Annotated in this window: 80 protein-coding genes, 1 tRNA gene, 3 pseudogenes, 1 CRISPR repeat array and 1 riboswitch; of the genes and pseudogenes, 29 read left to right on the top strand and 55 right to left on the bottom strand. The window is 32.6% G+C overall.

Features of this window, described 5'->3' with window-relative positions; genetic code table 11:
- The first annotated feature begins 5 nt into the window (after positions 1 to 5).
- The 4 genes from CBR30_06760 to CBR30_06745 all read left to right on the top strand — a co-directional run bounded on the left by CBR30_06760 (position 6) and on the right by CBR30_06745 (position 4,311).
- Complete coding sequence (locus CBR30_06760) at positions 6 to 200, top strand: hypothetical protein (protein ID PMQ01350.1); 195 nt, start codon at positions 6 to 8, stop codon at positions 198 to 200.
- A gap of 118 nt (positions 201 to 318) precedes the next feature.
- Positions 319 to 909, top strand: a complete 591-nt coding sequence (locus CBR30_06755; GenBank protein ID PMQ01349.1) for a TetR family transcriptional regulator — start codon at positions 319 to 321, stop codon at positions 907 to 909.
- 4 nt (positions 910 to 913) lie between these two features.
- Entirely contained in the window at positions 914 to 2,968 is a 2,055-nt protein-coding gene (locus CBR30_06750) for a hypothetical protein (protein PMQ01348.1), read from the top strand.
- Positions 2,965 to 4,311, top strand: coding sequence for a hypothetical protein (locus CBR30_06745; GenBank protein ID PMQ01347.1), 1,347 nt, complete (start codon positions 2,965 to 2,967; stop codon positions 4,309 to 4,311). The genes CBR30_06750 and CBR30_06745 overlap by 4 nt, the downstream gene beginning before the upstream one ends.
- 3 nt (positions 4,312 to 4,314) lie before the next feature.
- Here CBR30_06745 and CBR30_06740 read toward each other — a convergent pair whose 3' ends face one another.
- Positions 4,315 to 4,764, bottom strand: a complete 450-nt coding sequence (locus CBR30_06740; GenBank protein ID PMQ01346.1) for a ligand-binding protein SH3 — start codon at positions 4,762 to 4,764, stop codon at positions 4,315 to 4,317.
- Between the two features lie 144 nt (positions 4,765 to 4,908).
- On the opposite strand from CBR30_06740, the gene CBR30_06735 reads away from it, so the two are divergent.
- The 5 genes from CBR30_06735 to CBR30_06715 are packed head-to-tail and all read left to right on the top strand — an operon-like array spanning position 4,909 to position 16,223.
- Entirely contained in the window at positions 4,909 to 7,272 is a 2,364-nt protein-coding gene (locus CBR30_06735; GenBank protein PMQ01345.1) for a phosphoadenosine phosphosulfate reductase, read from the top strand.
- Positions 7,273 to 11,517 carry a hypothetical protein gene (locus CBR30_06730; GenBank protein ID PMQ01344.1) on the top strand — a complete coding sequence of 1,415 codons (4,245 nt, stop codon included), beginning with the start codon at positions 7,273 to 7,275 and terminating at the stop codon, positions 11,515 to 11,517. It abuts the gene before it with no gap.
- 2 nt (positions 11,518 to 11,519) lie between these two features.
- Entirely contained in the window at positions 11,520 to 13,847 is a 2,328-nt protein-coding gene (locus CBR30_06725; GenBank protein ID PMQ01343.1) for a hypothetical protein, read from the top strand.
- A complete protein-coding gene (locus CBR30_06720) occupies positions 13,844 to 15,292 on the top strand; it encodes a TIGR02688 family protein (GenBank protein ID PMQ01342.1) in 1,449 nt (482 codons plus the stop codon). The genes CBR30_06725 and CBR30_06720 overlap by 4 nt, the downstream gene beginning before the upstream one ends.
- Before the next feature lie 7 nt (positions 15,293 to 15,299).
- A complete protein-coding gene (locus tag CBR30_06715; protein ID PMQ01341.1) occupies positions 15,300 to 16,223 on the top strand; it encodes an RNA polymerase subunit sigma in 924 nt (307 codons plus the stop codon).
- On the opposite strand, the gene CBR30_06710 is transcribed toward CBR30_06715, so the two are convergent.
- Positions 16,220 to 16,495, bottom strand: coding sequence for a hypothetical protein (locus tag CBR30_06710; protein ID PMQ01340.1), 276 nt, complete (start codon positions 16,493 to 16,495; stop codon positions 16,220 to 16,222). The genes CBR30_06715 and CBR30_06710 overlap by 4 nt on opposite strands.
- Positions 16,496 to 16,608: 113 nt before the next feature.
- On the opposite strand from CBR30_06710, the gene CBR30_06705 reads away from it, so the two are divergent.
- Positions 16,609 to 16,797 carry a hypothetical protein gene (locus CBR30_06705; protein ID PMQ01339.1) on the top strand — a complete coding sequence of 63 codons (189 nt, stop codon included), beginning with the start codon at positions 16,609 to 16,611 and terminating at the stop codon, positions 16,795 to 16,797.
- Between the two features lie 118 nt (positions 16,798 to 16,915).
- Here CBR30_06705 and CBR30_06700 read toward each other — a convergent pair whose 3' ends face one another.
- From CBR30_06700 to CBR30_06690, 3 genes are all read right to left on the bottom strand, one after another.
- Positions 16,916 to 19,069: a hypothetical protein gene (locus CBR30_06700; protein ID PMQ01338.1), complete on the bottom strand. Its 2,154-nt coding sequence runs from the start codon at positions 19,067 to 19,069 to the stop codon at positions 16,916 to 16,918.
- A complete protein-coding gene (locus CBR30_06695; protein ID PMQ01337.1) occupies positions 19,066 to 19,917 on the bottom strand; it encodes a hypothetical protein in 852 nt (283 codons plus the stop codon). Before CBR30_06695 ends, CBR30_06700 begins: the two co-directional genes overlap by 4 nt.
- Before the next feature lie 230 nt (positions 19,918 to 20,147).
- Positions 20,148 to 20,342 carry a hypothetical protein gene (locus CBR30_06690; GenBank protein PMQ01336.1) on the bottom strand — a complete coding sequence of 65 codons (195 nt, stop codon included), beginning with the start codon at positions 20,340 to 20,342 and terminating at the stop codon, positions 20,148 to 20,150.
- 475 nt (positions 20,343 to 20,817) lie between these two features.
- Here CBR30_06690 and CBR30_06685 point away from each other — a divergent pair, with 475 nt between their 5' ends.
- Together CBR30_06685 and CBR30_06680 are read left to right on the top strand one after the other, a co-directional pair.
- Positions 20,818 to 21,498, top strand: a complete 681-nt coding sequence (locus CBR30_06685; GenBank protein ID PMQ01335.1) for a hypothetical protein — start codon at positions 20,818 to 20,820, stop codon at positions 21,496 to 21,498.
- Positions 21,499 to 21,536: 38 nt separating this feature from the next.
- Positions 21,537 to 21,704, top strand: coding sequence for a hypothetical protein (locus CBR30_06680; protein ID PMQ01334.1), 168 nt, complete (start codon positions 21,537 to 21,539; stop codon positions 21,702 to 21,704).
- 560 nt (positions 21,705 to 22,264) lie between these two features.
- Here CBR30_06680 and CBR30_06675 read toward each other — a convergent pair.
- Positions 22,265 to 22,882 carry a hypothetical protein gene (locus CBR30_06675; protein ID PMQ01333.1) on the bottom strand — a complete coding sequence of 206 codons (618 nt, stop codon included), beginning with the start codon at positions 22,880 to 22,882 and terminating at the stop codon, positions 22,265 to 22,267.
- Positions 22,883 to 22,896: 14 nt separating this feature from the next.
- A complete protein-coding gene (locus tag CBR30_06670; protein ID PMQ01332.1) occupies positions 22,897 to 23,214 on the bottom strand; it encodes a hypothetical protein in 318 nt (105 codons plus the stop codon).
- Positions 23,215 to 23,299: 85 nt separating this feature from the next.
- Positions 23,300 to 23,554: a CRISPR direct-repeat array (repeat unit 35 nt; unit sequence TTTCAATCCCGTATTATTCCGGGAATTATTTTGAC).
- An 805-nt stretch (positions 23,555 to 24,359) separates the two neighbouring features.
- Here CBR30_06670 and CBR30_06665 point away from each other — a divergent pair.
- Genes CBR30_06665 through CBR30_06655 form a run of 3 tightly spaced genes read left to right on the top strand, consistent with a single transcriptional unit; the run spans position 24,360 to position 32,967 of the window.
- Positions 24,360 to 27,686, top strand: coding sequence for a helicase (locus tag CBR30_06665; protein ID PMQ01331.1), 3,327 nt, complete (start codon positions 24,360 to 24,362; stop codon positions 27,684 to 27,686).
- Entirely contained in the window at positions 27,683 to 30,409 is a 2,727-nt protein-coding gene (locus CBR30_06660) for a DNA methylase (protein ID PMQ01330.1), read from the top strand. The genes CBR30_06665 and CBR30_06660 overlap by 4 nt, the downstream gene beginning before the upstream one ends.
- Positions 30,410 to 30,429: 20 nt before the next feature.
- Positions 30,430 to 32,967 (top strand): AAA family ATPase, encoded by a 2,538-nt coding sequence (locus CBR30_06655; GenBank protein ID PMQ01329.1) that lies wholly within the window; start codon positions 30,430 to 30,432, stop codon positions 32,965 to 32,967.
- 1 nt (position 32,968) lies between these two features.
- Here the strand turns inward: CBR30_06655 and CBR30_06650 are convergent, their stop codons facing one another.
- The gene (locus CBR30_06650; GenBank protein ID PMQ01328.1) at positions 32,969 to 33,478 is read right to left on the bottom strand and encodes a GGDEF domain-containing protein; all 510 of its coding nucleotides are present in this window, start codon (positions 33,476 to 33,478) and stop codon (positions 32,969 to 32,971) included.
- Positions 33,479 to 34,160: 682 nt separating this feature from the next.
- Between CBR30_06650 and CBR30_06645 the strand changes: the two genes are divergently transcribed.
- Positions 34,161 to 35,153, top strand: a complete 993-nt coding sequence (locus CBR30_06645) for a hypothetical protein (protein PMQ01327.1) — start codon at positions 34,161 to 34,163, stop codon at positions 35,151 to 35,153.
- Here the strand turns inward: CBR30_06645 and CBR30_06640 are convergent.
- Together CBR30_06640 and CBR30_06635 are read right to left on the bottom strand one after the other, a co-directional pair.
- Positions 35,114 to 35,601 (bottom strand): annotated as a pseudogene (locus tag CBR30_06640) (flavodoxin). The gene CBR30_06645 and the pseudogene CBR30_06640 overlap by 40 nt on opposite strands.
- A 245-nt stretch (positions 35,602 to 35,846) precedes the next feature.
- Positions 35,847 to 35,921 (bottom strand) — tRNA-Asn (locus tag CBR30_06635).
- A gap of 67 nt (positions 35,922 to 35,988) precedes the next feature.
- Between CBR30_06635 and CBR30_06630 the strand changes: the two genes are divergently transcribed.
- The 3 genes from CBR30_06630 to CBR30_06620 are packed head-to-tail and all read left to right on the top strand — an operon-like array spanning position 35,989 to position 39,130.
- Positions 35,989 to 36,918 carry an ABC transporter ATP-binding protein gene (locus tag CBR30_06630; GenBank protein ID PMQ01326.1) on the top strand — a complete coding sequence of 310 codons (930 nt, stop codon included), beginning with the start codon at positions 35,989 to 35,991 and terminating at the stop codon, positions 36,916 to 36,918.
- Positions 36,915 to 38,072, top strand: coding sequence for an ABC transporter (locus tag CBR30_06625; protein ID PMQ01325.1), 1,158 nt, complete (start codon positions 36,915 to 36,917; stop codon positions 38,070 to 38,072). Before CBR30_06630 ends, CBR30_06625 begins: the two co-directional genes overlap by 4 nt.
- Entirely contained in the window at positions 38,072 to 39,130 is a 1,059-nt protein-coding gene (locus CBR30_06620) for an ABC transporter (protein ID PMQ01324.1), read from the top strand. Before CBR30_06625 ends, CBR30_06620 begins: the two co-directional genes overlap by 1 nt.
- Before the next feature lie 2 nt (positions 39,131 to 39,132).
- Here CBR30_06620 and CBR30_06615 read toward each other — a convergent pair whose 3' ends face one another.
- The 20 genes from CBR30_06615 to CBR30_06520 form a co-directional block, all read right to left on the bottom strand.
- On the bottom strand, positions 39,133 to 40,722 hold the full coding sequence (locus tag CBR30_06615) for a citramalate synthase (protein PMQ01323.1): 1,590 nt from the start codon (positions 40,720 to 40,722) through the stop codon (positions 39,133 to 39,135).
- A complete protein-coding gene (gene leuB, locus CBR30_06610) occupies positions 40,715 to 41,815 on the bottom strand; it encodes a 3-isopropylmalate dehydrogenase (GenBank protein ID PMQ01322.1) in 1,101 nt (366 codons plus the stop codon). Before leuB ends, CBR30_06615 begins: the two co-directional genes overlap by 8 nt.
- Entirely contained in the window at positions 41,812 to 42,318 is a 507-nt protein-coding gene (gene leuD, locus CBR30_06605) for a 3-isopropylmalate dehydratase small subunit (GenBank protein ID PMQ01321.1), read from the bottom strand. Before leuD ends, leuB begins: the two co-directional genes overlap by 4 nt.
- Positions 42,315 to 43,592: a 3-isopropylmalate dehydratase large subunit gene (gene leuC, locus CBR30_06600; GenBank protein PMQ01320.1), complete on the bottom strand. Its 1,278-nt coding sequence runs from the start codon at positions 43,590 to 43,592 to the stop codon at positions 42,315 to 42,317. The genes leuD and leuC overlap by 4 nt, the downstream gene beginning before the upstream one ends.
- Positions 43,592 to 45,109 (bottom strand): 2-isopropylmalate synthase, encoded by a 1,518-nt coding sequence (locus tag CBR30_06595; GenBank protein PMQ01319.1) that lies wholly within the window; start codon positions 45,107 to 45,109, stop codon positions 43,592 to 43,594. The genes leuC and CBR30_06595 overlap by 1 nt, the downstream gene beginning before the upstream one ends.
- 13 nt (positions 45,110 to 45,122) lie before the next feature.
- On the bottom strand, positions 45,123 to 46,118 hold the full coding sequence (locus tag CBR30_06590) for a ketol-acid reductoisomerase (protein ID PMQ01318.1): 996 nt from the start codon (positions 46,116 to 46,118) through the stop codon (positions 45,123 to 45,125).
- Positions 46,119 to 46,134: 16 nt separating this feature from the next.
- Positions 46,135 to 46,626 carry an acetolactate synthase small subunit gene (locus CBR30_06585; protein PMQ01317.1) on the bottom strand — a complete coding sequence of 164 codons (492 nt, stop codon included), beginning with the start codon at positions 46,624 to 46,626 and terminating at the stop codon, positions 46,135 to 46,137.
- An 18-nt stretch (positions 46,627 to 46,644) separates the two neighbouring features.
- On the bottom strand, positions 46,645 to 48,315 hold the full coding sequence (gene ilvB / locus CBR30_06580) for an acetolactate synthase, large subunit, biosynthetic type (protein ID PMQ01316.1): 1,671 nt from the start codon (positions 48,313 to 48,315) through the stop codon (positions 46,645 to 46,647).
- A gap of 358 nt (positions 48,316 to 48,673) precedes the next feature.
- Positions 48,674 to 49,867 (bottom strand): hypothetical protein, encoded by a 1,194-nt coding sequence (locus CBR30_06575; protein ID PMQ01315.1) that lies wholly within the window; start codon positions 49,865 to 49,867, stop codon positions 48,674 to 48,676.
- Positions 49,868 to 49,903: 36 nt separating this feature from the next.
- The gene (locus CBR30_06570; protein ID PMQ01314.1) at positions 49,904 to 50,149 is read right to left on the bottom strand and encodes a hypothetical protein; all 246 of its coding nucleotides are present in this window, start codon (positions 50,147 to 50,149) and stop codon (positions 49,904 to 49,906) included.
- A gap of 198 nt (positions 50,150 to 50,347) precedes the next feature.
- Positions 50,348 to 51,862 (bottom strand): magnesium chelatase, encoded by a 1,515-nt coding sequence (locus CBR30_06565; protein ID PMQ01313.1) that lies wholly within the window; start codon positions 51,860 to 51,862, stop codon positions 50,348 to 50,350.
- Entirely contained in the window at positions 51,852 to 52,208 is a 357-nt protein-coding gene (locus tag CBR30_06560) for a YraN family protein (protein PMQ01312.1), read from the bottom strand. The genes CBR30_06565 and CBR30_06560 overlap by 11 nt, the downstream gene beginning before the upstream one ends.
- The gene (locus CBR30_06555) at positions 52,205 to 52,813 is read right to left on the bottom strand and encodes a ribonuclease HII (protein PMQ01311.1); all 609 of its coding nucleotides are present in this window, start codon (positions 52,811 to 52,813) and stop codon (positions 52,205 to 52,207) included. The genes CBR30_06560 and CBR30_06555 overlap by 4 nt, the downstream gene beginning before the upstream one ends.
- Positions 52,780 to 53,364 (bottom strand): signal peptidase I, encoded by a 585-nt coding sequence (gene lepB, locus CBR30_06550; GenBank protein PMQ01310.1) that lies wholly within the window; start codon positions 53,362 to 53,364, stop codon positions 52,780 to 52,782. The genes CBR30_06555 and lepB overlap by 34 nt, the downstream gene beginning before the upstream one ends.
- Complete coding sequence (locus CBR30_06545) at positions 53,361 to 53,714, bottom strand: 50S ribosomal protein L19 (GenBank protein PMQ01309.1); 354 nt, start codon at positions 53,712 to 53,714, stop codon at positions 53,361 to 53,363. Before CBR30_06545 ends, lepB begins: the two co-directional genes overlap by 4 nt.
- Positions 53,668 to 54,453, bottom strand: a complete 786-nt coding sequence (locus CBR30_06540) for a tRNA (guanosine(37)-N1)-methyltransferase TrmD (GenBank protein ID PMQ01308.1) — start codon at positions 54,451 to 54,453, stop codon at positions 53,668 to 53,670. The genes CBR30_06545 and CBR30_06540 overlap by 47 nt, the downstream gene beginning before the upstream one ends.
- The gene (gene rimM, locus CBR30_06535) at positions 54,447 to 54,947 is read right to left on the bottom strand and encodes a 16S rRNA processing protein RimM (protein ID PMQ01354.1); all 501 of its coding nucleotides are present in this window, start codon (positions 54,945 to 54,947) and stop codon (positions 54,447 to 54,449) included. The genes CBR30_06540 and rimM overlap by 7 nt, the downstream gene beginning before the upstream one ends.
- Positions 54,948 to 54,963: 16 nt before the next feature.
- Complete coding sequence (locus CBR30_06530; protein ID PMQ01307.1) at positions 54,964 to 55,194, bottom strand: RNA-binding protein; 231 nt, start codon at positions 55,192 to 55,194, stop codon at positions 54,964 to 54,966.
- Between the two features lie 58 nt (positions 55,195 to 55,252).
- On the bottom strand, positions 55,253 to 55,495 hold the full coding sequence (gene rpsP, locus CBR30_06525; GenBank protein PMQ01306.1) for a 30S ribosomal protein S16: 243 nt from the start codon (positions 55,493 to 55,495) through the stop codon (positions 55,253 to 55,255).
- Between the two features lie 28 nt (positions 55,496 to 55,523).
- On the bottom strand, positions 55,524 to 56,831 hold the full coding sequence (locus CBR30_06520; GenBank protein ID PMQ01305.1) for a signal recognition particle protein: 1,308 nt from the start codon (positions 56,829 to 56,831) through the stop codon (positions 55,524 to 55,526).
- Between the two features lie 159 nt (positions 56,832 to 56,990).
- Between CBR30_06520 and CBR30_06515 the strand changes: the two genes are divergently transcribed.
- The 3 genes from CBR30_06515 to CBR30_06505 all read left to right on the top strand — a co-directional run bounded on the left by CBR30_06515 (position 56,991) and on the right by CBR30_06505 (position 59,032).
- Entirely contained in the window at positions 56,991 to 57,293 is a 303-nt protein-coding gene (locus CBR30_06515; GenBank protein PMQ01304.1) for a transcriptional regulator, read from the top strand.
- A gap of 69 nt (positions 57,294 to 57,362) precedes the next feature.
- Positions 57,363 to 58,253 (top strand): fatty acid-binding protein DegV, encoded by an 891-nt coding sequence (locus CBR30_06510; GenBank protein PMQ01303.1) that lies wholly within the window; start codon positions 57,363 to 57,365, stop codon positions 58,251 to 58,253.
- Between the two features lie 14 nt (positions 58,254 to 58,267).
- Positions 58,268 to 58,426, top strand: a riboswitch (FMN riboswitch).
- 84 nt (positions 58,427 to 58,510) lie between these two features.
- Positions 58,511 to 59,032, top strand: coding sequence for an ECF transporter S component (locus CBR30_06505; protein PMQ01302.1), 522 nt, complete (start codon positions 58,511 to 58,513; stop codon positions 59,030 to 59,032).
- Here the strand turns inward: CBR30_06505 and CBR30_06500 are convergent.
- Complete coding sequence (locus CBR30_06500) at positions 59,004 to 59,888, bottom strand: multidrug ABC transporter permease (protein ID PMQ01301.1); 885 nt, start codon at positions 59,886 to 59,888, stop codon at positions 59,004 to 59,006. The two genes, CBR30_06505 and CBR30_06500, sit on opposite strands and share 29 nt — an antisense overlap.
- 78 nt (positions 59,889 to 59,966) lie before the next feature.
- On the opposite strand from CBR30_06500, the gene CBR30_06495 reads away from it, so the two are divergent.
- Genes CBR30_06495 through CBR30_06485 form a run of 3 tightly spaced genes read left to right on the top strand, consistent with a single transcriptional unit; the run spans position 59,967 to position 62,598 of the window.
- Positions 59,967 to 60,440 carry a hypothetical protein gene (locus tag CBR30_06495; protein PMQ01300.1) on the top strand — a complete coding sequence of 158 codons (474 nt, stop codon included), beginning with the start codon at positions 59,967 to 59,969 and terminating at the stop codon, positions 60,438 to 60,440.
- An 11-nt stretch (positions 60,441 to 60,451) separates the two neighbouring features.
- Positions 60,452 to 61,948, top strand: coding sequence for a bifunctional phosphoribosylaminoimidazolecarboxamide formyltransferase/IMP cyclohydrolase (locus tag CBR30_06490; protein ID PMQ01299.1), 1,497 nt, complete (start codon positions 60,452 to 60,454; stop codon positions 61,946 to 61,948).
- On the top strand, positions 61,945 to 62,598 hold the full coding sequence (locus CBR30_06485; protein PMQ01298.1) for an endonuclease: 654 nt from the start codon (positions 61,945 to 61,947) through the stop codon (positions 62,596 to 62,598). Before CBR30_06490 ends, CBR30_06485 begins: the two co-directional genes overlap by 4 nt.
- Here CBR30_06485 and CBR30_06480 read toward each other — a convergent pair.
- The 10 genes from CBR30_06480 to CBR30_06435 all read right to left on the bottom strand — a co-directional run bounded on the left by CBR30_06480 (position 62,558) and on the right by CBR30_06435 (position 71,542).
- Entirely contained in the window at positions 62,558 to 63,502 is a 945-nt protein-coding gene (locus CBR30_06480; protein ID PMQ01297.1) for a hypothetical protein, read from the bottom strand. The two genes, CBR30_06485 and CBR30_06480, sit on opposite strands and share 41 nt — an antisense overlap.
- Positions 63,499 to 63,933 carry an anti-sigma factor gene (locus CBR30_06475; protein ID PMQ01296.1) on the bottom strand — a complete coding sequence of 145 codons (435 nt, stop codon included), beginning with the start codon at positions 63,931 to 63,933 and terminating at the stop codon, positions 63,499 to 63,501. Before CBR30_06475 ends, CBR30_06480 begins: the two co-directional genes overlap by 4 nt.
- On the bottom strand, positions 63,930 to 64,589 hold the full coding sequence (locus CBR30_06470; GenBank protein ID PMQ01295.1) for an RNA polymerase subunit sigma: 660 nt from the start codon (positions 64,587 to 64,589) through the stop codon (positions 63,930 to 63,932). The genes CBR30_06475 and CBR30_06470 overlap by 4 nt, the downstream gene beginning before the upstream one ends.
- Positions 64,574 to 65,257, bottom strand: a complete 684-nt coding sequence (locus CBR30_06465; GenBank protein PMQ01294.1) for a hypothetical protein — start codon at positions 65,255 to 65,257, stop codon at positions 64,574 to 64,576. The genes CBR30_06470 and CBR30_06465 overlap by 16 nt, the downstream gene beginning before the upstream one ends.
- 61 nt (positions 65,258 to 65,318) lie before the next feature.
- Positions 65,319 to 65,900 carry a hypothetical protein gene (locus CBR30_06460; GenBank protein PMQ01293.1) on the bottom strand — a complete coding sequence of 194 codons (582 nt, stop codon included), beginning with the start codon at positions 65,898 to 65,900 and terminating at the stop codon, positions 65,319 to 65,321.
- Positions 65,901 to 65,913: 13 nt separating this feature from the next.
- A complete protein-coding gene (locus CBR30_06455; protein ID PMQ01353.1) occupies positions 65,914 to 67,131 on the bottom strand; it encodes an ABC transporter permease in 1,218 nt (405 codons plus the stop codon).
- A gap of 14 nt (positions 67,132 to 67,145) precedes the next feature.
- Complete coding sequence (locus CBR30_06450) at positions 67,146 to 68,444, bottom strand: efflux transporter periplasmic adaptor subunit (GenBank protein ID PMQ01292.1); 1,299 nt, start codon at positions 68,442 to 68,444, stop codon at positions 67,146 to 67,148.
- Entirely contained in the window at positions 68,444 to 69,505 is a 1,062-nt protein-coding gene (locus CBR30_06445; GenBank protein PMQ01291.1) for a transporter, read from the bottom strand. Before CBR30_06445 ends, CBR30_06450 begins: the two co-directional genes overlap by 1 nt.
- Before the next feature lie 13 nt (positions 69,506 to 69,518).
- Complete coding sequence (locus CBR30_06440; GenBank protein PMQ01290.1) at positions 69,519 to 70,841, bottom strand: transporter; 1,323 nt, start codon at positions 70,839 to 70,841, stop codon at positions 69,519 to 69,521.
- Positions 70,842 to 70,855: 14 nt separating this feature from the next.
- Positions 70,856 to 71,542 (bottom strand): macrolide ABC transporter ATP-binding protein, encoded by a 687-nt coding sequence (locus CBR30_06435; GenBank protein PMQ01352.1) that lies wholly within the window; start codon positions 71,540 to 71,542, stop codon positions 70,856 to 70,858.
- Positions 71,543 to 71,663: 121 nt separating this feature from the next.
- On the opposite strand from CBR30_06435, the gene CBR30_06430 reads away from it, so the two are divergent.
- Together CBR30_06430 and CBR30_06425 are read left to right on the top strand one after the other, a co-directional pair.
- A complete protein-coding gene (locus CBR30_06430; GenBank protein PMQ01289.1) occupies positions 71,664 to 71,957 on the top strand; it encodes a hypothetical protein in 294 nt (97 codons plus the stop codon).
- Positions 71,954 to 73,657 carry a hypothetical protein gene (locus CBR30_06425; GenBank protein ID PMQ01288.1) on the top strand — a complete coding sequence of 568 codons (1,704 nt, stop codon included), beginning with the start codon at positions 71,954 to 71,956 and terminating at the stop codon, positions 73,655 to 73,657. Before CBR30_06430 ends, CBR30_06425 begins: the two co-directional genes overlap by 4 nt.
- On the opposite strand, the gene CBR30_06420 is transcribed toward CBR30_06425, so the two are convergent.
- Together CBR30_06420 and CBR30_06415 are read right to left on the bottom strand one after the other, a co-directional pair.
- Positions 73,631 to 74,545 (bottom strand): RNA pseudouridine synthase, encoded by a 915-nt coding sequence (locus tag CBR30_06420; protein PMQ01287.1) that lies wholly within the window; start codon positions 74,543 to 74,545, stop codon positions 73,631 to 73,633. The two genes, CBR30_06425 and CBR30_06420, sit on opposite strands and share 27 nt — an antisense overlap.
- The gene (locus tag CBR30_06415) at positions 74,542 to 75,222 is read right to left on the bottom strand and encodes a cyclic nucleotide-binding protein (protein PMQ01286.1); all 681 of its coding nucleotides are present in this window, start codon (positions 75,220 to 75,222) and stop codon (positions 74,542 to 74,544) included. Before CBR30_06415 ends, CBR30_06420 begins: the two co-directional genes overlap by 4 nt.
- 144 nt (positions 75,223 to 75,366) lie before the next feature.
- Between CBR30_06415 and CBR30_06410 the strand changes: the two genes are divergently transcribed.
- On the top strand, positions 75,367 to 76,695 hold the full coding sequence (locus CBR30_06410) for a chromosomal replication initiation protein DnaA (GenBank protein ID PMQ01285.1): 1,329 nt from the start codon (positions 75,367 to 75,369) through the stop codon (positions 76,693 to 76,695).
- Here the strand turns inward: CBR30_06410 and CBR30_06405 are convergent.
- The 3 genes and pseudogenes from CBR30_06405 to CBR30_06395 form a co-directional block, all read right to left on the bottom strand.
- A pseudogene (locus tag CBR30_06405) lies at positions 76,696 to 77,361 on the bottom strand (protease modulator HflC).
- Positions 77,339 to 77,727, bottom strand: a pseudogene (locus CBR30_06400) (hypothetical protein). Before CBR30_06400 ends, CBR30_06405 begins: the two co-directional pseudogenes overlap by 23 nt.
- A gap of 41 nt (positions 77,728 to 77,768) precedes the next feature.
- A complete protein-coding gene (locus tag CBR30_06395; protein ID PMQ01284.1) occupies positions 77,769 to 79,817 on the bottom strand; it encodes a hypothetical protein in 2,049 nt (682 codons plus the stop codon).
- Between the two features lie 126 nt (positions 79,818 to 79,943).
- On the opposite strand from CBR30_06395, the gene CBR30_06390 reads away from it, so the two are divergent.
- Positions 79,944 to 81,203, top strand: a complete 1,260-nt coding sequence (locus tag CBR30_06390) for a phosphoglycerate mutase (protein PMQ01283.1) — start codon at positions 79,944 to 79,946, stop codon at positions 81,201 to 81,203.
- Between the two features lie 32 nt (positions 81,204 to 81,235).
- Here CBR30_06390 and CBR30_06385 read toward each other — a convergent pair whose 3' ends face one another.
- The 9 genes from CBR30_06385 to CBR30_06345 all read right to left on the bottom strand — a co-directional run.
- Positions 81,236 to 81,985, bottom strand: a complete 750-nt coding sequence (locus CBR30_06385) for an oxidoreductase (protein PMQ01282.1) — start codon at positions 81,983 to 81,985, stop codon at positions 81,236 to 81,238.
- A 15-nt stretch (positions 81,986 to 82,000) separates the two neighbouring features.
- Positions 82,001 to 83,542, bottom strand: a complete 1,542-nt coding sequence (locus CBR30_06380; protein PMQ01281.1) for an exonuclease — start codon at positions 83,540 to 83,542, stop codon at positions 82,001 to 82,003.
- The gene (locus CBR30_06375; protein PMQ01280.1) at positions 83,533 to 84,045 is read right to left on the bottom strand and encodes an exonuclease; all 513 of its coding nucleotides are present in this window, start codon (positions 84,043 to 84,045) and stop codon (positions 83,533 to 83,535) included. Before CBR30_06375 ends, CBR30_06380 begins: the two co-directional genes overlap by 10 nt.
- A 53-nt stretch (positions 84,046 to 84,098) precedes the next feature.
- Positions 84,099 to 85,505 (bottom strand): glycoside hydrolase family 5, encoded by a 1,407-nt coding sequence (locus CBR30_06370; GenBank protein ID PMQ01279.1) that lies wholly within the window; start codon positions 85,503 to 85,505, stop codon positions 84,099 to 84,101.
- Positions 85,506 to 85,516: 11 nt separating this feature from the next.
- Positions 85,517 to 86,494, bottom strand: a complete 978-nt coding sequence (locus tag CBR30_06365) for a peptide ABC transporter ATP-binding protein (GenBank protein ID PMQ01351.1) — start codon at positions 86,492 to 86,494, stop codon at positions 85,517 to 85,519.
- Positions 86,491 to 87,483: an ABC transporter ATP-binding protein gene (locus CBR30_06360; protein ID PMQ01278.1), complete on the bottom strand. Its 993-nt coding sequence runs from the start codon at positions 87,481 to 87,483 to the stop codon at positions 86,491 to 86,493. The genes CBR30_06365 and CBR30_06360 overlap by 4 nt, the downstream gene beginning before the upstream one ends.
- 4 nt (positions 87,484 to 87,487) lie before the next feature.
- Positions 87,488 to 88,348: a peptide ABC transporter gene (locus CBR30_06355; protein ID PMQ01277.1), complete on the bottom strand. Its 861-nt coding sequence runs from the start codon at positions 88,346 to 88,348 to the stop codon at positions 87,488 to 87,490.
- 23 nt (positions 88,349 to 88,371) lie between these two features.
- Positions 88,372 to 89,058, bottom strand: a complete 687-nt coding sequence (locus CBR30_06350) for a hypothetical protein (GenBank protein PMQ01276.1) — start codon at positions 89,056 to 89,058, stop codon at positions 88,372 to 88,374.
- Between the two features lie 12 nt (positions 89,059 to 89,070).
- A partial coding sequence (locus CBR30_06345) for a hypothetical protein (GenBank protein ID PMQ01275.1) occupies positions 89,071 to 89,271 on the bottom strand: 201 nt, incomplete at its 5' end.

The raw sequence follows: 89,271 nt of genomic DNA, 5'->3' as shown, positions 1-89,271 counted from the left end.
TATTTATGGGAGCATTGTTAGTTATTTACTTAACATCAAAAATAGAGAAGGGAGAGCATAGAATAAAGTTATTAAAAGAGGAATTAAAGAGAGGAATAATAAGCTTCATAAATTTTGCCTTAAGAATAATTGAGATATTAAGATTGAGGTTAAAGATAAGCAAGAAAGGAAGAATTGTGCTTATGATTGGGGGTGATTAAAAATGATTACAGATCAGTTAGGTGATATTATTAACATTTCATTTTGACTCCCACTAATTTTTTTGATAAAATTCATCCTGTCTATAGAACGACGTTCGTTCTATTTTGGAGAAATGAAATGAGGATTAGTAAAGAGCCAGATATTAGAAAAAAAGAGCTGATTGAGACAGCCCTTAAACTTTTTCTTGATAAAGGGTATGAAAAAACTTCCATTAGGGATATACTAAGGGAAGTTAAGGGTTCACCTGGTATGTTTTATTACTACTTCTCATCAAAGGAGGAGATTTTTGAGTCCGCAATACAGTATTATGTGGAAAATTATATACAGAAACTTTCTAAAATCTTCCAAGATGAAAATCTTTCTCTATCTGAAAAATATAATAACATAGTAAATGAGGTTATAAAGGCTTTTGAAGATCTTAAATCTATTTCTCACATTTATTTTACTCCCCAATACTTTCCTTTGAGAGTAAAGATTGCCTTCAAAATTCTTGATGGGCTTATACAACCTTTCTCTGAACTTATTGATAAGTTTAAGAAGGATAAAAATATTGATAGTAAAAAAATAGCCACTTTTATCTTATATGGAGTTTATGGAATATTGCACCAAAATTCAGAAAACCAAAAGCCAAAAGATATTCAAGAAATTTTAAACACCATTTATGCTCTCACTGAAAAAATATTAAATTCGTCCATCGAAGGAAGGTGAAAGGATGAGGGAGCTATACTTTTTTGCCTTTAGACATTCAAGACTTATTCTTATTTTAGCTATCATAGTTTTTATTCTTTCCCTTTATCTGAACTCATTCTTAAAAGTTAATTATGATTTATACTCTCTTCTACCTAAGGACCTTTCCTCTGTAAAAGCTCTAAATATCTTGAGAAATGTTTTTAAATTAGGTGAAGAAGCCTACATATTACTTCCTTTTAAGGATGCTGAAGAGGTAGATAAATTAAAAAAGGAGATATCAAAAATAGAAGGAGTCTCAAAGGTATCATGGATATCAGACTTTCAAGATATTTTTCTTCCTGATTACTTCTGGGATAAAAATGTAAAGGAAAAATTTATAAAGGATGGATATACATTTATAAAAATAGACTTTAGAGAATCTTCCCAAAGTCCAACTACTGAAAAGGCTGTAAAGGAGATAAAAAGGATTCTTCCAAAGGGAAGCTATTTTACGGGAAATGTAGCTATATCCCAAGACCTAAGTAAGATTACTCAGCAAGAAACTGCAAAATACTTACTAATTGGAAGTATTCTTGTAATTGCATTCTTATTCTTAATATTCCCATCAATGTATGTTCCCCTAATTATCTATTTCAATATATTCTTAGCAATATTGATAAACACCGCATTATCTGTTCTTTTCAAACAAGAGATAAGTTTTATCTCAAGAATGATAGTAGGCATACTTCAGATGGGAGTTACTATGGATTATGCCATTTTTCTATATCATAGATATGAAGAAGAGTCCGAAAGAAGAAATAAAGAAGAGGCAGGATGGGAAGCAGTAAGAACTACAGCCATAAGTATAATTGCGAGCGCAGGCACCACTTTCGCTGGCTTTTGGGCTATGACTCTTATGAAATTTGGGCTTGGAAAAGACTTAGGATTTATTCTTATGAGAGGTGTTATTATTTCCTTCCTACTTTCTATAACTCTACTTCCGGTACTCTTCTACCATTTTCATAAAAAATGGTACCATGCGAAAAGATGGGTACTTAGAATTTCAGGAGAAAAGCTTTCAAACTTCCTATTAAGAAGAAGACATATTATTCTTGCCTTATTTATCATATGTGCCATCTCCCTCTTTATAATTCCTAAGTTTCCTATGGATTACAAAATTTTGAGGGGACTTCCAGAAAACGTGCCTTCTATTGTAGGGCAGAGAAAGTTAGAGGATATATTTAATAAGAGATCTACTATATTCATAGTAGGAGAAGAAGATCCACTAAACTGGCAAAAGATAACAAAAATTTTGAAAAATGATCCTCATGTATCAGGTATGATGGGATATTACGACATGGTAGATCCATTGCTTCCCCCCTATATGGTTCCATCAGAAGTAAGAGAAAGCTTCTTTAAAGGTGAACTTTCATATATCTCTATTGACACAAACTTGGAGTATGGCACTTCCGAATCCTACAATTTTGTTAAAGAACTTAGAAAGAAGCTTGAAGAGAATTTTAATGTAAAAATTACTGGAACCCCTGTTCTAAATTATGATCTTAAGAATGTAACCTCAACGGATTTAAATAGAGTAAATATTATCTCAATAATCTCTATATTCTTAATAATTGCTCTCTCCTTTTTATCTATTCCCATTCCTGTTCTCCTTGTATTTACCATAGAAATGGCTATTACTATTAATCTCTTCATAGACTATATTACTTATGGATTTATATTCTTCTCCTCAAATCTTTTCATAGGAGCTATTCAATTGGGTGCCACCATAGACTATGCAGTACTTCTAACCTCAAGATATCTGGAGGCGAAAAGAAAAGGTCTCGATAGATTTTCTTGTGCAAAGTTTGCCTTTGAAGGTATGAATAGTATTATCAATAGTGCAGGAACAATGTTTTTAATCTCCCTTCCTGTAGGACTCTTCTCAGACATTTTTATGGCTAAAAATCTTGCCATGCTTGTAAGTAGAGGTGCTATAATAAGCGTGATATTAGTAACTCTTTTTGTAGTTCCATTGCTTACCACTGTAGATACCCTCATTGAAAAATTTGGATTTATTAGAAAGGAGGCAAGAAAATGAAGAAAGGAATCATATTAATTATTTTTCTTTTACTATTAATAAATATTAGTGCATCTTCAATTATAAGTACTAAAAATGATGAAAGTATATATGTACTTTTAAATTATGATGGAAAAGTTAAAAAAGTGGATCTTGTAAACTGGATTGAGATAAATGGAAATGGCAATTTTTCTATTGTTAAAGATGGAAAATATTTAAAAGATATAAGATTATACAATGAGGATACAAAGGTAAGTGTATCACAAGGAAAGATAATAATTCAAGGTAATGCTCAAGGGCACAAAAATATTTATCTAACAGGCACATTGAACAAAAAACTACCCTTAGAATTTTCTATTACATATAAATACAACGGAAAAATTGCAAAGCCAGAAAGCTTTGTAGGAAAATCTGGAGATTTGGAGATAGATGTAAATATAAAAACCTTAGAGGATTTACCTTTTAGGGTTGTAATGTCCTGTGAATTTTCTGCAGATGATTTTGTTCTCAAAAATCTAGAAGACTTCATGGTTATGGTCCTTGGAAAAACTGTAAGACTTACAGGAATTACATATCCTATTCCTAAGGGAGAAATAAAGCTATTAATAAGTGGGAAAAAATTAAAGGTTCCAGCCTTTACCTTTACAGCTCTTCCCTCCATCCCTCCTGTAGATCTATCTATAAAAGACCAGATAAAAAATTTTTCAGATGGATTAGAGGGATTTCTACTACTAAATCAGGCTCATCAGAAGATCCTCAAAGGAATATTAGAGGGTTTTGAAAAACAAACCCCATCAATACCCCAAGAATTCTTAACTCTTCCCTTTACTCTTGTTAGCTATCAAAATAAAGCCTATCTACTGTCTCGAAATATAAAAAATTATCCTCAAAACTTTTCAAAACTCTATGAATTTATTAAAAATAAGGCGGAGGATAAAGAAGATAAAGATTGGCAAACCGCATTAAATATGGCGGAGAATGTTAAAAAAGAAATAGAAGAAAGCAGGTTTTCTGATGATGCAAAAGAGATTGGTGATTTTCTAAAAGATCTATCCTTCCAAAGTCAAAAGGCTATGAGCATGCTAACCACATCCTTAGAAGGAATACAAAAAATTGAAGAGCTCTTAAATATTATGCTTTATGGAGGAGAGATTGAAGGAAAGAAAATTCCAGGTCTTGTAGATACTGAAAAGGAGATTAAAAAAGTCTCAGGAAAGTTAAAGGAAAATCTAAACACTCTTCAAAAAGGAGAGGAGAAAATAAAATCTTGGGAAAAGAAGTTGGAAGATTACAACTTTGCAGGTAAAATTGAAGGAGCAAAATCTGTGGTAAGATTTTATTATAGAATTGAAGAGATAAAGTAAAACTTAAAAGACAGCCTTAGAAGATAAAGTAAGAAAAGTTACTATTGTTGAAGCAATAAAAACACCAGAAGATATTGCCAAAAAAGCCTGTTTAAAATTTAAGCCCAAAACTTTTGATAAAATTGCTCCAGTAAAAGCCCCTGTCCCTGGAGGGGGCATTCCTATAAAAATTGCAAGGGAAAAGGTAACACCCAGGGAATATATCTTGAGTTTATTAAGCTTGCTTTTTACAAACTTTTCATAAGGATTTTTAAAAGGATCTCTGTTCAAAATAATATTTTTTAAAAGATCAATAGCCCAGTAAATTAATATCCCCATCAAAGTATTTCCTAAAAAGCTAATAACAAAAGCCTCAAAGGGTGAAAGCCCATTATATATACCAAATGGTATAGACACCCTACACTCTCCTATTGGCGTCATAGAAAGCAAAAACACTTTTACAATTACATTCATAGCTTTATATTATACCAAGTTTTGGTGAGGAACAAAAAAAGTAAAGGGACAGTTTTTGACACTGTAGGCAATTATAATCTTAATAGAAGTGAATTTAAAATTTTGATATAATTTTATTATAAAATTAATATTTAGAGGTAAAACATGTATAAAGTAGAGTGGGATAAAAAATCAGGTGGAGTATTATTAGTTACATCCTCAGAAAATGAAATTATTCCTCCCCGTCCAGTATTCTATGAAGAATTAGATCTTTTAGGATTTAATAAATACTGGGATTATCCCCAGAGCCAAGAACCACTTCTTTGGAATATAGGAAGAAGATATTTTTATAAAGGAGAATTAGTAGCTGAAGTTAGAGGAGGAAATATATATGAAGAACCAAAAATAAAACTTACTGAAAATGGTAAAAATTTAAAACTTGAACCAATAAATTTAGAATTATTGATTGAAAACAATAAAGAAGCTCTAAAAACAATAGAAAATGAAGCCATAGATTTCATCAATGAAGTTTATAATAAATATAAGGATAAAGTAGATTATTTTATTGTTTCTTATAGTGGTGGAAAGGATTCTCAAGTTGTTTTAGATCTTGTAAGTAGGACTATCCCTCCTGATGAATTTATGGTTATTTTTACTGATACTACTATGGAAATTCCACCTACTTACGAAATATTTGAGAAAACAAAAGAATACTACTCAAAAATATATCCTACATTAAAATTCTTCATCGTCAGAAATGAGCAACATTCCTATGATTTATGGAAAATATTTGGACCCCCAAGTAGAATAATCCGTTGGTGTTGTTCTGTATATAAAACATCTCCCCAAGTAAGATTCTTAAGAAGATTAAATCCAGAAAAACAGAATTTGAAAATTTTAGTTTTTGATGGTGTAAGAGCTGAAGAAAGCACAAGAAGAAGTGGATATAGCAGAGTAGCAGAAGAAGTAAAACATTTAACACAAATAAATGCTGAAGTAATTCGAGATTGGAATTTAACAGAGACATTCATATACATATATTCTCGTTCTTTACCCTTAAATAAAGGATATAGATATGGTTTAAATAGAGTCGGATGTAGTATATGTCCTTTCGGATCATCTTGGTCGGAATACATAATTAGAAGTATATTTCCTGATATAGCAAATGTATATATAGATATAATAGGCAACCATCTTACTTCTTTAGGACTTCATGATGAAGAAGAACGTAAAAAGTACATTATATCGGGAAACTGGAAAAAAAGAGCAGGTGGAGATGGTGTTGAAAATAATATAAGAGTCGAATTTATAAAGGAGAATAAAAATTTTAAAATAATCATGTTTAATCCGAGAGAAAATATATTAGAATGGTTAAAAGTTTTTAAGATTATCAATATTAGAAAAAATCAAAATACCTATATAGGAGAATTGAAATTTAACGATTTTATCACAGATATAAAACTATATTTATCAGATAATTATACAGAAATAATTGTTGAAAATGATGATGTTAATATAATAAATACAATCAAAAAAATAGCATATAAAACCGCATATTGCATTCATTGTGGTGCATGTGAAGCAGAATGTAAAACAGGGGCATTAAAAGTTCTTCCAAATGTAAAAATAAATACTAATTTATGTAAAAACTGCTTAAATTGTGTTAATTTTGTTTCTAATGGATGTTTATTAGCTAAATCATTAGATTCTTCAGAAAGGAGTAGTAATAAAATGGGTGAAGCTCAAGGTTTTGGTAGATATTTAACTTTTGGAATGAGGAGTGAATGGTTAAAATCTTTTTTTGCAAATCCAGAAGAATGGTTTACACGAAACACATTAGGAAATAGACAATATCCCGCAATGATAAATTGGCTTATTGATTCAGAACTCTTAATTCATCAAAGAAAAGAAAAAATAATATCACCTCTTACTAATATTCTAAAAAAACATTCCATATTTATCTCAACACTATCCTGGCAAATAATCTGGATAAACCTATTTTATAATTCTCCTGTAGTTAGATGGTATTTAAATAAAATTCCATGGTATACAAGTCACACTTCTAAAAGTTTAACAAAGTTAGTAATGAAAGATTTTGAAATTTCTTTCAAAACTGCCTATGGTGGAATTATTTCCTTATTAAATACTTTTGAAAGTAGTCCACTTGGTAATACATTGAAGATAGGCTATATTGAAAAAAATGGAAGATTGAGAATTGTAAAAAAAATGGGCACTGATGACATTCATCCTATAGCAATTTTATATTCCCTATATAGATATGCTATTTTCAAAAAAAGGTATAAATTCACTGTATCAGAGCTTTATAAAGATACCAATAAAGATGGAAGTCCCTATTTGCTTTTTGGAATTTCCCGAGAAGCCTTAGAAAATAATTTACGTTGGTTAAATAATAAATATAGAGATCTTATTCACGTTGATATAATTGCAGATTTAGATAATATTAGCCTTTCTGAAGAAATAAAAGATTATGTTGCCTTATTGAATGATATAATGGGGAGGGAAAATTAGATGATAGAAGAAAAGTATATAGATTATTTAGATGTATTTGAAGAATTTTATCCTGTTTACGATATTGAAAATGAAGCTAAAAATTACTGGAAACAATTTATACCCACAGATGACTTTAAAATTCTTTTAGAGAAGTTTCTTGATTCCTTAGAGTCTCAAAATCCAGCAGAGAAAAAATCTATATTTGTTCAAGGAAGATATGGAACAGGTAAAAGTCATGCTACTGGAGTGATAAAGCATCTTCTTTGGGACCCTTACGAAGAAATTGAGGACTTTGTAAATAATATTGATGATTCTAAGATAAGAGAGAGATTAAAAAATTACAGATTGAAAAATCGCATATTTCCAGTGACGTTGAAGAATATATCTACTGTTTTTGATGTAAAAAGTTTATCATTGACTATAGAAACAGCTGTTAAAAAAGCTCTTATAAAGGAGAATATAGAAATAAATATAAAAAGTGAATTTGATAAATACATAGACGCAATCGAGAATGACCCACTTTATAATTGGAACGAGTTTATAAATATCCATCATGACTTAAAAATTTTAGTTAAGAATAAAGAAGAATTATTAAAAGAATTAAAATCAGAAAATATTGATGTTTTACAAGCCTTTGAAAAAAATTTTAAATATTTAGTCTCTCTAACCTCTATAGAAAATTGGCTTGAAGATGTTATAAATGAAGTTAGAAAATACGATGAAACAATTTCAGGAATGTGCATATATTGGGATGAATTTACATCAATTTTTGACCTTCCTAATAGCAATGTGTTACTTAGTATTTTTCAAAATATAGCGGAGAAAACCCCCCATAGTAATGTGTATCTCTTTATAGTAAGCCATAGAAGCCCATCCCAATCTCAATACTCAAATGAAGATTTTGAAAAAATATTAGGAAGATTTAAATATCATGAATATAAAATGGAAGAAATTACAACATATCGTATCATGTCAAAAATTATAAATAAAAAAGATTTTCTAAAATGGAAGGAACTAAGAGACGAGGTATATAGTGGTGATAATATAAATAATCTAATTTCCGAACTCTCAGACAATAAAACCTCAGAAATATATAAACAAAAGGAATCTATAAAGAATATTTTTCCTATACATCCATATACTGCTTATATTACATTCAAACTTGCAGAATATATTGGTTCTTCGCAAAGAAGTATATTTAGTTTTTTTAACGATGAAGAAAAAGGATTTGTTAAGTTTATTAAAGAATATCCTTTAAAAGATTCCTTAGGTACACACTATTTTTTAACAGCTGATTACATATGGGACTATTTTCACGAAGAATTTATAAGAAATCCAGAAAATAAACTTAAAAATGTTTTAGAAAAAGAAAGATATTTAAATGATCTAAAAAAGCTTGGAAAAGCCTATGAATCTATATATAAAGGAATTCTTTTATTGAATATTCTAAACTCTTTTCTATCCGTTAGTAGTAGTGCAAGAAATGATCTTTATACTCCATCTGAAGAAAATATAAAGAGAATGTTTATAGGAACACCTTATGAAAGATATTTAAAAGATGTTTTAAATTATATCAATAAACAAGGTTATATTCCAAAAACCCCTGATAATCTTTTCCTTATCTCTGTAACACCATTACCACAAAATGAAGTTATAATGGAAAAAGAAAATTTCAAAAAGGAAATAGAATATAATATATTAAATGTTTTTTCACGCCTTACTATAAATTATGAAGATAAATTTAAAGACCTATTTGAAAGTGGTATTTTACGCCCTGTAGAGTTATTACTATTAGATCCGAAATTAAATCCATATGAGATAGAGAAAAAAATTAAAAATGCATTTCACTATCAATTCTCTATCCATCTCGTAATTTTCTTACCAAAATTTGAAGATGAAATTAAAACAGCAGAAAATGTTATAAATAGCATAATTACGAAAAACGAAGAAATGTTTAAAAATAAAGTTTTCATTATCTGTCATGAAGCCCTTGGAGAAAAATATTTCAATGATTTGATTGAATACTTTGCAAGATATAAAGTTGCAGATAGACATGGCTTTAGTGAAGAGAAAGAAAGAAATTATAAATATATAGAAAGTATTGTTAATAAATGGCTTGAAAGAATTGAAACAGGAAATGTAAAAATATATTATTTAACTAAACAAAGAATTGCAAATTTTAATAACTTTAAAGATGTTATAAACAGAGAAATATCAAAAGAAATATTTACATTTGGTCCTGAAAATATTGAAGGGCTTCTCTCTAATGAAAATATATGGAAAAAACAAATTTCAGAAAAAACAGTAGAAATATTCTTACTATCATCTGATCGTAATGATTTAGAAGATAGAGCAAAAAGCCAGCTTTATAAATCTGTTCTTACTCTCTTAAAAACAAATAACGGAGAATATATTGTCAATGATGGTTTACTAATAAAAGAAACTATAGATCCAAATCATCCTACTGTTAGACTCTTCAGAGAAGTGGAAAGAAAGATAAAGGAAAAGGAAGGAAGAACTTTCTATTTATCAGAAGCGCTTGATTTTATTTTCAAACCTCCATTTGGTATTTATCCCAGTATAATAGGGTCCGCATTAATTTCCTTCACATTAAGACCTTTTGTAAACAAGTTGTATGAACCGAGCAAAGAAAAAATAATTGATGCTATAAAATTAAAAGAAAAAGTAATTTCTCTAATGAAATACATAATCGAGGGAAAAGATGAAGAAAACTTGAAGATAAGACTTGGTATTCCAGAAGAAAAAGAATTAGAAGATATATTAAGAGAACTCTTTGAAATTCAAACCAGTGAAGGTTTAAAGCAGACAATATATGGAGTAAAAGAATGGATTATCAACAAAGGAAAATTTCCACTATGGAGCATAAAATATATTCAAAGTAGTATAAATGATGAAACTAAAGACTTTTTTCTAAAATTAATTCAACTTTTGATATCAATTAAGGATGAGCTTAAACCGGAAGATATAAAAAAAATTAATGCCTTTTTCAAAAATTATAAGACAGATTTAAAATTAATATTGAAACCCGATAAATTAGAAGAAGGATTTAAAAATTGGCTACAAGAAAAAGTTGGCTTAATAAATAAAGAAGAATGGGACCAATTAATAAATTTTCTAAATAAGAACTTTCAGGAAGAACTTGCATTCTCTGATGAAAACAAATTATTAGTAAAAATTTCCGATTGGAAAAATTTGAGGAAAAAGGAGTTACTTGAAACAGAGTTAGTAAATATATTAGCTAATATTTTTGAATTAGAAAATGTATCAGATCTTAAATCAGTAAAAAATAAGATTAAAGAAAAAATAAATAATGACATAAAATCTCCCTTATGGTTATTCAGTTATATATTTAATGATCAAATTAAGAAAATTATTATTGATTTAAAAGAATTCTTAGACACTGAAGCCAAACTATCGGAAGAGATTATTGAAAAATTAAAAGATGAATTAAAATCACAGGGAACATTATTAAAAAGCAATCTAAAAAAAGAATATACTAAAATAGTAATGGAAAGCTTTCTTAAAAGCTTAGATTTTGGTGACATAATAGATAATATTGATGCCTTGTTATTATTTATTCAAAAAAATATTGAGAAAGAACCGTATTATTGGGATGAAAAAGACTTAAGAGATTGCATAATCAAATATAAGTACTCAAAATTTATTGAAAAGATTTTTAATATTGAACATGTAAATAATTTTAAAGATCTCAAGAACAAGATAATAAATTCAATAATAAAACTTAATTACCCATTCTGGAGTTTTAGTCATAAAAATAATCAAGACATTAATGAAATAATCTACAAACTAATCACTTATCTAAATAGCAATTATATGGATGAAAACATAGATTTTTATCAAGAGATGCTAAATTTATTTGAGAGAAATAAGGATGGCATAGAAATGATATTTGATGAAAATAGAGCAAGAAGCAATTACAGAGAATTCATTGTAAAGACACTTGATATAAGAGATGAAGACTTAGAAGAAAATATATTTGAAAATATAATCGAAGATATTCGTTTAAATATGAAAATAGAGGAGCTACACTTGAATAAGCAGACTGTAGAAAATTATATCCACAAAAATAGTAAAAAATATAAAGATATGGTAAACGCAAAAAGGAAAGAAAATATAAAAAATAAGATAAGATCAACCAATAAAGATCTAAAGGAAATTCTTATAAAACTAATAGATGAAAATCCTTCTATCTGTGAATTCATTGAAAGGATGTTAGATTAAGAATGATATTTGGAAATCTCGATGAATTAATAGAATATTTAAATAAGGATAGAGTTTCAAGAAATACATATAGTATTCGCTTTCCTACCAGACTAATAATGCTGAGTAATTATAAATTACTACATGAGTTAATAAATAAACTTAACAACAAAGCTAATGTAATAAGCATAGGTGATATTCTCCTCGATGAAAATGAGGATAGATGGCTAACCCAATCAAACATTTACAACCTAATAAAAAATTTAGATACACAAAATGATTTTATAATTCTTGGTATTTCTGAGTTTTTGCGATTTTTTAGTGATAATGAACTTTACTCTTTTATTAATTTCCTATTAGAGATTGAGGGAAGCCCTGAAAGAAATAGAAGAATATATATTCCATTAATAGGTATGAGAAACAGAATAGAAAATGCCTTTTTGAACAAATATCATAGAAGATTTGAGTGGGACCCTTTATGGATAATAAATGACCCGGAGAAGGATAAGGTTAAAATATATCTTGTAAATTTCAATTTAGAAGATGCTAATATAAGAAATACAAAAGACTATTTGAATTTATGGAAAAAGCGCGAAATACCAAGTACACTAATTTCATGCTCAGATATTATTTATTATTTTGCTGACAAGGTAGTTCCAGATGAAACCTTCGACTTCATAAAGATAGAAAATATTAAGGAATATATTGAAAAGGTATGGAATATTAAAGTTCCCATTGAGTATGAAGAGACAGAGGACCGTTTTTGGAAGCAGTTATTTGACAAGTTTAGTACAAAAAAATCAAATTTTAATGAGCTTGCAGAAGTCGTATTAAATATTAAAACTCTCAAATTAGAAGATACATTATACTTATGGCATCATGGAGATGAATTTTCTCGTTGGATTCTGAAATGGTATATTCTAAATAACTATGAATTTAACGATACATATACATCCTTCGTCCTAAAAGATATTAAAGAGTTTTCTAAGAATTCCTTAATTACAGATTACTGGTTGAAGATATTTTCAATAAATACCCCTACTTCGAAACTTTTAAATGAAAGAAGAAGCCTTTTGAGAAATTATTACAGTAAAATTAATGAGGAAGTGCCAAAATTCATTGATGAGAGATTGGAAGAAGAAATAGAAAAATTACCTATCGATGTAACATATAAATATTTAGTTGGAATATCTAAATTTGAGAAGAAGTGGATAATAAAAAATTTAGACCATATTTATGATTTATCAAATATCTATCCAGAACTAAGCTATTATTTAGAAGAATTACATTTTGAAAATATCAATGAGCAAAATAATTGGATTATTGAATATTTCAATGAATATAGAGCTTCAAGGCTTAGAAATTCTATTTCAGATAGGCACATCTCCATATTGAATGAAAAGAATAATAACAGCAAGTCTTTTTACAACTGGTATTTCTCCTTTGATAAATTAGAGAATATTTATTTTAAAGAAATAGAGAAAAATCAAGAAAGCAAAAAGATTTTTATTGATGGATTAGGATTAGAGTTTCTAAACCTATTTTTAAGGCTGTTAAAAGAAGAGGGATATACCACTCAAGTATATATAGGAACCTCGGAACTACCCTCTATAACAAAGTTTAACAAGTTAGATGCAGATGAATCAATAAATGATCTGGATAAATATCTTCATGATCAAAATATATACAAGTATCCAGAAAATATAATAGAAGAAATAGAAATAATAAAAAACATAGTTAAAAAAGTATCAAGCTTTGGTGATGACCTCATCATATTTTCTGATCATGGTTTCACACCCTTTGCAAGCTATCAATTCAATAAATTTAAAAGATATAATTTTGAGGACGCAGAGCATGAAGGAAGATATATGGAGATTACATCAGAAAAAAATTTTATTGAAGATGAAGACTTCTTTTTGCATACCTCCAAAGATAAGGAAGGAAAAGAACATAAATATATTATTACATTAAAATATGCTTCTTTAAGTGATGTACCAAAAAGAGAAGTACATGGAGGAGCTACACCAGAGGAAATATTAGTCCCTCTTATACATGCCTCTAAAAAATTAGTCAAAAGGGAAAAATTTGAAGTTCATATACTAAAAACAGATATAAGTATCAGAAATCCAATATTAGAAGTAAAAATCAAACCAAAACCTAAAGTAAAAGTAAAAATAGAATACTCAGGAAGATTATACGAAATGAACTACAATAAGGAAAGCGATATTTATAGCATAAAATTAGAAAATATAAAGGTAGGCAATCTTTCAATAAAAATAAAGATTGGGGAGTTTGAGAAGCCATTTGAAATAAATATTATTGGAGGTATGAAAGAAAGGGATATTTTATGAAAGAAAAAGAAAGTTTAGACTTAAAAATAAGAAGGGTTTTTCCAAATGAATCTGTCTACAAGAGCAGAGAAATATATAGTGTTTTTAGTGGAAAAAATATACCATCTTTCATTAAGGACTGGCTTGTACAAAAATTCACTGATGAGGATGGAACAATAGATAAAACTGGACTTCTAAGCTTTTTAGAAAAATTTATCCCTCAAAAAGAAGATGCTAAAAAACTAAAAGGAGAGTTAATATCTACAAAAACTGAAAAAAAGATATTAGCAAGAGTACTTATAGAACCAGATGTCAAAAAAAACCTTATAAGGTTTTCGATTCCTGATCTTGGCATTTCACTTAATGAGGGTATTGTTGAAAAATTTGTAATCGAGAAGCATAAAAATCTTGTTGGTGGAGAAGTTTGGGGAGTTTTCTCTCTATTATATGTACCACCAGAAGCCTCAGAATTTAACTTGGGATATATTGCGATAGTAGATTATAAACCATTTAAACCCTATGATATAGATTTTGAGTATTTTAGAGAGGGAAGAAAAGAATTTACCCTCGAGGAGTGGATTGATCTACTTATTAAGTCAATGGAGTATAATCCAGCAGGATTTGATAGCTTAGAGCAAAAACTTTCTTTTTTATCACGTCTCTTAATCTTTGTTGAGCCAAGACTAAACATGATAGAACTCTCACCAAAAAGTACTGGAAAATCATACATATTTAATAATCTAAGTAAATATGGATGGTGTATTAGTGGTGGCAATGTTTCAAGAGCAAAAATGTTTTATGATATGGCAAGAAATACCTTTGGCTATATAACAAGGTATGACTTTGTTGCATTAGATGAGATACAGACAATAAAATTCTCCAACGAGGAAGAATTAAGTGGGGCTTTAAAAAGTTATCTTGAGTCAGGAACATTTAAAATAGGAAACATCTTAGGCACATCAGAGGCTGGATTAATGCTTCTTGGGAATATACCTCTTACAGAAGACTTTAGACCTATCAATCAATTTTATTTTAGTGAACTACCTGAGTTTTTCAAAGAATCTGCCCTTTTAGATAGGTTTCATGGATTTAATGAGGGATGGAAATTGCCAAGAATCAATGAAAGCATGAAGGTTACAGGTTATGCCTTAAATGTAGAATACTTTTCAGAGGTTCTTCATTCCTTAAGAAATCATTCCGAATATTCTTTGTTTGTGAATGAATTGGTAGAAGTTGAACCAAAAGCCGACACAAGAGATACAAACGCTATAAAAAGGTTAGCCACTGCTTATCTAAAGCTTCTCTTTCCTCATGTAAATGATGTATCAGAAATAAATAAGGAAGAATTTGAAATATATTGCTTAAATCCTGCCATTGAAAAAAGAGGAATAATAAGGAAGCAAATCCATCTTATTGACCCAGAGTACAAAGATAAACTTCCAGAGATAAAGATTAAAAAATTTTAAAACTAAGATGTTTGAGGATTTAATAAGAAAGCTTGAAGAGGAAGAATTAATAAGAGAATTGGATGAATTTCTAAAAGAAAAGGGAATAGATCTATCAGAAAAAGAAGAAACAGAGGAACCAGCCCCAAAATCTAAGCCGAGCATAAAAAAAGATTACAAAGAATATATAGATATTTTAGACATTCATCTAAAGGAGATATCTAAATATAAGGTATTAAATCCAAAAAAAGAAAAGGAACTATTTCAAAGGATAGAACAGGGAGATAAGAAAGCCAGAGAAGAAGTTATACTGTGCAATTTAAAGTTAGTCCACTCCGTAGCAAAGAAATATGTGGGAAGAGGCTTAGATTTTGAAGATCTAATTCAGGAAGGGTACATTGGACTTATAAAAGCTGTTGAAAGATTCGATTGGAAAAAAGGAAATAAATTTTCAACCTACGCAGTATGGTGGATAAAACAATGCATTTCACGAGCAATAGATGAAAATTCACATCTCATAAGAATTCCCGTTCATTATTTAGAAAAGCAGAAAACCTATAATTTTAAATTTATTCCTTATGATGTTCCCGTATGCGAATTTTCTGAAGAAGAATACGAAACTTTAAACTCGCTATGTATTAGGAAAGATATTGATGATGATTCGTGCCTTCAAGATATTTTATGTGATGACACAGATGATATTTGGGAATTTTTAGAAAAACAAAATTTAAAAGAAATCTTAGGAGAACTTATTGATACCCTTTCTGATAGACAAAAGGAAATCTTAAAACTAAGATATGGCTTAGAGGATGGAATAGAAAGAACCTTAGAAGACGTAGGAAAATTATTTAATCTAACAAGAGAAAGAATAAGACAAATAGAAGAAAAAGCCCTAAGAAGACTTCGACATCCAAAATCGAGAAATAAAATTATAGACTTTAGGAAATGTTAGAGGATTTCTCTATTATGAAATACTAAAATTAAAAGCTTTATGACATCTATAGTCCATTTAGTTAAGAATTTTGAAGCCTCATTTAAAAATTCTGAAACCTCATCAAACTTACCAAGTTTGCAAAGTGCAAAGGCTTTACCAGAAAAAGCTGAGTAAAATTTTCCCTTACTCAGTTCTATTGCTTTATCATAACATTCTATCGCCTCTTCAAACCTGCCAAGAGCATAAAGTACCTTGCCTGTGGAACACGGAAGGGAGATGGTATCCCCCAATGGATATTAAAGTTATTAGAGTAGGAGAAAAGAAATTGCTATTAGATTTCATAGAAAATAATCTAAGTATTAAAGGAAAGGAGTAAAAAAAGAACATAGCACCTCTCAATTTTATGGTATTCTTATTCAAAATACTACAGAAAAAGTATAAAAATCTAATAGAAGTTGAGTTTTATGAGCTGGAGAGATTTAATTCTTCTTCCGCGTTACTTCCAAAAGCACATACATATATTCTTTGGTTTAATGCTATCAGGAAGAATAGCTACAAAGAAAACAAGACTCCCTGGGAGATTATTAAGTAAAGAAATTTTCCTTGTTATCCTCGACGAATTATTTTCAAAAAGGTTAGAATCTTATCTAAGGGGATACCATGTTATTCCGCAGCCCTAAAATTTTAGAATTTAGGAAAAGTTAGAGGAATTACTTTTTCCACTTATTGAGTATTGAAAGCGCACGATTTTTTGCCTCCAAAGCTTCTGAATAGTCCCCATTTCTCAATCTTATAGCCTCATCATAACATTTGATCGCTTCTTCAAACCTGAAAAGATAATAAAGTGCATTTCCTTTGTTAAACCAAGCTTCTGGATCATTTCCTTTTCTCAATTTTATCACTTCATCAAAACACTTGATCGCCTCTCCAAACTTGCCAAGAGCATAAAATGCATTACCTTTGTTATTCCAAGCATCTGGGAAGTCTCCTTTTCTCAATTTTATTGCTTCATCATAACATTTTATCGCCTCGTCAAACCTGCCAAGAGCATAAAATGCATTCCCTTTGTTATACCAAGCATCTGGATCATCTCTTTTTCCCAACTTTATCGCTTTATCAAAACACTCTATCGCCTCTTTAAACTTGCCAAGCTTTGAAAGTGCATTACCTTTGTTATACCAAAACTCTGGAAAATCTCCTTTTCTCAATTTTATAACTTCATCATAACATTTTATCGCCTCGTCAAACCTGCCAAGAGCATAAAATGCAAGACCTTTGTTATACCAAGCATCTGGGAAGTCTCCATTTCTCAATTTTATTGCTTCATCAAAACATTTTATAGCTCTTTCATATTTACCAAGATCGTAAAATTCAATCCCCTTTTTATACCAAGTTTTAGGGTCATTAATATCTATTATTAGCAAATCTTCACCCTCAAGAGAAAGAATAAGAGTATTTAAAGCAGCTCCAGAAGGCGCATTCTTGAAAAGCTTCCTAAATTTGTCCGCCTCTCCTTTATAACCCCTCGCCTCCAAGTATAAGTATAACTCCGCTGTCTCTTTCTTTAACTCCTCTTCATAATACGAAAAATTCTCCTCTAAACATTTCGCTATCTCTTCAGGTGTACTATACCTATTTCCATCTACCCCCTTAAATCCTCTCCCTGAGTCTAAAACATAGATCGCTTTTATTAATCCAGCCCTCTGATCCCTCGGATATTCCTCCTCTATTATACTCTCAATCGCCGTGTATAAATATTGGTTCTTGTTCTTTAACCACTCAGATATTGCTCTCCTATATAAATGTCGCTTCCCAAGCTCTTCATACTTCTCCATTAAATCCGCTAAGCTCTCTGGATCAGTCGCTACTAACTCCTCATTCCCTACTTTCCCAAATATGAATGGTGGATACTCTTTTATAACTTCATACTCCACCGGTACAACTTCCCCGTTTAACCACTTCTGAACTTCTTTATACCCCCACCTCTTCGCTGGATTTACTACTAATAATCCCTTTACCAAGGTCTTGAATTCATTCGGCATGTCTTCAGGTATCTCTACTCGCCCCTCCATCTTCATCCTCATAACTCCATATTCACCTAAGTCTTTAAATGGTTCTTCCCCACTCCATAAGTGAATTAGTGTAATCCCTAAGGAGTAATAGTCTACCTCTTTGTCTATTACTGTCTTTCCTCTTATGCTCTGAAAAAGCTCAGGCGCTGCATAGGTTAGTGTCCTCGCTTGCCCTGTTAAGCGCTTCGAATAACCTTCATCCAAAACACTTGATATTCCAAAATCTCCTATCACTATATCCCTCTGACTTGAATCTCGGAAAAATATGTTTTGTGGTTTTAAGTCTCGATGAATTATCCCTCTACTGTGACAAAATTCAAGCGCATTTACTACTTCTTTCACTATTTGCTTTAAAAATTTTGGGTCTTTTATCGGAATCTTTTCGTATAAGGAACCACCCCTCGCATACTCCATTACCTCAACAAATCTGTTTTGATACCACCCATAATCAATAATAGATATAATATCTGGATGTGTTAGCCCTTTTAGCTTCTCTATTATCTCTTTCTTCGGCATAAAACTTGGATAGTATAGCTTTATTACATATTCATCATTCCCTCTCTTCGCTAGAAAAACTTCTGCTTCCCCAGAAGTGGCTAATTGCTGTGTGATTATGTATCGCTCCCCATTAATAACTATTTCATTTAATGAGATTGTAGGAGCTAGATTTTGTCCTACCCCTGATGATATTATCCCTCCACTGTCCCTCTCTGTTCGATCTACCCCTGAGGATATTATCTCACCATTAACTGAACGTATCGTCTCTTCTTTATTCATATCCTCTTTACTCATATTTCCACTTCCTCAATTGTAGTTATAGTCTCAAATAACCACTCCCCTCCATGCCCAGGAGCTGAACAACCTTGGGGCCCTTCTGGATGTACTACCCCATACGCATTACAACGCCACCCTATTGGGTTTCGCTTTATTGTGGGTAACAGAACTTTTAATGCCCCAAAAAATCTCCTCGCCTCTTGATTGTTCTTGAATTCTTTCTGCTGTAATTTCTCAAAAAGTTTATTTAGCTCCTCTTGAGATCTCTCCGCTTTATCCACTCCTTGAATTAGTTCGTCTGTCCCTGAATTAAATATCTGTGAGGATTTTTGTAATTGAGTAGAATCGCTTTTCTGTAACCTCTCTTTGTACTCTTTCATCTTCTTTAGTTCTTTCTCATCGTCCGTCTCATCTATGGTTTGCTCTGATATGCCCCTTAATATGGCTTGGAATTCCTCTGAATTCCTTAATTGCTCAATCGCTTCATGTGCTTGCTTCGTTAATGGAATTCCACAATGTTTACAAAAATCAAAATAGCTTAGATTCCCACATTGGGGACATATTATTCCTTCTACTGGATTCCCACAAACAGAACAGAATTTGGCTCCCTCCTCTAAAGGTGCATAGCAAAATTTGCATCGCCCCTCCAAAAGCCATGCCCCACATACTTCACAAATGTCTGCATCTGCTGGTACTGTTGATTTACAATGGGGACATTGTTTGACTGGATTGAGAGGTTTACCACATTCTGCACAATATTTCGCTCCTTCTTCGTTTTCTGCTCCACAATGAGGACATATCAGTACCTCTTCAGCACTGGAGCTTTCTTGAGTTTTACCCCCATATTGCTTAAATAATTCACTCATTTAAAAAAACCCCCCTTATTTACTTACTATCTATTTTATAACTCACTATCAAAATTTTTGTCAAGAGGTGTTAAAGGCGAGACTGTTTGAAAAATCTACAAAAAGATAGGATCTAATTTCTTAAAAGCTTAAAGAAAAGAGTGAAAATAACTTTTCTATCCTTGTAGGCTCATAACTCCCTAATGCTTGCATTATATTAACAAATACACTTTCAATTCTAAATATCTCCCTCACATTTCCTTAAAATTTCTTCTAACTCTCTGTAAGAGTATCCCCTTGATACTTTTAATAAAGAGTAAGGTAAGAATGAGATGATCAGGGTAAATTTTGGGTCTTCCTCTTTTCCTCCTTTCTTTTTTCTTCTCTATTTCTTTCTTTTTAAAATATTCTTTTGAAAAATTAAGAAAAACATTAATATCTATCATTCTCATCCTCATACTTCATTATTTTAGCTTATTTCCTTCTTTTGTAAATTTTCAAACAGTCTCCCATTTTATACTTGGCAAAGAAAACTTTTTGAGATATACTTAAATTAGTGTTAATAATATTTTAATAATAGATAGAGTATTAATCTAAAAATTTTCGCAACTATTTTTCGAACTCACGATAACATCAAGATTTATATAAAAATCCCTATATTAAACACAGCCCAATGTCTAAGCTTATATTTTATTTATAACTAAGGAGTCAAAAATAAATTCAAACTGAGAGGTGGATAATTTGGACGAGATAATTAGTATGATGTGGACATTACTAAAAATAGTATTCTAACTTTTTTACGGTACATTAGTAATTTTATTCAAAATAGTTAGAGCAATTATAAAGTGGATTTTAAACCTTGCACAATCCAAAACTAAAAATCCTCAAAAATTAGATCTGCTTAAGCAACAGTTAACACCAATGAACTGGAATATGTTTACCCCATTACCTGTTCCTACCGAGCAAAGAGATGTGGATGCTTTAATAAAAGAGATTGAAAATGCTCCACCGGGCTCTGTTATCCGATTACAAGCAGGACTTTACAAATTTGATAAACCGCTCCAAATAACTAAGTCACTTACACTGGAAGGAGAAGGGATAGATAAAACACGTATTTCATATATTGGAAGTGAAGAAAATGAACACCTTATCCAAATTTTTAGCATTGATGATAATGTTCACGTTACTATTAGGAATATATGTTTTGAATATACTAGCTATGTTAAAAATGATGTAAATCCAGACATTATTTTGGCATCTGATTCTACATTTGAAATACAATCATGTGCATTTACGGGTGCTAAAAATGTTACTGGATTATTCCTTTTAGAGGAGACAAGGGGAGTAGTAAGAGACTGCAAATTTTACGATATTGATGTTGGTGTTGCTGCAAGTGAGAATGCTGAGGTGATTATAGAGGATAACATATTTTGGAATAACCAAGTAGGGATTACTTTCATAGGTAATTCTAAAGGAACAGTTCGTAAAAATATTTATGTTAAAAATAAAACTGGTGGAATAGGCATATATGATGAAGCCGTGGTAGTTTTAGAAAATAATAGATGTTGGCAGAATGGTGAAATAGGTATTTTTTGGAGATAATACTAAAGGGGAAGCGAGAAAAAATGAGTGTGTAGAAAATGGAGAATGCTGGTATTATGGTTGCAGGACAATCTTGTCCACTACTGGAAGACAATGTATGCTTCCTAAATGGCAAAGTTGGCATTATATATGAGCATACAACAAACCCTATAATAAGAAATAACAGATGTTTAGGTAATGCTAAAGCAGAAATATTTAGACATTAGTAATAAAAAATGGAAAAAATATAAAATGAATATATCTGAAAAATTTCTCTACTTGGTTTTAGCAAACAAAGTTAAAAAGATGTTTCCTATTGTTATTAAATTTAATTTATTAAAACTTTAGAAAGGAGGGTTGAATATGCCAAAACGTATTTGTGATGCATGTGGAAAAGAAAAGGATGTTGAAGGAGGAAAAACTTGCAGTAATGGGCATTTTATTTGTTACGACTGTGTACATTCAACAGAAGGATTATTCTTTGGAAGTCCAATGGATACCTGCCCAATTTGCAAACAACCGCTAAGATAAAAAATAGAGTTTGTAGAATTTAACATCAAAAAGCGGTACTCTCTTATTTAGGTTTATAGAGAGTACCGCTTTTATATAGAGTTTGTAACAAAATTACATTCAAATACATACACCAATCATTCTTACTTTAGACAAAGACAAAATTTTTTAGCAAAGTACTAAGATATTATAATAAAAAAGTGAGGACTATTTCAACTTACTCATATTAATTTTTATCCTACTTAATTTTACTATAATAAATCATTCACCAGCATCTTTAAGAATTGAAGGTGCAATTACTTAAAAGGTCCTTTATAGAGAAGTTAATCCATTCTCTATTTGTAACGGGAGTTTGATTTCCATTATTGGCTATCCAAAAATCTCCCTTTTTGGGAATCGCTATTACACTTTGGACTGTGCCAATATTTGATACAGAACTTAGAATTTGCTTTGCTTTTTCAAAATCAACAGGATTATTCAAAAGAGCCCTCATTTTTGCATATCTTTCTTTGCTTCCATCTTTTGTCATTGCTAAATGATAAAAATCATCCGGTACATATTTAGAACCGTAATAATCTCCCTGCTCTTTTTGCATTTCTTCTATCTCATAATGATTTGTAACAATGATATCCCCATCTTCAAAAGTTCTAAGTGCACTTTTTTGAGAACTAATCTCTACTACTACCGCATCATCCTTAGATACAAAAACTAAATTTCTTCCTATTATTGTGGGTGTTGAGATAATTTTTTCTACTCCATCTTTAAGATTTGAGGCATATTGAATGGTTTGGCGTATGGATATTTCTTGAGGAATTCTACTGAAAACCCTTGATTTAGCTGGAGAAGAAAGCACAATTAGATCAAATCTTTGGGAAATTCCTGTTAACACTCCCACAATGCCAGGCCATCCTACTGAGAGAAAGGGGTATCTCTTGCTACAAAACAGGAGCAAAAGGGCGATTTCAAAAAGTAGAAAATCTCTCCAAGCTCTTCAATCAAATTAATTAAACAAATAAACCTGTAACTAACTCCAGAACCATCAGCTATACTTCTGATTTCTTCTTGGAATTGCTGGGGTATGTTCCTTTTCAAAATTATACTCAAAACTTCAAACAAGTATAGAGCAAATCTTCCCCAAATTCTTTCGTAATTTTCAAAAAGTTTACCTAAATTTCTTTCCAAGTATTTTATTTCCTGCTGTAAAGTCCTTCCATGTTGGTATCCCATTTCATAAGGTGTACCCTTAAGATAAACAACTTTTATTTTCCCTCCATTTCTAACCCCCCTATTTTAAATAACTTACTAATTTAACTTTCAATCCCGTATCATTCCGGGAATTATTTTGACGGTGTTAGCATGTTAAGTGTTAATAAGTATTTCATTATCTTTCAATCCCGTATTATTCCGGGAATTATTTTGACGGATTAATTGCTCTATTTGTTATTGGTTTTCTAAAGGGTTTCAATCCCGTATTATTCCGGGAATTATTTTGACAAGGAGGTAAGAGTATGAAAAAAGTGTTTGTTTTTCTGTTTCAATCCCGTATTATTCCGGGAATTATTTTGACTGCGGGTTTCTGGAAGAAAGATTTCATGCGCCCTGCAAAACCAGTTTTGCGTAATCCCCATTTTTTGTCCCAATTTTTACCCCCAATTTTTGATATTTTTACACCATTTTTTGCAATAAAAAATTATCTCAAACCCGCATGAGAGTAGTGACCTCATGCATCCTCGGATAATCCTCTCCATTCCTTTTTTCTAAGGTGCAACTTTTGAAAATATTATATCACATTTGATTTTAAAATTTTTATCTTTTCCATCCTATTACTACACAAATTATTTTGACAGTAGGATCGACGATTGTGATTGAGGAGCAGGTGATAAGTTTCAATCCCGTATTATTCCGGGAATCATTTTGACTGCGGGTTTCTGGAAGAAAGATTTCATGCGCCCTGCAAAACCAATTTTACGTAATCCCCATTTTTTGTCCCAATTTTTACCCACAGTTTTTGATATTTTTACCCCATTTTTTGTCATAAAAATTTATCTCAAACCCGCATGAGAGTAGTGGCCTCACGCATCCTCGGATAATCCTCTCCATTCTTTTTTTCTAAGGTGCAATTTTTGAAAATATTATATCACGATTATCTTTTTTCCTTGCATATATTTTTATGCTTTATTATAATGCAAGTTAGAAATTAAAAGGAGAGCACTTTATGGGTATTAAAAAGGAGAAAAACCTCGGAGATTTATATCAATTGAGGGAAAATTCTTTTCCACTATGAAGATTGGATGTTCTTTCCCATTTTGATGAAGCATTAAAATAGGCAAACAAAATTTTTGTGATTTAAATTTTTTGGGGAGGTGCACTAAGTGATTGAAGAGGGTAAAACGATTATAGGAGATTTTTGGAATGAACCTGTGAAATTAGAAAAAGTTGAATTTATAAACGATTATATACGTATTGTAGGTATTGGAGTAAATTCTAAACAATTCGTAGAGGGATTAATCCCAAAAGAGGACTTAAATAGGATAAAAGTAATTGAGACCGCATTGGATTTTTCTTCGGACCCTGAGAAAACTTTCCTTTTGATAGAAGCAACGCGCTTTAAATATGCATCTCTTTTTGATCCTCTTCTTGCTATGAATGTATCCAAAATTGAACCCCTACCCTTCCAGATTGAGGCAGTCTATGGCTATGTTTTGAAACAACCTCGTATCAGATTTTTAATTGCGGATGACCCTGGTGCAGGAAAAACCATAATGGCAGGACTTGTTCTAAAAGAGCTAAAGTTAAGAGGACTTATTAATAGAATTCTTTTAATTGTGCCTGGTCATTTAGTAGATCAATGGAAAAGAGAGCTTAAGGAAAAATTTAATGAAACCTTTGTAGTTGTAGACAGAAATAGTTTTAATAATTTGTTCGGTGAAAATCCATGGGAAAGAGAAAAACAAATAATAGCATCTATGGATTTTGCAAAACAAAAAGATATACTCACCTCATTAAGCATAGTCCATTGGGATTTGGTTATCGTGGATGAAGCCCATAAACTCTCAGCATATAAATATGGAGAAAAAACCCAAAAAACTCAACGTTACAAATTAGGAGAGGTCTTATCCGCAAATTCAGATCATCTTCTCTTTTTAACTGCTACACCCCATAAAGGAGATCCAGAAAATTTTAGACTCTTTTTAGATCTTCTCATGCCAGGATTTTTTGCAACAAAAGAGATGATAGAAGAATCCTTAAAGAATAAGGATAATCCCCTTTTTATTAGAAGACTAAAAGAGGATCTTAAGAATTTTGAGGGAAAACCCATATTCACAAGAAGATTTCCAAAAACGATAAAATTTCAGCTTTCAGATAAAGAAAAGGAACTTTATAACGAGGTCACAAAATATGTAGTAGAACAATACAATAAAGCAATTGAAATGGATAGAAGAAGGAATGTTGCCTTTGCCCTTGTACTTCTTCAAAGAAGAATGGCATCAAGTGTCTATGCCCTTTTAAGATCCTTGGAAAGAAGAAAAAACAGATTGGAAAAGATCTCAAAAGAGGAAGAGCTAAAAAGAGTACCAGAGGAAGAAATTGATATAGAAGAATATGAAGATATGGCTGAGGAAGAAAGAATGAAAAAGGAAGAAGAGTGGGAACAAATCACATTGGCAAAAAATATGGATGAGCTAAAAAAGGAAATAAAGACCTTAGAAAGACTTATTAATAAAGCAAAAGAGGTATTGCAATCTGAAGAGGAGGTAAAAATTAAAGAGCTTAAAAAGGCAATTGAAGAAGGCTTTAAGAAAATTAAGGAGATGGATGGAAAACCCAGAATATTAATATTTACTGAATTTAAGGATACTCTTGAATATTTAGTGGAAAAAATAAAGAGCTGGGGATATAAGGTAAACTTCATACATGGCGGAATGAATATGGAAAAAAGAATTGAAGAGGAGAAGAATTTCAAAGACTATACTGATATAATGGTAGCCACAGAAGCTGCAGGAGAAGGAATAAACCTGCAATTTTGCCATATAATGATAAATTATGATATACCTTGGACCCCAAATAGGCTTGAACAGAGAATGGGAAGAATCCATAGATATGGTCAGCAAAAAGATGTTTATATTTTTAATCTTGTGGCGGATGATACAAGAGAAGGAAAGGTGCTTTCTAAATTACTTGATAAATTAGATGAGATAAGAGAAAAGCTTGGAAGTGACAGGATCTTTGATGTAATTGGTGAGATATTTAAAGATAAAAATCTATACCAACTTATAGTTGATGCAGTGATGAATGCTAAAAGTATGGATGAAATCTTAAAGGAATTAGATATAAAACCTGATGAGAAATATATCTCTGAAATAAAAGAGATCTTGGGAGAAAGCCTTGCCACAAGATTTATTGATTACACAAGGATAAAAGAAATGAATGAAAAGGCAAAAGAAAATAAACTTGTACCTGAATATGTTGAAGCTTTCTTTAGAAAGGCATACACAAATTCGGATATTAAAGGGAAAATTAAAGATACTAAGAAAGAGTTTATAGCCATTGAAGATGTATTTTCAACCCCTCTTATAAATTTTAATGACGATATTAATTTTCAAAAAATGTATGGTAAATTAAGTAGAAGCTATCCAAAAGCAACCTTTGATAAAGATATAGCCTTTAGAAATCAAGATGCAGAGTTTATCTCCTTTGGACATCCATTATTAGAAGCTTTATTAGAATGGATTATTAGGAATTACCAATTGGAGGCTAAAAGAGGAGCAGTATTCAAAGATCCATCTGGAAAACTAAATGGATACATCTGGTTTTACATAGGAGAGATAAAAGATGCAAAAGGGGAGATTGCAGGAAGAAAAATATTTGCCCTTTATGATGATGGAAATAGTGTAAGAGAAATAAATCCTACTATTATTTGGGATTTGTCACCTGAAAAATCAAACCCTTCTGAATATATAGTAGAGGAGAATAAATTAATAGGTCGTGCTATTTATGCAGTAGAAAAATATAAAGAGGAGATAGCTCAGGAGAGAAAAAGACAGGCAGAAATAAAAAGGAAATATGGTTTAAAATCACTTAATTATTTTATTGATAAATTAAACGAAGAATTAGCAGAACTTTACGATAGACTTGATAAGGGAGAAAAAGTAGATTTACCTATAAGAAATAAAAAAGAACTTTTGGAAAAATATAAAAATGCAAGAGAGGATTTAGAAAAAGAGATAGAACAGGAACAAAATTTATCTATGACAAAACCGGAGCTTTTAACAGTGATAAAGGTGGTGCCAATGAAAGATGCAATGGTAGAAAATGAAGAGATTGAAAAAATTGGGATGGAGATAGCTATGAGATATGAAAGGGAATGTGGTAGAACTCCTGAAGATGTGTCAAAGGAAAATCTTGGATATGATATAAGATCAAAGGATGAAAAGACAGGAGAAGTAAGATACATAGAGGTTAAGGCAAGAGCTGAAGAGGGAGACGTAGCCCTAACTCAAAACGAATGGTTTAAAGCAAAAAATTTCAAAGACCAATATTATTTATATATAGTATCTAATATAAAAACAAATCCTGTTTTAACAATCATTAAAAATCCTGCCATAAATCTTTTACCACTGGAAGAAATTGGTGTGGTAAGATATATTATACCCTTGGAAGAATGGAAAAATAAATCGGAAGAGGTATGGAGAGCATGAAGGATAAAAGATTTATAGAAGATAGTTTTCCTGTGAAAGAGGTAAGTGAGATATCTGCAAAGGAGAAAAATATAAGACATGGGCACATATCAACATTACATATTTGGTGGGCTCGAAGACCTCTTGCTTCATCAAGAGCAACAAACTATTCCGCATTAATACCTGCTCAAGAAGACAGAACAGAGTGGGACAAAATTAATCAATTTATCGTTAACCTTTCAAAGTGGGAAAATTCTTTAAATAAGCATATAATTGAAAAGGCAAGAAAAGATATTTTGGAGGCAAATGGTGGAAAACCCCCAAAAGTCCTTGATCCTTTCTCGGGTGGTGGTTCTATTCCCCTTGAAGCATTAAGACTTGGATGTGAGGTTCACGCTGTAGAGTACAATCCTGTTGCAGTTCTCATTTTAAAATGTACCCTTGAATACCCACAAAAATATGGAAGACCAAGAGAGATTAAAAATGAGCATAGTTTACTGGAGTCTGAGACGAAAAACCCCCTTCTTGAGGATGTTAAAAAGTGGGGAAATTGGGTGTTGGAGTCTGCAAAGGAAGAGATTGGAAAATTTTATCCCATAGATGAAAATGGAGATATTCCTGTGGGATATATATGGGCTCGCACTATCCCATGCCAAAATCCTACATGTAATGCGGAGATACCATTAATGCGCCAATTTTGGCTTGCAAAGAAGGATAATAAAAAAGTTTCTCTTTATCCTTTTGTTGAGGGGAAAGAAGTAAAGTTTAAAATAGTTGGAGATGGATATGAAGAAATGCCCCCAGATTTTGACCCAGAAAAAGGCACTGTTTCAAGGGCAGTAGTGGTGTGTCCTGTATGTGGCAGTGTAATTAATGATGATACAACAAGGAAGCTTTTTAAAGAAGGAAAAGCAGGGCAAAGAATGGTTGCAGTAGTCTTGCATAAGCCCGGTGCTGAAGGTAAAAGATATAGAATTGCAATGGAAAAAGATATGGAAATTTTCAAGCAAGCGGAAATTTATTTGGAGGAAAAAAGACAAAAGCTTATGGAGGAATGGGGAATTGACCCTGTGCCGGATGAACCAACTCCAGAAGGCAAAGGTCGAGGAGCAGAAAGAGCATTTTCTGTTCGTAATTATGAATTAAACTCTTATGGTGATCTTTTTAATTCCAGACAAAAGCTGGCTCTAATTACATTTACAGAAAAAGTAAGACTTGCTTACAAAAAGATGATTGAGGAAGGATATGATAAAGAGTATGCAAAAGCTGTGGTAAGCTATTTGGGGTTAGGTGTAAATAGGTTGGCAGATAGAAACTCTATTTTATCGATTTGGAATAATATTGCAGAGAAACAGGAACATACATTTGGCCGTCAAGCCTTAGGAATGGTTTGGGATTATGCTGAAACAAATGTTATAGATGGAGTTCAGGGATGGGAGAAACAATATAGTTATATAATTACTACATTAGAAAACCTCTCCCAAATTCCTCCAGTAGAAAACTATGGAAAACTTTATATTCCTCTTGTTACTCAAGCATCTGCAACAGAGCTTCCATATCCAGATAACTATTTTGATGCAGTTTTCACAGATCCACCCTATTATGATAATGTGCCTTACTCTTATCTTTCTGATTTCTTCTATGTATGGTTAAAAAGAAGCATTGGAGATTTATATCCAGACCTTTTTATTACTCCACTTACTCCCAAATCAAAGGAAATTGTAGCTTATTCTCACCAAAAAGGTGGCTTTGAAGCAGGTAAAAAATTTTTTGAGGATATGCTTAAAAAAGCATTTAGAGAGATAGCAAGGGTTCTAAAACCAAATGGCATAGCAATAATTGTATATGCTCATAAATCAGCTTCTGGCTGGGAAACATTAATAAACTCCCTTATTGAATCTGGACTTGTTCCTACAGCCTCATGGCCTATTGATACAGAAATGAAGGCAAGATTAAGGGCAAAAGAATCTGCCGCTTTAGCTTCATCTATATATTTTATCTGCAGGAAAATGGAAAGGAAAGAGATAGGATGGTTTAATGAAGTAAAAGAGGAAATAAAAAATTATGTACCTAAAAAACTTGAAAAACTATGGGAGGAAGGTATAGGTGGTGCAGATTATTTTGTGGCAGGAATTGGCTCTGCTATTGAGATTTTTGCAAAATACAAAAAGGTTATGGATTATGAAGGAAATGAAATTAGTGCAGAAAAATTAATAGATTATATTAGAGAGGTTGTTACCGATTACACAGTGAAAAAAATTCTTCATGATGGTATCTCTGGAGAACTTTCACCTCTTACAAGATTTTATTTACTTTGGCGATGGACTTATAAAGAGGCAAAGGTAGAGTTTGACGATGCAAGAAAGCTTGCAAGTTCAATAGGGGTTGATCTTGAGAAGTTTTGGAATAAGGGATTTATTAAAAAACAAAAAGAATTTATAATAGTACTTGGACCACAAGATAGGGATTTGAAGGAGCTTGAAAATACAGAAGATATGATAGATGTTCTCCACAAAGTTTTATTACTTTGGAAAGATGGAAAAAAGGAGAAGATGAAGGAGATTTTAAAAGATACAGGATATGGAATGAGAGATGCATTTTATAGAGTGGCTCAAGCAATATCTGAAACCTTACCAAGTGACAGCAAAGAAAAAAGGCTTCTTGATGGATTTTTAAGTGGAAGAGAAAGATTAAGAGAAGAAATAAAAGGTACCATTGAGCAAAGGAGCCTATTTGAAGATTAAAAATTTGGAGGGTGAGAAGAATGAAATCATTTATTCAAATTGCATTACCTCATGATGACATAATTCAAGGAAAACTTAACATGGAAGTATTTGCTGCAGACCTATGGCAGGTAGCAAGTGGCAAAGCTCCCATTGATTATATGAATCCTAACCTATTTTTTAGAAGAACTTATGTAACCAATGGATTAAAAAATATTTTAAATATTGCAAAAGAAAGACTTGAAGGGAAAAGCGATAGAGCAGTTATTCAGCTACAAACCCCCTTTGGAGGAGGAAAAACCCATACCCTTATAGCCCTTTACCATAGATCTAAGGAATGGAATGCAAAGGTTGTAGTTATTGATGGAACAGCCTTTGATCCAAAGGAGAAAAAATTATGGGAAGAATTGGAAAGACAGCTTACAGGAGAAGTGGTAATAACAAAGGGCGATATAGCACCAGGAAAAGAAAAATTAATAGAACTTTTATCCAAAAACTCCCCTGCCCTCATCCTTATGGATGAAATATTGGAATATGTGACAAAGGCAGGAGGAATAAAGATTGGTGATTCAAATTTGTCCGCCCAAACTCTTGCTTTTATTCAGGAACTAACAGGAGCCGTTTCAACTGTAGGAAATTCCCTATTTGTTTTTACATTACCATCAAGTAATATAGAACACTATGACGAAAATACAGAAAAAATATATCAGCAACTCCAAAAGATCACTGGACGAACAGAAAATATATATACTCCAGTAAGCGATGAGGAAATAGAATATGTGATTAGAGCAAGACTCTTCAATAGAATAGATGAAGAAGAAGCACAAAAAATAGTAGATGAATTTATAGACTATGCAAGGAATGAAAAAATTTTATCGGAGAATGAAATTTCTGAATATAGAGAAAGATTTTTAAAAAGCTATCCATTTAAACCAGAGGTTATTGATGTGCTCTACAAGAGATGGGGCTCATTTCCAACTTTTCAGAGAACAAGAGGTGTTTTAAGATTACTTTCTCAGGTAATTTATAGCCTTAAAGATACAAAAATACCATTCATTCGTCTTGGTGATTTTGATCTTAGCAATGATGTAATAAGAAGAGAGCTTATAGCCCATATTGGACAAGAGTGGGATAGTATTATTGCCCAGGATATAACATCAAAAAATGCAGGAGCAAAAAAGGTTGATGAAAGTATTGGCACTTCATATGCTCCATATAAACTTGGAACCGTTATTAGCACAGCTATTTTTATGCTTTCTTTTTCTGGTAAAGGAGAAAGGGGAACAACAACAAAAGAGCTTAAGCTTTGCAATGCATCACCAGAATTTGAAAGCTCCATTATAGATACAGTGATAAATAACTTAAGAGAAAAACTTTTTTACCTCTCCGATGATGGTCTATTCTTCACTAACCAGCCAAATTTAAATAAAATTATGCTTTCAAGGGAAGAAAATGTACCTGAGTCTAAAATATATGAGAAGGAAAGAGAGATTTTGCAGAAATATTCGGTAGGTTCTCAAAAGCTAAAAATTTACTTACATCCTAAATTTTCAAAGGATATTCCAGATACTCCTGAATTAAAGCTTGCAATATTAAACAAGGAAAGACCAGATAAGGAATTTCTTGAAAATTGTGGAGAATCTCCAAGGGTTTATAGAAATACATTAATATTTTTATGCTCCGATGATGGACAAAAAGAAAGCTTCCAAAACTTTTTAAGAAAACTTATTGCTACTAAAGAGATTGAGAGTGATAAATCTTTGAACTTATCCCATAGACAAAGGGAAGAAATCACAAGAAAACTTAAAGAACTTGAAAGAAGAGAGTATGAAGAATTAAGAAAATATTATAGAAAATTATTTGTGCCTGATAAAAATGGCTTTAAAGAATTTAATATGGGAATACCCAATATACATGAAAACCAATTAAATAATGAGGTATATGAGTATTTAAGGAGTCAGGGTGAAATTCTTGAAAAAATATCTCCTGTGGTAATTAAAGAAAAATATCTTTCAGATAAAGATTATATTCCCATAAAAAATCTTTATAATACCTTTCTTACAACTCCTGGAGAAACTCGCCTGCTTTCAAGAGATGCTCTAAAAGAGGGAATAATGGAGGGAGTTAAAAAAGGACTTTTTGGTTTTGGATATATTAATTATGGAGAAATTGTATGTGTAGAAGATGTAAAAATAGAGTTTGAAGAAAGCGAAGTAATTATTAAACCAGAGCTTTGTAAAAAAGAAAAAAGTACGGAAGAGGGAAAAGAAAAAACTAAATCCCCTGAAGATGGAAAGGGGATTAGCGTTCATGAGCCTACTGGAACAATAGAAGTTAATGTAAACCCAGAATATAAATTAAAAAGTTTGCATCTAAAATTAAAGATTGACCCAAAAAAAGGAGAAACTTCTCAAATTATAAGAATTATAAATCTATTAAAAAAGTCTTTTTCTAATCTTGAAGTAGAAATTATATTTGAGGCAAGTGGTGGAGAGATAGATAAATTTTATTATGAGAATAATATATTAGAAGCATTTAGACAAGCAAGGATTGAAATCATTGAAGAAAAATTAAACTAATCTATTTTTCATCATCATGGGGATATTCTACCCTATTTCTTCCCTTTTGTTTTGCCATGTAAAGCATGTCATCCGCCTGCTTTATAGTTTCCTTAAGGCTTAATTCTTCTGTAAAAGTTGCAACTCCCATACTTACAGTTATATGTCTACCACCACCAAAAGTATGTTCTTCTATAGATTTTCTTATTTTTTCTGCTATTGAAACAGCGGATTTTAAATCTGTTTCTGGAAGAAGAATGATAAATTCATCCCCTCCCCATCTACCTAAAAAGTCTGTCTTTCTAATGGTTGACTTTACAATTTCTCCAACCTCTTTAAGAACTATATCTCCTTCCTCATGCCCATATGTATCATTTATTTCTTTGAAATGATCTATATCAAATATGATTATAGATGCATTAGATTTGTATCTTTCTGTCCTAAGTTTTTCTCTCTCAAGCTCTTGAACAAGCTTTCTTCTATTGAATAATTCAGTAAGAGAGGCAGTGGTAGATAGAATCTCAAGCTGAATATTCGACTCTTCAACGGAGGTTTGTAATTATTGATTAATAATGTTTTATCCTCATAACCTGAATAAACATAATTTATATTAGGTAGAATATCCTTAGCAACTCTATAGAGATTAAGAATCTCCTTCCTTTCTTCTTTTGTTAGTGTAGTACCTTTTTTAATAATGGGATTTTCAGAAAATACCTCAACAGTTCTTCTAAGTGGCATAAAATACCAAAGAATGTAATTTTTCATAGCAAGATTTCTCTGCCTAATTATGGCTGTTGCGTTATTAATACCTGTTCTATAGACTACTGCGGTAATGAGTAAAGAGAATATGATAAGTAAAACCGCAGAAACTGTAAATATACTCCAAAAAAATAGTATCTTTTAAGCTTTTATTTCTCAATTACTAAATTCCTAAATATCATATTTTGTTTTATTAAAACATGTTTTTAATTTAAAGTCAAATATAAAAAAATGGTGTTTTTTATTCTTCTTTTGCCAACCCCTTTTGTCTTAATTAATATAACTCGTTTATATACACACCGCTGATATAATTACGTTTATAATGACATACACTTTTCTCGTTTAGATATTTAATTGTTCAATTTTAAGGGGAGCAGTATGTGGTAAAACGTGATATAATATATACAAATAATAATTTTTGGGATTTAAAATAAAAGTTAAAAGGGGGAAAAACAATGAGACTGCGTGCTATTTTAATCTTTCTTGTATTAGCAGTAGTCTCCAGCTTGGCTCAAGTAGATCCTTCACTCCTTCTTCCACAAAACTACCCGGTTCCTAATTGGGTCAAGCCAGGTCTTGTGGTGGTCTATCAACATGAAGGCGGTACTCAATCTGGTGGGGGCGCAAGTGCCGCATCTGGAAAAGGATTCAGGATCGATATTGTTACGGATATAGAAAAAAACACTGTGTACGGTATAGAGTTCATCGTTCTTGTCTCACCTTCTACTTATCAGATAACCTTTCAGCCTTTCAAAGTTATGCCTCTTTTTGTTTTCATCCATCCCAATGCAGTCCAAGATTTACTTAAGAAATCTGATATGTATGCCAAGCAAGGCATTGTAGTGAGAGGAGGACGTGTCTCCGAAAACTCCATTTGGCTGGGCATAGCATATAATGTTTCTTCTCAAGATTTTTGGATATCGAACGAAGGACTCGTTCAGAGAGTCCAGGTTCTCGTAAAACAACGGGAAGGTTCCGCTGTAGTTATGAGTCAAAATGTGAAGCATTTCTACATTGAATGGCCAAATATAAAAGAATTTCCGCCTGTTGCCAGAGAAAGCCACACTTACAACATTTACACATCTATGTACGGATTCACTAATCTTGCTGGAAGTTCGAGCTATCGACTCTCAAATGTCCAGGGAAGGGTTGCCAGATACTCGATATTACAGAGTACTTCTGGCATGTCTACGCCCACAGAATCTATGGGTGTGCCTTCATTTGGTCCGTTCTACATACACCCATCTCTTTTGAAAAAAGATGTTATCCTGCAGATACCAGAGATAGGCTTAGTCTGGAAAAACGAGCAAGGAATGTATGGAGTAGACACCGTTGTTTATTTTAAGGGTCAAGAATGCTTCCGAGCATCTTTTGATGAAAGAGGACTTTTGATGGGCGTTCAACACCTTTATTCGGGGCTTATTTTTTCAGCAGAACTTATACAATGAATGATAAAGGTTTCAATAAAATGATTGGTCTCGTCTTCTAATTTTTTTCTTATTATGAGTCCATAAGTGATAACTTCTTTGTTGTATATCTTGCTCATTTGCTCTAAGCATATACCACCTCCAGCAGCGTAGGTTGCAAAAAACGCAGTTTTTTTGATTTTCTCCCTATTTACGAGGAGATAAGTTCTTATCGCTGGTGTCACTCGCCCGTTCCATACGGGAGTTCCAACGATCACAAGATCGCGTAATCCGTAGGGTCTTTCTCAAAGAGTATTTCTGTTGTTTTACCTCTTGTTGCATCGTAGCCAGCGATGAGAAAGCCCAAAATACCATTTCTTTTCTTTTTATCAATTACCTCGTCAAGATCAGCCCCAAGAGACTCAGCAATTCGTTGAGCAACCTGCCTGGTATGACCGTCCCTTGTGTAATAAGCGACAAGTATTTTCATTTACCACGCCTCCCATCTAAATATAAATTAGTCCTTCCTCTGAAAGGAAGTCCGATTATCACTCTGTTATTTCTTTTTAAACTACAATTTAAACTACCATAGTTTATCATCGTTTAACATCAAATAACATATATAATATAGCAAAGGAAAAAATTCCTCTTCAGGTTGGGGGGGGTGGAATTTATTTTCTCCTGTGAGAATAAGTTAGAAGAAAGCATTTAAGGAGATTGAATCAACAATAAAAATGGCTCCTCGGGCAGGATTCGAACCTGCAACCCGCCGGTTAACAGCCGGCCGCTCTACCGTTGAGCTACCGAGGAGCGATTTTGATAAAATTATATACAAACCCATTTAAAAAATCAATAGCTTTATGTTATAATTTTTTCCATGAATTACAAATTCATTGTGGAAGTAGAAAATTTAAGAAAAACTTACGGAAACATTACCGCCGTTGATGGTATTAGCTTCAAAATCAAACAAGGCTCTATATTTACTCTTCTTGGACCAAACGGTGCTGGAAAGACAACAACTCTTGAAATAATAGAGGGTTTAAGAACACCAGATAGCGGAAAGATCACCATTTTTGGAGAATCTGTTTCAAAAATTGAGGATAAACATAAAGAAAATATAGGGGTATCCCTTCAAGAAACAAATCTTATTCCTCATCTTACTATAAGAGAAACCCTAAAATTATTTAGAAGTTTATATAAAAAGGGATTGGATATTAATGAGGTTTTGGAATTTGTGTCATTGAAAGAAAAAGAAAATACTTATATAGAAAAACTTTCAGGAGGGCAAAAACAGAGATTAGTTATTGGTCTTGCCCTAATTAATGATCCATTACTTCTTTTTTTAGATGAGCCCACCACAGGGCTTGATCCCCAAGCAAGAAGAAGCATATGGAGTCTCCTTCAGGAGCTTAAAAGGAGAGGTAAAACTATAGTATTAACAACCCATTACATGGAAGAGGCAGAATTTTTATCCGATTGGGTATGTATAATGGATCATGGAAAAATTATTAAAGAAGGAACTCCTATGGATTTAATTAGAGAGATTGGTGGAGAAAGTGTAGTTGAGGTTGAGGCAGAAGACAATGAGAAATTTCTAAATGATTTAAAGGAAAATAAAGTAAACTATATATTTAACCCGAAAAAGAATAAATTAATAATAAAAACCGATAATGTACTTAATACCATAGAAATTTTATTAAAGGTTGCTAAAGAAAATTCTATTCAGCTTAAAAACGAGGTCATTAGACAGCCAAACTTAGAGGATGTATTTTTAACACTTACAGGTAGACAGTTAAGAGAAGAATGAAGGTCTTACAAGCATCTATTTATTTTTTTAAATCAACAATAAGAGAAAAATCATATCTTTTTTGGATAATTGCCTTTCCAATTATTCTTCTTACCATGCTTAATCTTATCTTTTCCTCCTTCTACAAAGTGGAAAGAATAAATTTTAATCTTTATCTTCTTAAGCAAGATGGTACATTTTCAAATATTATTGAGGATGTTTTATTAGGGATTAGTAAAGGAGAGAATAAAATCTTTAATCTTAAAGTTTTTAAGGACTACTCCTTAAGAGATAAATTAATAAGAGATTTAAAGGATGGGAAAACTCACGCTATATTGGAAATTCCTGAAAACTTTGATAATTTAATGTTAGCAAATTCCATGTTTCAATTTTTTGGTCTTTCTTCTCCTGCAAAAATAAAAATTTATTCTTTAAACCATAATGCATCTTCTGAAACAACCGCATTAATATTAAAAAATATTTTTCAAAGAATGAATTTAGAATTTGCAAAAAGAATAAGACCTATTAAGGAGTATGAGGTAGAAAGCGAAATTGTAGGCACAAAAAACACCTTTTCCTATATAGATTTTATCTTTCCTGGAACTATCATATATGCAATTACTTTAACCTCTATATTTGGGATTGGAGTTGAAATTGCATGGTATAAAGAAAGTAAAATTTTTAAGAGAATATATCTATCTCCTCTTAATCCTTTGCAATTTTTCCTTTCCTTCTTTCTCTCTCGCCTATACATAATATTAATCCAGGTTTTTTCTCTGAGTATATTCTGTAAGTTTATTTTTAAAAGCTACATAAACCCCCTTTCTATTCCATTTATAGGTTATATTTTGCTTTCAATATTTACCTTATCCTCTCTTGGTTTCTTCTCTGCGTCCATGGCAAAAAATGCAAATTCCGCCAATGTTATTGCCCAAATTGTCCAATTCCCCTTGCAATTTTTAGGAGGCATATATTTTCCAGTCTTTGATGTGCCCTGGTTTATCTACTGGTTCGTTCTAATTAATCCTATTACTTATCTTTCTGCTGGCATAAGAGATTCCTTAGGAGTTCTTGCATCGCCATATCCTGCCTATGTATGTATTCTTTTGCCTCTCTTATTTGGTATATTTTTCTTAACAATTGCTATATTAAAGTTTAGGAGAATAGAGTTCTAATGAGGTCCTTTTTTAATATTTTCTTATATAGATTTAAAAGCTTTTATAGAGATAGATTTACATTCATCTTTGCATTCCTCCTACCTATAATATTTGTCATCATTTTTGGCTTTGTTTTTGGTGGTAGTGATGAGAAGGTAGAAAAAATAAAGGTAGCCTTATTAGAAAGCCAAAAAGAAGTTGCAGATGTTTTTAGTGAGATGTCGGAGCTTGAGATTGTTTTTTGTAAAGATTTAGAAGAAGTAAAAAACTATACATTGAAAGGTAAGACTGATTGTGGAGTTATATTACAAGATAATAAGTTCAAAATTTTCCTAAGTTTCACAAGTTTTCAGCAAAAACCCTTTTTAAGGACCATCGGAGATGTTCTCTCCTCCTACTATTCCATAAGAACCGCAGGATTAAAAAAGAGTATCGAGATAGAGGAGGAAAAAATAGATGTAGGAAAAAGGAGGATTACAAGTCTGGGATACTCTATTCCCGGTGTTATTAGTTTCTCGCTATCTTCCGCCATATTTACTATGATAGCCCTTTTTGGATTCTATAAAAGGGCTGGAATTTTAAAAAGATTTGCCATAACCCCTGTAAATCCTTTTATTTTTATCTCAGGAATAATTTTAGGAAACCTACTTGCTATATTATTTTCCGCAACCCTTGTATTATTAGCCTCACAACTCATATTCAGTATTAACTTTTCCATAAATTGGACCCTTTATATAATTACTACTATATCTACCATACTTGGAATGATGGCAATCGGGATTTTCTTAACAGCCATTTTTAAAGAACCAAATACAGCAAACAATGTAGGAAATCTGATACTTAATATAATGCTTTTCTTTTCAGGCGTATATTTCCCTTTGGACTTTCTTCCAAACTATCTCAAAACCTTTGCCAAATTTTTACCCCTCTATTATGTGGGAAGATCACTAAGAATATCCCTTGGCGTGGAAGAAGGATCCCCCTCCTTTATCCTCTCTACCTCTTTTGTAATGCTAATCTCCTTTTTTGTATTAGTAATTGCCTTTGGAAGACAAATCTTAGAGACGGAAAAGTAAAATTACCAGGTGCTTTCCTGATCCTCTTTCTCTACCAATAATCCATATTCTAAGCTTTCTACAAGAGCCTTCCAGCTTGCCTCAATAATATTCGTTGATACTCCTACTGTGCTCCAATTCTTACCACTTACATCCGTAGAGTCTATAAGCACTCTTACCTTTGCACCAGTTCCACTGGTTCCATTTATGACCCTTACTTTAAAGTCTGAAAGCTGAATATCCTTTAATTTTGGATAGAATTGGGCTAGAGCTTTTCTTAAGGCAGAATCTAAAGCATTTACAGGACCATTCCCTTCCGCAGCAACATGCACAATCTCATCCTTTACTTTCAATTTTAAAGTAGCTTCAGTAGTAGTTTCTCCATGTTCTCCTATCTTTTCCACAATTACTCTTAATCCTATTAAGTCAAATAGTTTTATCTCTTCCCCAAGAGTCTTTCTAACAAGAAGTTCAAAGGAGGCTTCTGCTCCCTCAAAGTAATATCCTTCATTCTCTAATTCAGTTACTTTATCTAATATAATTTTTGCAAGAGGAGATTCTCTATCAATATCAATATTAAACTCCTTTGCCTTTGAAACAATAGTACTTGTACCTGAAAGCTCAGATACCAAAATTCTTCTCTTATTTCCTACCTTTTCTGGATTTATATGCTCATAAGATCTTGGATTCTTTAGGATAGCATTAACATGTACTCCACCTTTATGGGCAAAAGCACTTCTACCAACAAAGGGAGCCCACGGTTCTGGAGGAAGATTAGCTACTTCAGAAACCCAATGGGAAAGTTCTGTTAATTTTGCCAAATTCTCTTCAGGAATTACAGTAAATCCCATCTTCAATTGAAGAATAGGGATTATGGAGCAAAGATTTGCATTTCCACATCTTTCTCCATATCCATTTATAGTACCTTGGACCTGAGTTGCTCCCTCCATTACTGCTACTATTGAGTTTGCCACTGCAAGCTCAGAATCATTATGAGTATGTATGCCTATAGGCACCTTTATCTTTTCTTTCACCTTTCTTATAGCTTCTTGTATTTCCCAAGGAAGGCTTCCACCGTTTGTATCCGCAAGCACTATCCAATCCGCTCCGCCTTCTACTGCAGATTCAAGTGTTGCTATAGCATAAGAAGGATCAGATTTATATCCATCAAAGAAATGTTCTGCATCATAAATAACTTCTTTATTATGAGCCTTCAAATATTTAATAGAATCATAGATAATTTGCAAGTTATTATCTAAAGTTGTTTTAAGAATTTCAGTTACATGAAAGTCCCAAGATTTACCAAAAATAGTTACTACAGGAGTATCACTATCAAGAAGAGATTTCAAATTTGGATCATCCTCTGGAGCATTTTTCACTCTACGAGTACTCCCAAAAGCAGTTATCTTTGCATGTTTTAATGGAACTTCTTTTATCCTTTTGAAGAAGTTTAAGTCCTTTGGATTGGAGCCAGGCCAACCACCTTCTATATAATCAACTCCAAACTCATCTAACTTTTCCGCTATTCTAATTTTATCTTCTAAAGAAAAGGAAATTCTCTCGCTCTGTGCTCCATCCCTAAGAGTAGTATCATATATGTAGATCTTACTCACTTAAATCACCTCTCTCAATATATTCAACTACTAAATCCCCTATCTCTTCAGTGGAAACCAGCTTTTTTGCATAGGGATTGCCTTGGTATAGGTCCATAGTGAAATAACCTTTTTCTAAAATTTTTTCAACTGCCTCCTCAATTTTCTTTGCAGGCTCTTCCAAATGTAGTGAATACCTCAGAAGGAAGGCGGTAGAAAGAATGGTCCCTAATGGATTAGCAATATTTTTACCTGCAATATCAGGTGCCGTGCCATGAATAGGCTCATAAAGACCTTTTGAATCCTCTCCAAGGCTTGCAGACGGAAGCATACCAATAGAGCCTGTTATAACTGACGCTTCATCACTTAAAATATCACCAAAGGTGTTCTCTGTAAGAATAACATCAAATTGCTTTGGATACTTAACAATCTGCATAGAGCAGTTATCTACATACATATGCTCCAATTTTACATCAGGATAATCTTTAGCCACATTCTCTACAATCTCTCTCCAAAGTCTTGATGTTTCTAAAATATTTGCTTTATCTACTGATGTTACCTTTTTATTTCTATTCTTTGCTATTTCAAAAGCAATCTTAGCAATCCTTCTTATTTCATCCTCTGAATAAAGCATAGTATCAACTGCATAAATTTTTCCATCCTTCTCATATCTTTCCTTTGGTTTTCCAAAATAAAGTCCTCCTGTCAATTCTCTTACAATAACAAAATCTACACTTTCTAATAATTCAGGCTTTAAAGGTGAGCTAAAGATTAAAGTCTTATAAGTTTTTATAGGTCTTATATTAGCGTATAACTTTAAACCCCCTCGAAGTCCTAAAAGAGCCTGCTCAGGTCTTAGATGGGAAGGTAGATTATCCCACTTTGGACCTCCTACTGCACCCAATAAAATGGCATCACTCTCTTCACACAACCTAAATGTTTCCTCAGGGAGTGGAACTCCTTTCTCATCAATGGCGGAGCCCCCAACTAACCCATACTCAATTTCAAATTTATGACCAAAAACTTTTTCTATGGTTTTTAACACTTTTACACTTTGCCTAACAACCTCAGGACCAATTCCATCTCCAGGAAGAACTGCAATCCTATAACTCATAAACCTTCACCTCTTGCTTTTTCTATAGCAAAATTAATTAAACCACCTTTATTTATTATCTCCTGTATTAATGGTGGAAATGGCTTAGTTTTAAACTTTTCACCTGTGGTCAGGTTTTCTACAACTCCTTCTGTGAAATCAATCTTTAATACATCTCCTTCCTTTATCTTATCTACAGCCTCAGGAAGCTCTATTATCGGTAGTCCAATATTAATAGCATTTCTATAAAAAATTCTTGCAAAAGATTTAGCTATTATACAATTAATCCCACTTGCCTTTATTGCGATTGGAGCATGTTCTCTTGAAGATCCACACCCAAAATTCTCTCCCACTACCAATATATTTTTTTCTTTTACTTTCTCCTTAAAATGAGGGTCTAAATCCTCCATGCAGTGTTCTGCAAGCTCCTTTGGATCAGTTGTATTTAAGTATCTTGCAGGAATTATTACATCCGTATCAATATTATCTCCATACTTTATGGCTTTTCCTTCAAAAATCATTATTCTTTCACCTCCACTTCCCAGGGAGCTGCAATCCTTCCTAAGATGGCAGATGCTGCAGCAACCGCTGGATTTGCTAAATAAACTTCACTTTTTGGATGCCCCATTCTTCCAACAAAATTTCTATTTGTAGTACTTAAAGCCCTTTCACCTTCTGCAAGTACACCTAAGTGTCCACCAAGACATGGTCCACAACTGGGAGGAGTAATAGTGGCTCCTGCAGATAAGAATATCTCTATTAAGCCTTCTTTCAAAGCTTGCATATAAATGTTTGGGGTTGCAGGAGTTATTATGAGTCTTAAATTTGGATTCACTTTATGTCCCTTCAATATTTTTGCAGCTATTCTTAAATCTTCTAATCTCCCATTTGTACATGAACCAATATAAACTTGATCTAAAGTGATATTTTTATTTACTGCTTCTGAAACTGGATAAACATTACTGGGTAGATGAGGAAAAGCTACCATTGGCTCCAAATTAGAAACATCCCACTCATAAACTTCTTTATAATTTGCATCTTTATCACTATAAAAAAGCTCGTAACCTCTTTTAGCCCTTGGCTTAATATATTCTAATGTAATCTCATCGGGCTCAATGATTCCATTTTTTGCTCCCGCTTCAATCGCCATATTACACATAGTGAGTCTATCAGACATAGGAAGATTTTTTATAACTTCTCCTGTAAATTCCATTGCCATATATCTTGCACCATCAACCCCAATCTTTCCAATAGTGTAAAGAATTAGATCTTTCCCTCCAACCCACTTCGGCAATTTTCCATAGTATACAAATTTAAGAGATTCAGGAACTTTTAACCATATTTCTCCAAAAGCCATGGCATATGCTAAGTCTGTACTACCTACACCTGTAGAAAAAGCTCCTAAAGCTCCATAGGTGCATGTATGAGAATCCGCCCCAATTATGCAATCTCCTGGAAGAGTTAACCCCTCTTCTGGAAGTAATGCATGCTCTATTCCAACTCTTCCAACTTCATAATAGTATTTTATGCCCTGCTCTCTTGCAAATTCTCTCATCTCTTTTGATTGTTGGGCGGACTTTATATCTTTATTTGGAGTAGAGTGATCTGGGACTAATGCAATTCTCTCAGTATCAAAGACCCTTTTAACTCCTATCTTTTTAAATTCTTTAATTGCAAGAGGAGCAGTTATATCATTTGCTAAGATGAAGTCTAATTTCACAAATATCAAATCATTTGGTGCAATTTCTTTATTATTACTATGTTTTAAAAGAATTTTTTCTGTGATAGTATAACCCACTAATTTTCACTCCCTTCCTCTGCAGTAAGTAAATTGTTTAATGCTTTAACATAAGCTTTTGCACTTGCTTCTATAACATCTGTACTTGTTGCTCTCCCAGTATAAAGGGTTCCTTTTTTGTCGGATATTTTTACAATTGCTTCTCCTAACGCATCAGTTCCTGATGTTATAGAGTGCAAAGTAAAATCAACAAGACTATGTTCAATATTTACCGCCTTTGCTATAGCTTTATATACAGCGTCTACAGGACCATTCCCTGTTTCCACACTGTGTACCTCTTCATTATTTTTTTCTAATATTACTGTAGCTGTAGGCACTATCCCTACACCACTTACAACCTGTAAGTGTTTTAATATTAATTTATCTGACTCTTTAACAAATCCATTTGTTATAATTGCCTCTATATCTTTATCGGTTATCTCTTTCTTTTTATCTGCAAGCTCTTTAAATCTTTTGAACGCCTCATCTATCTCTTCCTTTGTCAATTTATATCCAAGTTCTTCTAATCTCTTTTCAAAGGCATGTCTTCCAGAGTGCTTACCTAATACAATTCTACTCTGAGGTAGCCCAATGGTTGTTGGATTCATTATTTCGTATGTAGATGGATCTTGTATTACTCCATGCTGATGTATGCCTGATTCATGAGCAAAGGCATTATCCCCTACAATAGCTTTATTTGGTTGAATCATAACTCCAGTTAAGGCACTCACCAGTTTACTCGTCCTATATATCTCTCTTGTGTTTATATTTGTATCCTTTCCAATTTTCCTTACCTTTAATGCCATAACTATTTCTTCTAATGCTGCATTACCTGCCCTCTCTCCCAAACCATTTATAGTACATTCAACTTGTCTCGCACCATTTACAATTGCAGAAAGGGAATTTGCAACAGCAAGACCTAAATCATTATGACAATGAACACTAACAATGACCTTATCTATATTTTCCACATTCTCCATTAATTTTTTAATAAGCTCTCCAAATTCCCATGGTAAGGCATAGCCTACAGTATCTGGAATATTTATAACTGTTGCACCAGCCTTTATAACCTCTGTTAATACTTTACATAAGAAATCAAAATCACTCCTTGTGGCATCTTCTGGTGAAAATTCCACATCACTACAATATTTTTTTGCATACTTTACTGCCCATACAGCTTGCTCTAATACTTCTTCCTTTGTCTTCTTTAACTTCTTCTCCATATGGATATTTGAAGTAGCAATAAAGGTATGTATCCTGGGAGATTCTGCATTTTTTAAGGCTTCCCAAGCAGTATCAATATCTTGTTGTACTGCTCGGGAAAGACCAGCAATAACTGGTCCCTTTACCTTTTCCGCAATAGTTTTTACAGCATTAAACTCTCCAGGAGATGCTATGGGAAATCCTGCCTCTATTATATCTACATTTAGCTTCGCTAACTGTTTTGCTATCTCCAATTTTTCTTCTACATTCAAGCTTACCCCTGGAGTTTGTTCTCCGTCTCTTAAGGTTGTATCAAAAATATAAATTCTTTCCATAAAGGTACCCCCTTTACTCGCTCTTTAACCAGGGCATCATCTTTCTCAAAACTTTACCCACTTTCTCTATGAGATGCTCCTCATCTTTCTTTAATAGTGCATTAAATACAGGTCTTCCTACTTGATTCTCTAAGATCCATTCTCTGGCAAAAACTCCATCCTGTATCTCTTGGAGAATTTTTTGCATTTCTTTCTTTACAGAGTCATTTATTATCCTTGGACCTCTTGTTATATCACCATACTTTGCTGTATCACTAACTGCTTTTCTCATAAAGGTAATGCCACCCTGGTTTATTAAGTCTACAATCAGTTTAAGCTCATGAAGACATTCAAAATAGGCAACCTCAGGCTGATATCCCGCATTAACTAAGGTTTCAAAACCTGCCTTAATAAGAGCGGTAACTCCCCCACAAAGGACTACCTGTTCCCCAAAAAGATCTGTCTCAGTCTCCTCTTTAAAAGTAGTTTCCAAAACTCCTGCTCTTGTTGCCCCTATTCCTTTGGAGTAGGCAAGAGCTATATCTCTACAGGTCTTAGTATAGTCCTGATGCACTGCAAAAAGGGCAGGTACTCCCTTACCCTCTTTATACAAATCCCTTACAAGAGGACCAGGTCCTTTTGGAGCTACCATAAACACATCTACAAAAGGAGGCGGAACAATCTGGGAAAAATGGATATTAAATCCATGTGCAAATCCCAATGCCTGGTTTGGTTTCAGATAAGGAGCAACCTTCTCTTTGTATAACTTAGGTTGTTCTGTATCTGGAAGAAGAAACATAATGATATCCGCCCTTTGAACTGCAGTCTCTACATCGTACACCTCCATACCTTCCTCAATGGCTCTTTTCCAGGACTCTCCATTTGGTCTAAGTCCTAATATAACCTTTAGACCACTATCCTTTAAATTATTTGAGTGAGCTCTTCCCTGACTCCCATATCCAAGAACAGCTATTGTCTTACCCTTTAAAACATCCATATTAACATCAGAATCATAATATACCTTTGCCATTTTTCCATCCTCCTTATTATTTATTATTTAATCTCATTCCTCTTGCCATCACAATCTTTCCTGTTCGCACCATCTCTTTAATTCCATAGGGCTCCAAATTTTTTATAAAAGCATCTATCTTTTCACTATCACCAGTAACCTCTATAACAAGGTCTTTTTCACTAACATCAACTATGCTCGCTCTAAATATCTCTACTAAATCTATAATAGCTCTTCTTGTATTACTATCTGAATTTACCCTAATTAAAGCTAATTCTCTTTCAACCACAGGAGTATCTGTATAATCATTAACCTTCAATACTACAATAAGCTTATATAATTGTTTCGTGATCTGCTCTAAAACTTTTTCATCTCCATCAACAACCAAGGTTATCCTTGATATATTAGGAGATTCTGTAGTATTTACAGCCAAACTTTCAATATTGTAACCCCTTCTACTAAATAGTCCTGCTACTCTTGCTAATACTCCGGGTTTGTTCTCTACTAAAATGGAGAGAGTATGTTTCATTACTGTAACACCTCCTCGTTAATCAATCATCATCTTATCTATAGAGCCTCCAGCTGGCACCATTGGAAATACATTTTCTTCTCTCTCAACCATAAAATCTATAATTACAGGAGCATCATTTTTCTCTAAAGCCCATTCAATAGCACTTTCTACCTCTTCAACCTTTTCTACTCTTCTTCCATAGGCACTGTATGCTTCAGCAAGTTTTACAAAATCAGGATGAAAATCAAAGAGAGTACAAGCATATCTTTTATTATAAAAGAGCTCTTGCCACTGCCTTACCATACCAAGACAACTATTGTTTAATATGAATATTTTTATTGGCAATTTCTCAGTTACAGCAGTTGCAAGCTCCTGAATATTCATTTGAATACTTCCATCACCTGCTATATCAATTACTATATCATTAGGTCTTGCCAGCTTTGCCCCTATTGCTGCTGGAAGACCAAACCCCATAGTACCTAAACCACCAGATGTAATAAACTGTCTTGGTTTCTTCACTTTATAATACTGTGCTGCCCACATCTGATTTTGTCCAACCTCTGTGACAATAATAGCTTCTCCCTTTGTAATTTCATAAATCTTCTCAATTACGTATTGGGGCTGAATAACATTTTCTTTCCTTCTATATCTTAATGGATACTTCTCTTTCCATTCATTTATCTGTTTCCACCATTCTGGATTTTCCTTTGGATCAACCTCATTGTATAGTCTTTGCAAAGTTATTTTTGCGTCTCCCACAATTGGAACATCAGGAGTAGTATTTTCCCCAATTTCTGCAGGATCTATATCAATGTGTATGATTTTAGCCTCTGGAGCAAAGGTATCAATCTTTCCTGTAGACCTATCGCTAAATCTTACACCAATAGCTATTATTAAATCACTTTTATTTATTGTGAAGTTGGCATAAGCAGCACCATGCATACCAATAAATCCACAATATAATGGATGATCCTCAGGTATTGCTCCCTTACCCATAAGACTTGTAACTACAGGAGCGTTTATCTTTTCTGCAAATTTAATTAATTCTTCACTGGCTTCAGAAGCAATTATTCCCCCACCAGCAAAAATTACTGGTCTTTTTGATTCCTTTATTAGGTTCACTGCTTTCTTAATTTGCAGTGGGTGAGGTTCAAAAGTTGGTTTAAATCCAGGTAAATTAACATCCTTAGGATATTGGTAATTTATTTTTGCAGCAAAAATATCTGCAGGAATATCTATTAAAACTGGTCCCTTTCTTCCGGTAGTTGCTATAAAAATTGCCTCCTTAAATACTCTCAAGACTTCCTCAGGATTTTTTACAAGATAATTATGTTTTGTTATTGGCATTGTGATACCTGTAGTATCTGCCTCTTGGAATGAATCCTTACCAAGTGCAGATGTTCTCACTTGACCAGTAATTGCCAATACAGGAGAAGAATCCATAAATGCAGTAGCAAGCCCTGTTACTAAATTTGTAGCTCCTGGTCCAGAAGTTGCTATACACACACCTAATTTTCCACTTGCTCTCGCATAGCCATCAGCAGCATGAGCGGCACCTTGTTCGTGCCTTACCAATACATGTTTTATAGAGGAATTGTATAAAGCGTCGTAAAATGTTATAACAGCTCCTCCAGGATATCCAAATACAATTTTTACCCCTTCCTCCTCCAGAAATCTTACTATAGCTTGAGCTACTGTCATCTCCATAAGCTTTTACCTCCCTTCTTAAAATAAAAGCTTCTCAACCTAATAAAAAGGGTGAGAAGCTTCCCACGGTACCACCTTCATCGGTCCAAGTTTTTCAGGACCACTCTTTCCTTTAACGCAGGAAATACGAAAAGTTCTACATAGCAAAAAAGAAGGCTTTATGCCTTCTTTCGCCTTCGAACTTTCAGCTCCGAGGCGAGTTCCTTAGGCTATACCACCAGGTTCCACCAACCCCTGGCTCTCTGTAAGGTAATCGCCTAAGTACTACTCCTCTTCCTCGCCATTGACCACTTATTTAGTTTGCTATATTACCATATATTTTAAACCATGTAAAGAGGGGGATACCTTTAAAACTAAATCAATTTAGAGACAGTTTATTTGGTGAAGTATTGTAATAATAGTAAAACTCATTATAAAGAAAATCTGCCCATGCAAGTCCACCGCTACTTTTAGTAAATAAAAGATCTGCATATTTTGTAAGTCCTAAATTCCAGTCATTTACCACATATGGGAACCATATGGAAAGCCCTCCAAGAAGAGTGTAATCAATGTACCTATTATAAATTACTGCACTTTGTATTTTATTCATGAGATTTTCCGCTGAATATTGTAGATCAGAATAAGAAGTGTTATTTTTCACAAGAGCAGAAAAGCAGTATAGATCCATATATTCATAATTGTTGCCGGGGGCAAAGGATGGAGTTACATTCCTCAGGTTCATGATAGCTTGAGCTGAATTAGGTAAACAATTTTTAAGATAAGTAGCAAAATAGTAAAGCTCTGACACAATGGAACTTACATTGCTTAAGTCTACTAAAGACATAGTGATCTTATTATTATTAGAATTGTTATTGTAGTATATATCAATGATTTTAATTCCGAGAGAAATAGGATCGCAAGTTGCGTTTGAGAGAAGAAAACTCAAGATTAAATCCCATCTTGTTGGACCATATGCTGTAGTCTCAGAGAAAATTAAATATTTAGCAACATCCTTAAGCTCATAGGCAACTTCAATATTTCCCATTAAACAAGCATCAAGATAAAGAAGGTCAATTTTCTTTCCCAAAAGACCAGAGCTCAAACCCTCTCTAAGCTCTGGCATAGTGAGAGAATTATTATTATATAGTTCATCAAAACAAATATCCCGATCTATATTACCTTGTGATTTACTTTTCCATCCACTCCCATGATCCTCAATAACCATCAAATATTTTTTAGCAGGAAAGTTTGAGAGGGCATAAGAGACTAAAATTCGTAAGTTTTCAGCATATCCAAAGTTTACGGCACCAGAAAATAAAGTATCAAGTTTTCCATTATGGCAGTAATATAGGTATGAAGTAGCAAGATACTGATATGGACCTGCAAGAATAACAATATTTACTCCTGATGTGTTTGAAAAGCTTTTTATATAATCAATATCTTGCTGAATACAACTTGCCAGATTATTATGTCCATCAAGATACATGATTATAGTCCATTCCACATTGATAAAACAAGTTACAGAATCTCTATCTAATATATTCCCTTTACCATCTATAGCTCTTACTTCCACAATATGGGATGAACCATGTTTTAGATAACTGGTATCCTATAGAGAGCTATATGGAGAATAAAAATCTTCCCCAATTTTTGCCCCATCTACATAAAATTCTATTTTTGCTACATTTACTCCCTCTTTTAACCTTGCAGAAACTTCCACTAAACCTGATCCTGGCACATAAGAATTGTTAGCAGGCTGAGAAACAAAAACTATCTTTTCTGGCTTTGATGCACATCCTGAAATAAAAAGAGAAAATAATACTAAAATGGAGATTAAATAAAATACCTTTTTCATTTCCCTCACCTCCCAATTAAAATTAAATTATTTTCCACCCTTAAGTATAAAAACTCAAAGTGTCAAATTCTGACCCTCATTTTAATTTTTTTGAAAAATCAATTTATAAACAAAAAAAAGGGAGCAAGGATTTTCTCCCTGCTCCCTAATTGTTACCAGTCACTCGTTACGCGTCACCCATAACGCGTCACTCATCACCTAAATAACAAACTCCTCAAAACCTCTATAGGATACTGCCTCTGCAATATGCTCCAATTTTATTTGTTCACTTCCTTCCAAATCCGCAATTGTTCTTGATACTTTAATTATCCTATCCAGCCCTCTTAATGAGATTTTCATTTTTTCAACTATATTTTCAAGGTAATTTTTGACATCAGGGGTTAGAGGACAATATTTTTTTATAAGTTTTGGGTTTAGCTGAGAGTTTGTATATATCTTTTCCTTTTTATATCTCTCTTCTTGAATTTTTCGAGCCATTTCAACCCTTGCCCTAACTTTATCTGAAGTTTCTCCACTTACATCTTGGAAAATTTTTTCTTTTTCTACTCTTCTTACATATATTCTCAAGTCAAATCTATCAAGAAGAGGACCAGATACCTTATGCCAATAACTTTTTATCTCATAAGGGGAACAAGTACAATCCTTTTCATTATCCCATAAATACCCACACTTACAGGGGTTCATAGCGGAGACTAATATAAACTGAGCCGGATAAGATACTGTATATTTAGAACGTGAAATTATAACCTTTCCTTCTTCTAAGGGTTGTCTTAATGCCTCTAAGACATCTCTTCTAAATTCAGGAAGTTCATCTAAGAAAAGTACTCCTCGGTGAGCTAAACTTACCTCACCTACCTGCGGGGTTGAACCCCCACCTATTAGACCTGCATAGGAAATCGTATGGTGGGGACTTCTAAAAGGTCTCTTCTGTATAAGAAATTCATCCTCTAAAAGACCTGCTATACTGTAAATTTGAGTTACTTCAAAAGCCTCATCATAGGTTAATGGAGGAAGAATAGAGGGAAGGGATTTTGCGAGCAACGTTTTTCCAGTACCAGGAGGACCAACAAGGAGCAAATTATGTCCACCAGCAGCAGAAATTTCTAAAACTCTTTTTGCCACTTCTTGCCCCTTTACCAAAGAAATATCATTATCAAAAATGGGCTTATAGCTTGGCATATTAAATTCCAATGGCTGTAAAAAAGCTTCTCCACTTAAAAAGTTTAGTACCTGAGTTAGATTTTCAACAGGAAGAATCTCTAATCCTTCTATTAAGCTACATTCAGGAGCATTCTCCTTTGGAATAAATACTTTCTTAAAACCTTTATTTTTCAATCCATATACCAAAGGTAAAAGTCCTTTACCTTTCCTAATTCTTCCGTCTAATGCAAGCTCTCCTAAAAAAGCCACTTCTTCAAAATTATAGTTTATATTCATCTCCGCAGATAATATGCCAATTGCAATGGGAAGATCTAAAAGTGAACTATCTTTTCTAAGATCTGCAGGAGCAAGATTAACTGTTATTCTTTTTAATGGAAATTCAAGATTACTATTTTTTATAGCGGATCTAACCCTTTCTTTAGCTTCTTGTATTGCTTGTTCTGCAAGACCTACAATATTAAAGCTTGGAACCCCAGATGCCAAATCAACCTCTACTTCTACCTTGAAACAATTTAATCCCACAAGAACTCCTGAAAATACCTTAGAAAGCATTTTCTATATGCTCCCATTTCATAATTTTATTATTCTCATCCAAAATAATAGAGAAAACATCAAACCTTACTAATAAGTTCTTTTTTCCAAATTTAGATAAATAATAGTTTGCAATAAATCTAATCTTCTCCTGTTTTTTATTGTCAACTGCCTCAATTGGGGCTCCAAAATCCATAGTCCTTCGTGTTTTTACCTCAACAAAAATGATTATATTCTTTTTTTCCGCTATTAGATCTATCTCTCCAAAGGGTGTTCTGAAGTTTCTTGCACTAATTAAGAAGCCTTTATTCTTAAAATAATTCTCAGCAAAATCCTCTCCTATTTTTCCCAACTCTTTTTTATTCACAGTAATTTGAAATTTTTCCTATGAATTTCACAAGGTCCATAAGTTAAAATATTTTTTTTATGCTCCTTAGTTGGATAACCTTTATGCCTCTTAAATCCATATAGGGGATATTCTTCATCAATTTTTTCCATGAGATCATCCCTTAATACCTTTGCCACAATTGATGCTCCAGATACTGTTTTGCAATATTTATCCGCTTTAACAACAGCTATTTGAGGAATAGAAAGATCAGGTATAGTTTTATTTCCATCCACAATAACAATCTCAGGAGTAATTGGCAAGTTTAATATGGCTCTTTTCATAGCCAAAAGAGATGCTTGTAATATACCAAGTTCTTCTATCTCTTCTACTTCTGCATATCCATATCCCCATGCCACAGCCTCTTTCTTAATTAGAAGAAAAAGCCTTTTCCTTTCTGAGGGTGTTAGACTTTTTGAGTCTTTTAAAGGAAGAGAAGAAAAGGGAGGAAGAATTACAGCTCCGGCAAAAACAGGTCCTGCTAAACATCCTCTTCCAGCTTCATCAACCCCTGCCACATATTTATATTTTTGCCAAAGCTGTAATTCTGTCTCTATTGGACTATGTGAATTTTTTGGGGAGGCCATAATAGTAATATTGCCTTTCCCACAAGGTTTTTCTTTGGCACAAACCCCCAATATCTACTATCTACACTTACAGGTCTATTATCTCCCAATACAAAGTAACTATCCTTAGGAACAGTAATAGGACCGTAATTATCATCACTCTTTCTTTTTACATAATCTTCTACGAGCTTTTGCCCATTTACATAAACCTCACCGTTTTTAATCTCTACTCTATCTCCTGGAAGTCCTATTAATCTTTTTACATATTCTTTTGATGGGTCTAAAGGATACTTAAAAACAATAATTTCTCCTCTTCTTGGTTCTCTAAAATAATATGGAATTCTAACAACCAAAACTGCTTCTCCCTCATTCAAAGTGGGGATCATAGAACCTGTAGGTATATAAGAGATCTGCAATATAAAACTTTTTATTAAGAAAGCTAATATGAATGCAAAAACTACAGTCTCTACAAACTCATACCACTCTTTCCCTTTTAACTCTTGTCTTTTTGCAAGAATAAAAGCTATCTTGTCTTTTACCCAAAGAATAGCGGTATCAATTTTTTCTCTCATTCTTCCACCTTCTCAGCAATCTTTGCCTTCTTACCAGTTAAGCCTCTTAAGTAGTACAATTTTGCTCTTCTTACCTTTCCTCTTCTAACAACTTCGATCTTTTCTACAAGAGGTGAGTAAAGAGGAAATATTCTTTCCACGCCTACACCTTGAACTACCTTTCTTACAGTAATAGTTTCTCTTATACCTCCATGTTTCTTTGCAATTACTACTCCCTCAAATACCTGAATTCTTTCTTTATCTCCTTCAACAATCCTATAGTGAACTCTTACAGTATCACCAGGCCAGATTTCTGGAAGTTCTTTATTTTTCATCATTTCCTTTTCTACATTCTGAATAATTAAATCCATAGTCTACCTCCTTTCCTAATTCTTTCCTTATTTCTTTTAATAACTCAAAATCCTCCTTAGTTAAAGATGCCCTTTCTAAAAGATCGGGTCTTCTTAAAAGGGTCCTTTTCAGTGATTCTTTTCTTCTCCATCTTCTAATTTTTTCATGATCTCCAGAGAGAAGAATCTCTGGAACTTTCAAGCCTTCAAATTCTCTTGGATGGGTATAATGGGGATATTCTAATAACCCATCCTGAAAGGATTCTTCCTTTATTGAATTAGGGTCTCCTACAACTCCTGGCAAAAGCCTTATAATGGCATCTGTCACAACTAATGCAGGGATCTCTCCACCACTTAGTATATAGTCTCCTATTGATATCTCTTTTGTAATTATTGTCTTCACTCTTTCATCAACTCCTTCATATCTACCACATATAAAGATTAGATGTTCTTTTCTTGATAATTCTTCCGCTATTCTTTGGGTAAAAACCTCCCCTTGGGGGGAAAGTAGTATTACCTCACTTTCCTCTCTTTTCAGAGCCCTAACCGCTCTAAATATGGGTTCTGGTTTCATTACCATCCCAGAACCGCCCCCATAAGGATAGTCATCCACTTTTCTATGTTTATCATCGGTAAAATCTCTCAGATTATGTATAAAAATTTGAACAATACCCTTTTCTATAGCTTTTTTAACTAAGCTAATGTTAAATGGTCCATTAAAAAATTCAGGAAATATTGTTATTATATCTATTCTCATAATTCTTCTAACATTTCTACAACTATTTTCCCTTCAGGAATATTAACTTCTCTAATTATATCCCTTATAAAAGGAAGAAGCATTTCCCCTTCATCACTTTCTACAACAAACACATCATTGCTTCCTGTCTCAATAATTTCTCTAACAACCCCTAAAAAATCCCCCTTAGTATTGTATACCTGTAATCCTATTATTTGGTATGAATAAAAATATCCCTCTGGTAGAGGAGGCAATAAATCTTCTTCTAAAAGTAACCAATTCCCTCTTATTTTTTCTACACTTGTCCTATCCTTAAATTCTTCAAAATATAAAACATATCCTTTATTATGCTCTCTAACCTCTTCTAATATTACTTCTCTTTTCACAAATTCTGTATCTCCTTCTGAAATATATAACCTTTGTCCTTTCTTGAGAGCATATATAAAGTCAAAAAAGGACCAAACCTTAATTCCCCCTCTAATTCCAAAAGGCTCACCAAATTTTGCTATTCTTACCAATCTTTTTGGAGCCATCTTATTGTAATACTTCAATAACCACCTTTTTACCTTTCTTTAACCCTGCAACTCTTACAATAGTCTGAAGAGCTTTTACCGTTTGTCCTTGTTTTCCAATAACTCTCCCTCTATCTTCTGGCGCCACTTTTACTTCTAAAATAACAGATTTTGTCCCTTCTACCTCTCTTACCTCAACCTCCTCAGGATGCTGAACTATCGCCTTAATAATGTATTCCAAAAGCTCTTTCATTAAAACCAAATCCCCCTTTAAAATTCTTTAAGCAAAAATTCACAAATTGCCCAAAAAACTAATTAAGGACACCAACTTTTCTTAATATTTTCTCTACAGACTCTGATGGCTGAGCGCCAACACTTAACCAATACTTAATTCTTTCTTCTTTTACTTTTATAGTTTCAGGCTGTGTCTTAGGATCATAAAATCCCAAAATTTCTAAATGTTTTCCATCTCTTGGCTTTTTGCTATCGATAGCTATTATTCTATATGCTGGCTTATTTTTTGCACCAACTCTTGTAAGACGTATTTTTACCATTCTTTATTTCACCTCCTTTCTAATTTTTCTACATAAATGGGAAGATGTTTCTTCTTCCCTTAGAAAACTGTTTAATAAGTTCCAATGTCTGAAAATACTGCTTTAATAATCTATTTACGTCCTGCACCTTAGTACCACTACCTTTTGCTATCCTTAATTTTCTACTTCCATTAATTATAGAGGGATTTCTCCTCTCCTCAGGAGTCATTGATTCAATAATAGCTAAGAATCTTTTTATTTCTTTTTCATCCAAGTCTGGTCTTATATCCTTTTTTGGAAATCCTGGAAGCATGTCCAATATTTGTTCTAAAGTACCTACTTTTCTAATTTCTTTAAGCTGTTCATAGAAATCTTCCAAATCAAATTTTGCCTTTTTTATTTTCTCCTCTAATTTAGCCTGCTTTTCTAAATTAATACTTGTTTCAATCTTCTCTACTAATGTGGCTATATCACCCATTCCAAGAATTCTTCCAGCGAGTCTTTCTGGATAAAAGTATTCTAAATTTTCAATCTTCTCTCCTACTCCTATAAACTTTATAGGTTTTCCTGTAACAGCTCTAACAGACAAAGCAGCGCCACCTCTTGCATCTCCATCGAGCTTTGTAAGAATAATTCCTGTTATTGGAATTCTTTCTTTAAACTTTTCTGCCACATTTACTGCGTCTTGTCCTGTCATACCATCAAGAACCAAAAGAACCTCTGATGGCTTGAATTTATTAACTAAATCTTCAAGTTCCTGCATCATTTCCTCATCAACATGGAGTCTTCCTGTAGTGTCCACAATTAAAACATCCATCAATCTTTCTTTTCCAGAAAGTATTGCATTCCTTATTATCTCTTCTGGAGTTTTTCCCTCTTTGAATACAGGAACCTTTATTTTCTCCCCTAAAATCTCCAACTGTTTTGCTGCTGCAGGTCTAAAGGTATCTCCTGCTACAAGCATAACCTTTTTCTGTTCCTGGCTAAGCTTATAAGCCAGCTTTGCACAGGTTGTAGTCTTTCCAGCACCTTGCAATCCTACAAGAAATATGAGAGATGGCTTTTCGTTTCCAAATTGAAGTCCAATCCTTTCTCTACCTAATAATTCTGTCAATTCATAATATAAGATTTTGAGAATTTGTTGGAAAGGTGTAACACTCTTTAGGACTTCTTCCTTTAAAGCCTTTTCCTTTACCTTATTTAGCAAGTCTTTAACAACTTTATAATGAACATCCGCCTCGAGAAGAGCTTGACGGATCTCTCTTAGGGCTTCTTCTACATCCTTTTCAGAGAGCAAGCCCTTCCCTCTTAATCTATTAAATATATTTTGGAGACGCTCCGATAAATTCTCAAACATATTTTCCCTCTTTATCTTTTTTTACCTTAGCATACTATAGAAAATATTAAACTTATTGTCAATCTATTTTACCTATTATTATATTTTATTTTTATTATAACAAGCTTTATTTTTTATGTTAAAATATATAAAAACTTTAAAGAAAGGAGGGAGGGATCGATGGATAAAAAAATTGAGTTTACAGAAGAACAATTACAAAATATAACAGACTTTCTAAATACGTTAGCCCACCCCCTTCGCTTGAAGATTATTCTGCAACTTTCAGAAAATCCCCTTTCGGTTACTGAGCTTATGAAAGCATTAGAAGTAAGACAGCCTAACTTATCACAGCATCTTTCTCTATTAAAGAGGCTCAGGATATTAAAGACTAAAAGAAAGGGAAGATCAGTTTACTACCAATTAAGCCATCCTGAAGTAAAAGATCTCATAGAAAATATTGCAAATACAATAGAAAAATTTTAATTTAGGCTTATAATTTTGACTTGTCTCCACCAAAATAGTATAATTAGAAAATTGTTTTGGAGGATTCAAATGAGTAAGGAGAAAGGTTTTGAGGTGGTTACTGATACCACATCAGATATACCAGAGGATTTGGCAAAAGAATATGAAGTAAATGTAATACCCTACTACATACATATGAATGATAAGGAATATAAAGAAGGAATTGATATAGAGCCTGAAAGTATCTGGGATTATTTAAAAAATAATCTTAACCACCTTCCTAAGACTGCATGTCCAGGGGTTGGAGAATATTATGAGGCATTTAAAAAAATAATTGAAAAAGGGAAAAACATTCTTAGTATTCACATTACTTCTTGGGGAAGTGGTGCTTACCAATCTGCAACAACTGCCAAAAACATATTAGCCAGTGAATATCCTGAGGCAAAAATTGAAGTTTTTGACTCAAAGAGTGTATCCTTAGGAACAGGTCTCTTGGCATTAGAAGCGGCAAAAGCCTCTCTAAAAGGATGGAACCTATCTGAAACCATTGAGCATTTAAAAGAAATAAGGAAGAGTTTTTTCCACTCTTTTACTAACGATACTTTAAAGTATTTAGCAGCTGGCGGAAGAATAGGAAAGGCAAAACTTCTTTTAGCTGAAGCTTTAAAGATCAATCCCATCATTTCTATTGACGAAGATGGAGTACTCTATGCCTTAGATAAGGCTATGGGAAGATTAAAAGCTTACCAAAAGATTGTAGAGCATATGCAAAACTTTTTTAAAGAGAAAAATTCGTTAAATATTGCTTTAGTATATGCAAACGCCCTTGATGAGCTTGAAAATTTAAAGAATGAAATTCTAAAACATTTTACAGTAAAAGATGTTATAATTTCAAAATTAGGTGCAGCCCTTAGTGTACATAGCGGACCTGGCACTATTGGGGTATTAGCTTACCCCTCAGAGCTTTCCTTAGACAAGTAAATAAGTAAAAACAAAGATACCTTCGGGGCAGGGTGAGAGGAGAAATCCTCAATTCCCGACCGGCAGTGATGGTGCTAATATATTAGCACCTAAGCCTGCGAGCAAGGCTTTAGCCTTGCAGATCTGGTGAGATTCCAGAGCCGACGGTATAGTCCGGATGGGAGAAGGTATGTTATTTTTTTGTCAAAAACTGCCCCAAGGTAAAACTTGGGGCTTTTTATTTTGTATAAAAAATTATAAAAAGGGAGGTAATATAAATGGGTACCAAAAAGTTGGTAACAGCAGGTGTATTAACTGCAATATCCCTAATTCTATCTTTATCAATATATTTTCCCATCATTCCTCAAGCCCCATATCTTTTATATGATCCAGGAGATATTCCATTACTAATTATTGCTCTATATATAGGAACTCCTTTCGGATTGTTAGCAACATTAATTGTAGCAATTCTCATGGCTTTTATTACAGGACAGGGAGGACCTATAGGCGCTCTAATGCATTTTCTTGCCTCTGGAACCCTCATAAGTGTAGCAGGAGTTACCTTTGAAAAGGTAAAAAGGTTAGAAATTCCATTAATCTTAGGTACCATATTTATGGCTATTGTCATGTCCATTGCAAATATAATATTTACACCTATATATCTGGGAGTTCCCGTTAAAGATGTTTTAGCCCTAATTATTCCTGTTATAATTCCTTTTAATTTAATAAAGGCAGGAATTAATTCCTTAATAACTTACTTATTAGCCAAGGTTATACCTTTCTCTTCCTATTTAGGATAGGAAAGTCTGGCAGGGAGATAAAAAGGGCAATAACAATTAAAATTGCTCCTACTCCCTGCCATAAACTTAATGTTTCTCCTAAAAATATGTTGGCAAACATATAGGCAAAAACAGGCTCTAAGTTATAAATGATTGCAGATCGGGTAGGAGATAAAAACTTTTGACCAACAAATTGCAAAGTTATGGTAAGAGTTGTAGCTACAATCCCTAAATATGATACTGGCAAAATAATCTTTGAAATATTTGTAATAGAAAGGTGAATTAAATCTGGAATAGAAAAAAAGAATGCAAAAAGAGCGGTTATAAAAATTTGACCAAAAGCCAGATTTCCAATATCCCCTTTATGAACAAAATAGGAAATTAATATAATTTGCAGTGCATAAAAGATTGCACATAAAAAAACCAAAAAATCACCAATATTTATTCCCTTTAATTCTCTAATATCAACAGTTAGAAAAATAAGACCAAGAAAAGCTAAAACTACTGCAACCAAAATATTTTTTTGTATCTTATTTTTTAGCAGAAAGAATTCTCCAAAGGGGACAAGCAAAACAGAAATTCCTGTTATAAATGCGGTCTTTGTAGCAGATGTATATCTAAGACCAAAAGTTTGAAAGGCTATAGCAAGAAAATTAATAATCCCTAAAATAAGGCTTGGAAGATTTATTTTTATAGAATTTCTTGAGGTTATAAGAAGATACAGAAAAAGAGAAATTGTACTAAGAGTAAATCTTAGAAAAAGGAGAGAGAAAGGAGAAAGATACTTAAGAGAAATTTTAGACATAGAAAAAGTAGTACCCCATATAAGGGTTACTAATATGAGAACTAAAGTTCCTTTTAACTCATTTTTATGCATAGGCTTTATTATAACACAATTTACAAACCTAAAAATTTGGGGTAAGATTAAATTAAAAAACAAAAGAGGGTGATTTTCATGATGCTTGAGGCTTATATATCAGGATTAAATTTAGATCCCCAAACTAATCAATTCGTAGTAATTTTAAAAGAAAAGAAAGAAGGAAAAAAACTTCTTCCTATATGGATTGGACCTTTTGAAGCAAACTCTATAGCCCTTGCATTAGAAAGTGTAGTAACACCACGTCCTCTAACCCATGATCTAATAAAAAACATATTAGATAATCTAAATATTAAAGTGCAAAAGATAGTCATCCATAGCTTGATTGAGGGAACATTTTATGCCACAATTTTTTTAGAAAATGGAGATAAAGTAATAGAGATTGATTCAAGACCAAGCGATGCTATGGCCATTGCATTAAGAACAAAGTCTCCAATTTACGTGGAATCCAAAGTTTTTGATGAGGCTGGTATAATAGAGGAATACTCAAGTGATGAAGAGTTGGAAAAATTCTTAGAAGATATTAATCCTGATGAATTTAAAAAACAGTAGAGAGGTGGAGTATGCCTTTTGCACTACTCAGTGTATATAATAAGGAAGGAATTACAAATTTTGCCAAGGAACTACATTCTTTAGGATATAATTTAATAGGGACCTCATCAACAGCAAAAGAAATTAGAAAAGAAAATATACCCATTCAAGAGGTTTCTGAATTTACAGGTTTCTCAGAATTAATCGGAGGAAGAGTAAAAACATTACATCCCAAAATTTTTGCAGGAATCCTGGCAAGAAGAGATAAAAAAGAAGACTTAGAAGAGCTTAAAAAAAATAACATACCCTTAATTGATATTGTAGTATGCAATCTCTATCCTTTTTCTGATGTAATAAAAAAGGAAGATACAACCTTGGAAATAGCATTAGAAAATATTGATATTGGTGGAGTTTCTCTCCTTCGAGCAGGTGCAAAAAACTTTCCTCATGTTTTAGTGGTTTGTGATCCTTTAGATTATGAGGAGGTAATCAAAAGAATAAAAGAAAATTCTGTAGATATTGAATTTAGAAAGAAATTAGCAATCAAAGCCTTCTCTTATACAAGCTATTATGATCAAGCCATAACTAAATACTTAAGTAACCAATTTAGTGATAATATGGAGATAGTTTTGAAGAAAGAAATGGATCTAAGATATGGAGAAAATCCACAACAAAAAGCTGTATATTATCTATTGCCACACCAAAAATTACCCTGGACAAAAATCCATGGAAAAGAGCTTTCATACAATAACCTATTAGATATAGACTCCGCTTGGCGTTTAATATTGGAATTTTCCAATACTGCATGCGCTATAATAAAACATAATAACCCTTGCGGAGTTGCAGAAGGAGAAAATGGAAAGGAAGCATTTCTCAAGGCTTTTGATGGAGATCCTGTTTCAGCCTATGGTGGAATAATCGCATGTAACTTTATTGTAGATGAGGATTGTGCTAATGAAATGAGTAAACATTTCTTTGAAGTAATAATTGCAAAGGGCTATACCGAGAAAGCTCTAAATATATTAAATAAAAAGAAAAATTTGAGACTGCTGATAAGTAATGAGGACAGTAATAAAAATCCTTGGGAAATAAGAAGCTTGACCTATGGCTTTTTAGTTCAGGACTACAATGATATTCTATTTACTGAGTATGAAGTAAAAACCTCTCACAAGCCTGACGAAAAGGATTTGGAAGAACTTTTATTTGCCCTCAAAGTAGTAAAACATACTAAATCAAATGCTATTGTGGTTAGTAAGAATAAGCAAACCATAGGAATAGGGGCAGGACAAATGAATAGAGTAAATGCTGTTAAAATCGCATTAGAACAAGCAGGGGAAAAAGCAAAATCCGCCTACCTTGCATCTGATGCCTTTTTCCCCTTTCCAGACTCCATTGAGCTTGCAGGTAAATATGGAATAAAAGCAATAATTCAACCTGCAGGCTCTATCAGGGATCCTGAGGTAATTCAAAAGGCAGAAGAGTTAGGTATTATACTAGTAATGATACCTCAAAGACATTTCAGACATTGAGCAAAATAGAGGAAATTTTTAAAGTATTATTTGATAAATATGGACCTCAGTATTGGTGGCCTGCAGACTCTCCCTTTGAGGTAATAATAGGTGCTATTCTTACTCAAAACACCAACTGGAATAATGTAGAAAAAGCCATAAATAATTTAAAAAAAGAAAACATTCTTTCTCCTGAAGAACTTTATAAAATTGATGTAAATAAATTAGAAACATTAATTAGATCCTCAGGTTTTTATAAAATAAAAGCGGAAAGAATTAAAAATTTTCTCAATTTCCTATTTGAGAATTATGAAGGGAAATTGGAGAAGATGAATCTTGAGTCCACCTTAAATTTGAGGAAAAAACTCCTTATGATAAAGGGATTAGGAAAAGAAACAGTGGACTCCATTATCCTATATGCTTTCAATAGACCCATCTTCGTAATTGATAAATATACAAGAAATATTTTTACCTGCCTCTCTTTAACCCCTAAGGTAGATAGTTATGATGAATGGCAGAATCTTTTCCAAAAATCTTTATTCCCTATTTATCAATTATTCAATGAATATCATGCTCTTTTAGTAAGACATGCAAAGGAGCGTTGTAGAAAGTGTGAAGGAAATTGCTTTCTTAAGGAGATATTTTTTTTAGAAACTCTTCCAACTTATTAGAAGGAATATCTCCAATCAAAACATAGCTCCACCTTTGGTCATGCCAAAAAACTGTCTTCCACAGAAAAGAATCTTCAATTTTTACATCTTTATCCTTTGCTATAGGGACATTTGATTTAAACAAAGAAACAGTATTAAGTCCATCGGTGTATCGGGAGTAAAATATAATATCATCTCGCTTCAGAATAATGTAGACTTTATCTAAGACGTAACCTAAAGGAAGTTCTGGCGAAAAATCACTCTCTTTCAATCCTATCTCCCTAAGGTTTGACTCATCTATCACCTTCTGGGGTTTCCAGGTGGGATCTGGCTTAAATAAGTGGTCTGGCAAACTATTGTTTTCATACTTTATTTCTGAATAGAAAGTTCTTGAAACAAGTCTTCCTTCACTATTATATTTATCTTTTCTTAGGATATAATTTTTCTCTATATCAATCCATAGCTGTAAAGCCTTTTTATTGGTATATTTTGATATTAATGATACTATAATAGTTTTTCTATCCAACATATTCTCATAGCCTAAATCAATAGTATTATAATTTTTCTTAATAAGCTCAATCCTTTTTTTTATATCCTGGGGATCTGTAATAAAGTTTGTAGGAGAAATTCTCAGTCTATTTAAAATTGGCTCATATTCATACTTTCTAACACCATCATCTATAGTTACTCTACCTAAGAAAAAGGGAGGAGCAATGTATTCCCTTCTAAATCTGTAATTTCCTCCATAAATCACCTTTGAGACTAAGATTTCTGGAAAATTTTTCTCGTTATAAAACATGGTTACTTCTATGCCTTGGAAGGGAATTCTTCCTTCATTTTCCAGTGTATCTTTTAAAATATCAAAGGTAGAGACAGAAAGGGTAAATGACAAAATTATAGATAAAATGATAATTTTTTTGATCATTTCTGGTATAATACGTAGTCTACTACGTTCTCCTCAAAGGTTGATGTTCTTCCAAATTTACCGTGTAATTCATAAAAAGTTTGGATATCATAGGTATAATTATTTTCTTCTCTCATAAATGGAATCTGACCTAATAAAAACATAATTACTATGGCTATACTTAAGCCTACTAATACCAAAAGCCTTTTAAAATTATTTCTACCATTTAGATCTTCCTGTTGAAGCTTATACCACACCTTATCAGAGAAGTTAGAAGAGGGCTCAATTTTAGGGATAGAATGTAAAACCTTTATCAACTTCTTAGTACTTTCTAATTCTTTTCTGCAATAAATACATGTACTTAGATGGAGTTCTAACTCTCTCTTCTCTTTAGAACCCAATTCACCATCTATATAAGCAGAGATTAGCTTTCTTGCAGTTTTGCAGTTCATAACTCTACAAGCTCCTTTGACAATCTTTTCTTCAATTCTTCTCTTGCCCTAAACAATCTTGACTCAACAGTTCCCACAGGAAGATTTAATACCTTTGCAATTTCTTCATAGGATAGTCCCTCAAATTCTCTAAGCAAAAGAACTTCCTGGTATTCCTTAGATAGAGTTTTAATAGCTTTTCTAACCTTTTCATACAAATCCATTTTTTCAACTATCTTTTCTGGATCCTCTTCCTGGTTTGGTAATATATCTTGAAATGTCTCTTCGCTTTCATCATCAATGGCATCATTTAAAGAAAGAGTCATCTTATTTTTTCTCTTATAATCATGGCTAACATTTAAGGTTATTCTATAAAGCCAAGTATAGAATTGAGACTCTCCCCTAAACTTAGATATATTTTTAAAAACCTTTAGAAAGACTTCCTGAGCTAAGTCTTCTAAGTCGTTTATTGCTCCTAACTGGAGATATAATAAATTCAAAACTTTTTTCTCATATCTTTTTACTAATATATTAAAGGCTTCTCTATCTCCATTTTTTATAAGGGAAATTAATGATTGATCAGATAAATCTTTCTTCTCCTCCCAGCTTAAAGTAGGGGGAAGCTGGGAGGAGTTTTTATTTTTCAAACTCAATAATTTAACTATCTCTTTATCCATAACCAACCTCTAATCTCAAAAAAGTATTTATCAAATTTAGCCCTTTGCTCCTTAGTTAGAACATTCCTTATTTCATTTATTAAATTTTTTCTTGTTTCACTTATCTTCTTTTGAAGATCCAATATTTCTTTCTTTAGACTATTTATTTTTTGAGTATCTTCTTTACTTGTTGCTCTCAGCTCAAGATTCTTCTTTCTCAAATCTTTTCTTAATTCTTCTAAATTTTTACCATACTTATCCCATATAGCTCTAATACTATTCTCTTGATCTTTTGATAAACTTAACCTCTTTGATAAAATGGATAAGGTCTCCTCTTTTGCTTTATTTTGTATATCTTGCTCTAATTTTTGTATCTTCTCTGCATATTCATTTACTTTATTCAAGTCTACTGGCTTTTGCATGAGTAATTCTCTTAGTTCGAGCCATAACTTGTTCCTTTCTGCAATCATCTTTCTCAGCTCTTCAGAGAACTCTTCACGAAATCTAAACCTATCTCTTTCTATAACTTGAATTCTTAAGGGAGTTTTGAGGACTGGTCCAATTATTACCTTCTCTCTCTCCTTTATCCTATAACCACTATAAGCATAGGTCAAGCTAAATATTAATGTGCTTATAAGGATCAAACTTATTAATATTTTTAGACCTTTCATACATATCCCTCCCTTCATTTATTTTCTATTTAAATAGACAGAGGGAGGATATTTTTTATTCCATTATTATATTCCGTCATTATTTTTTCTTCAAAATATTAATTAAATCATTTAAAGTTTTCTTCCAAGAAGGAAGATAGAAGAATGGATTCAAGTATTTTCCTTTTTGCCATGAATTAATAAGATTTGTCATTGCCTGTCTTTCTTCTTCACTGATTTGTGGGTTTCTCTGAGAACCTTGTGGGTTTTGTGGAAAATTCTGTCTTTGTTGGTTCTGCTGAGTTTGCTGGTTTTGTGACTGCCACTGTCTTCTTAATTCCTCTAATCTTTTTTGTCTTTCTATCTGCAATTTGTCCAAATAAGTAAGTTGTGGATCTGTTAATATTTTTTCAATCTTATCACTATAATTTTGAGCATCCTTCGGAGAAAGGATCTGTCTTTTTCCTAATTCTTCTAATATAGGAATTAATTTTTTAGCTTGATCTTTTGTAATAGCAAGCTTTTTATCTTTATCTAATTGCGGTAAATCTCGGATTAACCTAACTAAATATTGCACTTCTTCTGATAAAAATCTCCTCTGGGGTTGCTGTTGTGTGGTCTGTGCCATTATAATTGTTAAGCTAAAGACAAATAATAAAAGGAAAAATAGAAATCTTTTCATAAAAATCACCTCCTTATTCATATCTTAGTGCCTCAATAGGATTTAATTTTGAGGCTCTTTGAGCAGGGTAATAACCAAAAAATATTCCTACCAATGCAGATACTGAGAATGCTAATATGATTGGGCTAATAGTAATAGCAATGCTTAATCCGGAAGTTGTACTGATTACCCTTGCTAATATTATTCCCAATATTATTCCTAAAATACCACCAGAAACAGAGACAAGAACAGACTCAATAAGAAATTGGGCTAATATGTATCCTGCTTTTGCGCCAACTGCCTTTTTAATTCCTATCTCCTTTATTCTTTCTGTTACATTTACAAGCATTATATTCATTATTCCGATTCCTCCAACAAGTAGAGATATTGCAGCAATACCAGCCAAAAATAGAGTAAAAGTTTGGGTTGTTTGATTTAAGGCGGATAGAACTGACAATTGATTTTGTACAACAAAATCATCATTATCCGGATTTGATATCTTATGATTTCTCCTCAGAATATCCTCTATATCCGCTTGCAAAGTATCCATTACATCTGGAGAAACTGCAGAAACAGTAATTCTTGATACAGTATCTCCACCTGTAATTTTGGCTTGATAGGTAGAGAGGGGAATAAAGATCATATCATCCAAGCTTACAAAACCTCCTGCCTGTCCTTGAGGCTCCATTACCCCAATCACTGTAAAGGTTCTTCCTCCTATTCTTATTTTCTTCCCAATAGGTGATTCATCTCCAAATAGGGTTTGGGCAACAGAAGAACCTAATACTGCAACTCTTTCCCTTGAATTATACTGTTGCTGTGTAAAAAAGCTTCCCTCCTTCACATTCCAATTCCTTAATATAGGATAATCGGGCGTTGTTCCAACAACCTGTGTATTTGTGTTATTATTCAGATATTTTATCTGCATATTTCTTGAGCTCTCAGGCACTATTACAGAAACCTTACTTGGATCTAATTCTTTAAGAAGGGTTTCAAAATCACTCATTTTAAGGGAAGAGGTGGGAGCTCCCCTTACTAATCCCACACCTCTTCCAAACCTTGGGTTTATAATCAGTAGATTAGAACCTAATGCAGTAAATCTACTCTCAATAGATATTCTCGTCCCTTCCCCTAATGCCATCAGAGTAACTACAGCAGCAACTCCAATTATTATACCTAAAGCTGTTAGAAATGTTCTTAATTTATTTGTAGATAAACTATGTAATGACATTTTCACAAGCTCTATAAAGATCATCCTATTATCACCTACCTAAATATGCCAAATAGATTAGGACCAGGATTTCTCTGCTGGGTTCCTTGAGTCTGTGATGAAGTTGTTACCCTCTTAGATACTACAATCTCTTGTCCTTCCATTAATCCATCCTCTACTATTACGTTTGTTCCATCATCTTCCCCTAAGCTAACTCTAACAAGCTCTGTTTTACCATTATTTAGAACCTCAACATAGCTTCTTCTCCCTACCTTTTGCACTGCCCTTAAAGGAATTAATAGAACGTTATTTCTTTCTAAAATAATTATTTCTCCATCTACAGTCATGCCAGGTTTCAAATCCATTGATTTATTAGGAATTGAGACCTTTACATCAAAAATTGCAATATTATTAGAAATTCTTGCTACAGGAGAAATACTCTTTACTCTTCCCTCAAATTCTTTATCAGGAAAAGCCTCACATGTTACCTTCACAGGAAGCCCAACTTTAATTTTTCCAATATCCACCTGATCTACTTCCAGATTTAGCTCTAAATTACTCATATCCATTAAAGAAAGTAATGTCTTATTTGCAGTTATAATATCTCCTTCCTTAACGGATATATTAGCGGTAATACCTGAGAATGGAGCTCTTATCTCTGTGCTATCTAAATCTGCCTTTGCTTTGTCTAAATTTAATTTTGCTTGAGCTAAAGAGATCTTTGCAGACTCAATATCTTTCTCTAACTGGCTTAACTTAATCTGATAAGAAAGTTTTATGGTTTGTAGGTTTGCTTCCGCCTGTTCGTATGAATTTTTAGCCTTTTCATAAGAAATCTTGTCAGAATTTAATTGATCCGATGATATTATTCCTTTTTTGAATAATTCTTCAGATTTTTGATATTGATCTTTAAGTCTTTGAAATTCTAAATAAGCATTATCTCTACTAATTTGAGCATTTTTTAAATCTTGATTCATCTGCTTCTTTTGTGTTTCAAAGGAAAGCTGGGTTTGTTCTAACTTTAGCTTTGCATTTTCATAATTTAGTTTTGCTTGCTCATATGTATTTTTATAATCCTTAGGATCAATTTTAACCAAAAGATCTCCTTTTTTAACACTTTTCCCCTCATCTATCACCCAAAGAACAGTCCCACCAATACTACTTGTTATATCCAAACTTTTACTGGCATAAAGTACACCACTCCCAGATACTGAGACAACCAAATCTCCCCTCTGCACTTTGTAAGTATTATAGGAAGTGGCTGGATTGTTATTACTACTTTTTGGTCTGAAAATCAGGTATCCACCAACTATCAATCCAATTATTACTAATACAATAACGATCCTTTTCAGCATTATTTATCCCCTCTCTCATAAATTTCCTTTCCTACACTAAGGGATAAGCTATCTATATTTTTCCAGTAAGTATGAAGAGCACTATAATAATCATTCTCCGCTTTTACCAAATTAATCTCAGAATTTAGTAAATCAATCTTTGTTATTAAGCCTGCATTAAAACGAATCTTAGCAATATCAAAGCTTTTTTGTGCAAGTTCTAAGTTTTTCTTCTGTATATTAACCTTATCTAAGCTATTTAAAAGTTGATCTAATCTTTGAGATATAGTAAGCTTTGCATTTGCTAAAGATTGTGTTAAATTTACCTTTGCAGACTCTAAAGAGTCTTGGGCAGACTTTAACTGAGATTTTGGTGTGTAATCGTTATCATAAAGTTTTACTTGGAGCTCATATATCTCCACATTATTTTTTGCCTGTACCAATGTAGTTAAATTCTCTTGGGCAATTGAAAATAACTGGTCAAGATTGAAATCAAAAGTTACAAATTCAGGCTCCTTTAACTCTACATCCATAGGTTCGGTACCTAAAACTTGCCAAAATTGACTCCAAGCATTTTTAAGATTACTAACGCCAAGATCATAATTATTCTTTGCAGATAACAAATTTATTTCCGCTTGCATTACATCGGTTTCAGTAGCATTACCCAGTTGAAACTTGCTTTTTACAGCATTTAACTGTTCTTGGTAAAGATTAACTTGTTTTTCCAAAAGTCTTAATTGAGCTTGAGCCTCCAAAACAGAAAAGTAAGCATTTCTCACATTTTGGATAATTTGTAATTTTGTGTTATTAAATTTTACTTGTTCTAATTTTGCGTTTTTTTCCGCTTGAGTTAAAGCTAAGATTAAAGTAGTTGGATCTTTTTTCTTCTGTTCATAATCATCCAAAGCGGACTGAAGACTTATTTTTGCCACGTATAAATCTTTGTTATTTTGAAGAGCAATATTCAAAGCATCCTCAAAGGTCAGTATCTTCCTTTGAGCTGTAGAAGAGCCCTGCTGGGAGAATCCCAAAGAAAATACAAAGAGAGCAAAAATCATTAAAAATAGAACAAATTTTCTCATTTTAAATACCCCCTTATCTATTTAATATTTGCTCTAATTTCAATCTATAAAGATTGAAATCCAGAATTGCCTTTGAAAGATCATATTGGGCTTGAAGGACTGAAAGCTCAGCATTTTTTAGGTCAAGCTCAGTGATTAATCCAAGATCATACCTTACTTTTTGGTACTCATAATTTTGCTTTTTCTGTTGGAGAGTGAGTTCCTTCTGTTTAATATTTTCCTGGGCTTGTAGTAGAGCATAGTATGTCTGCCAAAAATTTAACTCCTGTTCTTTCTTAATATTTTCTAAAGTTAGCTGTGCTTGAAGAACCTGTAATTCCGCCTGCTTAATGTTATTATTCCTGATGCCAGAATCAAAAATTGGAATACTAAAGGAAAAGCCAATATTCCAAGAATCTTGGGATGACGATGTAGAGGTAGAGAGCAAAGAAGAATTATATTTGTAGTTGAGATTTAAGGCGTAACTTTGAGTATTAAAGGAAAAAGATAGAGAATTTTTGTCTTTGTTATAACTACCATTTAAGGAGAAGGGCCAACTGGGTAAATTTGCTTGGGATAAGCTGAGCTCTGCCTTCTTTAAATCTAATTCTGCATTCAAAATATTTATATTATTCTTGTTTAGAATGTTTATTAAATCCTCTGGATTTTCATTAAATGGAGTATAATTAAGATCTAATTTTACTGGAACTCTATCCAATTTTGTTCCCAATAGATTTTCTAAGGACTTATAAGCAGATTCTAAATTATTTTTGGCAGAACTTAGATTGATCTCTGCATTTTTTAGATTTATCTTAGCACTTAGAAGATCCACCTGGCTTATCTCTCCATTTGCGAATTTCTTTTCCGCTATATTACTCTGTTCTAATGCTAAGTTATAACTTTCACTAACGATCTTGAGTTGTTCTTGAGCAAGATAGAGATTATAAAATTGTTGTGTTAATTGATAAAAAAGATTTTGTAAATTACTCTTTAAGTTATTCCTTGCTTTCTCAACGTCAATGAGACTTGCTTGATAATCGATTCCATTCTTACCCCAAAGTAGTAAAACATCAGAAAAAGATAAAGATACATTTATATCTTGATTCTGTTGAGTCTTATTTAAATTTAAGTATTTAACCTCTCCTTGAGAGTATGAAATAGAAGAGTTTATTTGAGGATTAAAGGATGCCTGCGTCAAATTAAGTTTTATAACAGAATTTTCATATTGAGATTTATATATTTTTGCCAAAGGAGAGTTTTCCAAAAGAGGAGTAAGCTTTTCCAAAGTTAAATATTCCTCCGAATAGGATACTGATATAACAAATATTAATAGAAATAAAAGAAATTTTTTAACCATGAATACACACGCTCCTATTTTTCCAAAATATCAATGATCTTTCCATCCGCCATACGAACTATCTTCTTAGCAAAATCTGAAATATCTTTTTCGTGAGTCACAATAACTATTGTTAAATTTTCCTTTTCATGGATTTCACTAATTAGATTCATAATCTCATGACTGGATTTTGTATCTAAATTTCCTGTGGGCTCATCAGCAAGTAGAACAATAGGATCAACGGCTAAGGCTCTCGCAATAGCAACCCTTTGCTGTTGACCACCAGAAAGTTGAGTAGGTCGATGAAATAACCTATCTGAAAGCCCCATTTTATCTAACAATAATTTTGCCTTTTCTATTCTTTCTTTTGGAGGTAGCCCTCTATAAATCAATGGCAATTCTACATTTTGTAAGGCTGTTAGTCTGGGAAGTAAATAAAAGCTTTGAAAAACAAATCCAATTTTTTGGTTTCTTATCTTTGCCAACTCGTCATCAGAAAGTGTAGATACATCCCTCCCTTCTATATAGATCTTTCCTTCTGTTGGTCTATCAAGACATCCCATAAGATGCATCAATGTGGATTTACCAGAGCCTGATGGTCCCATTATGGCTATAAAATCGCCCTTTTTAATGCTTAGTGAGACCCCATCCAAAGCAATAGTATCAACTCCATCCATTCTATAGATCTTTCTAACATTCTCTAAGATAATCAATTCCTCCATATCCCAACCTTCCCTTTCCATAATTTTTTTCCTAAATAAATAGACAAAAATCTTAAGTAATTTATTCCATACTTTACATGCTATAATTAAAAAAATTAATCTCTTTTCAGGAGGTTATAAAATGTTTGAATGGCTTAAAAGATTGTTTTTACCAAGTTCACAACCGCCAAAGGGATTTACTATTAACATAAAATGTAAAAGGTGTGGAGAAGTGATACCTGTAAGAATTAGAGCAGTTGAAGAGTCCAATCCTGAGTTTGGTCCCAGTGATGAGATTGTTAGATATGAACTTTGGAAAGATGTTTTAGGTGAAAAATGTCCAAACCTAATGAGACTTCATATTACCTTTTCTCCTGACTGGAGAATTATATCAAAAGAAGTAGAAAATGGGGAAATAGTAGAGGATAGTAAATGAATTTAAAATTAAGTTTTGATCTCTTAACTATAGAAGTATTTTACAAAGAAAATTATAATAGGATCATTAATTCTCTTGTTGAAAAAATATACCAGATAGGTAATACAGAAGTTATTTTAGATATGTATTCTCCGCAAGAGGGTAGGTTTCTTTTAATACTTTCTGTTCACCCTAAGCTTTATAGAATTCAAATATCGAATATAGATCTTCCCTATCCCTCTACCCCACCACCTTTTTGTATGTTTCTAAGGAAACATATAGAAGGAGCTAAAATCGTTGATTGGAAATTAATACCAAAGGAAAGAATTTTGGAGTTTACTTTTCAAAGAGTTGAAGAAGAAAAGAAAAAATTAATAGTAGAACTTATGGGAAAATACAGTAATATAATCTTAGTTAATGAAAATAATGTTATCTTGGATGCTATAAAGCATGTAAGTAGTGAAAAAAATAGATACAGGGAGATTCTCCCCCAACAAATATACCTTTATCCACCTAAAATAAACAAAATATCGCTTTTAGACATAAAGGAAGATGAAATAGAAAAACTTTTAGAAAAAGAAAACATTAAAGATGTTTTAGTGAAGGAAGTATTATATATTACGCCTTTAATAGGTGAAGAAATAACTCAGAATCCTGATAGAAATATTGTTAAAAAAAGGCTCTTAGAATTAAAGGAGAAAATTATAAAAAACGAATACACTTTTCTTGTATACTTTTTAGAAAACAAACCATACACTTATTCACTATTCCCTCTAACTATCTTAAGTGGTTTAAAATATAAAGTCTTTAATACATTAACTGAAACCGTCGATTTCATCTATTCATATGCATTAGAAAACTACTTGTTAGAGCAATATAAAAAGAGACTAAGAGAAATTATTGAGAATAATTTAGAGAAATTACAAAAGAAAAGGGAAGAACTTTTGGAAGCTATTAAAGAAGGAGAGTCTGCAGAAAGTTTGAAAATCAAAGGAGAAACTTTGATTTTATATCAAAAGGATATCAATAGAGGCCCAGATAAGGTAATACTTCCAAATCCTTATAATGAAAAGGAACTATTAGAAATTGATTTAGATCCTGCTTTATCTCCTATTGATAATGCCCAAAGATATTTTAAAAGATATAAAAAATTGAAAAAGGGAATAAACATTCTTAAAGAGCAGTTGGAAAAAGTGGAAAATGAAATTTTCTACCTAAATTCCTTGGACCTTTCTTTAGAAAATAGTAATAAATACGGAGAACTCCAAGAAATAGAAGAGGAATTAATAAGTAGTGGTTATATTAGAGAGAAAAGGACAAAGAAAAAAACTCAAAAAAGATCTCAACCTTATAAATTCTTACTACCTGGTGGATATGAAGTATATGTGGGGAAGAATAACAAGCAAAATGACTATATCACTTTTAATATTGCCTCTCCAGAGGATTTATGGTTCCATGCAAGAGGGATTCCAGGAGCCCATGTAATCCTTAAAACAAAATCAAAGGAGGAAGTACCTCAGGAAATTATAGAATATACAGCAGAAATAGCAGGATATTTTAGTAAGGGAAGAAATTCCTCCTATGTAGCCATAGATTATACAAAAAGAAAATACGTGCAAAAACCAAAAGATGCAAAACCTGGATTTGTGATTTATAAAAATGAGAAAACTATTTTTGTAAAGCCCGAAAATGCATTACAGTTCATTTCTCAACTTGTTTAAAACCTCTTGAAAGTCTTGAGGAAGATCTGTAGTAAATCTCATAATTTCTTTTGTTCTTGGATGAATAAAAACTATCTCCTTTGCATGAAGTAACTGTCCAGAAACAGAAAATCTTTTATCTTTTCTACCGTACACTTCATCCCCTACAATTGGATAACCTAAATAACTCAAATGTACCCTTATCTGATGAGTCCTTCCTGTTTCAAGATTAACCTCTAACAAGGTATATCCTTTGAACCTTTCTAAGATTTTGAAGTTACTTATAGACAACTTACCATAAGGTAGAATTGCCATTCTCTTTCTATCAGTAGGATGTCTTCCCATAAATAGCTCTACTCTTTTTTCATCCCATGGAAAATTACCTTCTACCAAAGCCCAATAAATCCTTCTTAAGGTCTTGTTCTTAAGTTGTTCCGCAAGGGAAAGGTGAGCAGGATCATTTTTTGCGACAATTATGAGACCTGTTGTGTCCTTATCTAACCTATGAACGATACCTGGTCTTATTTTACCACCTATTTGAGAAAGCTCACCAATATAGCCAAGAAGAGCATTAACAAGGGTACCTTTATAATGTCCCGCAGAGGGATGAACGACCATATCCCTCGGTTTATTAATTATTAAAATATCATCATCCTCGTATACAATATCTAATTTTATTTGTTCAGGAATAATTTCGGTGGGCTCTGGTGGGGGTACCTCAACTACTACTTCGTCACCAGCTTTTAACTTTTGACTTGGCTTTGCAATCCTTTCATTTACTTTAACCTTTTCTTTTTCTATAAGATTTTGAATTTGGGAACGAGTTAAGGGAAGTACACTCGCTAAATATTTATCTAACCTTTCTTCAATATCTTTTTCAATTTTTAACACATATCTTTCTTCCATCAATAGATTCTATTTTTCAGTTTCTCAATACTATGAACTATGATATGATTCTTTTCAACAGTTATTATCCCTTCATCTTCAAAGGCTTTTAAAGTTCTTGTAGCAGTTTCCCTTGAAACCCCAATTAAGCTTCCTAATTCTTGCCTTGTAAAGTCTAAGTCTATGACTATTCCCTTATCAGTTTTTACTCCCTTATCAAGAACAATTTCCAATAAAACCCTTGCAATTCTACCAGGAGCATCAAAAAACATCAATGTTTCAATCTGTCTATTTGCTTTTCTTAAACGAAGAGATAAGGTTTTTAGGATTTTTAAAGATATGTCAGGGTACTTTTGTAACAACTTCATGAAGTCATCTCTCTGAATCAATAAAACCCTTGTATCTTCCAAGGCTACAATAGTGGCAGAACGAGGCTCACCATCCAAAAGGGACATCTCTCCAAAAAATTCTGTAGGATAAAGAATAGAAAGAATTGCCTCTTTTCCTTCTTCAGTTTCTATAACTACCTTTACTCTTCCTGAACAAATGAGGAAAAAGAAATTACCAACATCATCTTTTTGGAAGATAATAGAATCTTTTGGATATAACTTTTCTCGAGATATACCTAAAAGCAATTCTAAATCACTATCTGAAAGTCCCGAAAATATGGGGACTTTTTTAAGAAATTCCTTCCCTTCCATCTTCTTTATTAATCTTAAAATTTTCTATATAGTATTATATATTAAAACAATAGATTTTTACAATAAAAATTTTTAATTGCCCAACTAATATTTATTTGCTAAAATTAATTTTGCAATCTTAATTTCTTGTCGAGGTATTAGCTTATGGATGATTGGAAACAAGTCTGGGAAAAGACTTTGGATATAATATCAACGGAAATAAGTAGACCTGGTTTTGAAACTTGGATTAAGACCTTAAAGCCATTGGGAGTCCAAGGAGAAAAATTTATTCTCCAGACTCCAAATAGGTTTTCTAAGGAATGGCTCCAAGAGTACTATTTAGATGTAATTGAATCAGCATTAAGAAAAACTTCCCAAAGGGAATGGAAGGTAGAATTATTTACAGAAGATAAAGAAGAAGAACCTGTAGATAGATCTATACCTGAATCTGTTCTCCAAGTAACAAATTTAAATCCTAAGTATACTTTTGATACCTTTGTGGTAGGAGACAGTAATAGATTTGCTCATGCTGCTGCTTTAGCAGTTAGCCAAAATCCAGGGAAAACATATAATCCCTTGTTTATATATGGCGGGGTAGGACTTGGTAAGACTCACTTAATTCATGCTATAGGACATTACGTAAGAGAAAAGTTTCCACATCTAAAAATTGTGTATTCGTCCATGGAAAAGTTTACTGTAGAGCTTATTGATGCCATAAAAGAGGATGGAATGACTAAATTTAGAAGTAGGTATAGAAATATTGATATTCTTCTCATTGATGATATTCAATTTTTAGCAGGCAAAGAAAGAACTCAAGAAGAATTCTTCTATACCTTTAATGCATTATATGAGGCTGGAAAGCAGATTGTACTTACCAGTGATAGAGTTCCCAAAGAAATACCTACTTTAGAAGATAGATTAAGATCAAGATTTGAATGGGGACTTATGGCAGATATACAACCTCCTGACTTAGAAACAAGGATTGCAATTCTAAAGAAAAAAGCAGAAGCAGAAAGAGTAAATGTACCTGAAAGTGTTATAGAATTTATAGCAGAACAAATTCAATCCAATATTAGAGAGTTAGAAGGAGCCTTGATCAGAACAGTTGCTTTTGCCTCTCTCAATAACGTACCTATTGACCTTTCCTTAGCAAAAACTGTACTAAAAGATATTTTACAGCCCTCTGTTACCCCAATAAGTATCCAAGCTATAATTAGGGAGGTAGCAAATTACTTCCATTTAACACCTGAACAAATCGTCGGAAAAGGAAGGACCCAAGAAGTGGCACTGCCAAGGCAAATTGCTATGTACCTTGCAAGAACATTAACAGACATTTCTTTACCTAAAATAGGAGAAGAATTCGGCGGAAGAGATCATACCACAGTACTTCATGCTTATGAAAAAATCCAAGAACTTTATCAGTCCGACGTTACAATTAAAAAAGTCATTCAAGATATCCAAAACAGATTGAAAAATTCTAATTCATCATTGTAATTATTTGCTTCTTAGATATTTAAAGATCTCAGAATCAGGTGTAATTATAATAGTATTTCCAGGAATAGTCTTTTTATATACCTCTAAACTTTTTATAAATTGGTAAAATTCAGGATTTGCTGAAAGAGCGGACTGAATAATTCTTCCAGCTTCCGCCTCTCCTTGTCCCTTAAGCTCTTTAGCTTTTCTATAAGCTTCAGCAAGAATTATTGTTCTTCTTTTCTCAGCCTCAGACTTTATCCTCTGAGCCTCTCTTTGCATCTCCGCTCTATAAAGAGCAGCTTGTCTTTGTCTTTCCGCTATCATGGAATCATAAATCTTTCTTAGGTTCTCTTCAGGAACACTAACCCTTTTCATTCTAACAGTTTTAATTTCAATACTTAGCTCCATTGCCTTTGCTTGTGAAGATCTTGTAACCTCCTCAAAAATTTCTTCCCTTTTTTCAGAGACAATATTATCAAAATCATATTGTCCCACTACTCTTCGCATCTCGCTATATATGCTATCATCTAATCTTGCCTGGACACCGCTTTCGTCTCTAACAGTTTTCAAAAATAAAAGGGGATCGGTAATAACAAATAGTGCAAAAGAATCTAATATCATAGATTTTTTATCCTTAGTAACTACAAGGGTGGGTTCAGAATCATACTCCAGAATCCTTTTTTCTCATAGATGCCTGAGCCAAATCTCTAAGTAGTTTTTCAGAACTTCTTATATAGGTCAAATATTTTACCGTCTTTTGTTAATAATAAAGATTCCTCTTTAAATATTTATCGTCCTAAAACCTATCTCCAATCTTCTAATAGCTGCAACATCTACTTTACTCACACTATCCAAGAGAGGTATCTTCCAATGCAAACCTGGTCCAAATACTCCTATGATCTTACCAAATCTCTTAACAATAGCAGATTCTGCAGGACCAACAAAATAAAAGCTTTCAGCCAGAAAAATTACTACTAAGATAAATACAATTATCAATAGGATATTCTTAAAGGAAAGGTCCTTCCAAGGAAATTCCGGAAAATCCCTCATATTTCCCTCCTAATATCTAAAAACCCCCCTCCCCTTTTAAACTACCTTGACTCAATAGATATTTCTTTTATCCTCACGTTTCCTTCTATATCTTTTGGTATTAATATGGTTACAATGTTTTCTTTGTCCATATTAACTAATCCAGTTATATCCCATTTTAATACTTCAAAATCTTTAGACTCTATAGCTACAGGGATAGTTATAAGCTTTTCATTAATATTAATAGATAATCCAGGATTTAACTCGCTCTTCCCACTATAAGTAGTTGCAAATTTAATTCTCAAATATATCTTTTTATATAGTATTGAAGGAGATTTTAATTCTAAAATACCACCTGGATTTAGAACTAAACTGTATTCTTTGTCTTCCTTAGTAAAGTAACAATTTTCAGCTTTTTGAACACTAAGATTTCCTTCATAACCTCCCTTTGTGAAGTTTATATAATAAACTACGGGAGTTATGATAGGAGAAAGAACAAATTCAAAATTATATTTTTCTCCAGCCTTTACATTAATTTGTGTGTTCACCTCTTGATATCCAGATAAAGCCAATCTTAAGCTATAAACTCCTTCAGCCAAATTCAAGGTTAAAGGAGTGACCCCTTGATATTTTCCATCTATATAAACAACTGCAGATTGCGGTTTTGAATTAATACTAACCTCTCCTAAAGCTGGAACCAAATTTACATTAACTCTTTTTACATCTCCAGGATTTAAATAGAAGGATTCTCTATACTCCTGATACCCTGTAAGAACAATCCTAACAGTATAATATCCAGGATTTAAATCGCTTAATGAAAGAGGAGTTTTTCCTTTGTAAACATCATTTATATATACATCCGCATTAGATGGAGTAGAAAATACATTAATGCTTCCTAAGAGAGGAGTTAGAGAGAAGTTATAGTTTGATACAGTACCAGAGATTACATCAACAAAGGTTATTAAGTCCTTATAACCTGATTTTCTCAATTGTAATTGGTATTTTCCTGGGGTTAGCTCGTAAATTGTGATGGGAGTTATACCTTTGTACACACCATTTAAATAAACTTCCGCTCCTTGAGGGTTTGAATTTATATTTAAGCTTCCAGTTAGAGGAAGAAGTGAGAGAACTATTCTATTTTCTCTTCCTTCCTTAACTTCTACTTTCTGTACTAAATCCTGATAACCTGGATATCTTAGTCTTATTTCATAAGTTTTTGCCAACATATTTCTTATAAGTAATGGAGTTTTTCCCCTATAAATTCCATCTATGTATACATCCGCATTAGATGGGGTAGATTCTATTCTTAAATCTCCATATTTAGGAGAAAGAGTAAAATTATAATCTTTCTCCTTGTTTGCTTCAACAATAATAACTGTTTCGTAATCTTTATAACCTTCTAATTGTAATAAAACCCTATAACTTCCTTCTGTAAGACTTAAACTCAAGGGAGTTTTACCTTTATAAACATTATTTAAGTAGACATTTGCGCCAGAAGGATTTGATTGGATATTAACTTTACCCTCTAAACTTATAGCTCTTTGTACATAAAAAAATGTAACTTTTTGACTCCAATTTTTCTTATCTCCTTCAATTAGTACTTTTTCTATTGTCTTCATCGCTTTCTCTACACTTTTCTCTAAAGTTTCACCAGGTTTTAGAGCTTCTAATTTTTTACCAGGAAAAATATTTAATGGTACCTTTGAAATTATTCCAATAATAAATTCTTTACCTTCTGGTGGGCTTACTTTAAAACTATAGGAGGGTTTATCGGGGAATGTATAGGTCTGATCCTTTCTAATAAAATTATTAGATGAGTATACATTAGGGAAAATAAGCTTAAATTCTCCATCCGCTGTTAAATCAAATATATAGAGATAACAATCATCATTAGCCCTCACATAAATCTTTAAATCTTCACCAATTCTATAAACGCTACCTTCTGGTTTATTTAGCCAAAGATCGAGTTTTAATTTGGTTTCCTCATTTGGTACTATTATGATCTTCTCCCAAGATGGAGCAGGAATAATCTTTTCCTGAGGAAGAATATATCCAGAAAGAAAAATTATGAATATGAAAAATAAACTTAAAACCTTAAATACCCTCATGATTTGACCTCCTTTCTTATTCTATTAAATTATACAGAAAAGAAGAAATTAAATAAAGTGATTTATATCACATTTTAAAATTTTATGATAAAATTTTTAAGATAAATCATATGAGAAAGGAGGAAAAGTATGAAGAAAATATTGTATATTGTTCTTGATGGACTGGGAGGAAGACCAGAGCCAAGCCTAAACGGAAAAACTACATTAGAAGCTGCACATACTCCCAATATGGACTCTTTAGCTAAAAAGGCTAAGTTGGGACTTATGGACCCTATTGCTCCAGGGATTGCCCCAGAATCTGATGCTGCAGTATTGAGTATATTAGGTTATGACGTAGATAAATATTATACTGGAAGAGGTCCATTGGAAGCCTATGGAGCAGATATTGAGGTAAGAGATGGAGATTTAGCTTGGAGAGCAAATTTTGCAACAGTAGATGAAAATACCCTAAAAATATTAGATAGAAGGGCTGGGAGAAATCTCTCAACAGAGGAAGCAAAAGCTTTAGCAGAAGAAGTAAATCAAAAAGTAAAGCTTGATGGAGCAGAATTTATCTTTAAGGCTACTGTAGGACATAGAGGAGTACTCGTTATTAGAAAGAAGAATGGAAAACTTTCAGCTAACGTAGAAAATATAGATCCAGGATATAAAAAGCATGGACCTTATAGTATCGCCATCACAAATCCTCCCACAGAAGTGCAGGAATGTATTCCATTAGATGATAGTATTGAGGCAAAGGAGTCTGCACGATTAACTAATGAGTTTGTTAAAAAATCCTTTGAAGTATTAAAAAACTCAGAAATAAATAAGAAGAGAATATCTGAAGGGAAAAAGCCAGCTAATATTATTCTATTGAGAGATGCAGGAGACTCTCTGCCTAAGATTCCAACACTGAACGAGCTTTATAATCTTTCCTTTGGAAGTATTGTAGAAATGCCTGTAGAAAGAGGAATAGCTTTATTAACAGGAATGAAGGAAGTTCCTATAGAAGATTCATCTAATTATAGACTTTGGGCAGAAAAAACACTATATGCCTTAGAAAAATATGATGGAGTATATGCCCACTTAAAAGGTCCTGATATTCCAGGGCATGATGGTCTTGTTAATGCCAAAAAAGAGAGTATTGAAAAAATAGATGCAGAATACTTTACAAATCTACTACCATATCTTGATTTCTCAAAAGTAGTAGTTGTTGTAACGGCAGATCACTCAACTCCTTGTTCTCTAAAGGCCCATTCAGAGGATCCAGTTCCCTTAATGATAGTAACAGATGGAATTACTCCTGATGGTTTAGATTACTTTGGAGAAAGTTCCTGTGCTAAAGGAAGCCTTGGAAGGATAAAAGGAACTGAGCTTATGCCTCTTCTTGTAAAATTAGCAAGATCATAATTAGGAAGGGGATAAGATCCCCTTCCTAAAAATTACAGATAAATCATCTTTCTCGTCATTCCACCATCAATTATAAAGTTTGCTCCTGTTATAAATCCAGCCTTATCAGAAATCAAAAAAAGAACCATATTAGCAATATCTTCTGGTATCCCTACTCTTCCAACAGGATGTTGTTTATGATCTAATTCTGTAAGTTCTGGTTCCTTTCTCAAGCTTTTCTTCTTCCAATTGCTAACCTCTATCCACCCTGGACTAATACAATTAACTCTAACATTAGGTCCTAAACTAATAGCTAATGCATGAGTCAGTGCATAAATTCCTCCCTTAGAGGCTGAATAAGCTTCAGTATTTGGCTCTGACATAAAAGCTCTTGTAGAAGCTATGTTTATAATATTACCTTTTCTCTCATTCAAGTATGGAAAACAGTATTTACTACATAGAAAGGCTCCTGTTAGATTTACAGAGATTACTCTGTTCCATTCCTCCAAAGTAAGTTCTGAAATATGTTTATTGATAGCAATACCTGCATTATTTACCAAAACATCGATTCCCCCAAATTTTTCTACGGCTGTTCTTACCATATTTTTAACCTCTTCTTCCTTAGATACATCAGTCTTTATATAGACCAATTTTCCTAAATTTGAATATTCTTCCTCCACCTCATGCCCTGCCTCTTCATCAATATCTGCCACTGCCACATTGTAATGATTTTCTAAAAGTTTTTTGACTATTGCCTTCCCTATTCCTTGTCCTCCACCAGTTACAATAGCGACCTTTTCCATTTTTCTTCACCTCCTCTATATTTCAAAAACATCTCCTTTATCAAGAAATACAACCTTGCAAAATCCATCAAATCTTTCAAAAAATTCCTTACTTTCAGGTTCTGTATGAACTGGAATTAAAAATCTTGGTCTAACTTCCTCTATCAATAATTCCAAATCCTCGCCAATTATATGCCCACTGGAATGAAAATATGGATCTTCTCTATCTTTTAAAGAACCATAAATCTCAAAATTAAATAAAGCAATCCAATTTTCTATTTTTCTGTGATCAATGAGCATTTCTTCGTTAAAAGCCTCGCAAGATGAATAGATATAAACACCTCCCGAAGGATTTATATCAATTAAATTCGGAAAATCATAATAGGAAAAACACAAAATATAATCCTCTGGATTTTCTTTAATGTTTTTAAAATCTATTATTCTATCCTTTGGCATTTTCTCATAAACAATCTCTTCCCATTTTTTATCAGATCTTGCCCTTGGAACTCTATAAAGATATATATTTTCATCATTAGTTGGGTCTGGAATCTCTTCATCTATCTCCCTTAAAGCAATAAGAGTATAAACATCCTTCAAAGTCAAAACTAATTTTCTATTAGTTTCTCTTGCAACTCTCAAGAAACTAATTAATCTTTCAATATTTCTTGGACCAAAATCTGCAATAACTAAGCTATTATTATTTTTTATTAACCTAAGAACATTCTCATACACATCTTCTTCTGAAGTTTTTCTATTACTTTTTGGATGAGTACCCTCACATATAAGAATATCAGGTTTAATTTTTTTAGCATAATTTATAAAATCTTTTGTTAGATGAGCTTTTAAACCATGCATCCTCAAATCACCTGTATAAAGGATATGTAAACCACTGATATCAATATGAAAAGCACAAGCATAAGGGATAGAGTGATCCACAGGAATAGCTTTTATTTTGAAATTTTCCAATTCATATTCCCTTGAAAAAAACAATTCTCCTCCTAAAATCTCTTTCTTTTTTGCTGGAGAAATAGACCAGAATCTTAGATCATTTATTTTTCTTTCCTCTAAAATGATAAATCTTCTTCGATAATACGGATTTTTATTATCAGCCTTCAGAACATCATTTTCCAACATCTTTTCATTTATATAACAGATTTCAATGTCACTTCCTGTATCCTGCATGGCCTTACAAATATAGGTTGTTCCAAGACTTGTCAAAATGGGAATTTCCATATTTATATAGGTAACGTAACCAGTATGATCCAAATGAGCGTGAGATAATAAAATTCCAATTACGTTTGATGATTTATACAACTTGTGATTCTCAAATTTACTCCAATCTATAAAAATATCTAAGTCTTTTCTATAAAGCCCTTTAATTGGAGGAATTAAAGAGAGGTACAAGAGATCTTTTATTCCTAAAGCAGACCTTGGTTTAAGAAATTCATCTAAATATTTACTCTCCTCATTAAAATTTTGTCCAAAATCCAACAAAATAGAGTAATGCCCATCATCTACTATAAACTTATTTCCTCCAATACAATTTACACCATCAAGAGGTATTATTTTTATGGACATAGCTCATTTTCCAGCAGATAAAGTTTTTCACGGAGTATCTTCAGATTTAAAACATCTTCCTTATTGTACTCAAGAAGTAGATATAGAGCATTCATATCATTATGGGAAATATATCTATACCAAAGTTCTACCGCCATTCTCCCATCAATTTCTTTTAATCTTCTTTCAATACCAAGTTTCTTCTCTACAACCTTTAATCCTCCATAAAGCCCATTTTTCCAACACAAATACATAAGATCAGTATGATAGAAAAAGTCATTAAGGTCTATATCGAGCTTGGATTTTATAAAAGGAAGATCAAAGCGGGAACCATTATATGTATATAACTCTTTAACATCTTTCATTACATACAAAAGATTATAAGCGGATATCTCTTTTCCTATTAGCTGAATAAATCTTTCCTCTTCCTCATTTTCCATATATATTCCCACAACAGTAATATAGGAATATTCAGGAGAAAGCCCAGTAGTTTCAATATCTAAATACGCCCTTAAACTACTCATGGCTATATTATACCTTATATTTCTTTATGAAAAAATAAAGACCAAAATAAATATTATCTTAGAGCTTCCCGTAAAATATCAATCAAATACGTTCTTTTCTTACAATAGGAGAATTCAAAGGCTTCTTTATGCATTTCTTCTATTTCTTTACTACTCATATCTGAAAATTGCAGAGCAAATAAAGGTGTTAGAAAATTGCTGATTGCAGCATAGATGGAGATATTATCAAACTCTCGGACAAAATGTTCATAGTCAAGACTAAAATCCTTGATATATTCAGCAACCTCTTGAGCAATTAACTTCAAAATCCTTGAAGTTTCAGCCGTTAAAATACCATAACCCCTTGATGTCCAAGAATCTAATCCTAATTTTTCTTTCAAGGAAAGGATAGGTTTTATTCTACGTATATATTCACTATCCTCTTTAGGAATTACTAATCCTTGATATTTAACATCTTTATAGGTCCAAATAGTCCAATATTGTTCATACATATTAAAGATTTCTAATTGATCTCTCAAGGCAGAAAGTCTTGCCAAATCCGAGTTTGTTGGTGATTCAATAGCTCCATCAAATAATGCTCCAAACTCTCCAATCCAAGAAGGTATATTTCTATCTAACATCCATTTATTTCTCTCTAAGAAGCTCTTTTCCATCCATTTTTTATCAACATATATTCCAGCCACTACCCCTGGATATTTTCTTCCTCGATGGGTCATAACTGTATAATTGTGGGAACTATAAACAAGATTATCATCAAAAGGTTCTTCTAAGCCGTCAAATTCAGTGGAATATCTATTTCCTTCTAAGAATATAATATGATTCTTATCAATTTCTCTTATGGCTTTTACCCATTCTTTATAAAGTTTGTTTAAAATCTCTATGTTGGGAGCGTTTGGCTCATTTAGCAGATTATATCCAGCAATTTGGGTCTCATTTTTATAATGTTCTGCAATATAAAGCCAAAGGTTTTTCACCCTATCTTGAAAATGCTTGTTTTCCCAAAGTAAGGATATACCAAAAGGATTATCTGAATGCCACCCCTGATTTTGCCAACCAGGTGCAGCATGAAGATCTAATATTAGATATATATTATGCTTTTTTCCCCATTCTACGCATTTATCTAAATAATAAAAACCAGAAGATTTAAAATCTCCAGGATTTAGATCATCTTCAAAATGCCTATAATTAAAAGGAATTCTTACAACGGTCGCCCCAATCTCTTCAAGAAATATAAAATCCTTCTCGGTAATAAAATTATCAAGGAAACTTCTAAAGAAAGAATTATACCTTTCCTCTCCTAACTCTTCCTTTATTGCTTTTCTCAAAACACTTTCTGCTCCCATATATCCAGTAATAAAATTTTCCATATTCAGCCATCCACCAAAACAAACACCCCTTAAAAATACTTTTTCTCCTTTCTCATTTACTATGTACTTACCATTTACTCTCAAGAAACCCATCTCTTACCTCCTTAAGATTCATATAATAAGCATCGGACTTCTCTGCCATCTATATTGAATTCCGGAATTTCTTGTTTTTCACACTTATCCATCTTATATGGACAACGTCTTGCAAATTTACAACCTTTTAACAAAAATTCTTCCTCTTCAAAGCTTGTTAATGTAATTTTCTTCATCCATCTCTTCTTAGGATCAGGCTCAGGTATAGACTCTTGAAGTAGCATAGTATAAGGATGTTTAGGCTCTCCTAATACTTTCTCTACAGGTCCTTTTTCAACAATCTCTCCTCTATACATTATTGCAATCTTATCACTAACATAATAAGCAGTCGCAAGGTCATGAGTAATATAAAGTACACTAACCCCATTTTTTTCTTTTAACTCTTTAAATAAATTTACAATGGACATTCTTAAAGATGCATCTACCATTGAAACTGGCTCATCCGCTACAATAAGACTTGGATTAGTTATTAATGCTCTGGCAATAGAGATTCTTTGAAGTTGTCCTCCAGAAAATTCGCTTGGATATTTATTTTTTACTTCTTCCAAAGAAAGTCCTACTGACTTTAAGGCACGATCGATAATTTCATAGGTTTCCTCTTCATTCTTTGCTATTTTAAAATTCATAGCAGTTTCAATTAAATAACTAATAACAGTCCTCAAAGGATTAAAAGTTTCAAAAGGATTTTGGAATATAGCTTGCACCTCTTTCCTAAAATAATTTAGATCATCTCTACTTTTAAAACTTGTTACATCTTTGCCTTTATACAATATCTTTCCTTTTGTTGGTTCTATTAATCCTAATATAATTCTTGCTACTGTAGTTTTTCCACTTCCGCTTTCACCAGCCAATGTAAAGATCTCTGAGTGATCTATGTTAAAATTCACATTATTTACCGCAAGGATTTTAATCCTCGAAAAAATACTTCCCAAAGTGAATATTTTCGTTAAGTTTTCAATCCTTAATAATTCTCCATTAATACTTCTCATATCTTCCTCTCCTTTGCATATAAGAAGCATGCTACTTTATGCCCCTCTTTTATATTAATCAGTTCTGGGATATTCTCTTTACATTCTGGCATGGCATACTCACACCTTGGATGAAATCTACATCCAGATGGAGGATTTATAAGATTTGGAGGTAAGCCTGGTGCACTTATTTTATAAGATTTATCTCCCATTTTGGGTAGTGAGCCAATAAGATATTTTGTATAAGGATGAAGAGGATTCTCAAAAATTTCCTCTGTCTTTGCTTCCTCAATAAGATGTCCTGCATACATTATACCAATCCTATCAGATATAGTAGCATGTACCCCCATATCATGGGTTACAAGAATAATGGTGTTTTTCTGTGAAGATTGAATATCTTTAAGGAGTTGAATCACTCCTCTTTGGGCAACCACGTCTAAGGCTGTTGATGGCTCATCTGCTATAATAACCCTTGGCTTTAATATAGTAGCTAAAGCTATTGTAACTCTTTGTCTCATTCCTCCAGATAGTTGATGGGGGTAAGCCCTTAATATTTTTGAGGGAAGTCCAAGAGCATTTAGATATTCCTTTGTTAATTCTTCTATCTCTTTTTTACTAACATCTTTCTTATGAGCACTTACAAAATCATAAAAGGTATCTATGATCTTTGTCACTGGATTAAGTACACTCATAGAACCTTGTGGTATATAGGATATAAATTCCCACCTTATTTTTTTAATCTCAGAATCACTCAGGGTAAAAATATTTAAATAATCATCATTTATTTTATAAAAAACCTTACCATCTATAAGATTTAATGGGGGTTCAATCATGCCATATAAAGTTTTAATTAATGTGCTCTTACCGCAACCTGACTCTCCTGCAATTCCATAAATTTCATTCTCTTCAACATTTAAATTAACATTATCCACTGCCTTTACAAACTGTTTTTCTCCATAAACATCTAAAATATAATAGGCTCTTAGGTTTTCAGCTTTTACAACTATCATATCCTTACTCCTTTGCCATTCCTATTCTTTGGATTCTTGTTCTCGGATCTAAATATTCACTAATGCTAACAGATAATAAATAAAGGCTAACGAAAAGTAGTACAGATATAACAACAGGCGTAAGTAGCCACCACCATATACCTAAAAGCATAGCCTGATAACTAATAGCCCAATTAAGCATAGTCCCTAATGTGGGAATCTCCAGATTAGATAATCCTAAAATTGCCAATGTAATTTCCATACCTACAGCCCATGCCATATTATTAATTATTGTTGAAAATACTATGGGAATAACGAAAGGAAGATATTCCTTCATTACTAATGAGAATGTACGAGTACCCGACAAGATTGCAGTATTTGTAAACTCCCTCTCTCTAAGGCTCAAAATCTGAGAACGAATTACCCGCGCATCCCAGGACCATCCAAAAATACCTAAAATAAGCCCTAATGTAACTAAACTTAATCTTCCTTTAATTAAAGATGAAATTAAAATAAGGATAGGAAGTAAAGGTAATACTAAAAAACTATCATTAAAGGACATTAAAAATCTGTCAACTCTTCCACCTAAATAACCAGAGATTAAACCAATTATGATAGCTATTATCCTCGAAAGTAATGCAGCTATCAAAGAAAGAATCAGTGAATTTCTAATAGCAAAAGTTGCTTCCCAAAAAACATCTTGTCCTTTGGAATTTGTACCTAATGGATGTTGAAAAGATGGAGGAAGATCTCGCGGAAATACATTCCAAATTTTTATATTATACGGATAAAAGAAGGAAAGAATTGCTAAAAAAAGTAAGAAACAGAGTATAATGAAGCCAAATCTAAATTTGCCATCTCTTAGTAAATCTTTTAATACTTTCACTCTTAATGAGACCTCCTATTTTTTTATTTATATCTTATTCTTGGATCAAACAGAGGATAGATCAAATCAATTATTAAAATAAAAGTAGAGATTGCAATTATTGATAAAGAAGTTATTCCCATGATCAAATTATAATCTCCTGTATGAATGGCATTATAAAGGAGAGTTCCAATACCCGGATAAGAAAATACGATTTCCGTGATTAACGCCCCACTAAATATTTGCCCCATAGATAAAGCAAGTCCAGTAATTTGTGGAAGTATTGCATTTCTTATTACATACTTAAATAATACCACTCTATCCTTTATGCCTCCTGCTTTTGCATAAACTACGAAATCTTCTCTTAATACATTCTGAACAATTAATCTCATTGTTTGTAAAGTGACGGAAATACCAAGTATTACCATGGATAAAAAGGGTAAGAAAGCATATCTAAAGAGGTCTGATATAAATCTAAAGCTAAAAGAGGGTTTTAATCCTACGGAAAAGCCTCCACCTAAAGGAAATAACTTTAAAACATAACCAAATATGACTAATAATATAAGTGAAAGAATGTAATAAGGCAAAGGTCTAATAAACATAGCAATATTTTCTATTATTCTTGCCCATCTTTTATTGTAAAAGAAGCCACAAATAGCACCAAGAATATTTCCTATTATCCAAGATGTTATTGTAGAAATACTTAGAAGTCCAACAGTCCATGGGCTGATCTGTAATCATTTTTAATCACCCCCAATCATAAGCACAATTCTTCCTTTCTTGCTTATCTTTAACCTCAATCTTAATATCTCAATTATTCTTAAGGCAAAATTTATGAAGCTTATTATTCCTCTCTTTAATTCCTCTTTTAATAACTTTATTCTATGCTCTCCCTTCTCTATTTTTGATGTTAAGTAAATAACTAACAATGCTCCCATAAATAC

The sequence above is a fragment of the Dictyoglomus sp. NZ13-RE01 genome (assembly GCA_002878375.1).
In the GTDB taxonomy this organism is placed as follows: domain Bacteria; phylum Dictyoglomota; class Dictyoglomia; order Dictyoglomales; family Dictyoglomaceae; genus NZ13-RE01.
This window is presented reverse-complemented; position numbering and strand designations above follow the sequence as displayed.

Bases quoted from the DNA above. Each gene is read 5' to 3' on its own strand.
- CBR30_06760 (PMQ01350.1), top strand. From the start codon at position 6: ATGGGAGCATTGTTAGTTATTTACTTAACATCAAAAATAGAGAAGGGA.
- CBR30_06755 (PMQ01349.1), top strand. From the start codon at position 319: ATGAGGATTAGTAAAGAGCCAGATATTAGAAAAAAAGAGCTGATTGAG.
- CBR30_06750 (PMQ01348.1), top strand. From the start codon at position 914: ATGAGGGAGCTATACTTTTTTGCCTTTAGACATTCAAGACTTATTCTT.
- CBR30_06745 (PMQ01347.1), top strand. From the start codon at position 2,965: ATGAAGAAAGGAATCATATTAATTATTTTTCTTTTACTATTAATAAAT.
- CBR30_06740 (PMQ01346.1), bottom strand. From the start codon at position 4,764: ATGAATGTAATTGTAAAAGTGTTTTTGCTTTCTATGACGCCAATAGGA.
- CBR30_06735 (PMQ01345.1), top strand. From the start codon at position 4,909: ATGTATAAAGTAGAGTGGGATAAAAAATCAGGTGGAGTATTATTAGTT.
- CBR30_06730 (PMQ01344.1), top strand. From the start codon at position 7,273: ATGATAGAAGAAAAGTATATAGATTATTTAGATGTATTTGAAGAATTT.
- CBR30_06725 (PMQ01343.1), top strand. From the start codon at position 11,520: ATGATATTTGGAAATCTCGATGAATTAATAGAATATTTAAATAAGGAT.
- CBR30_06720 (PMQ01342.1), top strand. From the start codon at position 13,844: ATGAAAGAAAAAGAAAGTTTAGACTTAAAAATAAGAAGGGTTTTTCCA.
- CBR30_06715 (PMQ01341.1), top strand. From the start codon at position 15,300: ATGTTTGAGGATTTAATAAGAAAGCTTGAAGAGGAAGAATTAATAAGA.
- CBR30_06705 (PMQ01339.1), top strand. From the start codon at position 16,609: ATGGTATTCTTATTCAAAATACTACAGAAAAAGTATAAAAATCTAATA.
- CBR30_06700 (PMQ01338.1), bottom strand. From the start codon at position 19,069: ATGAGTAAAGAGGATATGAATAAAGAAGAGACGATACGTTCAGTTAAT.
- CBR30_06695 (PMQ01337.1), bottom strand. From the start codon at position 19,917: ATGAGTGAATTATTTAAGCAATATGGGGGTAAAACTCAAGAAAGCTCC.
- CBR30_06690 (PMQ01336.1), bottom strand. From the start codon at position 20,342: ATGATAGATATTAATGTTTTTCTTAATTTTTCAAAAGAATATTTTAAA.
- CBR30_06685 (PMQ01335.1), top strand. From the start codon at position 20,818: ATGAACTGGAATATGTTTACCCCATTACCTGTTCCTACCGAGCAAAGA.
- CBR30_06680 (PMQ01334.1), top strand. From the start codon at position 21,537: ATGGAGAATGCTGGTATTATGGTTGCAGGACAATCTTGTCCACTACTG.
- CBR30_06670 (PMQ01332.1), bottom strand. From the start codon at position 23,214: ATGGGATACCAACATGGAAGGACTTTACAGCAGGAAATAAAATACTTG.
- CBR30_06660 (PMQ01330.1), top strand. From the start codon at position 27,683: ATGAAGGATAAAAGATTTATAGAAGATAGTTTTCCTGTGAAAGAGGTA.
- CBR30_06655 (PMQ01329.1), top strand. From the start codon at position 30,430: ATGAAATCATTTATTCAAATTGCATTACCTCATGATGACATAATTCAA.
- CBR30_06645 (PMQ01327.1), top strand. From the start codon at position 34,161: ATGAGACTGCGTGCTATTTTAATCTTTCTTGTATTAGCAGTAGTCTCC.
- CBR30_06630 (PMQ01326.1), top strand. From the start codon at position 35,989: ATGAATTACAAATTCATTGTGGAAGTAGAAAATTTAAGAAAAACTTAC.
- CBR30_06625 (PMQ01325.1), top strand. From the start codon at position 36,915: ATGAAGGTCTTACAAGCATCTATTTATTTTTTTAAATCAACAATAAGA.
- CBR30_06620 (PMQ01324.1), top strand. From the start codon at position 38,072: ATGAGGTCCTTTTTTAATATTTTCTTATATAGATTTAAAAGCTTTTAT.
- leuB (PMQ01322.1), bottom strand. From the start codon at position 41,815: ATGAGTTATAGGATTGCAGTTCTTCCTGGAGATGGAATTGGTCCTGAG.
- CBR30_06595 (PMQ01319.1), bottom strand. From the start codon at position 45,109: ATGGAAAGAATTTATATTTTTGATACAACCTTAAGAGACGGAGAACAA.
- CBR30_06590 (PMQ01318.1), bottom strand. From the start codon at position 46,118: ATGGCAAAGGTATATTATGATTCTGATGTTAATATGGATGTTTTAAAG.
- CBR30_06585 (PMQ01317.1), bottom strand. From the start codon at position 46,626: ATGAAACATACTCTCTCCATTTTAGTAGAGAACAAACCCGGAGTATTA.
- ilvB (PMQ01316.1), bottom strand. From the start codon at position 48,315: ATGGAGATGACAGTAGCTCAAGCTATAGTAAGATTTCTGGAGGAGGAA.
- CBR30_06570 (PMQ01314.1), bottom strand. From the start codon at position 50,149: ATGAAAAAGGTATTTTATTTAATCTCCATTTTAGTATTATTTTCTCTT.
- CBR30_06565 (PMQ01313.1), bottom strand. From the start codon at position 51,862: ATGCTTTCTAAGGTATTTTCAGGAGTTCTTGTGGGATTAAATTGTTTC.
- CBR30_06555 (PMQ01311.1), bottom strand. From the start codon at position 52,813: ATGGCCTCCCCAAAAAATTCACATAGTCCAATAGAGACAGAATTACAG.
- lepB (PMQ01310.1), bottom strand. From the start codon at position 53,364: ATGAGAGAAAAAATTGATACCGCTATTCTTTGGGTAAAAGACAAGATA.
- CBR30_06545 (PMQ01309.1), bottom strand. From the start codon at position 53,714: ATGGATTTAATTATTCAGAATGTAGAAAAGGAAATGATGAAAAATAAA.
- CBR30_06530 (PMQ01307.1), bottom strand. From the start codon at position 55,194: ATGAAAGAGCTTTTGGAATACATTATTAAGGCGATAGTTCAGCATCCT.
- rpsP (PMQ01306.1), bottom strand. From the start codon at position 55,495: ATGGTAAAAATACGTCTTACAAGAGTTGGTGCAAAAAATAAGCCAGCA.
- CBR30_06520 (PMQ01305.1), bottom strand. From the start codon at position 56,831: ATGTTTGAGAATTTATCGGAGCGTCTCCAAAATATATTTAATAGATTA.
- CBR30_06515 (PMQ01304.1), top strand. From the start codon at position 56,991: ATGGATAAAAAAATTGAGTTTACAGAAGAACAATTACAAAATATAACA.
- CBR30_06510 (PMQ01303.1), top strand. From the start codon at position 57,363: ATGAGTAAGGAGAAAGGTTTTGAGGTGGTTACTGATACCACATCAGAT.
- CBR30_06505 (PMQ01302.1), top strand. From the start codon at position 58,511: ATGGGTACCAAAAAGTTGGTAACAGCAGGTGTATTAACTGCAATATCC.
- CBR30_06500 (PMQ01301.1), bottom strand. From the start codon at position 59,888: ATGCATAAAAATGAGTTAAAAGGAACTTTAGTTCTCATATTAGTAACC.
- CBR30_06495 (PMQ01300.1), top strand. From the start codon at position 59,967: ATGATGCTTGAGGCTTATATATCAGGATTAAATTTAGATCCCCAAACT.
- CBR30_06490 (PMQ01299.1), top strand. From the start codon at position 60,452: ATGCCTTTTGCACTACTCAGTGTATATAATAAGGAAGGAATTACAAAT.
- CBR30_06480 (PMQ01297.1), bottom strand. From the start codon at position 63,502: ATGATCAAAAAAATTATCATTTTATCTATAATTTTGTCATTTACCCTT.
- CBR30_06475 (PMQ01296.1), bottom strand. From the start codon at position 63,933: ATGAACTGCAAAACTGCAAGAAAGCTAATCTCTGCTTATATAGATGGT.
- CBR30_06470 (PMQ01295.1), bottom strand. From the start codon at position 64,589: ATGGATAAAGAGATAGTTAAATTATTGAGTTTGAAAAATAAAAACTCC.
- CBR30_06465 (PMQ01294.1), bottom strand. From the start codon at position 65,257: ATGAAGGGAGGGATATGTATGAAAGGTCTAAAAATATTAATAAGTTTG.
- CBR30_06460 (PMQ01293.1), bottom strand. From the start codon at position 65,900: ATGAAAAGATTTCTATTTTTCCTTTTATTATTTGTCTTTAGCTTAACA.
- CBR30_06450 (PMQ01292.1), bottom strand. From the start codon at position 68,444: ATGCTGAAAAGGATCGTTATTGTATTAGTAATAATTGGATTGATAGTT.
- CBR30_06445 (PMQ01291.1), bottom strand. From the start codon at position 69,505: ATGAGAAAATTTGTTCTATTTTTAATGATTTTTGCTCTCTTTGTATTT.
- CBR30_06440 (PMQ01290.1), bottom strand. From the start codon at position 70,841: ATGGTTAAAAAATTTCTTTTATTTCTATTAATATTTGTTATATCAGTA.
- CBR30_06435 (PMQ01352.1), bottom strand. From the start codon at position 71,542: ATGGAGGAATTGATTATCTTAGAGAATGTTAGAAAGATCTATAGAATG.
- CBR30_06430 (PMQ01289.1), top strand. From the start codon at position 71,664: ATGTTTGAATGGCTTAAAAGATTGTTTTTACCAAGTTCACAACCGCCA.
- CBR30_06425 (PMQ01288.1), top strand. From the start codon at position 71,954: ATGAATTTAAAATTAAGTTTTGATCTCTTAACTATAGAAGTATTTTAC.
- CBR30_06415 (PMQ01286.1), bottom strand. From the start codon at position 75,222: ATGGAAGGGAAGGAATTTCTTAAAAAAGTCCCCATATTTTCGGGACTT.
- CBR30_06410 (PMQ01285.1), top strand. From the start codon at position 75,367: ATGGATGATTGGAAACAAGTCTGGGAAAAGACTTTGGATATAATATCA.
- CBR30_06390 (PMQ01283.1), top strand. From the start codon at position 79,944: ATGAAGAAAATATTGTATATTGTTCTTGATGGACTGGGAGGAAGACCA.
- CBR30_06385 (PMQ01282.1), bottom strand. From the start codon at position 81,985: ATGGAAAAGGTCGCTATTGTAACTGGTGGAGGACAAGGAATAGGGAAG.
- CBR30_06380 (PMQ01281.1), bottom strand. From the start codon at position 83,542: ATGTCCATAAAAATAATACCTCTTGATGGTGTAAATTGTATTGGAGGA.
- CBR30_06375 (PMQ01280.1), bottom strand. From the start codon at position 84,045: ATGAGTAGTTTAAGGGCGTATTTAGATATTGAAACTACTGGGCTTTCT.
- CBR30_06370 (PMQ01279.1), bottom strand. From the start codon at position 85,505: ATGGGTTTCTTGAGAGTAAATGGTAAGTACATAGTAAATGAGAAAGGA.
- CBR30_06365 (PMQ01351.1), bottom strand. From the start codon at position 86,494: ATGAGAAGTATTAATGGAGAATTATTAAGGATTGAAAACTTAACGAAA.
- CBR30_06360 (PMQ01278.1), bottom strand. From the start codon at position 87,483: ATGATAGTTGTAAAAGCTGAAAACCTAAGAGCCTATTATATTTTAGAT.